Here is a 115,343-nt window from a genome sequence, read left to right as displayed (position 1 = left end):
CCTGAAAAATATCGGAATTCCCTGGCAGAGAATGCTCGCCGTGGTGACGGCGGTTTCGTAAAAGCAGACCGCACAAGCCCTGAAACGCCCAAGCCACGGGTATTTCTTAAGATCACAGACCGGCATTTTCAGACCCGCCAGTCAGAAACTGAATGACGTCGCATTGCAGATTATTGACATACGACACTCATGCGACTGAAAAGAGGTGCTAGCATAGAGCCACCAGTCGATCTCAGCATGCACCCTAACTAGTAGTCAGGATATGACCGAGCCAGAAGACCCCAGCCGTGAGCGCCTCAAGCACCACTTTGCCCAGCGGGTAATTCATCAGGCACGTCAAATTCTTGAGATCTGGCAGCGCCTGCAACGCAGTGAGTGGTCCACCACCGACTTATCGGAACTGAGTGAAGCCAACCTGCGCCTGCTGCGTTTCGCCGAGCGCTTCGAACAACCGGAACACACGCAACTGGCACGCCACATCGGCCAGTCGCTGGAGGCTGTCGACGCCAATCGCGGACGCCTCAGCAGCGGTCTGATCACTGACCTCAATCGCTTGATGCAGCGCCTGTCGCGTACCGGCCTGCGCCATGGCGATCAGCTTGAACAAACCTTCCTGCCGCCGTTGCGCAAGCCGATCTACGTGATGCTGCAGGATCACGACCGTGCCGAGCGACTGGCCAAACAACTGGAGTTTTTCGGCCTCAGCGCCCAGTCCCTCGACAGCGTGTCGGCGTTTCGCTCCTCGATGGTCGAGCGTTTGCCTGCCGCGATTGTCATGGACGTGGACTTCAGCGGCCCCGGCGTCGGCCTGAAACTGGCCGCCGAAGCCCAGGTCGGCCTGGATGAACCGTTGCCGTTGCTGTTTTTCAGCCTGCTCGAAACCGACACCCCGACCCGCCTCGCCGCCGTGCGTGCCGGTGGCCAGGAATTTCTCACCGGCACCCTCGAAGCCTCGAGCCTGCTGGAGAAAATCGAAGTCCTGACCTGCGTCGCGCAGTACGAACCTTATAAAGTGCTGATCATCGACGATTCCCGCGCACAGGCCTTGCACACCGAGCGCCTGCTCAACAGCGCCGGGATCGTCACGCGCACCTTGATCGAGCCGATCCAGGCCATGGCCGAACTGGCAGATTTCCAGCCGGACCTGATCATTCTCGACATGTACATGCCGGCCTGCACCGGTACGGAACTGGCCAAAGTGATCCGCCACAATGACCGCTATGTCAGCGTGCCGATCATTTACCTGTCGGCCGAAGACGATCTGGACAAGCAGCTCGACGCCATGAGCGAAGGCGGCGACGACTTCCTGACCAAACCGATCAAGCCCCGGCACCTGATCACCACCGTGCGCAACCGCGCGGCACGGGCGCGCAATCTGAAAGCGCGGATGGTCCGCGACAGCCTCACCGGGCTGTACAACCACACGCACATTCTGCAATTACTCGAAGACTGCAGCTTCCGCGCCCGCCGCGAGAGCAAGCCGCTGAGCTTTGCGATGCTCGACATCGACCACTTCAAACGGGTCAACGACAGCCACGGCCACCCCATGGGCGACCGTGTGATCAAGAGCCTGGCGCTGTTCCTCAAGCAACGATTGCGCAAAACCGATTTCATCGGCCGCTACGGCGGCGAAGAATTTGCCATCGTCATGCCGGACACAGATATCGAAGCGGCCTGTAAAGTCCTCGACGAAATCCGTCAGCGCTTCGCCGAAATCCATTACCCCGCTCAGCCCCAGGACCTCTGGTGCACGTTCAGCGCCGGGGTGGTCGAGCTGTGCGAAGACTCCGACGGCCTGATGATGGCCAGCCAGGCGGACGAGGCGCTGTACCGTGCCAAGCATGCCGGACGCAACCGCGTACAAGCCGCACGGACATCAAAGCAAAGTGCCACTTTTTCATCGGAATCGACCCAGTCAGTCATAACCCTGTAACAGAAACGCAATAACTTCAGGCACTTACCATTTCGCCGTTGGTAGTCCCTTGATGCGCCTGAAGCTGCTGACCAATCTCAACACCCTCCTTTTAGTCGCCGTGTGCGTGGCCCTCGGCGCCACGCTTTGGTGGTCGCAAAAAGCCCTGGAGCGCCCCTATCTGTTGATGGAGCGCTACCTCGGGCTGTCCCAGCAATTTCAGAATGAAGTGGCGCGCAACATCGAGGACTACCTGGCCAGCGGCGACGCCCTGCGCCTGAGCAGCGCCAGCCAAGCCATCGACGGCCTGCAAAAGGAACTCGCCGAGTTACCGCCGACGTTGGCCGACAGTTTGCGTCCGAGCCTGTCGAACCTGGATGAATTCAGCAAAACCGACCTGCTGGCCGCCGGCAAACTCGCGGGCGATCCTCAGGCGCTGTTGCTGCAAGCCGAACGCGAACTCGGCGCCAGCCTCGACCAGTTGAGTCAATACGCCAGCAGCAACGCGAGCTATCTGACGCCATTGCTCACGGCCTCTCAACACCTGGGCAAACTCTCTTTGGCGCGGGACAAACTGGTCAGCAGCGGCCGCAGCGAACTGGCCGCCGATGTCGAGCGCGAAGTCATCAACATCCGCACGCAAGCCGAGCTTCTGAACGCCTTGCCGCTCTTGGGCGTGACCAGTAAAAGTGAATCGGGCACCGACGATTTCGCTGCAATGATGGGCCTGGAGAACACCGAAAAAACCGTTGCGGAAGATGCCGGCGTCGGCCTCAAACGCGAGCTCAACAGCCTGCTCACGCGCTATCCCGCAGAGCTTGCGCGAACCCGCGAGCAGATCCAGAAACGCGCCGACCTCAGCGCCGCGACTCACCAGAAAATCGCTGCCGTGCAACAGTCCATCGCCGGGCTGGAGCCGGTGGTCCGTGCCCAGCACGGGCAGATCCAGAGCGAAGTGCGACTGATGCAAGGGGTGATGATCGGCCTGATTCTGCTGATCGCATTACTCATCGATACCCTGCAGCGGCGCCTGGCCCGAACGCTGACCAACCTCGCGCCAGCACTCTCGACCTGGGCCGAAGGCGACTTCAGCCGCGACATCGAATTGGGCAAGACCAATCGCGAACTGCATGACATCCAGGCCTCGCTCAATCGGCTGCGCGCCTACCTCGTCGATCTGGTCGGAACCATTCGCCTCAACGCCGAGCAGGTCGCCGGCAGCAGCCGCACCCTGGCCGAGTTGAGCAATGATTTGCACAGCGGCGCCGAACATCAGGCGGGTGACACCGCGTTGATCCGCGACTCCCTCGGCGAGCTGGAAGCGACTATTCAACAAGTCGCCGGCGATGCCAGCCAGGCCGCCGACGCCAGCCGCCATGCTGGATTGGCGGTGGAACATGGACAGAAAGTCATCGGATTGAGCCTCACCGGGCTGCATGCGCTGGTGGGCGAAGTACAAAGCAATGCACAGATGATCGAACACCTGGCCGAGGAGTCCGCCACCATCGGCGGCGTGCTGACGGTGATCCGCTCGATTGCCGACCAGACCAACCTGCTGGCCCTGAACGCCGCCATTGAAGCGGCCCGCGCCGGGGAAATGGGACGCGGGTTTGCCGTCGTGGCGGAAGAGGTTCGGTCATTGGCGCAGCGCACCGCAGGCGCTACGGCGGAGATCCAGAACTTGATCGCCGGGCTGCAGACAGCGGCCCGAGAGTCGGTGGAAGGCATGCGCGCGCAGGTTGAACACGCCGAGGCGACGGCCAACCAGGCCCAGGCGGCCGACGGCGCGCTGGATAAAATCGTCGGGGCGATCCAGACGATTTCCGACACCGCCGTACGCATTGCCGATGTCACGGCTCAGCAGAGCGGAGCCGTCAGCGAAATCCGCGATCACAGTGAGCGGATTCACCAATTGGGCGGGGATAACTTGCTGCGTATCGGTGAGGGACGTGAGCAAGGCGAGCATTTGTTGGTGTTGGGCGGGCGTTTGCATATGGCCGTTCAAGCTTTCCGCGTCTGATAAACCGCCATCGCCGGCAAGCCGGCTCCTACAAGGACGCCGCCGTACCTGTAGGAGCCGGCTTGCCGGCGATGGCGCCAGAACAATCACCACAGAACTCCCCGCCCTGCACACCCGGCAACTGTCCGCTATCATGCCCCCAATTCCGATACGCGAGATCGTCATGCGCCGTTTGCTCTGCCTGCTGCTTTTAGTGCTCGCCCTGCCGGCCACCGCCGGCGGTTTGCTGGAGAGTCGACCCAGTTCCACTCTGGGCTCGATCAACAACAGCGCCGACTTCCTGCCGGTGCGCGAAGCCTTTCAACTGAGCCTGATAGACAGCACGCCACAATCGATCAAGCTGCGTTTTGTCGCCACCGAGGGTTATTACCTCTACCGCCATCGCTTTCAGTTTCGCGCCGACCCTGCCGAGATCGTAGTCGGCCCGGCACAGCTGCCCAAAGGCGAGCAGAAACACGATGAGTACTTCGGCGACGTCGAGGTTTACCACGGGATTCTCGATGTCGAACTGCCGCGCAGCGATCAACGCGCCTTCACGCTGGCGGTGACCTATCAAGGGTGTGCCGACAAAGGCCTGTGCTATCCGCCCGAGACCGAACGCCTGAGCATCGACGGCAGTGGCGGCGCCACCACGAGCTGGAGCTGGCGGGAACTGGCATTGTTCTTCCTTGCGGGCCTTGGCCTGACCTTCACTCCTTGCGTGCTGCCGATGCTGCCGATCCTCTCCGGCGTGGTGTTGCGTGGCCAGGTGGGCGGCTTGCGTGGCTTCAACCTGTCGCTCGCTTACGTGCTGCCGATGGCCGTCTGCTTCGCCCTGCTCGGTGCGTTGATGGGGATGTTCGGCGCGCAGCTCAACCTTCAGGCGCGGCTGCAATCGGCGTGGGTACTGGTGCCGTTCGCAATGTTTTTTGCGCTGTTTGCCCTGGCGATGTTCGGTGTCTTCGAACTCAAGTTGCCGCACGCGATCAGCAGTCGGCTGGACCGAATTGCCGGGCGCACCGAAGGCGGTTCGTTGTGGGGCGCGGCGGTGCTGGGCGTGGTTTCCAGTCTGTTGGTTTCACCCTGCGTCTCGGCACCGCTGGCCGGCGCACTGCTGTACATCAGCGCCAGTGGCGATGCGTTGGGCGGCGGCTTGAAACTGTTCATGCTCGGCCTCGGCATGGGGGCACCGCTGTTGCTGGTGGCCACTGGCGGCGCCGCCTGGCTGCCGAAAAGCGGACCATGGCTGGTCTACGTGAAAAACGCGATTGGCGTGTTGTTACTGGGTCTGGCGATCGGCCTGCTCAGTCGCGTGCTGCCGGGGCAGATCACTTTGTTGCTGATCGGTTTGCTGGCCGGTGGTGTCGGCTTGTTCATGGGCGCGCTGGAGTTCGTCTACAAACCTCCGCGAAAACGCCTGGGCCAGTTACTCGGGATGTTCCTGCTGTTTTATGCACTGGCTTGTTGGTATGGCGCCTTCAGTGGCCAGACCGATCCGTTCAACCCGATCGGCCAGCCGCGTGTCGTCAACAGCAACGAGCAGTCACAAAACACCAGCGACTGGCAAACCGTCACGACTCCGGCCGAACTCGATCGCGTCCTCGCCGAAGCCAAATCCTCTGGCACGCCACTGCTGCTCGACTGGTACGCCGACTGGTGCATCAGCTGCAAAGTCATCGAACACAAAGTGCTTAACGACGCGCAAGTCGTCGAACGCCTCAAGGGTTATCGGCTGATTCGCTTCGACATCACCGCCAGCAACGCCGAGCAACGCGCCCTCCTCGACCGATACAAACTGTTCGGTCCACCGGCGCTGATGTTTTTCGGCAAGGACGGTGTCGAACGCGCCGATGTACGAGTGATCGGCGAAATCAGCGCCGCGGACTTCGCCGAACGTGTATCCAAAGCAAATGACCGGATTTAATCACCCGGTCACATATTTCGCGCAAACATCGGCCATCGTGCTGGCTATTGCATAGAACTGGACAGTCACAAAGGCTTTGCGGCATAGTCGCCGGGTTCTGACAAATGCACACGGATAACGAGGAACAGCAGATGGCGACCCTATTGGTTCTGCACGGCCCCAACCTGAACATGCTCGGCACCCGTGAACCGGGCACCTATGGCGCTACGACACTGGCGCAGATCAATCAGGACCTGGAACGCCGCGCTCGTGAAGCCGGCCATCATTTGCTGCACCTGCAAAGCAACGCCGAGTACGAATTGATCGACCGCATCCACGCTGCCCGCAGCGAAGGTGTGGACTTCATTCTGATCAATCCAGCAGCTTTTACACACACAAGTGTCGCATTACGTGACGCGCTGCTGGCGGTGAGCATCCCATTCATCGAAGTGCATTTGTCTAACGTGCACAAACGCGAACCTTTCCGCCATCACTCTTACTTCTCCGACGTAGCGGTGGGAGTGATCTGCGGCCTTGGCGCCAGCGGTTATCGACTGGCCCTGGAGGCTGCACTAGAGCAGCTTGAACAACAAGCTATACGCCCCTGACCGACCCTTGGGAGTTGATGATTCATGGATATCCGTAAAGTTAAGAAACTGATCGAACTGCTGGAAGAGTCCGGCATCGACGAGCTCGAGATCAAGGAAGGCGAAGAGTCCGTTCGCATCAGCCGCCATAGCAAAACCCCGGCTCAGCAATACTACGCTCCGGCGCCAATGCACGCTCCGGCTCCAGCGCCTGCCGCTGCTGCCCCGGTTGCCGCCGCTGCCGCTCCTGCTGCACCGTCCGCCCCTGTCCTGAACGGCACCGTTGCCCGTTCGCCAATGGTCGGCACCTTCTATCGCAAATCTTCGCCAAGCTCGCCGTCCTTCGTTGAAGTCGGCCAGACCGTGAAGAAAGGCGACACCCTGTGCATCGTCGAAGCCATGAAGATGATGAACCACATCGAAGCTGAAACCAGCGGTGTGATCGAATCCATCCTCGTCGAAGACGGCCAGCCGGTTGAGTACGACCAACCGCTGTTCACCATCGTTTGAACCGCGGAGAAACTTTGATGACTGCGAAGTTGGAAAAAGTTCTGATCGCCAACCGCGGTGAGATCGCACTGCGGATTCTGCGTGCCTGCAAAGAGATGGGCATCAAGACCGTCGCCGTTTACTCCAAGGCCGACAAAGAGCTGATGCACCTGGGCCTGGCAGACGAATCCGTCTGCATCGGTCCGGCATCGGCCGCCCACTCTTACCTGCACATCCCGGCAATCATCGCCGCGGCTGAAGTGACCGGCGCCACCGCCATTCACCCAGGCTACGGTTTCCTTGCGGAAAACGCTGATTTCGCTGAGCAGGTCGAGAACTCCGGCTTCGCCTTCATTGGTCCGAAAGCCGACACCATTCGCCTGATGGGCGACAAGGTATCGGCCAAGCACGCGATGATCGCTGCTGGCGTTCCAACCGTTCCGGGTTCTGACGGCCCGCTGCCGGAAGACGAAGAAACCGCTCTGCGCATCGGTCGCGAAGTCGGTTACCCGGTGATCATCAAAGCCGCTGGCGGCGGTGGTGGTCGCGGCATGCGCGTTGTGCATAGCGAAGAAGACCTGATCTCCTCGGCGAAACTGACCCGCTCCGAAGCAGGCGCGGCGTTCGGCAACCCGATGGTCTATCTGGAAAAATTCCTGACCAACCCACGTCACGTGGAAGTTCAGGTGCTTTCCGACGGCCAGGGTCACGCCATTCATCTGGGCGACCGCGATTGCTCGCTGCAACGTCGTCACCAGAAGGTTCTCGAAGAAGCGCCGGCACCGGGCATCGACGAGAAAGCACGCCAGGAAGTCCTCGCTCGCTGCGTCAAGGCGTGCATCGACATCGGCTACCGCGGCGCCGGCACCTTTGAGTTCCTTTACGAAAACGGCCACTTCTACTTCATCGAGATGAACACTCGTGTCCAGGTAGAGCACCCGGTTTCGGAAATGGTCACCGGTATCGACATCGTCAAGGAGATGCTCAGCATCGCCGCCGGCAACAAGCTGTCGTTCACCCAGGATGACGTGGTCATCCGCGGTCACGCGCTGGAATGCCGGATCAACGCCGAAGACCCGAAAACCTTCATGCCAAGCCCAGGCACGGTCAAGCATTTCCACGCTCCAGGCGGCAACGGCGTTCGCGTCGATTCGCACCTGTACAGCGGTTATGCCGTTCCGCCGAACTACGATTCGTTGATCGGCAAGCTGATCACCTACGGCGCAACCCGTGACGAAGCCATGGCGCGCATGCGCAATGCGCTGGACGAAATCGTTGTCGACGGGATCAAGACCAACATCCCGCTGCACCGCGACCTGACCCGCGATGAAGGCTTCTGCAAAGGTGGTGTGAACATTCACTACCTGGAACACAAGCTGGCTGGCGAAAAGCACTAAGCTTTAGCCTGATCAACAAAGCCGCCTTCGGGCGGCTTTGTTGTTTCTGAAGGTTTCATCCGATGCTGGGCAGCACTTAATACCTGTGGGAGCGAGCCTGCTCGCGATGGCGGCGCCCCTTTCAACATTCATGTAGCTGACACACCGCTATCGCGAGCAGGCTCACTCCCACAGTGAACTGCAGGGGCAAGCCACTCCCACAAACCCTTCGCGCTCGCGTAAACTTGCGCGCTTCTCGCAGCCCGCTAGGCTGCAATCAATATTTTTCAAAGGTGCCCGCCATGCCTTGGCTGCAAGTCCGTCTCGCCATCAGCCCAGAACAAGCCGAAACCTACGAAGACGCTTTCCTTGAAGTGGGCGCCGTGTCGGTGACTTTCATGGACGCCGAAGACCAGCCGATCTTCGAGCCGGAACTCAACACCACCCCGCTGTGGTCGCACACGCACCTGCTGGCCCTGTTCGAAGGCGGCACCGAAGCCGCTTCGGTCCTGGCACATCTGGAGCTGCTGACCGGCAGCCCGCTGCCCGAGCATCACAGCGAAGTCATCGAAGACCAGGACTGGGAACGCAGCTGGATGGACGATTTCCAGCCAATGCGCTTCGGCCAACGCCTGTGGATCGTGCCGAGCTGGCACGCCGCGCCTGAACCCGACGCCGTGAACATTCTGCTGGACCCGGGCCTCGCGTTCGGCACCGGCACGCACCCGACCACCGCGCTGTGCCTGGAATGGCTCGACGGTCAGGACCTGAAAGACTGCAACGTGCTGGACTTTGGTTGCGGCTCGGGGATCCTGGCGATTGCCGCCCTGCTGCTCGGCGCCAAGGAAGCCGTCGGCACTGACATCGACGTGCAGGCGCTGGAAGCCTCGCGCGACAACGCCGGTCGCAACAACATCGCCGATGCGCTCTTCCCGCTCTATCTGCCGGAAGATCTGCCGCAGGTTAAGGCCGATGTGCTGGTGGCCAACATCCTCGCAGGCCCGCTGGTCTCCCTCGCACCGCAACTGTCGAGCCTGGTCAAGCCGGGCGGTCGCCTGGCGCTGTCGGGCATCCTCGCCGAGCAAGGTGATGAAGTAGCCGCCGCCTACGCGCAGGACTTCGATCTGGACCCGATCGCCAATCGCGATGGCTGGGTGCGCATCACTGGCCGTCGGCGCTAGAATGAGCGCCTGCATAATCCGGATCGCCGCATGACCGACAGCTTCGTCACCCAGTGCCCGCATTGCCAAACCAGCTTCCGCGTCAGCCATGCTCAGTTGAGCGTGGCCCGTGGAGTGGTTCGTTGCGGCTCGTGCCTGCAGGTGTTCAACGCCGCCAAGCAACTGCTTGAGCAGGCAGGCAAGGAAGTGATCCCCCCGGCGGCTCCGGCCATCGTCGAGACAGCCGAGCCAGAACCTCGGGCCATCAGCCAGAAGCAGTGGACTGCCGCCGAACTGGACCTGGACAGCCTGGACCTGGATGAAGAACTCGCTCGACTGGAACAACGGGAAATCCAGCCGACCACCGAATTCGGTCGCCACCGCGAAGACAGCCTGAGCGCCCGCCGCGATAGCGCCGAGCACGACGAAGAGCCGTGGTCCGACAGCCTGTTCAGCGAATCCGCCGCCGATCGCGCCGAAGCGGCAGAAGCTGCCGAAGTCCCCCTCACGCCGGAGCCGGCGATCGAGCCGAGCAAACCTTCGCGCACCGAACCCTCGCTGTCCCTGGAACCCGTGGAACTGGACGACGAGCCTCTGCCGCCGCAACTGCGCCTGAACGATCCACTCGACGCCCCGCTCCATCACGAACGCCTGTCAGCCACCGACGCCAGTGACGATATTGACGACGACCTGCCTTCGATCGAGCCGCTGCGAAAACGCCGTGAACGCAGCGAACCGGGCGTACGCGCCGAGGTGCTGCAAGACCTGACCGATGACCCGTTGCAACTTGACTGGCAAAAACGCCGCTCGCCCTGGGGCCGACGGTTTTTCTGGTTGCTGCTGATCCTGCTCGGCGCTGGCGCACTCGCGGGTCAATACATCGCTTACCATTTTGACGAACTGGCTCGTCAGGATCAGTACCGTCCGTGGTTCCAGCAGTTCTGCCCGCAAATCGGCTGCACCGTGCCGTCGAAAGTCGACATCGCGAAAATCAAGAGCAGCAACCTGGTGGTGCGCAGCCATCCGGAATTCAATGGCGCGCTGGTGGTCGACGCGATCATCTACAACCGCGCGCCGTTCTCCCAGCCGTTCCCGTTGCTGGAGCTGCGCTTTGCCGACCTCAACGGTCACCTGATCGCCAGCCGCCGCTTCAAGCCCGGCGAGTACCTCAACGGCGATCTTGAAGGCATGGCGGAAATGCCGCCGCAAACGCCGATCCACATCGCCCTGGACATCCTCGACCCAGGCGCCAAAGCCGTGAACTACAGCCTGAGCTTTCACTCACCCGAGTGAAACGCTTCAATGTTACGGGTTTGACGGCACATTTCTGGCAGAGACCGCTCATACCAAACTGCTGGCAATAACAGAATAACTGTTCAGATTTTGTTCAATTCAGCCTTTATCCAGTCATCGAGAGCGGGTATCATGCCAACCCTTTTTCGAACTCTCATGATCCGGCCCCACAACTGGAAAGTCCTATGTCGGCGGTACGCATCGGTCCATACACATTGCACAACGGTTTGATTCTCGCCCCTATGGCGGGTGTCACCGACCAACCCTTTCGTCAGCTGTGCAAGCGACTGGGCGCAGGACTTGTAGTCTCGGAAATGGTCACCAGCGACATGAGTTTGTGGAACACCCGCAAATCGCGCATGCGCATGATCCACGAAGGTGATCCCGAGCCACGCTCGGTGCAGATCGCCGGTGGTGATGCACAGATGCTGGCGGATGCGGCCAGGGCCAACGTCGAACTGGGCGCACAGATTATTGATATCAACATGGGCTGTCCGGCAAAGAAGGTCTGCAACAAGGCCGCCGGTTCTGCACTGTTGAAGGATGAAGCACTGGTGACCGAGATCCTGCAGGCCGTGGTGGCTGCAGTTGATGTGCCGGTTACCTTGAAGATCCGTACCGGCTGGGACCGGGACAACAAGAACGGTCTGACGGTGGCGAAGATCGCCGAGCAGGCAGGCATTACGGCGTTGGCGGTCCATGGCCGCACCCGTGCCGATCTGTACACCGGTGAAGCCGAGTACGACACCATTGCCGCGATCAAGCAGGCCGTGTCTATGCCGGTCTTCGCCAATGGCGACATCGATTCGCCGGAAAAGGCCCGTTACGTGCTCGACGCGACCGGTGCCGATGGACTGTTGGTTGGACGGGCTGCCCAGGGGCGGCCATGGATTTTTCGCGAGATCGACCATTTCCTGCGTACCGGCGAGAAACTCCCGGCGCTGGACCTGATCGAGGTGGAACGCATTCTGCTAGAGCATCTGGCCGCACTGCACGTCTTCTATGGAGACGTCATGGGTGTCCGGATCGCTCGGAAGCATGTGGGCTGGTATCTCGCAACCTTGCCGGGCGCCAGGGAGTTTCGCGCCCACTTCAATCGTTTGGAAGATACGGAAGCACAATGCGCCAACGTTCAGGGCTTCTTCGCCGAACGTTACAAGAGCCTGACAGGGGACGGAGAAGAGGTGGCCGCATGACGATGATGACCGAGACTTTAGTGAGTGGAACAACACCCGTGAGCGACAACGTGAATTTGAAACAGCACCTCAATACGCCGAGCGAAGAAGGCCAGACCCTTCGCGGGAGTGTCGAGAAGGCGCTGCACAATTATTTCGCCCACCTTGAGGGCGCTGCCGTCACGGATGTGTACAACCTGGTGCTCTCCGAAGTCGAGGCGCCCCTGCTCGAGTGCGTGATGAACTACGTCAAGGGTAACCAGACCAAGGCCAGCGAGCTGCTCGGGCTGAACCGAGGCACCCTGCGCAAGAAACTCAAGCAGTACGATTTGCTGTAAGCATTCAATCAAACCAGAAAGGCGCCCGCGTAAAAACGGTCGCCTTTTTTGCTGACTCCTTTGCTTTTGATGGAAATTGAAATGACCGACCAGACTACCCGCCTGCCGATCCGCCGCGCCTTGATCAGCGTTTCCGACAAGACCGGGATCCTCGAATTCGCCAAAGAGCTTGAAGCCCTGGGCGTCGAGATCCTCTCCACCGGCGGAACGTTCAAGCTGCTGCGTGACAACGGCGTTGCCGCAGTGGAAGTCGCGGATTACACCGGTTTCGCAGAAATGATGGACGGTCGGGTGAAAACCCTGCACCCGAAAATCCACGGCGGGATCCTCGGTCGTCGCGGTATCGACGACGCGATCATGAACGAGCACGGCATCAAGCCGATCGATCTGGTGGCGGTCAACCTGTACCCGTTCGAAGCCACCATCAACAAGCCAGGCTGCGACCTGCCGACCGCCATCGAGAACATCGACATCGGCGGCCCGACCATGGTCCGTTCCGCGGCAAAAAACCATAAAGACGTGGCCATCGTGGTGAATGCCAGCGACTACGCCAACGTGCTGGAAAGCCTGAAGGCCGGCGGCCTGACCTACGCTCAGCGTTTCGACCTGATGCTCAAGGCCTTCGAACACACCGCCGCCTACGACGGCATGATCGCCAACTACATGGGCACCGTGAACCAGGCCGCTGACACCCTCAGCACCGAAGGTCGCAGCGAGTTCCCGCGCACCTTCAACAGCCAGTTCATCAAGGCTCAGGAAATGCGCTACGGCGAGAACCCGCACCAGAGCGCGGCGTTCTACGTTGAAGCCAAGCCTGCCGAAGTCGGCATCGCCACCGCGACCCAACTGCAAGGCAAGGAGCTGTCCTACAACAACGTGGCCGACACCGACGCCGCGCTGGAATGTGTGAAGAGCTTCGTCAAGCCGGCCTGCGTGATCGTCAAGCACGCCAACCCGTGTGGTGTTGCCGTGAGCCCGGACGCCGAAGGCGGCATCCGTCAGGCCTACGAACTGGCCTACGCCACCGACACTGAATCCGCGTTCGGCGGCATCATCGCCTTCAACCGCGAGCTGGATGCCGAGACCGCCAAGGCCATCGTCGAGCGTCAGTTCGTCGAAGTGATCATCGCCCCAAGCGTCAGCGAAGAAGCCCGCGCCATCGTCGCGGCAAAAGCCAACGTGCGCCTGCTGGCCTGCGGCGAGTGGTCGGCTGACCGCGCTGCTGCCTGGGACTACAAACGCGTCAACGGTGGCCTGCTGGTGCAGAGCCGCGACATCGGCATGATCAGCGCCGATGACCTGAAAGTCGTGACCAAGCGTGCACCGACCGAACAGGAAATCCACGACCTGATCTTCGCTTGGAAAGTCGCCAAGTACGTCAAGTCCAACGCCATCGTCTACGCAAAGAACCGCCAGACCATCGGTGTCGGCGCTGGCCAGATGAGCCGCGTGAACTCCGCGCGCATTGCTGCGATCAAGGCTGAACATGCCGGCTTGCAGGTGGCGGGTTCGGTCATGGCATCCGACGCGTTCTTCCCGTTCCGCGACGGCCTGGACAACGCGGCCAAGGTCGGCATCACTGCGGTGATCCAGCCAGGCGGCTCGATGCGTGACAACGAAGTGATTGCAGCAGCTGACGAAGCCGGCATCGCCATGGTGTTCACCGGCATGCGCCACTTCCGTCACTAAGAACACGATCAACTGTAGGAGTGAGCCTGCTCGCGATAGCGTCCTTTCAGACACATTGATTCTGACTGTAACGCCGCCATCGCGAGCAGGCTCACTCCTACAGAAAAGCATCTCTGCGGTGCATCACAGAATTAGCGTCATCCGAGGTTTTTGAAATGAATGTTTTGATCATTGGCAGCGGTGGCCGTGAACACGCCCTGGCCTGGAAAGTGGCTCAGGATCCGCGCGTGCAGAAAGTTTTCGTGGCTCCGGGCAACGCCGGTACCGCCATTGAAGCCAAGTGCGAAAACGTCGCTATCGATGTGCTCGCACTGGAGCAACTCGCCGACTTCGCCGAGAAAAACGTTTCCCTGACCATCGTCGGTCCGGAAGTGCCGCTGGTTGCCGGCGTCGTCGACCTGTTCCGCTCCCGTGGCCTGGACTGCTTCGGTCCGACCGCTGGCGCCGCGCAGCTGGAAGGTTCGAAAGCCTTCACCAAGGATTTCCTGGCACGCCACAAGATCCCGACCGCCGACTACCAGAACTTCACCGAGATCGAGCCAGCCCTGGCTTATCTGCGTGAAAAAGGCGCACCGATCGTGATCAAGGCCGATGGCCTGGCCGCCGGTAAAGGCGTGATCGTTGCCATGACACTGGCCGAAGCCGAAGACGCCGTGCGCGACATGCTCGCGGGTAACGCGTTTGGCGAAGCCGGTTCGCGCGTGGTCATCGAAGAATTCCTGGACGGCGAAGAAGCCAGCTTCATCGTCATGGTCGACGGCAAGAACGTACTGCCGATGGCCACCAGCCAGGACCACAAACGCGTCGGCGACGGCGACACCGGCCCGAACACCGGCGGCATGGGTGCTTACTCCCCTGCACCAGTCGTCACCAGCGAAGTGCACAAGCGCGTCATGGACCTGGTGATCTGGCCGACCGTGCGCGGCATGGCCGAGGAAGGCAATGTTTACACCGGTTTCCTCTACGCTGGCCTGATGATCGACAAGGCTGGTAACCCAAAAGTCATCGAATTCAACTGCCGTTTCGGCGACCCTGAGACCCAACCGGTTATGCTGCGCTTGCAGTCGAGCCTGGTGTTGCTGGTCGAGGCGGCCCTGGCGCAAGCGCTGGACAAGGTCGAAGCCCAATGGGATACACGTCCGAGCGTCGGTATTGTTTTGGCGGCAGGCGGCTATCCTGGCGACTACGCTAAAGGCGTCGCCATCAACGGTCTGGATGCAGCCGCAGCGTTGGAAGGCAAAGTCTTCCACGCCGGTACTGCGCTCAAGGACGGTCAAGTGGTGACGGCCGGCGGTCGGGTGCTTTGCGCCACTGCCATGGGTGCCAGCGTCGATGCTGCCCAGCAGCAGGCTTACAAGCTGGCCGCGAAGATTGACTGGGAAGGCTGCTTCTATCGCAAGGACATTGGCTACCGTGCCATTGCCCGTGAGCGTGGCGAAAATCAGGAATAAGCGATCCATTCGGCAGGGCTTGGGATTCAGGCCCTTGCCGGACTATTCCGGCGCCGCGCATAGTTATATTCTGGCATCAACCTACGAAGGGATTTCGCCGTGCGCTGGCTCAGGATTGCCATAGGTTTCACAGTCACGCTGCTGACGCTGCTCTGCATGCTTGCGGCCCAGGCCGCGCAAGGCAGTGGCTGGGCGCTATTGCTTGACGAACAGGGCGACCTGCAACTCAGCGACATCCGTTCCGCTCGTTTCACCAATCAATTCAGCCCCATCGAACTCGAACGCCTCACCGCGGCCGAGCCCGGTGGTGCACTCTGGCTGCGCTTCAGACTGGCACCCGGCAAGCATGAGCAGTTGCTGCGGGTGTTCGCTCCCGACCTGTCGCACCTCAATCTTTATGTGCTGGACGGCGACAAGCTGATCGAGCAATTGAACACCGGCACCGAACAGCCTCAGGCAGAACGGCCACTACCCAACAGCGACTTCATGTTGCCGTTGCCGCAAAGCGACAAACCCCTCGACGTCTACCTGCGCCTGGTGTCCGACCACCAGATGCGGCCTTACATCACCCTGCAATCGGCAATCATGACCGCAGCCAATCAGAGCCAGACGCTGATTTACGGCCTGCTGTTCGGCTGCATCGGGATGCTGATCCTGCACAACCTGATCCGTTACGCTTACACCCGGTCGCGCAGCAGCCTGTGGCTGGCAGGTTGTGAAGCGTTGCTGATGCTGAGCCTGGCGCTGCTGCTGAATCTCGCGGGCCCATGGCTGTCGGACTGGCATGCGGTGCAAACACCGGGCGCTTACCTCGCCCTGCTGCTGACCGCACCGTGCGGGCTGATGTTCGCCTACCGTTTCTTCGCCCCGCTCGGCCCTCACCCGCTGAACAAGCTGCTGCTGGGCGACATCCTGTTCATTGTGGCTTGCGGCCTGTTGCTGTTGTTCGTCAACACGCTGCCGCTGAACATCATCACCTACGCGCTGGTCGCCCTCGCGGGCCTCACCATGTTGTTCGTCAGCGCCTGGCACTGGCAAAAAGGCTATCGCCCGGCCCGGCTGTTCGTGGCCGCCATGGTGGTGTTCAACGTCGGTACGCTGATTATCCTGCCGGCGCTGCTCGGCCTGACGCTGGTAGAACCGCAAGGCCTGATCATTGCCCTGCTGGTGTTCATTTGCATCAGTGGTCTGTTGATGAGCATTGCCCTGAGCGAACGCCAGCGCAGCATCACCGAAGACCGTTTCAGCGTCAGCCGCGATCTGGCCGCCAGCAACGCCGAGATCAATGCCAAGGCCGAATTCCTGGCGAAGATAAGTCATGAAATCCGTACCCCGATGAATGGCGTTCTGGGCATGACCGAGCTGTTGTTGGGCACGCCACTCTCGGTCAAGCAGCGCGATTACGTGCAAACCATTCACAGCGCCGGCAACGAACTGCTGACCCTGATCAACGAGATTCTCGACATTTCCAAGCTCGAATCCGGGCAGATCGAGCTCGACGATGTGCAGTTCGATCTCAATGCGCTGATCGAAGACTGCCTGAGTATCTTCCGCGCCAAGGCCGAACAGCAGAACGTCGAGCTGATCAGCTTTATCCAGCCACAAGTGCCGCGGGTCATCAGCGGTGACCCGACGCGCCTGCGCCAGACGCTGCTGAGCCTGCTGGAAAACGCCCTGAAGAAAACCGACGAAGGCGAGATCCTGATCGTCGTCGCCCTCGACGAGCGCACGGCCAAACCGCGTTTGCGCATTGCCGTACAAGACAGCGGCGAGCCGATGGACGCCGAAGAACGCGACGCGCTGATGCACGCCGAACTGCACAGCAAGAACTTCCTCTCGACCACCCGCCTGGGCGGCAACCTGGGGCTGGTGATCGCCCGTCAGTTGATTCGCCTGATGCAAGGGGAATTCGGCATCAAGAGCGGCGCCAGCCAGGGCAGCACCTTATGGCTGACCTTGCCACTGGACCCCGACCGCCTCGAACACCCGACGTCCGACCTCGATGGCCCGCTGCAAGGCGCACGGGTATTGGTGGTGGACGACAACGACACTTGCCGCAAGGTGCTGGTGCAGCAGTGCAGTGCCTGGGGCCTGAATGTCAGCGCGGTCCCGTCCGGCAAGGAAGCCCTGGCGCTGCTGCGCACCAAGGCTCACCTGCGCGATTACTTCGATGTGGTCCTGCTGGACCAGAACATGCCCGGCATGACCGGCATGCAACTGGCGGCCAAGATCAAGGAAGACCCGAGCCTGAACCACGACATCCTGCTGATCATGCTCACGGGCATCAGCAATGCGCCGAGCAAAATCATCGCGCGCAACTCCGGGATCAAGCGCATCCTCGCCAAACCGGTGGCCGGCTACACCTTGAAGACCACGCTGGCGGATGAGCTGAATCAACGTAACAAGGGCCTCGCGGTATCGCAGTTCCCATCCACCGGCCCGACCCTGCCGGTCAAGGTTCCCAGCGACTTCCGCATTCTGGTGGCCGAAGACAACAGCATCTCGACCAAGGTGATTCGCGGCATGCTGGGCAAACTCAACCTGCAACCGGACACCGCCAGCAATGGCGAAGAAGCCTTGCAGGCAATGAAAGCCCAACGTTACGACCTGGTGCTGATGGATTGTGAAATGCCGATCCTCGACGGTTTCTCGGCCACCCAGCAATTGCGTGCCTGGGAAGTCGGCAACCAACGGATTCGCACCCCAGTAGTGGCATTGACCGCACACATCCTCGCCGAGCATAAAGAGCGCGCACGTCAGGCGGGCATGGACGGACACATGGCCAAACCGGTCGAGCTGTCGCAGTTGCGCGAGCTGATCGAACATTGGGTTGCCCAGCGCGATCAGCAGCAACGGACGGCAACACAACCGTCCTGAGCCGACAGACCCTGCAACGCCTGATAGACTCCCCCACGACTTCTCTCGCCAGTGAGCCTGCATCATGCTCCACGTGTTGTTCAGCGTTTACCTGAAGATGCTGGTGCTCTACAGCCCGTTCTTCGTGTTGTCCTGTTTCATCAGCCTGACCCGCGGTTATTCGCGCAAGGAACAACGGCGGCTGGCCTGGAAAGTGGCAACGGCCACACTGATTTCCAGTGTCTTGCTGTACTTGTTCGGACGGTACATTTTCAGTGTTTTCGGCATTACCGTGGATGCGTTCCGCATCGGTGCCGGCAGCGTGCTGTTTATCTCGGCACTGGGCATGGCCCAGGGCAAGTCGGCGGTCCAGACCGATAACGTGCAGCAGGACGTCACCATCGTCCCGCTGACCATCCCCCTGACCGTCGGCCCCGGCACCATCGGCGCCTTGCTGGTGATGGGCGTGAGCCAGCCCCACTGGGATGACAAGCTCACCGCCATCCTCAGCATTGCCCTGGCCAGCTTTACCGTTGGTGTGGTGCTTTACCTGTCGAACCGCATCGAACGCATTCTCGGTGACCAGGGCTTGCAGATTGTCAGTCGGCTGATGGGGTTGTTTGTGTGTGCACTGGCGGCGCAGATCATTTTCACCGGTGTGAAAGGGTATCTGGTGCCTTAGTGACAACCCTTCACTGAAAGCCAGGGGCTTATTGCCCCTGGCGGCCGGGCTTCATTTAACCGGCGCAAACTCCATGAAAACGGCCTCTCTGAGATCATCAAGGTACTTGATGCACTCAGCCTCTCTCCTCAAGTCTTCTTCGTGAATGGTAAAGTGCGCCTTACCTTGAAAAATCGGAAGTTCGGAAGTATCCCACTCCACAAAAAGAACTTTCGCATTATTGTCCGATGAGTCGTAGCGGACCGTCGCCACGGCCATTGTTACTTCAGCTTCTTCGTCTTGCTTGCAAACAGACACGCCAAAATTACCACCACTGGCTTCAGTTGCATGACGCTCAAAAAGCTTGACGGCTTCAGGTTGTTTTTTCAGTGCATCAATAGTTTTGTCTGCGACAACTTTCAGCGCATTCGCGGCCGTACCCGCCAGGCCACCGGCCACAGAATGAACAATATCCAGCGCTACATTATCCAGCGTCAACTTGGCGGAGGTGGATTTGTACTGGGTAAAGGCACTGTGGTATTCGGTCCAGCCCGTGGCAAACATCAGTTTTTTAAAGCACTCGTATCGGGCAATTTTCTGCTCTTTAGCGGGAAACAGCACTTTTGAAGCGATATCGGCATACGCATACGTGTTTTTTACGATGCGTTTGTTGCGCCGCGACATCCCGTCCAGGAAGCCCACTACACCACTGCCCATGATCGCGGCATTCATTTCATCCCGGTCAAACGGTAGCTTTACTGCGGAGCGCGCCTGGATTTTCGGACCGGCAAGTTCAAGTTTGGCTCGACATTGTTCAAGACATTGATCGAAATAAAGACTGGCTTCTGCTTCATTCATTTTATTCATCTTATAAACCTTAAATTCAAACATATAAAAGCCGAACTGGCTCTGCCAAAAAACTATCGCACCCACCGAATGGATTCAACAACGTCAGGACTTATAAAAAAACAATAAAACAACCTACAAATATCGAGATGTAACGAACCACAATTAATTACAACAAATCAATAAAAACCAAACCACAGAAAAACCCAATAGATCCGCACACGCCTGCACGCCCCATTAAAAAACAAGAACTCAACTTACGCAGAAAGGTAAATAATCCGACTCACCAAGAGAGCTAAAAGGTAAATATCCTCTATTCATGCAGGAATTAACCTACATCCTCTGGCGAATGTTTTTTACGACACAGCAAAGAAAAAGCCACGGCAAATCGAGTGGAAACCTGGCCGTGGCTTTTTTTAGCGAAGCGCAACGCTTCAGGTGGCAGGCTTTTCTCCATACCAACGCGGCGTGTACACCCAGTCACCGCCCCCCATACGCGAAAACACGCAGGTCGTAGACGAACCCACCAGGACCATGGTGCGCATATCCACCTGGTCCGGGGTCAACTGGCCGAGAGTCGTCACTCGTAGCGTCTGCCCCGGGCGACCGATGTCACGCCCCAACACCACCGGCGTCGCCGGTGTGCGGTATCGCGCGACGATCTCCAGCGCCCGGCCAAGTTGCCATGGACGGGACCGAGAGATCGGGTTGTAGAACGCCAGGGCGAGGTCGGCCTGTGATGCAAGGTCCAGACGCTTCTCGATGATCTCCCAGGGCTTGAGGTTGTCCGACAGCGACAACACACAGAAGTCATGCCCCAGCGGCGCACCGGCCTGAGCAGCCGTCGCTAGTGAAGCAGAAACCCCCGGCAGAATTTCCAGATCGACGTTGTGCCACGTGGCATCGCTGGACTCGTGAAGGGCTTCGAGCACCGCAGCCGCCATGGCGAACACTCCCGGATCACCGGAAGAAACCACCACCACAGACCGTCCTTGTGCCGCCAGTTCGAATGCATGACGTGCGCGCTGCATCTCTTCGCGGTTGTCGGTGCAATGCATGACTTGATCGGCACGGAACGGGCCGGCCATGCGCACATAGGTTTCATAACCGAGCACATCATTGGCGCGCGCCAGTTCGGCCTTGACCGCCGGCACCATCAGCTCGGCAGCGCCAGGGCCAAGACCGATCACCGCCAGACGACCGCGAGGACGACCGATCGACAATGGGTCCAGAGGTTGCTCGGCCACCGCGATTGCAAGGGTGTCATCGCCGAAGATCTTCACAGACTGACCGAGGGCGTTGCGTGCCAGCTCACTGACTGCGCCGACATCGTTGCCAAAACGCAGCGGCACACCCAGCTCAAGCGCCGCTTCACGCAGCGCCGCACTCGACATTTCGCTATCGGCGGCCAGCAGACAGGCCACCGATTGCACGGCGATCTTTGCCTGATGCAACGCCTCGCGAATCGCACCCGGCAGATCCGCCACGCCGGTACCGACGGCCACCAACACGTTGCGCGGATAGATCAACAGCTCGTTGGCCGCCGGTGCACGCTCGGCATGACCGACGTGAACGGCCAGCCGCGCCTGCGGGTCCTCGGGCAACTGCGCCTGCGCCAACCACGGGGCCGCGCCTTCGATGCGCACCGTTTCACCGGCCAGCAAATCGGAAACGAAGCGCTTGCCCAGTTCGAGATCGCCCAGGGCATAACCGCTGGGAGGATTGAGCAGGCAGGTGCCGAAGCGCAATTCGCCGCTGGTGGTGATCGCCGCCGCGACGTCCAGTGCAGCCGCAATTTCTCGCGCCAGCACGTTCACGCCGCCCAGACCGCCCAGCAACGGCACCACTGCGCTGCCGTCTTCAGCAACGGCCAGCACCGGTGGCTCGGCGCCCTTTTCCAGCAGCAACGGCGCCAGGGTGCGAATCACGATGCCAGCGGCGCACAGGGCAATGATCGGCGTGTCCTGCTGATAGAGCTCACGCAGGGTCGCGCCAAACTCGTGATAGATGCGGTCCGCGCCCTCGACCCGCTCGGCCAGACCGTGGATCAAGGCGCCCGGGTACACCTGCTGAATTTTGCGTGCGGTCGCGAGGCTGCCATTGCCGAGAATGACAATCGCCGGAACTGGACGAGTCATCAGCCTTGCCACCTTTCGCCTGGAACGATGATCAGCGAGAAGTACGGCGAGGACATCGGCTCGACCTGATCCAGCGGCACGATTTTCTGATTGGCCATGGTCGCGCGTTCGACGTACAGCGCACGCTCGGCCAACCCGAGTTCTTCCAGCACCTGACGGACTTTAGGAAAGTTGCGCCCCAACTTCATGATCACCGCCGCATCCGCATCGGCGAGACGCCGCTTGAGATCGTCGTGCGGCAACACGCCGGACAGCACCGACAGGCTCTGATTGCGATACACCAACGGCGCGCCAAGTACCGAAGCGCCGCCGAGCATCGAACAGACACCGGGCACGACTTCGGCCTCATATCGCTCGGCCAGGCGATCGTGCAGGTACATGTAGGAACCGTAGAAGAACGGGTCGCCTTCGCAGATCACCGCCACGTCTCGGCCCGCATCCAGGTGCGCGGCGAGTTCTTCGCCGGCCGCATCGTAGAAATCGCTGATCACCTCTTCATAGGACAGCGGTGCCGGCAAGGCTTCGGTGGTCACCGGATACACCAGCGGCAGCAGGGTTTGAGCGTCCTGCAAATGCGCTTCGATGATGCCGAAGGCGTTACCCTTTTTGCCCTTGGCGACGAAGTACGCCACCACCGGCGATTCGCGCAGCAGGCGCAGGGCCTTGACGGTTATCAGTTCCGGATCACCGGGGCCGACGCCGAGGCCGATCAAACGTCCAGGTTGCTGCATCATTCGATCTCCGTGGCGAGGGCATTGACGGCGGCGGCGGCCATGGCGCTACCGCCCAGCCGGCCTTGCATGATGACAAACGGCACACCGCGACTGTCGGCGGCGAGTGCGGCCTTGGATTCGGCGGCACCGACGAAGCCCACCGGAAAGCCAAGGATCAGCGCCGGTTTCGGCGCGCCGGCGTCGAGCATTTCCAGCAGATAAAACAGTGCGGTCGGCGCGTTGCCAATCACCACCACACTGCCTTCCAGGTGCGGGCGCCACAGTTCCAGCGCGGCGGCGGAACGGGTGTTGCCCAGTTCACGGGCAAGCTCCGGAACGCTTTCATCGCGCAGGGTGCAGATGACTTCATTGTTCGCCGGCAAACGCGTGCGGGTCACGCCTTCGGAGACCATCCGCGCATCACACAGGATCGGTGCACCGGCGGCCAAAGCATCACGCCCGGCCTTGCCCGCGCCTTCCGAAAATTGCAGGCCGTCAATCGCATCGACCATGCCGCAGGCGTGTATCACCCGCACCGCGAGTTTTTCCAGATCGGCCGGGATTCGCTCGAGGTTGGCCTCGGCACGAATGATCGCGAAGGAGTTGCGATAGATCTCCTGACCGTCGCGGATGTAATCAAGCATCAAGGGGGCTCCGTGAGCGGGCGTCGAGCAAGGCGTCGACCGCTTCAATAGTAAGGTTGCGTGCGTGCAGGGCGCCGAAACCCGGCTGCCCCGCTTCGCGAAAATAGAGGTCGTAATGACCGGGGGTGACGGCCAGCAAAGTGACCGGCGCACTGTGCGCGGCGGCACAGGAACGCGGGCAACCGCTCAGATGCACACTCAGCAGCTGGCCATGGCGTTGCAGCAACGCGGCGAGTTGCAGAGCGTCCTGCTTGGTATCGGCCAAGCCCTTGGCGCAGCCCGTCGAGCCAGTGCAGGCAATCAACCGCGACAAGGCCTGACCGGCATCGCAGACCAGGCCCAACGCGTGCAGGCGGCGGATGACTTCATCGGCGTTGTCGTGGTGAATGTTCGGTAACAACAGGCTTTGCCAGGGCGTGAACCGCAGCGTTGCATCGCCGTATTCCTGCGCCAGTCGAGCGGCGCCCCGAAGCATGGTGCTATCGAGACGTCCCAGAGGCGGCACGCCCCCGACATAGACATGACCTGCTTGCGCCTGTGGGTGCGCGCCAATGTGCAGCACCTCGTTACTGACTGAGCGTTGCCAGATGCTAACGGGCTGGAAAGGCAGTCGCCCGGCGAGGCGAGCGAGAAATTCGGCTTGAGGGACGTCGACCAGCAAGTGGCGCATCCGCGTGTGTTCAGGCCCCGCCAGTTCCAGGAACAGCTCCAGCACGGCGACCACCAATGCGTGGCCATCTTCCAGTGGAACACGACCGCCTGGTTGATCGGTGGGGCATCCCGCCAGACCGAAAGCCAGCCACCGCTCGCCCTCTCGCTCGACTGCGGACAACCACAGATCATGGGGGTGTTCGAGCATCGCCAGACGTTCACCGCCATCCAGTTGCACGGCGAATTTGGCGCTGAGGTCGTGAAGGCGTTCTTGCCCTTGCAGGGTGGCGAGGATCTGTGCGGCCAATTCACGCGTGTCGAACAGCATCTGCCGATCGATACCCGCGCTCGGGCTCAGCATCAGATTACGCACATCGTCGCCCGCCGCATGCGAAGGGCCAAGGCCTGCGGCGAGCAGACTTTCGATCAACGCTTCCTGCTCTTTGACGATGCCGCGAATCTGCAGGTTGGCCCGGTTAGTGGCCTCGATCACTGAGCCGGCATAACGCTGTGCACCTTCGGCCACAGCGTTGGCCTGCTCGGAAGTGAGGGTTCCGCCCGCCAGTTTTATCCGGCAGATACCGCCGTCTCTGGCCTGGACGATACGCAGCAGCCCCGGACAGGCCGAGGGGCGTAAAGCGCGGGACATAGGGAGTTCGTTCAAAGGGATGACCGGATCTGAAGTGGGGGCGCCCCCCCGTCGGAGGCGAGCGGTATTATGCCTGCTTTGCCGCGCGGCATCATAAGACCGCGTGTCGCATTTGCTCCGACCTTGAATCCATCAGGCGGCCTCCCTCACAGGCGCTCAGAATAAAACTCGAAAATGGCGTCAGCGATCCGGTCGAGCCGATCGTTCAACTCCGGGCGGACTTTATCGAAGCGTGCTCTGTTCAGGGTCAAAGGAGCGGCTCGATGCGTAAGCGTCACGTTGCCCTCCTTCCAGTCCCAAAACAGAAAATCTTCCCGCTGCGCCAGCGCCCGAAGCGAAAAGTCATTCAGGTCCAGTGATAATTTCCCTTGTTTGTCGTATTCAGCGGGGGCAATGGAAAACTCCCTGCCACGCAGACTTTCGGTGGCCAATGACCAAAGCGCCGACGAATTAGCCAACAATGAATCAAACATGTTTTTTGTAACTATTGCCATCTGACTGTTAACAGCGGCAATTCTGTTCAAATAAATCTGAGTTACTTTTCCTGCAAAGTGACTGTAACTTTTCTCGACAACTCTGCGTTCGTCAATTTCCCAACCCAAGTCCCATAACACCACGGCAAACAAGGAAAACCAGCCTTGGGGATCTGTGTCCCTATTGCGCTGCTGACTCGCATACCACTGCGCATAACGCACGCTGGAGTTGACGTCACGCTTGTCCTGACGCGACACGCCCCTGGCCGTGCTGATCAGGTTGCCACCCGATAGCGACCCGGCAGCGCCTTGCTGATCCTGCGAGGCGTAAAGTCGAGAGCTCTTTGTTTGTCGTGGCGCGAAGTCTCGGTCGAACGCATCAGAATAAGCCGTCAAGTCCAGGCGCCCTGCTTTATCAATAACCATAGTCAATTCCTTTTAAACCATTATCAAGTTAGTGCACGAGCATTCAAACTACATAACTTAACTATGACCAGCCACAGACTAATAAAACCAACTTAAAACATTCTATTACTCGCCTCCGCGTCTACCGCGTTATCATGTGCCGCTTTATGCAGATGAATAGAGATCACACATGGCTCGCTGGCTGACCGTGACAGGCATTGGTGAAGACGGCTTCAAGGGTTTGGGCAGGAATGCCCGGCATGCGTTGCTGGCTGCCTCGAAGATCTTCGGCAGTCAGCGGCAACTGGACCTGCTGCCGCCCTGCATCCGTGGCGAACGCAAACTCTGGCCGACGCCGTTCTCCCTCGATGCGTTGTTGGCCTTGCGGGGTGAGCCGGTGTGCGTGCTGGCCAGCGGCGATCCGATGTTCTTCGGTGTCGGCGCCAGCCTCGCCCGGCAATTGCCCTGCGCGGAAATGCTGATCCTGCCGGCGCCCTCTTCCTGCTCTCTGGCGGCCGCGCGAATGGGCTGGCCGTTGCAGGATGTGGTCACGCTATCGGTGGTCGCTCGCCCGGTCGCGGCACTTAACGCGCAGTTGTTCAGCGGTGTTCGCTTGTTGGTGCTCAGCAACGATGGGCAAAGCCCCGCCGCAATAGCGGCGTTGTTGCGCGAACGTGGTTTCGGACCGAGCCGCCTGAGCGTGCTGGAACATTTGGGTGGCGAGGCCGAGCGACGCATCGACGGTGTCGCCAACGACTGGGCCGACCCGGCTATCGCCGACCTCAACCTGATCGCCATCGAGTGCATCGCCGCCCCCGGCACGCCGCGTCTTTCGCGACTGGCCGGCCTGCCGGATTCGGCGTTCAGGCACGACGGTCAACTGACCAAGCGTGATGTGCGTGCAATCACCCTCGCGCGCCTGGCCCCGGTTCCCGGTGAACTGTTGTGGGACGTCGGCGCCGGCAGCGGTTCGATCGGCATCGAGTGGATGCGCGCCCATCCGGGTTGCCGGGCGCTGGCGATCGAGGCCGATGAAGGCCGGCAACTGTTGATCGAGTACAACCGCGACGCGCTCGGCGTGCCCGGCCTGCAATTGGTTCGCGGCAGTGCGCCGCAAGCCCTCACAGGTCTGGAACGCCCGGACGCGATCTTCATCGGCGGCGGCGTCACCCGCAAAGGCGTTCTGGACACTTGCTGGGCGGGGCTCAAACCCGGTGGCCGACTGATCGCCAACGCGGTCACGCTACAAAGTGAAATGACCCTGATGGCCTGGCGCGAGCAACATGGCGGCGAGCTGACGCGTATCCATATCGCCCAGGCGCAACCGCTGGGCGACTTCGATACCTGGCGCCAGGCCTTGCCGATTACTTTGCTGGACGTGGTCAAACCTTTCGATGCGTGACGAAACCGCCGAACAACCCGCACCGCTGCGTAGCGGCCTGACCACCGGCAGCTGCGCCACCGCCACCAGCCTGGCGGCCGCTCGATTGCTGCTCGGCGGAACGAGTGCAGACGCCGTGGACATCGTCCTGCCCAAAGGCAAGCGCGTGCAGATGCGCCTGGAATTCTGCCGGTTGCTGGATGACGGCGCCGAAGCTGGAACGATCAAGGATGCCGGTGACGATCCGGACGTGACCCACGGCGCACTGCTCTATTCACGGGTGCGCCTGTGCGCAGAACCAGGCATTCGTTTCTGTGCCGGCCGTGGTGTCGGCACCGTCACCCGACCGGGCCTGGTGCTGGGCGTCGGCGAGCCGGCGATCAACCCGGTGCCGCGCAAGATGATCAGCGATCATTTGACCTCGCTCGCGCAAGAGCTCGATTACCCCGGCGGTTTCGAAGTCACGGTAAACGTCGAGGGCGGCGAGGCGCTGGCGTTGAAAACCATGAACCCACGGCTGGGCATTCTCGGTGGCCTGTCGATTCTCGGCACCAGCGGCATCGTCCGGCCGTTTTCCTGTGCTGCGTACATTGCCTCGATCCATCAGGGCATCGACGTGGCGAAAACCAACGGTTACCTGCACATCGCCGCGTGCACCGGCAACGCCAGCGAAGACACCATGCGCCGAGTCTACGACCTGCCGGAAATCGCCCTGATCGAAATGGGCGACTTCGTCGGTGCGGTGCTCAAACACCTGCGCAAAGTGCCGGTGGCCAAACTCAGCATTTGTGGTGGTTTCGGCAAGATCAGCAAACTGGCGGCCGGACACATGGATCTGCACAGTCGGCATTCGAGCATCGACCTGCCGCAACTGGCCGAATGGGCTGCAGCGGTCGGCGCGGATGAAGAGTTGCAGCAGGCAATGCGTGAAGCCAACACCAGTCAACAGGCCTTGGCCATGGCCAGCGCCGCCGGCATCGCACTCGGCGACGCGGTATGCCGGCACGCCCTGGATTTTGCCCGCAGTGTGGTGCCGGCGCAGGTTCAGGTCGAAGTATTCGCCATCGATCGCCAGGGCGCAATTGTCGGCCACGCGGGAGCTTTTCAATGAAACGCCTATTGCTGCTCGGCGGCGTGACGGAAGCGCTGGCCATCGCCCGCACGCTGGGGCCGGAACACATCTACAGCCTGGCCGGCGTCGGTCGTGTGCCGACCGATCTGACCTGTCGGGTTCGCGTTGGCGGTTATGGCGGCGCGGACGGCCTGGCGCAATTCATCCGCGACGAAGAGATTGATCTGCTGCTGGACGCGACGCATCCCTACGCCGCGCAAATCAGCCAGAACGCCGCGACCGCCGCGCGAATGTCCGGCGTTCCCTGCTGGGCACTGCGCCGCCCGGCCTGGCAACCACAAGCCGGGGATGACTGGCGCGAAGTCAGTGACTGGGCCGAGTTGATCGAAGCGCTGAAACCGTTCCGCCGACCACTGTTCACCCTCGGCCGCGAACCCTTGCAACACCTGCATGAAATCCCTGCGCAGCAATTCTGGACGCTGCGCGCCCTGGACGTTTATCCGGGCAACGAGCGCTGCGAAGTGATCGGCGCACGCGGGCCGTTTCTGATCGAGGATGAACGTGAGTTGTTCGAGGGCCGGCAGATCGATGTGCTGATCAGCAAAAACAGCGGCAGCACCGCCACCGAGCCAAAACTGGAAGTGGCGCGGGAGCGTGGGGTGCCGGTGCTGGTGTTGAAGCGGCCGGTGTTGCCGGGGGTGGAGCGGGAGTTTGGGAGTGTGGGTGATGTGCTTAACGCGTTGAAACACGACTTGTAGCAGCTGGTGCCGCCTGCGTTCGCCTGCGCCAGCAGCCACACGATATGCAGAGCCCCACATAACAATCGGACACTACCTACAACATCCTTCTAATCGGCTGACTTGTTCAGCCAGTTCCCGAAATCTATCCTCCAGGTCATCACGCATGGAGGTTCCAGTGATAGAACAATTCACCCGTTTCGATGCCGCGGAATTCCTCAAGTCGCCGGAAGAAATGGCGGCTTATCTGGATGCATGCTTTGAAGAAGATGCTTGCGACGGCGTTCTGATACGCGCGGCACTCAACGACATAGCCAGAGCACAGGGCATGACACAGGTTGCGCGTGATGCAGGTTTGGGTCGTGAAAGCTTGTACAAAGCATTGAGCGGCACTGGCAATCCGGAATTCGCGACTATCATGAAGGTTATGAAAGCCTTGGGCCTGCGCCTGCATGCCTCTGCGATCTGATTGCGCTGCGACACCAAACCGCAGGCCGCGTTTTTACTTATCGGCACTGATCAGGCTAAATAGCCGCGCCTGATCTCCCACCCAACCGGATCTGTCCCATGTCCCGACAACGGCTCGCAATTGCATGGATAGCCTGCTTCGCAGTGCTGTTCAACATGCTCGCCATGCCGATGACCGGAGCGATGGCGCAGACGGCGAAATCGCCGGCCGAACAGGTGTTGTGGGGCAGTTTCTGCTCGTCCACCGGCACGAAGATGATGGCGATTTCTCTGGGGACGCTTGATCAGAAAGCTCCGCAGAACGACGATCATTCCAACATGCAGCATTGCTGGTGCTGTTCCGGTTCTGCGCCATTGGTGGCGTTGCCCGGGCATGTGCCGCAGTTGTATTTCGCGCGCTTCGAAACCAATCGAAGCCTGCCCGCCACCGCTCTCGACACCCCCACTCCGCGCCAGCAATGGCCGAATCTCAACCCCCGTGCATCCCCTCTGGTGTGATTCCTTCTCGCAATTGACCTGCGTTTTGAATCGTTCTGGAGAACTGCCATGTTGAACAAACTCATCGTTCTGGCTGCATTGCTGCTGCCTGCCTGCTTTGCCAATGCCCATGAATACAAGGCTGGCGAACTGCAAATCGCTCATCCGTGGTCGCAGGAATTGCCACCGAACGCGCCGACCGTTGCGGCTTACTTCGTGATTCAAAACCCCGGCAAAACCGCCGACAAACTGCTCAGCGTCGACTCGCCGATTGCAGGCATCGCCCAGTTGCACGAGCACGTGATGCAGAACGATCTGATGAAAATGCAGCAGGTGCCGGCCGTCGAAATCCCGGCGGGCGGCGACGTCACGTTTGCACCGATGGCGTACCACGTGATGCTGCTGGAACTGAAAGACCGCAGCCTGCTGAGCGACGGCAAGCGGTTCCCGCTGACGATGCATTTCGAAAAGTCCGGTGATGTGACGGTCGAAGTCTCGGTGCAGAAAACCGCACCGGGCGGCGTGCAAGTGCACGCACACAACCCGTAATCGCCAGAGCCGAATACGCCCATGCGCCCGCTTAGCGCCAGGCCATCCGCGCCCCGTCGTCAGCCATTGAGCCTGACACGCGGCAGCTGGATCAGCCTGTTCGCCATGTTGATGATCTTCATCGGCCCGCTGATTTCTCAGTCGATGCCGATGGATCAGCGCGCCTCTTCGATGTCCATGAACATGTCGATGGACATGAGCATGGACATGTCAGCGATGGCGCACGGCGAGCACGGCGCGACACCCGCTGCCGAGCACTGTCCACCCAAAACCTCCCATCATGCGATCTGGGAAAAGTGCGGCTATTGCAGCCTGCTGTTCAACTGCCCGGCGCTGACGGGCGGCCAGTCTTTCGTTGCATTCGACGCCCCAAAAACCAGCACCTTCAGTACACCCGCCACCCGACTGGGCCACGCCCGGCAAACCTTCTTCCCCGGCGCCCGCACCCGCGCACCACCCACCGTCGCGTAAACACCTCCCCAATCTCACACGGTTAGAAGACAGCAAAGCAGCCAGTGGGAGCGGGCTTGCTCGCGAAAGCGGTGGGGCTGACCCACCCACATCGCGAGCACGCCCGCCCCCACAGGCATTGCGCAGGCTGCCGGCCGTGTCGTTTACGACTGTTCGATGGAAATTGTCATGTCCAGGTTTTCTGCTGACACACGCTTGAGCGCCGCCCAAGCTTCTTTTGCCCTGAACGAAACGCGCGTTCGTTTCAGGCACGCCACCGCCGTTCTTTGCGGCGTACTGCTGACACCGATGGTGCTGGCCGATGATCATGCCGGCCACAGTGAAGAACTGAGCCCGACGGTGATCACCGCCATCGCACCGAGCTCACCGCTAACCATCGTCACCAACCCCAAAGACCCACGCCAACCGGTACCGGCCAGCGACGGTGGTGACTACTTGAAGACCATCCCCGGCTTCGCCCTGGTGCGCAATGGCGGCACCAACGGTGACCCGGTGCTGCGCGGCATGTTCGGCTCGCGCCTGAACATCCTCACCAACGGCGGCCAGATGCTCGGCGCCTGCCCCGGCCGGATGGACGCGCCGACCTCCTACATCTCACCGGAAACCTACGACAAACTCACCGTCATCAAAGGCCCGCAAACGGTACTTTGGGGGCCGGGCGCATCCGCCGGCACCATCTTGTTCGACCGTGACCCGGAAAGCTTCGGCGAACTCGGCACCCGAGTGAATGCCAGCGTACTGGCCGGCTCCAACGGCCGTTTCGACAAACTAGTGGACGCCGCTGCCGGCGGGTCATTGGGTTACGTGCGAGTGATCGGCAACACCGCGCATTCCGACGACTATCGGGACGGCAACAACGACACCGTGGCCTCGCGTTACGACAAGTGGAATGGCGACGTGGCACTCGGCTGGACCCCGGACGCCGACACCCTGCTGGAGCTGACCGCCGGCAAAGGCGATGGCGAAGCCCGTTACGCCGGACGCGGCATGGACGGCGCGCAGTTCAAGCGCGAAAGCCTCGGCCTGCGTTTCGAGAAGTCCAATATCGGCGACGTGCTCGACAAGGTCGAAGCACAGATCTACTACAACTACGCCGACCACGTGATGGACAACTACACCCTGCGCACGCCGTCCGGCACCGGGATGATGGCCGGCCCGATGGCTTCCAGTGTCGATCGCCGAACCCTCGGCGCACGGATCAAAGCCACGTGGCGCTGGGCCGATGTGCAATTGATCAGCGGCATCGACGCGCAGACCAGCGAACACCGCAAGCGCGCCGCCATGGGCATCGACACCTACAAGGATCTGCCGCGCAACAAGGACGCCGATTTCCATAACTACGGCGTGTTCAGCGAACTGACCTGGTACGCCGCCGACCGTGATCGACTGATTACCGGCGCGCGACTGGACCGTGCTTCGGCCAAGGATTTTCGGCAGACCACTGGTTCGGGGATGATGACCCGCGCCAACCCGACCGCCGACGACACCCGCGCCGACACCCTGCCCAGCGGCTTCGTCCGTTACGAGCATGATCTGGCAGACAGCCCGACCACGCTGTACGCAGGCCTCGGTCACACCCAGCGTTTCCCGGATTACTGGGAGCTGTTTTCGCCCAACTCGGGACCTGCCGGCTCGGTAAACGCCTTCGACTCGATCAAGCCCGAAAAAACCACCCAGCTCGACTTCGGCCTGCAATACAAGACCGAAGACCTCGAAGCCTGGGCCTCGGGTTACGTCGGACAGGTGCGCGATTACATCCTGTTCAATTACAAGACGGGAATGATGGGCACGACCTCGCAAGCCGAGAACATCGACGCGCGGATCATGGGCGGTGAACTCGGGGCGGCCTACAGGCTGACGTCGAACTGGAAGGCCGACGCAACCCTGGCCTACGCCTGGGGCAAGAACAGCAGCGACGGCAAGGCATTGCCGCAAATGCCGCCGCTGGACGCGCGATTCGGCCTGACCTACAGCGAAGACAACTGGAGCGCCGGCGCCTTGTGGCGAGTGGTCGCGGCGCAAAACCGCATTGATCAGAACAAGGGCAACGTGGTCGGCAAAGACTTCGACAAATCCTCGGGGTTCGGCGTGTTCTCGCTCAATGGCGCCTATCGGATCAACAAGAACTGGAAGGTCAGCAGCGGCGTCGACAACCTGTTCGGCAAGGCGTACGCCGAGCATTTGAACCTGGCCGGCAACGCTGGTTTTGGCTACCCGGCCAATGACCCGCAGGCCATAAAAGAACCGGGGCGAACGCTCTGGACCAAGGTGGATATGAGCTTCTAAAAGCTTTGCCCTGTAGGAGCGAGCCCGCTCGCGATGGTCGTGAACGATGACGCGACCATTCTGAATGAACGCGGCGCCGTCGAGTTCTTCGCGAGCAGGCTCGCTCCTACAAGGACCTGCAAGACAACAACAAAAGTACCAAGCCAAGCGGAGCACAACCGATGAAACAGCCCAAACCGAATTTCTATAACCTGGCCTGGCGCTGGCATTTCTATGCCGGTCTGTTCGTCGCGCCATTCATGGTGATGCTGGCCCTGACCGGTGTCATTTACCTGTTCAAGCCGCAACTCGACTCGTTGATGTACGACAGCCTGATGAACGTCCCGGCCGGCCATCACAGCATCCCGGCCGACGACTTGCTCAAGCGGGTGAAAGACGCGTATCCACAATCGACGATCAAGCAATACCTGCCGCCGGTGAACGCCGAACGCAGCGCGCAATTTGTCGTACTCAATGGCGGCAATGAGCTGAACGTTTTCGTCGACCCGTACCACGGCGATATCCTCGGCGAGCAAGACGCCAAGAAGAATCTGCAAGCGATAGCGCGAGCGATTCATGGCGAGTTGATGATCGGCACGGTCGGTGACCGGCTGATCGAACTGGCCGCTGGCTGGGGCATCGTGCTGGTGGTTTCCGGGGTCTTTTTGTGGTGGCCACGAGGCCAGGCGGCCGGCATTTTATGGCCGCGCCTGAGCAGTCGCGGTCGCGTGCTGTGGCGCGACCTGCATGCCGTCACCGGGTTCTGGGGCGCCGCGTTTCTGCTGGTGATGCTGCTCAGCGGCATGACCTGGACCGGGTTCTGGGGCAAGCAATACGCAGGAGTCTGGAACGTGTTCCCGGATGCCATGTGGAATGACATGCCCAAGTCCGACGTCGAGGCGCGCAGCCTCAACACCGCCACGCGCCAGACCGTGCCATGGGCGATGGAAAACACGCCGATGCCGATGTCCGGCGACCACGCCGAACACATGGCCCACGACAGTGCGCAACCCGGCCCCGCCGCACCGACCATCAGCCTGCAAGACGTGCAGAACATCGCCGTGCAACGCAAGGTCGAGCCGGGTTACAGCATTACTTTCCCGACCACGGCCACCGGCGTATTCACCATCGCCGTGTTCGCCGATGACCCGCGCAACGATGCCACTCTGCACGTCGATCAGTACACCGGCAACGTCCTCGCCGACGTGCGCTGGGAACATTACGGCCCCGTAGCCCGCGCCACGGAAACCGGCGTGATGCTGCACGAAGGCAAGATGTTCGGGGTGCTCAACCAGATCATCGTGCTGCTGATCTGCCTGATGATTCTGCTCAGTGCCGTCAGCGGCGTGGTGATCTGGTGGAAGCGTCGGCCACAAGGCAAGTTCGGTGTTCCACCGCTGCGCCACGACCTGCCGAAATGGAAAACAGGGGTAGCGATCATGCTGGTGCTGGCAGTGGCGTTTCCGTTGGTGGGCGCTTCGCTGGTGGTGGTCTGGTTGCTGGATCGAGTGCTGTTGTCGCGATTCACCCGACAAACTGAATCAGCCTCATCTTCATCATGAAACAGGCGAGATGCGCGTATTAGAGGGATCTGTAGACTTCGGGCGCTTATCGCACGGTCATTTTTAGTGTTACTGTATAACGCAAATGCACCGCCCAACCCGCAGCCATTGCTGCGGGTTTTCTTTTGGAAGAAGTGTCACCCACCCGATGAACAAGTACCTCTTGTCCGGCCTCTGCCTGCTCGCCCTGAACAACAACGCCCACGCGCAATCCTTGACGCTGCCCGCCGGCACCATCACCGCACCGGCCGTTGACGACGAAACCGTCAACCTCAACACGCCGACCACCGCCGGTTCGCGCCTGAACCTCACGGCACTGGAAACACCCGCCAGTGTGGAAAGCCTGACTGGCGAACAGATCCGCGCGCGCGGTGACCGCAGCGTGCAGGACGCTGCCTCGCGCAGCACCGGGATCAGCCGCACCGGCACGCCGGGCGACGGCGGAACCTCGTTGTCCGCACGAGGCTTTACCGGGCAAAACTCGGTGATGCAGTTGTATGACGGCAACCGGATGTACACCGGCATGGGCACCGTGACCTTCCCGGTCGACACCTGGTCGGTGGAGCGCGTCGATGTGCTGCGCGGCCCGGCTTCGGTGTTGTACGGCGAAGGCGCGACGGGTGCGGTGGTCAACGTGATCCCGAAAAAGCCCTTAGAAGGCGAGATCGAAAACCACGTGCGTCTCGGTTACGGCTCTTACGACAGTCAGCAACAAGCGTTCGACAGCGGCGGTTCGCTGAGCGATACCCTGAGTTATCGCTTGAACCTCAATCGCCTGCGCAGCAACGGTTGGGTCGATCGCGGCGATTCCTCCAGCGACTTCGTCAGCGCGGCCCTGCGCTGGCAGGCCACGGACGATCTGGCATTCACCCTCGCCCACGATTACGGCGACCAGAACCCGATGAACTACTTCGGCACGCCATTGATCAACGGCCGCTTCCACGAAGGTCTGCGCGACAAGAACTACAACGTCAGCAACGACAAGCAGCACTACAACGATCAATGGACGCGCCTGACCAGCGACTGGCAAATTTCCGATAACGTCAGTTCGAGCAACGAGCTGTATTACCTCAAGGCCCAGCGCCGCTGGCAGAACGCCGAAAACTACAACTTCGACCGCAACGCACAGCAGCTCAGCCGCAGCGGCTATTTCGGCATCGGCCACCGGCAGGAGCAGGTCGGCGACCGTCAGACCTTCACCTTCAAGCACTCACTGTTCGGCCTCGACAGCCAGACCGTGACCGGTGTCGATTACAACCGCATCCGCTTCCAGCTCGACAGCAACTCGCCGTTCAATGACGTGTTGCCCGATGGCCAGCCGATCGATTTGTATCATCCGCAACGTGGCCGTTTTGAAAGTGCCAATCCGTATCGCGACCAGTTCCAGAGCACCACCAAACAGATGTCGGCCTTCGCCGAAAACCGCACGCAGTTGAGCGAGCGCTGGTCGCTGGTGACCGGTGTGCGTCGCGACTACGTGCACGTCGATCGCGATAACCTGGTCGATGGCAGCCAGAGCGACAAGACCCTGACCGGCAACAACTGGAAGGCCGGGTTGGTGTTCGCCGTGACCCCGGACACTTCGTTCTACGGTCAGTACGCCACCAGCACCGACGGTGTCGGCGGCTTGATTTCCCTGAGCCCGAGCCAGCAGCAATATGACCTGGCCACGGCGAAACAGACCGAGATCGGCGTGAAGCAGATGTTCTGGGATCAACGCGGCGAGTGGACGCTGGCGGCTTATCGCATCGTCAAAAAGAAACTGCTGACCGACGATCCGGGCAACCCGACGCTCAAACAGCAGGTCGGCCAACAATCGTCCAATGGCCTGGAAGCCAGCCTCGATCTGCAACTGCCACACGCCTGGCAACTGCAGGCCAACGCGGCCATCGTCAAAGCGAAGTACGACGATTTCGAAGAAGTGGTCGGTGGCGTGCCGGTGTCGCGCAACGGCAATCGTCCGGTGGATGTGCCTAGGCGTACGGCAAATCTGTGGCTGAGCAAAGCACTCAATGAGGACCTGAAGGCCGGGGCTGGCGTACGTTACGTCGACGCGCGTTATGCCGACATGGCCAACCAGAACGAGCTGCCGAGCTACACCGTCGTCGATGCCACGTTGTCATGGAAAGCGCTGCGCAATACGACGCTGGGGTTGCAGGTGAACAATCTGTTTGACCGCCAGTATGCGCAAAGCCAATACAATGAGGGGCAGCAGTGGATCCTGGGGGAGCCGCGTTCGTTCTTTGTCACAGCTGATTATCAGTTTTAAACCGTGTCGCTACCATCGCGAGCAGGCTCGCTCCCACATTTGATCGCATTCCAATGTGGGAGCGAGCCTGCTCGCGAAAGCGTCATCCGCATCACCGCAAATCTCCGAGTAATTGCATGACCTCGCTGAACCTCACCAACCTCGCCTGGACACCCCTGGGCCACGGCCACTGTCATCACCAGTTCCAACTGCGTGATGCCTCGTTGCACGTGGCCGCCGGTGAGTTTGTCGGGTTGATCGGCCCTAACGGCAGCGGCAAGACCAGCCTGCTGCGGTGCGCCTATCGCTTCAGCAAACCGGAAAACGGTGAGATCCGGCTCGACCACCACAACGTCTGGAAACAATCCTCGCGCTGGTGCGCGCAACGCATCGCCGTGGTGCTGCAGGAAATCCCCGACGCCTTCGGCCTGACCGTCGATGAAGTGGTCGCCATGGGCCGTACACCGCACAAAGGCCTGTTCGACGGCGACACCCTCGAAGACCGGAATCTCGCGATGCAAGCACTGGAATCCGTCGGCCTCAACGGTTTCGAAGACCACGCTTTCGCCACGCTCTCCGGCGGCGAAAAACAACGCGTGATCCTCGCCCGCGCCCTGGCCCAGCAACCGCAAGTGCTGATCCTTGACGAGCCGACCAACCACCTCGACCCGCGCTATCAGCTTGAGTTACTGCAACTGGTCAAACGACTGCGGATCGGCACCCTGGCGAGCATCCACGACCTCAATCTCGCCGCTGCTTTCTGTGATCGGCTGTACGTGCTCAATCACGGCCGCATCGTCGCCAGCGGCACACCAAAACAAGTCCTGACCGCCCCGCTGCTGCGTGATGTGTTCGGCGTCGAAGCGCTGATCGATGAACACCCTTTGCACGGCTACCCACGAATCACCTGGATAACCCAACCATGACTTTGCGTTCCCTGCTGTGCGTTGCTCTGTTGCTGGGCAGTAGCCAAGCGTTTGCCGAAGCAACGAAATATCCGCTGACGATCCAGAGCTGCAACCGCGATGTGACCTTCGCGCAAGCGCCGAAACACGCGGTCAGCCACGACATCAACATGACGCAGATGATGCTCGCCCTCGGCCTCAAACCGAGCATGGCCGGCTACAGCGGTGTCAGTGGCTGGAAGTCGGTCACGCCCCAGATGCAGGCCATCCTCGACGGCCTGCCGGAGCTGGCGGCCAAATACCCTTCAGTGGAAACCCTGCTCAACGCCAACGTCGATTTCTTCTTCGCCGGTTGGGATTACGGCATGCGCGTGGGCGGTGATCTCACGCCGCAAACCTTGCAACCGCTGGGCATCAACGTCTATGAGCTGACCGAGTCCTGCGCCTTCGTGATGAAGCGTCCACCGGCCAGCCTGGAGGACACCTACAACGACCTGCGCAACCTCGGCAAAATCTTCGACGTGCAGGATCGCGCCAATGCATTGATCGCCGACATGCAGGCGCAAGTCGCTGATGTGCGCAAGGATCTGCCGACGGACAAACCCCGGGTGTTCCTCTACGACAGTGGCGAAGACCGCGCCATGACCTCGGGTCGCCTGGGCATGCCGCAAGCGCTGATCGACGCCGCGGGCGGGCGCAACATTCTGGATGACGTCGAAGCGAGCTGGACTCGCGTGAATTGGGAGAACGTGGTCGAGCGCAATCCGCAGGTGATCGTGATCGTCGATTACGGTGAAGTTACTGCTGAACAGAAGACGCAATTCCTGCTCGATAACAAGGCGCTGCAATCGGTTGACGCAATCAAGAACCAGCGCTTCATCGTCATTCCGTATGTGCAGGCCACGCCGGGGATCGACAACGTGCTGGCGGTTGAAACCCTGGCCAAAGGTTTCCACGGCGAATGATCAATCGTCGCTACGCCCTGTTGCTGATTGCCCTCGGCGCGTTGTTGCTGGTGTCGTGCGTGGTGTCGCTGGGCTTCGGCCCGGCGCGGGTGCCGGTGGACGTGGTGTGGCGAATTTTGCTGCACAAGGTGTTCGGTTTTGGCGAGGTGAGCTGGACGGCCGGGCAGGAACACATCGTGTGGCTGATCCGCGTGCCGCGCATGTTGCTTGGCGCCTTGGTCGGTGCCGGCCTGGCGCTGATCGGCGCGGTGCTGCAAGCGGTGACGCGCAATCCGCTGGCCGATCCGCACCTGCTCGGCGTGACCTCCGGCGCCACCCTCGGCGCGGTGATCGTGGTGCTGCATGTCGGTGAAATCGTCGGCCTGCTGACGTTGCCGATTGCCGCATTTATTGGCGCGCTACTGAGCATGCTGATCGTGCTGATGATCGCCAACCGCAACGGTCGCCTGGACAGTGATCGGCTGCTGCTGTGCGGTGTGGCGGTATCGTTCGTGATGATGGCCATCGCCAATCTGCTGCTGTTTCTCGGCGATCACCGCGCCAGTTCGGCGGTGATGTTCTGGATGCTCGGCGGACTTGGATTGGCACGCTGGGAATTGCTCGCGGTGCCGGCCGCCAGTGTTTTGCTCGGGCTGGTTTTGTTGCTTGGCATGGCGCGGCCGTTGAATGCGTTGATGGCCGGCGAACAAACGGCCGTGACCCTTGGGCTCAATGCCCGCACCGTGCGGTTGCGGGTGTTTTTGATTGCGTCGCTGATGACGGGCGTGCTGGTATCGATCAGTGGCTCCATCGGGTTTGTCGGGCTGATGGTGCCGCACATTGCGCGGCGACTGGTCGGGGCCGAACATCGGCGATTGCTGCCGGTATGTGTATTGCTGGGGAGCATTTTTCTCGTGTGGGTTGATGTCGCCGCTCGAACGCTGATCGCTCCCGAAGACCTGCCCATTGGCGTCGCCACCGCTGCCATCGGCGGCCTGTTCTTCATCGGCCTCATGCGCCGCCGATAATTCATCCAGCGGTCCACGTTCCTGTAGGAGCGTGGACCGCGATACTTCGCCCCAATGTGGCGCATCTCCTCGCACCAACGCGCCAGCCGCGATCCTTCATGGTGCGCCACCCCAACCGCGCAACCGCTCTAATACGACATTTCCCTGCCTTTTTCCGACCGGGCACAGCCCTTGCAAAACAGCCTTCAGTAGTCCGCATCTGCCAACCAAGAAAACTCATAAGTTCATGGAGATCGCACAATGAAGCGTCGCAGCTTGATCAAGGCTTTTACACTCACGGCAAGCATTGCCGCGATGGGCATGACCTGGACTGTCCAGGCCGCCGAGACCATCAAGGTCGGTATTCTGCATTCGTTGTCCGGCACCATGGCGATCTCCGAAACGTCCCTCAAAGACATGGCGTTGATGACCATCGACGAGATCAACGCCAAGGGCGGCGTGAATGGCAAGATGCTGGAACCGGTGGTGGTCGACCCGGCGTCGAACTGGCCGCTGTTCGCGGAAAAGGGTCGTCAGTTGCTGACCCAGGACAAGGTCGCCGTAGTGTTCGGTTGCTGGACCTCGGTGTCGCGTAAGTCGGTGCTGCCGGTGTTCGAAGAGCTCAACGGCCTGCTGTTCTACCCGGTGCAGTACGAAGGCGAAGAGATGTCGCCGAACGTGTTCTACACCGGCGCCGCGCCGAACCAACAGGCGATCCCGGCCGTGGAATACTTGATGAGCGAAGAAGGCGGCGCAGCCAAGCGTTACTTCCTGCTCGGCACCGACTACGTCTACCCGCGCACCACCAACAAGATCCTGCGCTCGTTCCTGCACTCCAAAGGTGTGGCGGACAAGGACATCGAAGAGGTCTACACCCCGTTCGGTCACAGCGACTATCAAACCATCGTCGCCAACATCAAGAAATTCTCGGCCGGTGGCAAGACTGCGGTCATCTCCACGGTCAATGGCGACTCCAACGTGCCGTTCTATAAAGAGCTGGCCAACCAGGGCCTGAAAGCCACCGACGTTCCCGTCGTGGCGTTCTCGGTGGGTGAAGAAGAACTGCGCGGCATCGACACCAAACCGCTGGTGGGCAACCTCGCGGCGTGGAACTACTTTGAGTCGGTGGAGAACCCGGCGAACAAGAAATTCGTCGCCGACTGGAAAGCCTACGCGAAGAAACACAACCTGCCGGGCGCCGACAAAGCGGTGACCAACGACCCGATGGAAGCCACCTACGTCGGCATCCACATGTGGGCGCAAGCGGCGGAGAAAGCCAAGTCCACCGACGTCGACAAAGTCCGCGAAGCCCTCGCTGGCCAGACCTTTGCCGCGCCGTCCGGTTACACCCTGACCATGGACAAGACCAACCACCACCTGCACAAGCCGGTGATGATCGGCGAGATCCAGGCGGACGGTCAGTTCAACGTGGTGTGGCAGACCGAAGGCCCGATCCGTGCCCAGCCGTGGAGCCCGTTCATTCCTGGCAACGACAAGAAGCCGGAGTATGCGGTGAAGAGCAACTAAGCCACTGGATGTCGGGCTCGTGCGCCAAGCCCGGGCCCGACACATCACCTGTAGGAGCCGGCTTGCTGGCGATGGCGGCTTGTCAGGCGCCGATGTGCCGAATGTGCCGAATGTGCCGACGCTATCGCCAGCAAGCCGGCTCCTACAGGGTCCGCGTATCACCAGGACATTTGATATGCCCACTGCCCTTTACCGTTTCATCTTCGCCCTCGCTCTGATGCTGCCGATGGCCGCGCATGCCGGCGACGCCGAAGACTTCGTCGCCGCCAACCCTGTGCAGCAAGCAAAACTGCTGGAATCCTGGGCCGCGCAGCCCGATCCGGTTCGTGTCGAGCTGATCAACGCCCTGCAACAAGGCGAGTTGACGGTCGACGGCCAACCGAAAACCTTGCGCCTGAACAATCGCCTGCGGGGTCTGATCGACACCGCACTGGCCAGCCATCAATTGCTCGCCACCGACGCCAAAACCCGTCTGGCCGCCGCGCAGCAATTGCAGAAAAGCGCAAAACCGGCGCAGCTGAAATTCCTCGACCAGCAACTGGCTGGCGAACACGAGGAAAACGTTCACGCCGCGCTCAGCCTCGCGCTGGCCAACCTGCAACTGGTGGACACCGACCCGGCCGTACGCCTTGCCGCTGTGCGCCTGCTCGGTGAAACCGGCGATCCACTGGCTCGCACTCGACTGGAGAGTTTGCTGGAGCCAGGTGTCGAAGCCGACGCCAATGTGCGCACGGCTGCCGAAACCAGCCTGGCCCAAGTCAAACGCAAACTGCTGATCGGCGAGATGCTCGGCCAGGCCTTCAGTGGCATGTCCCTCGGTTCGATCCTGCTGCTCGCGGCGCTCGGGCTGGCGATCACTTTCGGCCTGCTCGGCGTGATCAACATGGCCCACGGTGAGATGCTGATGCTCGGCGCTTACTCGACCTACGTCGTGCAGTTGCTGTTCCAGCGCTTTGCCCCGCAAGCCATCGAGTTCTATCCATTGATCGCGTTGCCGGTGGCGTTTTTCGTCACGGCGGCGATTGGCATGGCGCTGGAACGCACGGTGATTCGCCACCTCTACGGCCGCCCACTGGAGACCCTGCTCGCCACGTGGGGTATCAGCCTGATGCTGATCCAGCTTGTCCGATTGGTGTTCGGCGCACAGAACGTCGAAGTCGCCAACCCGGCATGGTTGTCGGGTGGGATTCAGGTGTTGCCGAACCTGGTGCTGCCGTACAACCGCATCGTGATCATCGCCTTCGCTCTGTTCGTGGTGGTGCTGACCTGGCTGCTGTTGAACAAGACACGCCTGGGCCTGAACGTGCGCGCCGTCACCCAGAACCGCAACATGGCCGCCTGCTGCGGCGTGCCCACCGGGCGCGTGGACATGCTCGCCTTCGGCCTCGGCTCGGGCATCGCCGGCCTTGGCGGCGTGGCGCTGAGTCAGATCGGCAACGTCGGCCCGGACCTCGGCCAGAGCTACATCATCGACTCGTTCCTGGTGGTGGTGCTCGGCGGCGTCGGGCAGTTGGCCGGTAGCGTGCTCGCCGCGTTCGGGCTGGGCATCGCCAACAAGATTCTCGAACCGCAGATCGGCGCCGTACTCGGCAAGATCCTGATCCTCGCGTTGATCATTCTGTTCATCCAGAAACGTCCGCAAGGCCTCTTCGCACTGAAAGGACGGGTGATCGACTGATGAACCAGCCTCTGATGCTCACGGCCAGCCAAAAGGCCGGCCCCAAAGTCACGATTGCCGTCGGTGCGGTGATCCTTGTTTTGCTGTTGACGTTGCCGCTGCTGTCGCTGTTGTCGCCCGACAGCGCCTTCCATGTCTCGGCCTACACGCTGACCCTGGTGGGCAAGATTCTTTGCTACGCCATCGTCGCCCTCGCCCTCGATCTGGTCTGGGGTTACGCCGGCCTGCTGTCCCTCGGTCACGGTCTGTTCTTCGCCCTTGGCGGTTATGCGATGGGCATGTACCTGATGCGCCAGGCCTCGGGCGATGCCTTGCCGGCGTTCATGACCTTCCTGTCGTGGACCGAATTGCCGTGGTACTGGACCGGCACCAGCAGCTTCCTCTGGTCGATGTGCCTGGTGGTGTTGGCGCCTGGATTGCTGGCGCTGATATTCGGCTTCTTTGCCTTCCGCTCGCGGATCAAAGGCGTGTATTTCTCGATCATGACCCAGGCCCTGACCTTCGCCGGGATGCTCCTGTTTTTTCGCAACGAAACCGGGTTTGGCGGCAACAATGGCTTCACCAACTTCCGCACCATTCTTGGCTTTGGCATCACCGAACCGGGGACGCGCGCGGTGTTGTTTTTCGCCACGGTGCTGTTGCTGGTGGCAAGCCTGTTCATCGGCTGGCGCCTGGCGCAGAGCAAATTCGGCCGAGTGCTGACCGCCCTGCGCGATGCCGAAAATCGCTTGATGTTCTGCGGCTACGACCCACGCGGATTCAAGCTATTTGTCTGGGTCTTGAGCGCCGTGTTGTGCGGTCTCGCGGGGGCGCTGTACGTGCCGCAAGTCGGCATCATCAACCCGAGCGAAATGTCGCCGACCAACTCCATCGAGGCCGCCGTCTGGGTCGCGCTCGGTGGTCGCGGCACGCTGATCGGCCCGTTGCTGGGCGCTGGCGTGGTCAACGGCATGAAGAGCTGGTTCACCGTGGCGTTCCCCGAATACTGGCTGTTCTTCCTCGGCGCGCTGTTCATCGTCGTGACCTTGTACCTGCCCAAAGGCGTGATCGGCCTGCTGAAGAAAAGGGGTGACCAATGAGAGTGACTGCGACGGCTGAATTCATGCTCGAGCCGGCCTTCTATCCACCGCAGCCGAACAAGGACGCCGGCACCAGCCGCGACGCCATCGGCCTCGGGCAACGCGTCGGCCCCGGCCTGAATACCCGCCACGGCACCATCCTGACCCTGGAAGATATCAGCGTCAGCTTCGATGGTTTCAAGGCACTGAACGATTTGAACCTGTACATCGGCGTCGGCGAATTGCGCTGCATCATCGGTCCCAACGGTGCGGGCAAAACCACGCTGATGGACGTGATCACCGGCAAGACGCGCCCCAGCCATGGCAAAGCCTGGTTCGGTGAAACCCTCGATCTGACGCAGATGAGCGAAGTGCAAATTGCTCAGGCCGGCATCGGGCGCAAGTTTCAGAAGCCGACGGTGTTTGAAGCGCTGAGCGTGTTTGAAAACCTCGAACTGGCGCAGAAAACCGACAAGTCGGTGTGGGCCAGCCTTCGGGCTCGCCTGAGTGGCGAACAGAAAGATCGCATCAGCGAAGTGCTGGAAACCATTCGCCTGACCACCTCGGTCAATCGCCCGGCGGGCTTGTTGTCCCACGGGCAGAAGCAGTTTCTGGAGATCGGCATGTTGTTGATGCAAGACCCGCAATTGCTGCTGCTCGACGAACCCGTGGCGGGCATGACCGATGCCGAAACCGAATTCACCGCCGAGCTGTTCAAGAGCCTGGCGGGCAAGCATTCGCTGATGGTGGTGGAACACGACATGGGGTTTGTCGGCTCGATTGCCGACCACGTCACCGTGTTGCATCAGGGCAGCGTGCTGGCCGAAGGGTCGCTGGAGCAGGTGCAGGATAACGAGCGGGTGATCGAGGTGTACCTCGGTCGCTGATTGTGGCTTTTCGCTTATTTGCTTTTTGTAGGAGCGAGGCTTGCCCGCGAAGCTTTTGGCGGCCTTGAGGTCCCCTTCGCGGGCAAGCCTCGCTCCTACAGGGATTGAGGAGATTTCAGAAATGCTGCAAGTCGACAAGCTGCACCAGTACTACGGCGGTAGCCACATCCTGCGCGGCCTGACGTTTGACGTGAAGGTCGGCGAAGTCACCTGCCTGCTCGGGCGCAACGGTGTGGGCAAGACCACGCTGCTCAAATGCCTGATGGGTTTGCTGCCGGCCAAAGAAGGCGCGGTGAACTGGGAAGGTAAACCGATCACCACGTTCAAGCCGCATCAGCGGGTGCATGCAGGGATCGCTTACGTGCCTCAGGGCCGGGAGATTTTCGGTCGGCTGACGGTGGAGGAAAATCTGCTGATGGGCCTGTCGCGGTTTCCGGGCAGCGAAGCGAAAGAAGTCCCGGCGTTCATCTACGAGCTGTTTCCGGTGTTGCTGCAAATGAAGCAACGACGCGGTGGTGACCTGTCCGGTGGCCAACAGCAGCAACTGGCAATCGGCCGGGCGCTGGCCAGCCGCCCTCGGTTGCTGATCCTCGACGAGCCGACCGAGGGTATCCAGCCGTCGGTGATCAAGGAGATCGGCGCGGTCATCAAGAAGCTTGCGGCGCGCGGCGACATGGCGATTCTGCTGGTGGAGCAGTTCTACGATTTCGCTGCTGAACTGGCCGATCAATACCTGGTGATGTCCCGTGGCGAGATCGTGCAGCAGGGGCGCGGCGAAAATATGGAAGCCGAGGGTGTGCGTGGCTTGGTTACGATCTAATCTGTAGCGTCCTAACGATAATTAGACATCATGAATTTACCTGCCCACACAACGCTGTTCACGCCTAGCTGGCACGCCGAGCTGGAACTGGGCTATGCCCGATTCGGCGACACCACGCGCCCGGTTCAGCGTCGGCATAAAGGGCCGTTGCGGGTGCAAAAGCATCTGTACGCCGAGGGGCCCGAGGTTTGCCAGCACATCATCGTGCATCCGCCCGGCGGGATTGCCGGCGGTGATCGGCTGGACATCAGCGCCAGCGTTGGCCGCGATGCGTGGGCACAAATCACCAGCCCCGGCGCGGCCAAGTGGTATCGCGCGGCAGGACCGGCTTATCAGACACTTGATCTGAAAGTGGCCGCAGGTGCGACCCTCGAATGGTTGCCACAAGAGACAATTATCTTCAGCGCCGCTCAAGCCGAACTGCGCACCGCCATTGATCTGGAAGGTGATGCGCGGCTGTTCTACTGGGACGTGGTGGCGCTGGGCCGGCCGGCCAGTGGCGAGCGCTTCGACCTCGGGCATTTTCAGGCGCAGCTGGATATCCGCCGCGACGGCCAGTTGCTCTGGCACGAACGCCAGCGCATTGTCGGGGATGACGGGTTGCTCGATTCGCCGATTGGCCTGGATGGGCAACCGGTGTTTGCGACGTTGTTGGTGACGGGGGAGATTGACAGTGAACTGCTGGAAACCTGTCGCTCGCTGCCCAATGACGTGCGCGGGGATTTGACCCAGTTGCCGGGCCTGTTGGTGGCTCGGTGCCTGGCCAGCGAGGCGCTGTTGGCGCGAGGCTGGTTGATTGATTTGTGGCGATTGCTCAGGCCTGCGTTGCTCGGTCGAGAAGCCGTCCCACCCAGAATATGGAGCACCTGAACACAATCCCCCTGTAGGAGCGAGGCTTGCCCGCGAAGCTTTTGGCGGCCTCAAGGTCCTCTTCGCGGGCAAGCCTCGCTCCTACAGGGTTATGTATTTACAGAGTCGAATTTTTTTAATCTGCCGATTATGGATTCCAAACGATGGACCTGACCCCACGCGAAAAAGACAAGCTGCTGATCTTCACCGCCGGCCTCGTGGCCGAGCGGCGTTTGGCGCGCGGCGTGAAACTCAATTACCCGGAAGCCATGGCCTACATCTCCGCAGCGCTGCTCGAAGGCGCGCGTGACGGCCAGACCGTGGCCGAGCTGATGCACTTCGGCACCACCCTGCTCAGCCGCGAACAAGTGATGGAAGGCATCCCGGAAATGATCCCGGAGATCCAGGTCGAAGCCACCTTCCCCGACGGCACCAAACTGGTCACCGTCCACCAACCCATCACCTGAGGCCGCGCCATGAATTACCACATCCGCGATGCGGTGCACGCCGATCTGCCGGCAATCCGCGACATCTACAACGACGCCGTGCTCAATACCACGGCGATCTGGAACGAACAGGCCGTGGACCTGGGCAACCGCCAGGCCTGGTTCAGCGCCCGGCAAGCCCAGCGCTATCCGATCCTGGTGATCGTCGACGGCGATAACAACGTACTCGGCTACGCTTCATTCGGTGACTGGCGACCGTTCGACGGTTTCCGCCACACCGTCGAGCACTCGGTCTACGTACGCAGCGATCAACGCGGCAATGGACTGGGTCCGCAATTGATGGACATGTTGATCGAGCGCGCCAAAGGCTGTGACAAGCATGTGATGGTCGCCGCTATCGAAAGCGGCAATGCCGCTTCCATCCGCCTGCATGAACGCGTCGGCTTCGTGATCACCGGGCAGATGCCGCAGGTGGGCACCAAGTTCGGCCGCTGGCTGGACCTGACCTTCATGCAACTGACCCTCAATCCTGGCGCTGAACCGCCGCCCGCCAGCAAGGAGTAATGCCCGATGAACGCCGCCCAACTGCGCCGCGTCAATGTTGAAAGCTTTGCGCACTATCGTCAGGGTTTGATTGATCTGCTGCTCGACGCTGTCAGCTATGGCGCCAGTGTCGGGTTCATGGCCGATCTGGATGCCACACAGGCACGCGCCTGGTTCGATGGCGTTCAAGAGGAGTTGAACAAGGGCAACGTGCTGCTGTGGGTGGTGGTCAAGGACGAGCAAGTGCAGGCCAGTGTGCAACTGACCTTGTGCCAGAAAGCCAACGGCCTGAACCGCGCCGAAGTGCAGAAGCTGCTGGTGCGTGAACACGCGCGCCGCCGCGGGTTGGGCCAACAATTGATGAACGCCCTGGAACAGGCCGCGCTCCAGCACAAGCGCGGCATGCTTTACCTCGACACCGAAGCCGGTTCCCCGGCCGAGGATTTCTACAAGGCCCTGGGCTACACCCGTGCGGGAGAAATTCCCGACTACGCCTGCGACCCGAGCGGTCGTTACAAGCCGACCGCCCTCTACTACAAGATTCTCCAAGGAGCCCATTGATGATTCCCGGTGAATACCAGATCCAGCCCGGCGACATCGAACTCAACGTCGGCCGCCGCACCGTCAGCCTGAAAGTCGCCAACAGTGGCGACCGGCCGATCCAGGTCGGCTCGCACTACCATTTTTTCGAAACCAACGACGCCCTGACTTTCGACCGCGCCGCCAGTCGCGGCATGCGCCTGAACATCCCCGCCGGCACCGCCGTGCGCTTCGAACCGGGGCAGAGCCGCGAGGTCGAGCTGGTTGACCTGGCCGGGCATCGCCGGGTGTTCGGGTTTTCCGGGCGGGTCATGGGTGACCTGTAAGTAATACGTCGTTTGCACTGACCCCATCGCTGGCAAGCCAGCTCCTACAGGGGATCGCATTCCACCCCACATTCTGCGGCGGGTGCAATTCATTTGTAGGAGCCGGCTTGCCGGCGATAGCGAGCACCGCGAGCGATCTCGAATCCAATTGAATCTCAAGGCGAACGAATGAAGATTTCCCGTCAAGCCTACGCCGACATGTTCGGTCCCACCGTCGGTGACAAGGTCCGTCTGGCCGACACCGAGCTGTGGATCGAGGTGGAAAAAGACTTCACCACTTACGGCGAAGAAGTGAAATTCGGCGGCGGCAAAGTCATCCGCGACGGCCAGGGCCAAAGCCAGCTGCTGGCCGCTGAAGTCGTCGACACGGTGATCACCAACGCGCTGATCATCGACCACTGGGGCATCGTCAAAGCCGACGTTGGCCTCAAGGACGGGCGCGTCGCCGGCATCGGCAAGGCCGGCAACCCGGACGTGCAACCGAACGTCACCATCGCCATCGGCGCCAGCACCGAAGTGATCGCCGGCGAAGGCATGATCCTCACCGCCGGCGGCATCGACACCCACATCCACTTCATCTGCCCACAGCAGATCGAAGAGGCGCTGATGAGTGGCGTCACCACCATGATCGGCGGCGGCACCGGCCCGGCCACCGGGACCAACGCCACCACTTGCACCTCCGGGCCGTGGCACCTGGCGCGGATGCTTCAAGCGGCGGACGCCTTCCCGATGAACATCGGCCTGACGGGCAAAGGCAACGCCAGCCTGCCGGAGCCGTTGATCGAGCAGGTCAAGGCCGGCGCCATCGGCCTCAAGTTGCACGAAGACTGGGGCACCACCCCGGCGAGTATCGACAACTGCCTGACGGTGGCCGACCAGTACGATGTGCAGGTGGCGATCCACACCGACACCCTCAACGAATCCGGCTTCGTCGAAACCACCCTCGCCGCCTTCAAGGGCCGCACCATCCACACCTATCACACCGAAGGCGCGGGTGGCGGCCATGCACCGGACATCATCAAGGCCTGTGGTTTTACCAACGTGCTGCCAAGCTCGACCAACCCGACCCGGCCCTTCACCCGCAACACCATCGACGAACACCTCGACATGCTGATGGTCTGCCATCACCTGGACCCGAGCATTGCCGAAGACGTGGCCTTCGCCGAAAGCCGCATCCGCCGCGAAACGATTGCCGCCGAAGACATCCTCCACGACCTCGGCGCGTTCTCGATGATCAGCTCCGACAGCCAGGCCATGGGCCGGGTCGGTGAAGTCATTACGCGCACCTGGCAGACCGCCGACAAGATGAAAAAACAGCGCGGCCCACTGCCGGGCGATGGCGAAGGCAACGACAACTTCCGCGCCAAACGTTACATCGCCAAGTACACCATCAACCCGGCGATCACCCACGGCATCAGCCATGAAGTGGGCTCAATCGAAGTGGGCAAATGGGCGGATCTGGTGCTGTGGCGCCCCGCGTTTTTCGGGGTAAAACCAACGTTGATCCTCAAGGGCGGGGCCATTGCGGCCAGCCTGATGGGTGATGCCAACGCCTCGATTCCGACGCCGCAACCGGTGCACTACCGCCCGATGTTCGCCAGCTACGGCGGCTCGTTGCACGCCACCAGCCTGACGTTCATCAGCCAGGCGGCGCAGGAGGCAGGACTTCCCGAAGCGCTGGGTTTGAAGAAGAAAATCGCTGTGGTCAAAGGCTGCCGCGACGTGCAGAAAACCGACTTGATCCACAACGACTACCTGCCGAGTATCGATGTCGACCCGCAGACGTATCAGGTCAAGGCCGACGGCGTTCTGCTTTGGTGCGAGCCAGCGGATGTGCTGCCGATGGCCCAGCGTTACTTCCTGTTTTAATCGGCCAAATCACTGGAGCCTGGCGTGCCTGGCTCCGGTGTAAAACAGAAGCGATCAACTGTTCGGCTGTACCGCGAAAGGGATTTCTACCCGTTGCAGTTTTGCCCGTTCGATCGCCTGGCGTGTGAACGTTTTGATAAAGGCTTTCTTGTCTTCGTCGATGACTTCCAGTTCGGCGGCGTATTCCGCTTCGGTCATGACCCGTCCCGGCGCAAACTCACTTTCCGGTTTGTTCAACTCAGCGCCGAGCACCCTGAGCTCTTCCTTCAACTGTGCCTTTTGCTCAAGGGAAAGCGTTGTGTCGGTTGCGCGTTTTTCAAGCGCTGAGCAGAACTCAATCGTGGCTTCAATCCGGCGTCTGAAACCCTTGATAGCCCCCCGGTTGGAACCCTCGACATAGGATGACCAGAACGGCTGCTCGATGAGCAAATCGTCGAGCAATTCACCCGCCTCAAGGTTCAGTACACGATGGAGTGCATCTTCGATCATCGCGCTCGTGACGCCGGAGATTTTTCTGAACTGCATTTTTCGCGACTGCCAGGGTAGGTCTAACCGGTCGGCAAGATCCGTCATGAATGCCAGGTGAACTTCAACCTCATCAATCGTGCCGGTGACCTCGCCCGTCGCATTGACGCGCCTGAATTCCTCACCCATCGCCTCGCGCTCGGAAATCGTTTTGCGCGCGATCCGGCTCAGTTCATCCAGACGTGACTTGCCCTGCGCCAGCGACACCAGTTCACCCTCTACCAGCGCGGGATTTGCCAGTTCATAGGCTTCATGAATCAACACCTCCATCCCCATGGCGTTGAACAGCTGCGCACCAGCATCGACGCACGCGGTGGGTACGGTGGTCAGGGTGAAGAGTTTTTGCCGCAGCTCGGTATTTTTCGACATCGCATCGAGCATTCGCCAGACCTTGGCGGTCATGTCGACCCGAAACCCGGGGTCGTGCTTGAAATGCCCCGATTCAGTGAGTTTGCGAATCTCGTTGAAAAAACCGACCGAACCGATCTCATCCTCGACGCTGTTCCAGACCTCCTGTTTGGTCACCCATTCCGGCCGGGTCATGCCAGTTTCCCAGTCCAGACTGTCGCGCACGCCGCGAGGTGGATAGGGTCGGTCGGGGTCCATGCCGACGGACGCGATGTACTCCCTGAGCGTCTGCAGATTGAAGGCCGGCAAAAAATCCGTTTCCCGGCTCAACACCGTGCGCGCCAGCAATTCCGCCTGGACCGAGCCACGCGTGACCATGGGCACGTAGGTGATTTCGTTGCGCTGCATGTCCAGGTAAAAATGCCGGAAGCGTGGCTGCGCGAACAACCCGTCCGGCCACGTCCGAATGCCGGTATCGGCCAGGATCAGCGTATGCAACATGCGCATGCTGCCAATATCCGGAACCTGCCCCAGAGGATTGCTGTGCAAGTCCAGGATCTGAAGCCGGGTCAGGTTGCGCAGGTCTGCGACGCCTTGCGCATCCAGGACAATGCGGTTTGCGCGCAGGTTCAGCTCCGTCAGCGCGCGCATGCGGCCGATGGCACGAGGAAGTCGGGTGAGCGCATTACCGTTGATGTTAAGCGAGCGCAATCGCGGGAAATGATCGAGCAAGGAAACTTGTGCGTCGGTCAATTCGGTCAGGGTCAGATTGAGGCGAGTGACGTGATCGAAGTTGCCCTCCAGTGCGGGCATCGTGCGCAGATGCCGCCCCAGCGGCAGGTTCTCGAGATCGAGCACGACGCCTCGCAGCTCGCCGTACGAATCCACATCGCGCAAGCCTGTGTGCTGCCAACATTCCCTGACCGCTTTGTACACCGCGTTTCTGGACTGCCATTCGGCGATGCCGGCGGACGTAAAGCGGAATGCCTCGGTCGGTGATTTCAGCCAGCGTTGGAAATTGGTGTTCAACCGATTGAATTCCGCTTCGAGATCGCTCGCCCTCTGCTCAAGACTGACGTCGCTGCCCCCCGCTTGCAGATAGGACTGCGCTTCGGCCTCCGTCCATCCGGGGCGAACGACGCGGACCCGCTCTTGCGGCGTTATTTGCCCCTGAACTCGACGCAGACCTTGAGCCATCCCGCGCATGCCCCCACGCAGACGCATCGTGGCTGGATCGTACGCGGGTTTTCGAACAGGGTTATCCGTCAGAAGCGCGTTGAACCTGTCCCGTGGCAATGGCGTTTTTTGAATGGCGCGCTTAAGTGTCGCGCCTTGATTGATCTGGTACCCCAGCGCGTTGCGCTCAGCATCAGGCAGGGCATGCAACACAGACGCATAGAGGTCATCGGCCCCATGCAGATGCAGATCATCAGCATCGCGGGCCTGGTACTGACCGTCCTCGCTGACAAGGATTCGGCGCACGGCGGCATCTGCCGGGCCAACACTGTCGCGCAACGGACCATCGAATGAAGACTCACGGATTTCGATGCGCACGTTTGCGGGCCAGTCGGGCAGCGCTTGCAACGAGTGCAACGCCAATCGCTCGCTATCGACCCCGTACGCGACATCGAGGAAAAGCCCTTCGTAAGCGCGTGCGGCGCGTAACGTGCGCAAGGCCAGCCGCGTGCGTTCTCTGAGCTGCAAGGGAATGCGCGAAGACTCGGTGATAGTGAGCAAGTCCTGCGGTTCGATGTCGGCCAGCAACTCACGGGCGATTACCGTCGGGAGGTTGCTGAAAGCGTCCTGGAGCACCCGCACTTGCCGGTTGTCTGTCTGCTGCAAACGGCGATTGAGCGCGTCAAACAAAGGTCCCGGATGACTGCCTGCCCGCCCCGCTAGCTTGTTTTTCAAGGCGTCGATGCGGATGCGCTCGTCAGTGGAAATGCCCTGTCCGAACAACGTATGGATGTCGGCTTCATTGACAAACTTCACGGCCAGCTCCGGAAGTTTTCCGGCACTGACCTCGGCACGGCTTATCTTCAGCGTATTGGCCGGCGATGCGTCGAGATTGCCGTACTTGATCGAGCGGCCCGACTGTCCGGCGCCGTCAAAAAGCTCGATGCTTTTTTGCTCAGGCCAGCCCGGCAGTTCCACCAGCAAACGGGGCACCTGCTCGATGAACGCTTCGGGAACCTCATCGAGCACTATCTGCCCGGGCAGCTTTTGCACATCAGCCCAGGTCTTGAAGCGTTCGATCGTGTCGGTCAGCAGCGCGGGCGGTGGTTCGTTGACGACATGCAGCCGGCGCAACAGGTCTTCCTCGACACCGCTGGCGATACGAATCTGCTCCAGTGTGGCCTCGGACAAATCCTCAACCGCCAGCCCCAGACGTCGCATGAGCGTGACTTTGTCCCACTCGACGGGTCGGTCGAGCTCGGTCTTCCACACACCCGCACCGTCGTGTTCGAGTGTGGGCTGATACGCCTGCGGCCGATCCGGATGTTGCAGGCGTGGCTGGCCCGTGAGTGGGTCGTTTCTGACTTCGAAGTATTTGTTTTCATGCTTCAGGATGGTTTTTTCGCTGTGCCGGAACAGCCCCTGTTCACCTGGGGTCGCCGTTTTGGGCAACATCAGGTCATGGGCGTAGGGCGACAGGTCCGGCTTCCAGAGACGTGTCTTGCCGTCAGGCAACTCAACCTTTTGCAACCGATCGATAAACGCCGACGGTTTGACCGACGCCGCCGCACCGGCGGGCAACACATGCCCCGCCGCCATGATTGCCAGTTGCGCAAAATTGATCATGACACTGGTCAGATGGGCCGCCGCTTCGTCCCTGTCGCCCTTGCTCCACTCCTCGATGCCCTCCATGGTTTCGAACAGCATCTGCCCGACCATGACCGCCAACATCGCTTCGCCCAGGCCAGGAACCAACATCGCGCCGAAGTTGAACACGTTCCAGCCGATGCTCAGATAGCTGGTCAACCGATTCCAGCGGGTGGTCGCGTCTTCATCGTCGGTCGGCACCGCGATGTGTCGCGCATCCGCAATCGCCTTGTCCCTGCGCCAGCGACCGATTTGCGGCCAGAGATCGCCAGAAATGATGTTGGTGATGGGCTCTGCGTTGGCGTTTTCAACCGCGGTCTCTCGCCACCACGGCCCCATGTCCAGCGGCTCACGCTGCGTCCAGGTGAACGTGGTGAAACGCTCGCGAACCCGGGCAAAGAATTTGCCATGGTCTTTTTGTGCCACGAATCGGCTGAAAAACTGTTGATAGTCTAGCGAGCGCAACTGACTCGTCAGCTCCTTCATGAAGTCCGTGAGCGACGCATACTCTTTGAAGGGATGGTCAGGATCATCCGGGACATAAACGATCAACGTCCCGTCGAGACGGCTTTGTTGAAAACCATCCTCCCTTTGCAAAGTGGCTTCGACAAGACCGCTGGGGCCATTGGCGAAAAACGCCTCGAGTAATTCGAACTGTTCAAACTCCTGGCCCGGTAGCAGCGTCAGACTTCTGGACCATTCCATCAGTGTGCGTTGATGCCGGGGAACCAGACTGTCGTAAATTCTTTTAGCTTCAGTGGGTTCTGCCACTGCACTGAACAACAGGATGCCGGACAACCTGAAGCCCATTAACGAAAGTCGATGGCATTGCAAAGGACGATGATTCCACATCACGCCCTTTTCATTATCACGAACTTGCTGAAGTTTCCCGTAGCCATAGGAACTGATGTCGTTTTTCAAATACGCAATCAGCGCAGCTTCGTTGAAGATGGCTTTTTCACTGGCCATGCAGTGCCGCTCGATTATTGCCTTGGCCGCGATATCTTCGGGCATCAGTGCTGCCTTGATGTGACGCTGATAGTGCGCACCGATATCAAGCGTCCGACACAGGGCGGCGAATTGTTCGACCGTCAGTGCATGCCGCTGTAACTCGTTTTCGTGGTCCCGGGTGAAGATGCCGGAGCCATCACGAATCGCGCCCGCCTGCGTTTCAGGCGCCTCGAAATTGTGAAGCGCCGCTTCCAGCAAAGTCGATTGCCTGAGCCGACTGGCATTGGTATCGATGCCAAAACCCAGTTTTGCCGGGATATACAGGCGAATGAGCGTCGCATTGACGTCCACTTCCAGATTCAGCTGGCCCTTTAATGCTTTAACGAGCAAAGGTTCGGCAAAGGCAAGAATGTCCCGCTGTACATTCTCCAACGCGTCGTCCAACGGGACCTGAACGCGCCAGCGCTCATCCGTCAGTTGCTTGAGGTACTGACGGTCGATGGCGCGTGCATTCAGATACCACTGTGGAAAATCCGCGGTCGAATCGGCCATCCCAAGCAATCGTGAAACTGGTGCGTCTTTTAGCGGCGAAGGCAGTTTTCCCAGCAGATATTCACGATGAACATTGGCTTTGCTTCTTCCATGCCCGGTAATAACTTGCAACGCCGGGGCGTCCGATAGTTCGTTCATTTCGCAAATCCTTATGCGATGAAAAGAACCACCAGATTATTGAGTGCGGTTAAAAACAAAAGATTAAAAAACCACTTGGAAAACCGCACCAGACCGACAATGCATTTAATTTCAGGATCTAAAAAATATTTAATTAACACCCTGAGGCCACCAAAGAATGGTCGCCGGCGCAGTGGTAGTTTTTAGGGGGTGCCAAAGGGGCTAAGATGCCTCGGATTGCCATCAGGAAACCGACCATGCGCTTATCCGAATTCATCAGGCAACACGTAGACCGTATCGTCGATGAATGGGAGCAGTTCGCCAGGACGATTACCCCGGCGGCAGAAAATATGGATCGAGTGGCCTTGCGTGATCACGCCAGGGAAATCCTGTTGGCGGCAGCGCGGGACATGACCACCGCGCAAACCGCCAGCGAGCAACTCGCCAAGGCCAGGGGCGAAGGTGTGGAGAAAACCCCGAGCCTGGATGAAGCCGGCGCCAGTCATGGTGAACTGCGCCACACCGTGGGCTTCGATCTGTTGCAGATGACCAGCGAATTCCGTCACCTGCGCGCCTGTGTGATCCGGTTGTGGGTCAACAGCCTGGAATCACCGGACCTCGCTTACTTCCAGGACATGATCCGTTTCAATGAAGCCATCGATGAAGCCCTTGCCGAATCCACGGCGGCCTATGCCGAACAGGTCAATCATTCGCGGGATATCTTCCTGGCTATTCTCGGCCATGACCTGCGCGCCCCCTTGCAGGCCGTGAGCATGTCCACCGAATTGCTGATGCGCAAAGCCACGCTTGAAGGCGATGCCTTGGCTTGTGCGGTCAACATCAAGCGCGGCGCGCGGCACATGGCGGTGATGGTCGGCGATTTGCTGGAGTTGGTGCGCAGTCGCCTGGGCAAGAGCCTGCCAATTGAACCCAAGCCGATGGACCTGGCCGATGCCGCCCACGCAGCGATTGCCGAAGCCTGTGCCGGTAATCCCGAATGCGATCCGACGGTTCATGCAGAGGGCGACACGACAGGCGTGTGGGATGCCGGACGCCTGGCCCAACTGCTGCAAAACCTGATCGGCAATGCGTTGCAGCATGGGTCGAACAAACGTGATGTGACGGTGACCCTCACCGGCGAACCAGACACCGTTCGTCTAACGGTGCATAACTTTGGAGCGCCGATCCCCGAAGACGCGATCGGTACGATCTTCGATCCGCTGGTACGCAGCGCCGATGAAGAGCTTGGCCAGCCGTCTACCAGCCTTGGCCTGGGGTTGTTCATCGTCAAGGAAGTGGTCGATGCGCACGGCGGGACGATCGAGGTCAGCTCGAACGAAACTGACGGGACGCTGTTTACCGTGGTGTTGCCCAGATAGACCGCCATCTGTAGGAGCCAGCTTGCTGGCGATGGCGATCTTACGGACGCCATCGCCAGCAAGCTGGCTCCTACAGGAATCGAATTCGCTTCAGCTATTCGACAACCAACCGCGCCAACCGCTGCTTGAGCATCCGGTTCTCCGCCCTCAGTTGCTGAACCTCATCCAGCAAATCCAGCGCCAGGGCGACGCCTTCCCACTCCAGCTCCAGGTCGTGCCGCAGTTTCGCGGCACGCTTGGCCAGCGCCAGCTCATAATCGGTGAAACGCCAATCCTTGGGCTGCTTGCCCTGAGGTTCGAGGATGCCGTGCTCGACGATTTCGATCACGTAGACGTCCGACAAATCGGTCGCCTCACAGAATTCTGCCATGTCCAGTTGAACGATCAGGGGGTTGCTCATGATGGGCTACTCCGTCTCTTGGATCAGAAGTTTTCTCTCGGGTCGAATGCGGCTTTTTTCGCCAGTTCCTGCCACAACGCCTTGACCTCGTCGCTCGAGGTTTTTGGCATGACCGCCTTCAATTGCACGAACAGATAACCGCGTTGACCGGCCTTGTTCAGCAAACCGTGGCCCTTGGCACGCATGCGCTGGCCGTTCTGGCTACCGGCGGGCACCTTGAGGTTGATCTTGCCTGTCAGTGTAGGCACGGCCACTTCGGTGCCCAACGCCAATTCCCATGGGGCCAGCGGCAGCGTAATGATCAGGTCCTCGCCTTCGACGTCGAACTTCGGATGCGGCGCAAAGCGAATGATCAGGAACAAGTCGCCGTTGGCGCCACCACCGATGCCCGGTGCACCCTGGCCTTTGAGGCGGATGCGCTCGCCGTCGGTCACGCCGGCGGGGATTTTCACGTTCAGGCTTTTGCTGGTGTTGCTGACGTGCTGGCCGGCAGCGTTGTACTGCGGCACCTGGAACGTGACCTTCTTCGATTCGTTCGAGAGGGTTTCTTCCAGAAAAATTCCAAGTTCCATTTCCACGTCTTGCCCTCGACGTCCGGCACTGCGACGCGACTCTCCACCACCAAACCCAGGACCACGGTTACCGAAGATCGAACTGAAGAAGTCCGAAAAATCGCCCGAGTCCTGACCGCCACCAAAACCACCGCCGCCACGCCCCTGCCAACCTGGCGGGCCCTGGAACGGTTGGCCGTGCTGGCCGTATTTGCGCAAGTCGTCGTATTCGGCGCGCTTGTCGGCGCTTTTCAGCGCTTCATAGGCTTCCGAAGCGTCCTTGAATTTGGACTCGGCGTCCTTTTCCTTGCTGACGTCGGGGTGGTATTTGCGCGCCAGCTTGCGATAAGCCGCCTTGATCGTCTTATCGTCCGCGGTCGGTTCCACACCGAGAATCTTGTAATAGTCTTTGAAGTCCATCGTGGAATCACCATCCATTATCAAAATCGCGCCATCACCGGCAGCATGCGCTCATTGGCAGCCGCAGGGTTGACCGATCTCAAGATTGTGACCGGGGCGCGTATCAGAAGTTTATCGGCAGCGGCGGGCGGTTCTTTTGACCATCCCAATGGCTGCCAGGGCCAATGCAGACAAGTTTGGGGCATCGGGCCGTCTTATCAAGGCGCTAATTACCGAGATTTAGCGGATAGTCGGCCTTCGAATCTGCGCCGCACTGGCATACACTGCGCGGCCGTTTTTTAACCGGAACCTGATAGACATGAAAAACGCATCTCCAGCCCGTGCCTGTGGTATCGACTTTGGCACGTCCAACTCCACCGTCGGCTGGCTGCGCCCCGGCATGGAAACGCTGATCGCGCTGGAGGACGACAAGATCACCCTGCCCTCGGTGGTCTTCTTCAATATGGAAGAACGCCGCCCGGTGTACGGCCGATTGGCGCTGCACGAGTACCTGGAAGGCTACGAAGGCCGACTGATGCGCTCGCTCAAGAGCCTGCTGGGTTCCAAGCTGATCAAGCACGACACCAGCGTTCTCGGCACAGCGATGCCGTTCAAGGACCTGCTCGGGTTGTTCATCGGTCAGCTGAAGAAACGTGCCGAAACCGCCGCTGGTCGCGAGTTCGACGAAGTGGTGCTGGGTCGTCCGGTGTTCTTCGTCGATGACGACGAAATGGCTGACCAGGAAGCGGAAAACACCTTGGTGGACGTGGCCCGCGCCATCGGCTTCAAGGATGTGTCGTTCCAGTACGAGCCGATTGCGGCAGCGTTCGACTATGAGTCGACCATCGAAAAGGAAGAGTTGGTACTGATCGTCGACATCGGCGGTGGTACGTCTGACTTCTCGCTGGTGCGCCTGTCTCCTGAACGCCGCAACCACGACAACCGTCACGAGGACATCCTCGCCACCGGCGGCGTGCATATTGGCGGGACCGATTTCGACAAGCAGTTGAGCCTGCAAGGCCTGATGCCACTGTTCGGCTACGGCAGCCGGATGAAAAGCGGTGCCTACATGCCGACCAGCCACCACATGAACCTGGCGACCTGGCACACCATAAACTCGGTGTATTCGCAGAAGTCGACCCTGGCCCTGGGCAGCATGCGCTACGACATCGAAGACACTGGCGGCATCGACCGTCTGTTCAAGCTGATCGAGCAACGCGCCGGGCACTGGCTGGCGATGGAAGTGGAAGAAACCAAGATCCAGCTGACCCACGCTGACAGCCGCCATGTGCCGCTAGACCGCATCGAGCCGGGCCTGAGCGTGGAGTTGAGCCGCGCGTTGTTTGAATCGGCCATCGACAACCTGCTGGAGCGCGTGCGCAACAGCGTGACCCAGATGCTGAACGACGCCGACGTGCGGGTCGATCAGGTGGATACGGTGTTCTTCACCGGTGGTTCGAGCGGGATTCCGGCATTGCGCAACAGCGTCTCGGCGATGTTGCCGAATGCGCGGCATGTGGAAGGCAACATCTTTGGCAGCATCGGCAGTGGTTTGGCGATTGAAGCGGCCAAGCGTTATGGGCCGATGGACTGATCCAGAACCGAGTCGCGTCCTTCGCGGGCAAGCCTCGCTCCTACAGGGATTGCATTGATTCTGTAGGAGCGAGGCTTGCCCGCGAAAGCGTCAATTCAGGCAATACATATCGACCGGATCAAACCATCCCAACCTGCTTCAACTCACTCTTCAAATACGCGTAATAAATCGGCCCCGCCACCACCCCCGGCAGGCCGAACGCGGCCTCGAACACCAGCATCGCCAACAGCAACTCCCACGACTTGGCACTGATCTGCCCGCCGACAATGCGCGCGTTGAGGAAGTATTCGAGCTTGTGGATAACAATCAGATAACCCAGCGCGGCCACCGCCACCCAGATCGACAGCGACAAGCCGACGATGGTGATCAGCGTGTTCGACATCAGGTTGCCGATCACCGGCAACAGGCCGAGCAGGAAGGTCAGCACGATCAGGGTTTTGGTCAGCGGTAGTTTGATGCCAAACATCGGCAGGACCACCGCCAGGAAAATCCCGGTGAAGAAGGTGTTGAGCAGGGAAATCTTGATCTGTGCGAACACGATGTTGCGGAACGCCTGGACCAGCAGGTGCAAGCGATCAAACAATGCAGCAGCCAGCGGCTTGCGCTTGGTCAGGTCCGGCACCCGTTGCAGGGCGATGATCGCGCCGAGCACCATGCCGATCAGCAACGTCACGAACATGTGCGCCGCGTCCTTGCCCACCAGTTGCAGGTCGCTGAGGTGTTTGCTCATCCACTCGCCAATCGCCACGCGAAACTCGGCGGCGCTGGCCGGCAGGTAGGCGTCGATGAACGGCGGCAACTGACCGCGAGCACGGTCGACCACGAGCATGAATTTATCGAGGGAAGCGCCGGGGTTTTCCGCCTCATGCAGCAGGAAACTGAAGGCACCGGCAAAGATCAGCGTCAGCACACTGACCACCAACGTCCCCAGTAACGCCACCGCCAGCCAGCGCGCACGCCGACCTTCGATTAGTCGCTGCAATTGCGGGGTGAGCATGTTGACCAGTTCGAACACCAGCAGACCGGCCAGAAGGCTTGGCAGCAAGCGCAACGGAATCACCAGCAGCAAACCACCAAAGATGATGACCCAACTGATGAGCAGCAAGACTTGGCGTTGAGAAAACGTTGGCATACAGCCTCAAAACGAACGGCGTAAAAGGATTGGCAGTCTGCCAGCGTTCGGGTGTCAGCACTAGGGATTGTGTGGGGCGACGTTGGTCGGGGGCAGAGGTGATTTCTGCAGCGCTCTGGCCTGCTCGCGATGGGGCCCTCACAATCCCCGCAAATCCGTTTATTTTTTCTTCAGGCAATCACTCATGAACGCCTTGCGCTCATCACCCTTGAGCGCCTTGGTCGCGGCATCGGCATTGCAGGGTTTCATCTTCTCTTGCTGAGGCGTCAGGGCTTTCGCGTCATTGGCGGCGGGTGCGGCTTTAAGGCAGGTGCTCATGAAGGCTTTGCGCTCATCGCCCTTGAGGCTTTTCGCGGTAGCGTCGGCATTGCAGGTAGTCATCTTGTTCTGTTGGGCTGTGGCGGCGAAGCCCTGGGAGCAGAGCAGCAAACCGATCATCAACAAAGGGACACGCAACATCTTCATGGAGTTTTCTCCTTGTTGCCGCACCGAGGGGCACGGCCTCGCTCTGGAGTGTAGACAAAGCCTGTTACAGCTTCCTGCCCGGCAGATGGCTTCGGCGATACTGCTCCGGCGTACACCCGGCCTGGCGCTGGAACATGGCGATAAACGCCGACCCGGTGCTGTAGCCCATGTCGAAGGCGATTTCCTGAATGCTGCGATGGCTGTCCAGTGCTTCGATCGCCGCCAGAAAACGCAAACGCTGCCGCCATTCGCCGAAACTCATGCCCAACTCGCGCACAAACTGCCGCGCCAGGGTGCGCTCGCTGACGTGAATCTGCTCGGCCCATGCCGACAACGGCCGGTTATCTCCGGGCTCAACCTGCAAGGCTTCCAGAATACCGAGCAGCCCGGGACTGCTGGCGTAGGGCAAGTAGCATTGGTGAATGGGCGCCTGCTGCAGCTGATCCACCAGCACTTGGGCAAGGCGTTGGTCGGTCTCTTGCTCGGGAATTTTCACGTCACGGGCGGCGAAGTCCTTGAGGATTGCCTTGAGGATGTCGCTGATCGCCAGGGTGCAGGCCTGCTTCGGCAGTTCGTGGCACAGCGCCGGCGCCAGGCAGACGGCGCGGTAGTTGATCGGTTGATTGCTGTAGAAACTGTGTTCGATCTGCGGCGGCACCCACACGGCATATTGCGGCGGCGACATGAAACGGCTGCTGCCGATTTCCATGTGCAACACACCGTTGGCCGAATACTCCAGCGTGCCCCAGGGGTGACGGTGGGCCGAGGCATATTCGTGGCTATTGAAGTCGGCGTAGCGGAAGTACACCGGCGCGGGCAACTCGCTGAAATCCAGCAGGTCGATGTGTTTGCTGTTCATGCTGTCTGTCATCAGGGTCAGGTTGTCTGGATCGCAGTATAGGCTTGCATCCGGACAGGCGATAATTCTCCCTCATTAACGTTCTGGTTGTTCCTGATGCAATACGCTTATCCCCTGCTGGCCATTTTCATTTGGGCTGGCAATACCGTGATCACCAAAATGTCGGCCGGGGCGATCTTCCCGGCGGAGATCGGTTTTTACCGCTGGCTGCTGGCCGGATTGTTGTTCACGCCCTTTATGCTCAAACCGGTGATCGCCCATTGGTCGGCCATCCGCCCGAACCTGTGGAAGATTTTCATCCTCGGCGTGCTGGGCATGGCGGTTTATCAGAGCCTGGCGTACTTCGCGGCGACGCTGACCTCCGCCACCAACATGGGCATCATCCTGTCGCTGATGCCGTTGATGTCGCTGGCCATGGCCATCGTCAGCCTGGGCCAGCGCCTGACCGCCGGTGCGCTGGCCGGTGCGGTGTTGTCGTTTGGCGGTGTGTTGGTGGTGGTGTCGTCCGGCAGCCTCAGTGCATTGCTTGAGCACGGGGTGAACCTGGGCGATGCAATGATGCTGATCGCCACGCTGGCCTATGCGATTTACAGCACGCTGCTGAAAAAATGGCAGCTGCGTTTGCCGCCGCTGGTGTTGTTGTATCTGCAGGTGTGGGTGGCGGTGGTGGTGCTGTTTCCGTTGTTCGCCGTGTCGCCGAAAATCGGTCCGACGCTGCAAAACATTCCGCTGGTGCTGTACGCCTGCCTGCTGGCGTCGATGGTTGCGCCGCTCGCATGGATGCAGGCCGTGGTGCGTCTGGGACCGAGCCGGACGACGCTGTTTTTCAATTTGCTGCCGGTGATTACCGCATTGATTGCCGCGCTGGTGTTGCATGAGCAATTGGCGATGTATCACCTGGTGGGCGGGATGTTGACGTTGGGTGGGGTGATTGTTTCGGAGCGTTGGACCATGGTGTTGGGGCGTAAGGTTAGCGTCGCCTGATCTGACGCCTTCGCGGGCAAGCCTCGCTCCTACAGTTCATGCGCTGTCCCTGTAGGAGCGAGGCTTGCCCGCGAAGAACGATAATGCGGTCTGACGGCTAAACCCCCGCCGCCTTCAACCGCGCCGCATGCTCGACAAACAACCGGATCGGTTCGGCCCCCTTCCCCACCAACCCCAACGATTGGTTGACGATGTCAAAGTGATCCAGCGGATACTCATCGCCAATCACCGTGCCCAGATGTGAGCTGTAACGCCCGACCATCCCGTCGCAATGCCCGACTTCACGCACGAAGGTTTTGGCAAACAGCCGACAACTGCGATTCGTCCCGTCGAACAGATTGCGCCCGCGATCAGTCTTGCCTGGCTGCAACGTGCCGGACCACGAGTAATAGCGCACACCGTTGACCTCTTCCGGCCCGTGCCCGCCCCATGTTTCAGGCAAGCCCTGTGGATAACGTTGGTTGAACAGCGCCACTCCCGCCGTCGTCAGCGATTCATGGGACGCGTGGATGTCCACCGGCAGCTTCGGCCCGCGATAACCCGTCTCCAGCCAACTCATCAAGATACCGATGAGTCGAAGAAAAAACGCCAGCAACCGCCCCCTCGCGCTGTCCGCCGGGTAATGTTTGTGCAAGTAATCCGCCAGTTCCGAGCCGTGATTGGGGCCGGCCACCGAGGTCACGGAAGCCACGCGATCCGGGCGTTTGGCGGCGGCATAACGGGCGGTCAGCGAGCCTTGGCTGTGGCCGATCAGGTTGACCTTCTCGGCACCGGTTTCGCGCAGGATTTCATCGATCCGCGCCAGCAATTGTTCACCGCGCACTTCAGTCGAGTGCAGCGGCGACACCTGAACCGCAATCACCGTCGCCCCTCCCTGGCGCAACGCCGCCACGATCCCGTACCAGTACGGATAAAGCACCAGACGGATAAACCCGAGCATTCCCGGGACCAGCACCAACGGATAACGCGTGGCAGAACCTTGCGACATGGGCAAACGTCCTTGTGATCGGTGAGGTGACGCAAGGCTGAATACAAGACATCAGCCCAGCATCGACATCGAATGTGACAGCTCGACGACCAGTCTATGACATCCGCTCTATTTCAGCCCCGCCACCCCCGCCACGATCAACCCGACCGATACCAGTTTGACTGCCGTCAGGCTTTCGCCGAGCAACGCAAACCCGAGAAACACCGTGCCCAGCGAACCGATAGCGGTCCAGATCGGGTAAGCGATGCTCACCGGCAATTCGCGCATCGCCAGGGTCAGGAAGTAAATCCCGCCCACCGCCGCCACTACCGTGATCAGCGACGGCCAGAGCCGGGTGAAGCCTTCGGCATACTTCATGCCCATGGCAAAGGTGACTTCGAACCCGGCGGCGATCAGCAAAAACACCCAGGCCATCTAGCACTCCCTGGCCAGCGTCAACAAACGCTGCTCGGCCTCGGCGACGGAGATCTCGAAGGTGCGCTCGGCGGATTCCTCACCCTCGGCGGCCACGACGGTCACGTCGGTAATGCCGATAAACCCCAGCGCCGTGCGCAACAGCGTATCGGCATGGTTCAAGGCTTCCAGTTCACCACCGGGACCGAAACCGAACCCGCCACGGCTGGTGACGATCAGCGCTTTCTTGCCGTGCACCAACGGCTCGTATTGCGCGACACCATTGTCCAGCGTGTGATTGAAGGTCAGCCCGAGCCGCACGATTTGATCGATCCACGCCTTGAGGCCGCTGGGCACGCTGAAGTTGTGCATCGGCGTGGAAATCAGCAGCAGATCGTGGCCCAGCAACTCGGCGACCAGTTCATCGCTGAACGCGAGGTCGGCCTGCATCGTCAGCGGCCGCGCCTCGGGCTCGGGGTAAAACGCGGCGGCCACAAACGCTTCGTTGACCGGAGGAATCAACGCCCGTCCGACTTCGCGGCGAGTCAGTTGCGCTTGCGGATGGCGGGCCTGCCAGGCGCCAAGAAACACTTCGGCCAGGCGACGGGAGTGGGAACGTTCGCCCCGTGGGCTGGCGTGAATGGCAAGAATTGTGTTCATCTGAATCTCCTGAGGACTAAACTCAAACCGCGTGTGGCATGCAGCTTGTGCCCGCGACCGTCTCGCCTCAAATGAGCAAAAATCAGCCGGGATGAATTAATTTCATCCATGGAGTGTTCAATGTTTGCCTCGCTGCCACTGACCGCCCTGCGCGCCTTCGAATCCGCCTCACGCCTGCTGAGTTTCAAGGCCGCCGCCGAAGAACTGTCGGTGACACCAACGGCGGTTTCCCACCAGATCCGCTCGCTGGAAACCTGGCTCGGCGTGCCACTGTTCGAGCGACTACCACGGCAAGTGCGCCTGACCGAATGCGGCGAGCGTCTGTTCCACAGCCTGCACGGCGCTTTTCTGGAAGTGGCGCAAAGCGTCGACACCTTGCGCCCGCAACGCAGCGGCACCAGCCTGACAATCTCCACCACCGCCGCTTTTGCTGCGTTGTGGCTGGTACCGCGACTGGGGCGTTTTTACGCCCGGCATCCGAACATCAGCGTGCGGCTGGACACCCATTGCGAAGTCATCGATTTGCATCAGGACGCCAGCGTCGATCTGGTGGTGCGCTATAGCCTCGATGACTACCCGAACCTTTATGGTCTGTGCCTGTTCGATGAATCATTCGGCGTTTATGGCTCGCCGGAACAGGTTGCACAGGCCAGCATCCGCGCACCGACGTTGATCAGCGTGCGCTGGCACAACTCGAAGCTGTATGCCCATGGCTGGGAGGCGTGGTGCTCGCAGTCTGCAGAAACCTGGCTGACGGCAAACCCGGCGGTCCGCGAATACGACGAAGAGCATTACGCGCTGCAAGCAGCGATCGCCGGACAAGGCCTGGTACTGGCGAGCAATATCCTGGTGTCCGAGAGCGTGGCCAGCGGTTTGTTGGTGGCTTACCGGAGTGACATTCAGGTGAATGGCGCCGGCTACAGCGCGCTGTGCGTACCGGGTCGTGAACGCCATCCGCCGGTGCGGGCATTTTTTGCGTGGTTGCAGGAGGAAGCCCGATTGTCTGGCCTGTTGCCAAGATCGCAAATCACATCAAACTTTTCGCCGCGCTTGTCACTTGATCATTCAGAACATCAGTAATGTAAGACCCGATCTGGCTCAGAAAGAAGAGCATGCCGACAATATGGCCAATACATTGAAATACTTATAAACGACAACTAAATTCTTATCACCAAAATAGCCACAAGAATTCAACCAACAACTAACCACCCTTCAAACCTAAGGTTACAAACACTGAATAGACATTTTCCAGCATGGACTTATTCTAACAACCACAACCCAATGGTTGCTTAAATAAACTTATAAAGGACTATACCCATGCATTTGGAAGAACGACTTGAATTTATTGACTCCCTGCCACCACTGCCAGCGGTTTCGAATGAACTGATCATCACACCTCGCTCACTGACCAACGCGCCTCCACACGACATCAACAAGCCAACCGCTAGTGTCATGCCTGATACGATCGATGCATTCTTGCCAGGCGTTTCACAGCAAATTATCGACGATGTTAATCTGTGCAAGTTAGTGATGCAAAATGCCGCAACCAAACTATACCCTGAAGATGCACAGCTCTTCGAATGGTACAAATACTATGTGGGTGGCCTGGACAAACTTGGCTGGGTTGTTCAAAACAAAAACATGGAAACTGTCACCATCCGAAAGATTGGCCTGACCATGGATCAGGTTGCCCTTCACGTCGCAACCGCACTGATCGGAGCGGGCCCTGCCGCAATCTTGGCAAACGTTGCGCAACTGGCCGTCGGCGCCGTGCAAAAAGACCCCGGCGCCATTCAGATCTTTGACCGGAACAGGAAAACCGGTACGCAGGCAAAATTTGATATCGCTCCGGTTTGGGTCGATAAAAACAATCAACCAAACATGCTCCTCAATTGCATCTCCCTGGATGCACGGGAAAGCACGCGTGGCATTCTGTTCTGGAAGTCCACCCAGCAGAGCACCACCATAAAAACAGGAGCTGTACGCACCTATCTGGATGCTCAGACTTTCTCGGGACTGCGCTCCGATCTTTATGCGAAGTTCACGGAAGCCGGGAAAAAATTCATCAAAGACCTTCCTGACTTTTAATCACCTATGAATATTTAAATCGACAAATAATTGTCGATTTAAATAACTTTTCCGCGCATAGGCTGCGCCCGGAGACAATCATGGATACATCCACATTCGATGTATATCTTGTCAATGGCAACATTACTATTTTTTGCGGCACTCACTCTGACAAGTTCAAGAACGATATTTTAAATTCAAGCCTCTATGCAGAACTGGTGGCGACGCAGCGCAGTGGTGATCGAGAAGCGTCGTGGTTAACCTACACAGACATCGTGAGCAAGTTCAAGTGGGTCATAAACAGTCGAGAGACACAGCGTACTGCGTTTGACAATTCAAGCTTGCTGGAACTCTTGACTCAGAGCGCAGGAAGCGCTCTACCACACAACGAACGACAAATACTGACCAACGCTTTTTCGCGACTAAAGAAACTCGCGCGCGACTCATTGGCCATTAAAACAATTATCGACAAACTCAGCGCCAACGGCTCTGCGGCTGCCGGTGGAACACACACGCTGTTGAATATTGTTCGCAAAGACAAAACCTTGTTAACACTGCAACTATCCTTCAAAACACCCACCGTGATTGATATCGACATCCTTGACAAACCAGTGCTGAAGTCAATCAACGATGGAAAAACCAACATTCGATTGTTACGTAGCTCACTGGATGAGCTTCAATACAACGAAGTCAGAAATACGGTTATCAATAAACTGGGAAAAAAAATCAGTACGGACCTGCTACATATCCCCACACCAAACTGATTGAACTGAAATTTTCCCCTGGTTTAATCGCTCTCGAATCATCAGTTCGAAAGCGATTAAACCGTTCAGGCGGGGTCAGTTTTTGACCGTTTTCGGCGCCTTGCCCGCCTTCATCTGCTCCAGCAACGGCGCACACTGATTCGGCTCACCACCACTCGGCGCCACCAGCGCCAGTAACCCCGCCGCCGGCGCCGCAATCACGCCCAAGGCCACCATCCCCGCCCCGCGCAGCAACAGCGGCACCGCTTTAACGCCAGCGTCCGGCTTGATGAACTTGCCTCGCACGTACAGCGGCGAACGCAGGGAAATCAGGCGCCAGCCCTTGGATTCCGGGGTGATGGTCAGGTCCAGTTGCTCAGTGGCCATGTTCGCCGTGCCATCGATGTAGATGATCGCGTTCTCGGTATCAAAGACAAACAACCGAGTGGTGGCCAGGCCAGTCTTGATGTCGAAGTCGGCCGCCGCGCAATTGATCTTCACTTCTTTGTCGCCAAAGATTTTACCGACCACGTAGTTGCCAACGTTGAGCCCGGCCAGTTCCATCAACTCGCGGCTGATGGCACCGTCGTTGATCAGCATCTTCAGATTGCCATTGGCCGTTCCCAGCAGCTTGGCCACCGAGTTGCCGTGACCACTGATGTCGGCATCGCCATTGAGCTCGCCGAAACTGGTCTTCATCGGTTCAAAAGTCGGGAACAGCTGCTTGAGCTTGAAACCGCGCCCGGTCAGCTTGGCGTTGCCTTCCAGCGGTTCGGTGCGACCGTTCAGGCGAATCTGCGCATCCAGTTTGCCGCCGGCCACGCCGAAACGCAGGGGTTCGAGGCTGAGCACGCCGTCGGTCAGCACCAGGTGCGTGTAGAGGTCATTGAACGGCAGTTTTTCACTGTGGACGATGCGCTTGCCGGTAAATTCGACGTCAGCGTCCATGTCGCGCCAGCGCTCGGTCTTGAACTCTTCGACCGGTAACACCTTGTCCGCCGGCTGCTTGCTTTCGCCGCCTCGGGCCTTTTGCTTGGCGTTGGAGTCGGCGCCGATCAAGGGCGCAAGGTCGGTAAACAACAGTTGATTGGAGAGCAGCGAACCGCTGAGTTTCGGCCGAGGCTGACTGGCGACGTAGGCCAGGCTGCCATGGATGTCGCTCTCGCCGATCTTGCCGTTGAACGCTTCGTAATGGAACACCGCGCCGCCCGGCTCATGCAGTTTGGCGATCAAGTGGCCGTCGGTGGCGTAGGGCGGTGTATCCGGCAGGGTCACGCCGGTCAGCGGATAGAGGTTGCCCAGGCTACTGCCGGCCAGTTTCAGCCGCAGGTCCAGCGCACCAAGGTTGAGTGGATCGGTCAGCGTACCGGCGAGCTCGACGCTGGTGTCGGCAATCTTGACTTGGGCCTGAAGCGGGAACGGCCGGGCCGAATCCTGCAAGGCCAGCAGGCCGCCGATCTTGCCTTCGCCTGCCAGTTTCTGGCCGTGGTATTGGCCTTTGACCTTCAGTGAAAACGCGTAATCCTGGGGAGCCGCGCCCTTCTCCTGCTCAGTTTTCGCGGCTTTTTCGCCGACGATGTCGCTGAACGGGATCGGTTTGCCAAGCGGGTCGATGATCAGGTCGAGCTGCGTTTTCAGGCTCTGGTCGTCGAGGGTGACATGGCCTTTGTCGAAACCAATCGCGCCGATGTCGACCACCCAACTGGACGGTTTGGCGTTCGGGTCTTTCGGGTCGAACTTGAAGGTCCAGTTGGCGCGGCCATCGGCCAGGCGCTGGAGGTCTGCGTTCGGCTCGGTCAAGTCAATGCGCGGGATCGTCACCCGTTGCGCCAACAAGGCCAGCGGCGAAATGCGCAGCTCGACGCGTTTGAGCGAGACCATCTGCGGCTGCTTCGACCAGTCCGGGTTGCCGAGGCTCAGGTCTTGCGCCACCACATGCGGCCACGGCACCCAGGCGCGCCATCCACCTTCGTCAAGCTCACGCCGCCAGACCACCGACAGGTCGCCATTAATAGCGAACGGGCGGTGCAGCTCTTCGGAGACTTTGGCGTTGAGGGTCGGTTTGATCCGGTTCCAATCGAAGAACGCGATGATCAGAACCAGTATCGCCAGTAACACAACCAGGCTGGCAAAGGTCCAGGCAAAAATTTTCGGGGTGCGCGTCATTGCACAGGGCTCCTGAATACGACTGAGCGCCCTGACCGCGACGCGCGTGTGAAACCCCAGGCCAGAACCGGCCTGGCATGAAGCCTAGGACTGGGAAACGGCGCGCAGGTTTAATCGAAATGCGGCTTAACGTTCAAATAATCGGTCGGGGACACCCTGCACTCGAAATCCGGCGTTACCGACCCCGCACTTTTGTGCGACGCACGTGAGTAGAAAATACCCACATCAGTGCGAAAACATCCGCCGGAAAGGCCCGGTCTAGAGCCTTCGCACGGAACAATCAATTCTGTTGATTATTACCATTGCGTTTATGAACTTTTATATCGACTTATCGAGAGTAGCATTGCCCTCGTACCCACTTGCCGCCCTCCCACGGAGCACATGATCATGAAACGCCAACTACTGTTTAGCCTTACCCTCTCCATGCTGGCCAGCACCGCTTTCGCCCTGCCAGCCGCTGACCAGGCCACCCCACAAGTGAAAGACAGCCACTCGGTGTTCAGTCAAACCGTTGCCGAAGGTGGTAATGATCGCCTGAAAGAAAAAGGCCTGATCACTCAAGATGGTTCGGACCGCACTCCACAAGGTCAAACCCTGGCCGCTGACGGTTCTGATCGCACCCCACAAGGCCAAACCCTGGCTGCCGACGGTTCCGACCGCACCCCACAAGGCCAAACCCTGGCTGCCGACGGCTCCGACCGCACCCCACAAGGCCAAACCCTGGCTGCTGACGGTTCCGACCGCACCCCACAAGGCCAAACCCTGGCTGCTGACGGTTCCGACCGCACTCCACAAGGCCAAACCCTGGCTGCTGACGGTTCCGACCGCACTCCACAAGGCCAAACCCTGGCTGCCGACGGTTCCGACCGTACCCCACAAGGCCAAACCCTGGCTGAAGGTGGTGGTGACCGTGTAATCGAACGCAACAGCGCTGTGAGCTAAGCCCATGGCGGCCTTGAAAAAAAGCCCAATCCACGGATTGGGCTTTTGACTTTATAGAAGCCACGCATTCCCTCGCATCACTCCCGATAGTCGTTCGACGCCAGCAAAGCCGATTTGCTAGAGTGCGCCGCTGTCTTGTCCAGAAAACACCCTTGCGATGCTGCCCCGCGCCGAACAGAAACAACAAACCCGCAACGCCTTGATGGACGCTGCCCGCCATTTGATGGAGTGCGGCCGAGGATTCGGCAGCCTGAGCCTGCGCGAAGTGGCGAAAACCGCCGGCATCGTCCCCACCGGTTTCTACCGGCATTTCGCCGATATGGATGAACTGGGCCTGGTGCTGGTGAGCGAAGTCGGACAAACCTTCCGCGAAACCATCCGCCTGGTGCGTCACAACGAGTTCGTCATGGGCGGCATCATCGATGCCTCGGTGCGGATTTTTCTCGACGTGGTGTCGGCCAATCGTTCGCAATTCCTGTTTCTGGCCCGCGAGCAGTACGGCGGTTCGCTACCGGTGCGCCTGGCCATCGGTCGCTTGCGCGAAGACATCAGCTCGGACCTCGCGGCCGATTTGTCCTTGATGCCGAAACTGCAACACCTGGACATCGCCGGTCTGAGTGTCATGGCCGATCTCATCGTCAAAAGCGTGTTTGCAACCCTGCCGGAAATCATTGATCCGCCGGCCGAGGCGTTGCCCGCGCATCTGACACCACAGGCGAAAATCACTCAGCAGCTGCGCTTTATCTTCATCGGCCTCAAACACTGGCAAGGCCTGGGCAGCACGGAATAACCCTCCTGCGCGCCGACTTCCTGCAGGAGCCGGCTTGCTGGCGATTCAGACAACACGGTGCATCTGAACCACCACCTCCCTTGTAGGAGCTGGCTTGCCAGCGATGGCGCCCTTCAGCCAATAAAGATGTCGTCTGGCCGACCGCTATCGCCGGCAAGCCGGCTCCTACAAAGGATTTGCGGCGCTCGCTGCGTTATGGACAACATGGAGCACACCCTGCGCCGTCATTTGGTGCGCCTTCCCCAGCCCCGCACCAAATTGCCGCAACAAACTGAAACGCCCTCCATGCGCCGACAGGCATTTCCTACACTTGCGCCGATTGGCAAGCCCCTTGCTCTAGCCTGACTATTGTCCATAGCTGGAAGCTTTCCGATGCTGGTGATTCATCGCAGAATCGACCCTCAACCCGTCTGGGCCGCCGAGTTGCACCTGACCTTCGAAGCCCGGAGCAAAAGCCGTTTGCGCTGTTTCAGTGCCGAGGGTGAAGACGTCGGGTTGTTTTTGGAGCGCGGTCAGTCGCCCCTCACTGATGGCGAATGCCTGCAGGCTGAAGACGGTCGCATCGTCCGCGTCTGCGCCCGCCCCGAACAACTGCTGCACGTCACCTGCGCCAACGCCTTCGAACTGACCCGCGCGGCCTATCACCTGGGCAATCGCCACGTCGCCCTGCAAGTCGGTGATGGCTGGTTGCGCCTGCTCGACGACTACGTGCTCAAGGCCATGCTCGAACAACTTGAAGCCAAGGTCGAAAACATCGAAGCACCGTTCCAGCCGGAACACGGCGCCTATGGCGGTGGCCATCACCACTCGCGGCACGGCGACGAAGACTTCAACTACCCGCCAAAACTGCACCAATTCGGCGTGCGCCAATGAACCCGGCCTGGGCGCTGTTGCGCCTGGCCAGTCCGCAATTGCCGATTGGCGGCTACAGCTATTCCCAAGGTCTGGAAATGGCGGTGGATAACGGCCGGGTAAGTGATTCAGACAGCGCCCGTCGCTGGATCAGCGATCAATTGCTGCTGAACCTGGCACGCTTCGAGGCGCCCCTGCTGCTCGCCCATTGCGTGGCCGCCGCCGCAGAAAACTGGGCCGAACTGCTGCAACGCTGCGAAGAACACCGCGCCAGCCGGGAAACCCGCGAGTTGCATCAGGAGAGCCGACAGATGGGCTACTCCTTACAGCAACTGCTCAATGGCTTGCCGGAACTCGATGCACCGGCCCGCGCCTTTCTCGAACAACGCCCCGAACCGCATTTGGCCCTCGGCTGGGCGCTGGCCGCACGCGCCTGGCACATCAGCCCGCAAGACGCGCTGGCCGCGTGGCTCTGGAGCTGGCTGGAAAACCAGTTGGCGGTGCTGATGAAAACCCTGCCGCTGGGCCAGCAAGCCGCGCAACGCCTGACCAGCGAACTGCTGCCGCTGCTGCAACAAGCCCAGCAGGACGCCACCCGAATCACCCCCGACCACTATGGCAGCGCCGCTTTCGGCCTGTCCCTGGCGTGCATGGCCCATGAGCGCCAGTACAGCCGTCTGTTCCGTTCCTAGGGCCTGTTATTTTGGAGAATCGCATGAACACACAACCTCTGCGCGTCGGCATCGGCGGCCCGGTCGGTTCCGGCAAAACCGCCCTGACGCTGGCCCTGTGCCTGGCGTTGCGCGAGCGCTACAACCTGGCGGTCGTGACCAACGACATCTACACCCGCGAAGACGCCGATTTTCTGGTACGCAACCAGGCCCTGGCGCCGGAACGGATCATCGGCGTGGAAACCGGCGGCTGCCCGCACACGGCGATCCGCGAAGATGCCTCGATCAACCTCGAAGCCGTGGACCAACTGAACCGACGCTTTCCGGGGCTGGACCTGATTCTGGTGGAATCTGGAGGCGACAACCTTTCGGCCACGTTCAGCCCGGAATTGTCCGACCTGACGATTTACGTAATCGACGTCTCGGCGGGCGACAAGCTGCCGCGCAAGGGTGGGCCGGGGATCTGCAAATCCGACCTGCTGGTGATCAACAAAGTCGACCTCGCTCCGCTGGTAGGTGCGTCGCTTTCGATGATGGACAGCGACACGAAGCGCATGCGCAACGGCAAACCGTTTGTCTTCAGCAACCAGAAAACCGGGCTGGGCCTGGAAGAAATCATCGCCTTCATCGAGCGCCAGGGCCTGCTGACCGCAGCCTGATTCCGATCAAACTTATCAACAAGGAAGCTTATCCATGACACTTAAACGCATCCTGGGCGCCATGGCCCTGCTGCTGACTCCGGCCATCGCCTTCGCCCACCCCGGTCACGGCGACAATGGCTTGATCGCCGGCATCAGCCACCCGATCGGCGGCCTTGATCACTTGCTGGCGATGGTTGCCGTCGGGCTGTGGGCGGCACAGCAGAAAGGCGCTGCACGCTGGGCGCTGCCGTGCACGTTCGTTGGCACCATGCTGATCGGCGGCTTGCTCGGTTTTGAAGGGCTGAACCTGCCAGCGCTGGAAAGCGGGATTGCGGCGTCGGTACTGGCGCTGGGGCTCGCGGTGGCGCTGGCGGTACGCCCGCCACTGAGCGTGGCGGTGGGTGCGACGGCGTTGTTTGCGTTGTTCCATGGCGTGGCGCATGGGCTGGAATTGCCGGACATGTCTAGCCCTTGGGCGTATGCCGCGGGTTTTGTGGCGGCGACAGCGGCATTGCATGCGGCGGGTTATGCGCTGGTTCGCGTGTTGCCGCAAGCAGCGGCGCCGCTGGTTCGTCTGGCGGGTGCGGCTTCGGCGGCGACCGGGGTGTGGTTGTTGGCGGGTTGATTTGGTTTTGCCTGTGATGGCCTCTTCGCGAGCAAGCCTCGCTCCTACAGGATTTGCGTCGTTCACATTATCGCGATCCGACGCAAATCCTGTAGGAGCGAGGCTTGCCCGCGAAGACGGCCTGACAGACACCACATCTCTCAGGCCTGATAACATGTCGCGCATTCGACCCTGCCGTGACGACGCCAGCCAATGCCTCATGCTCCCCGCTCCGCTTCCCAGCCTGAATTGACCGCTCTGTTTGCCGCGGTGCAACAGCATTTCCAGGACGTGATCGTGCCCCTCTGGCAAGGCCCCGGCTGGAATGCCGAACTGGCGCTGCCCTACGAAGCACTGGATGCCGAGCATCATCCCTTGCCACCGCAACGCTACCGGGCCATGGCCTGCGCGCGGCAGCTGTATCTGTTTTCCAGCCTGATCGGCCAGGTGCCGGGCGCGAAAGAGCGTGCGGCTGCGTTGTTCCGCTCGTTGCAGCAACATTTCCACGATGCCGAACACGGTGGCTGGTTCTACAGCATCGACCCGCAGGGCGCACCGCTGGATCAACGCAAAGATCTCTACACCCACGCCTTCATCCTCTTCGCCTGCGCCCATTACTGGGACAAGGTTCGCGAACCGCTGGTGGAGTCGGTGCTCAACGCGGTGCTGGAAGTGCTTGATCAGCGCTTCAGCTCGGGCGACGGCTTGTACGAAGCCTGCCTTGAGCGTGATTGGTCGTTGCTGAATACCGGGCCGCTGCAAAACCCGCTGATGCACCTCGCCGAAGCGTTTCTTGCCACGCTATCAGTGCGTGAAGACCTCGCCGTGCAGCGTGCGCTCGTCGAGTTATGCACAGCCATGCAACAACGCTTTATCGATCCGCAACACAGTGTGCTGATGGAAAAGCCGCTGGGGTCTGTGGATAACTGGTTTGAACCGGGACACCAGTTCGAATGGTATTTCCTGCTGGAGTCTTCGCCGCTGTTGCGCGGTTCGAAACTGCACGCCTCTGTGGAGCGCGCCTTTGCGTTCACCGAGAAACTGGGCGTCGATCAATCGAGTGGCGCCGTGCGCGCGATGCTCACGCTCGACGGGCATTCGAAAGATGCCACCCAACGCATCTGGGCTCAGGCTGAATACCTGCGTGCGTTGACGCTACGCCCGGACAGCGGGGCATCGGTACTGCACCAGTTGCAGGCGCTGCAACAGCGTTCTTTGCATGCGCGCGGTTGGTATGAGTGTCGTGACGAGAACGGTGAAGTGAGCCGGCAGGATATGCCGTCTACCACGCCTTATCATTTGGCGACCTGCTATGGCGGGCTGGCCGACTATCTTCGTTAACTGAAAGATCGCTATCGCCGGCAAGCCGGCTCCTACAAAGGTGAACCTGTAGGAGCCGGCTTGCCGGCGATTGGCTATTACGCGGTCTTACGCCTTGTTACGCTCAATCGCAAACCCGGCCCACGTCTGGCTCACCGGCATCAACTCGAGGCTGTTGATGTTGATGTGCGCCGGCGCATTGAGCACCCAGAAAATGGTCTCGGCGATGTCTTGCGGCTGGATCGCCTCGGCACCGGCGTAGGTCGCGTTGTAACGCTCCTGGTCACCGGCAAAGCGCACCAGCGAGAACTCACTCTCACACAGGCCCGGCTCGATGTTGCTGACGCGAACGCCCGTGCCTTGCAGGTCGCAGCGCAGGTTCAGGGAGAACTGTTTGACGAAGGCCTTGCTCGCGCCATACACGTGGCTGCCCGGATACGGGTAGTTGCCGGCAATGGAACCGAGGTTGATGATGCCGGCGCCACGGCCATGGGCGATCAGACGCGGCAACAGCAGGCGAGTGCTGTACATCAGGCCCTTGATGTTGGTGTCGACCATGGTGTCCCAATCATCAAGATCGCACTTCGGCGCCGGGTCCACGCCAAGCGCCAGGCCAGCGTTATTGATCAACCCGCGCAGCTTGGCGAAGGATGGTGGCAGGTTGGCAATCGCCTCCTCCATGGCCTTGCGATCACGCACGTCGAGCACCAGGGCATGGACCTCGGTCTGCTTCGACAACTCGGCGCACAAGGCATTGAGGCGCTCTTCACGACGACCTGTCAGCACCAGTTTCCAGCCAGCCTCGGCAAAACGACGGGCACAGGCTTCGCCAAAACCGGAAGTCGCGCCGGTAATAAACAGGGTGTTGGACATCGTGTTCTCCTTGCTTCGGCCGACGGGCCGCCATTGGATTAGAAAATCAGCTGGCAGCATGCCCGGCCTTGCCGACAGCGGCAACTATCAGAAAATCTGTACGAAAAACAACCAACGCGAGCAACGCCATATACACCGTGGCCTGTAGCTATGTACGCGCACGTTATCCACAGGCCGGTCCACAGTTTCCGGGGGCAAGTGAAAAAGCTGGAAGCCGCTGTGCACAAGGCTTTGCGGGCAGATCATAAAGTTTTTCGCTTGACCCTGAAGTGCTGGCTGTGTAGCCCAAGGCATTTTGCACGATTGACCGGGTTTGCCAACGATGGCGCCAAGCCAGTAACTACGGCCCTTAGCCGAGTCTTTCCAGAGTTTAACCACAGACTTATCCACAGGCTTCCCTCGTGTGTTTGAGGCCACTTTCGCAACCAATAAAAAGGTTGACAACGCTGACCTCAAGCCCGGCAAAAACGCCTGATCAAAAAACAACCACATCGCTACAGGCCACGATTTAAAAGGCTCTCAGCCAGCTACTCCCACGTTATTCACAGCCAGTTCCACAGCAAACGGGGACAAGTCAAAACCGTGACAAAACAACTATTTGCAGCGGCTTTATGTCGCGCTTTGAGAGCTTGGCAAATTTGTTTTCCACAATTCTGGAAAACACCTGTAGGAGCGAGCTTGCTCGCGATGGACGTCAACGATAACGCGAACATTCTGGATAAACGTGTCACCCGGAAAACCTTCGCGAGCAAGCTCGCTCCTACACGAGATTGTGGTGAATTCAGGATGAAAAAAGCCCCGACGATTGCTCGTCGGGGCTTTGGGTATTTCAACAGGACTCAATGCCCGCCGAGATAAGCGTTACGCACCTCTTCGTTCACCAGCAACTCCTTGCCGGTGCCACTGAGGCGGATCTCGCCGTTGACCATCACGTATGCCCGATCCGACAACCGCAGGGCGTGGTTGGCGTTCTGCTCGACCAGAAAGATGGTCATGCCGGTCTTGGCCAGTTCCCGCAGGGTGGCAAAGATCTGTTTCACCACAATCGGTGCGAGCCCCAGGCTCGGTTCATCGAGCAACAGCAGTTTCGGCCGGCTCATCAACGCACGGGCGATGGCGAGCATTTGCTGCTCGCCACCGGACATGGTCATGGCCCGCTGGGTCCGCCGCTCTTCGAGACGCGGAAACAGCTCGAACATGCGTTGCATGTCTTCCTTGGCGTACTTGTCACCAATCGGGATGGTGCCCATCTGCAGGTTTTCCTCGACGGTCATGTCGGGGAACACGCGCCGGCCTTCCGGTGATTGTGCAATGCCGTTCGATGCAATGTAGTGCGACGACTTATGGGTAATGTCCACGCCCTGATAGAGGATCTGCCCGTCTGCCGCGCGCGGCTGACCGAAGATCGACATCAGCAGGGTCGACTTGCCCGCGCCGTTGGAGCCGATGAGGCTGACGGTTTCCCCTTCGTTGATGTGCATCGAGACTTTTTTCAGGGCCTGGATCGGGCCGTAAAACACGTCCAGGTCTTTGAGTTCGAGGATCGGTTTGCTCATAGCACCACCTCCTCTTCATCGGCGCCCAGGTAGGCTGCAATCACTTTCGGATCGTTGCGAATCGCCTCGGGGCCACCCTCGGCGATGACGACGCCGTGGTCCAGCACCACGATGTGGTCGGAAATGCTCATAACCATGCCCATGTCGTGTTCGATCAGCACCACGGTCAGATCGTGCTCGTCGCGCAGCAGCCGGATCATCGCGCTCAGCGCTTCGGTTTCCTGAGGGTTGAGGCCGGCGGCCGGTTCGTCGAGGCAGATGATTTGCGGCCGGGTGCACATGGCCCGCGCAATCTCCAGACGACGCTGCTGGCCGTAGGACAACTCACCGGCCAGACGGTTGGCGCAATCCACCAGGTCCACCACTTCCAGCCAGTAGAAGGCGTGGTCCAGCGCATCGCTTTCAGCCTTGCGATAGCCCTTGGTGTTGAGGATACCCGCGAGCATGCTGCGGTTGACCCACATGTGTTGGGCCACCAGCAGGTTTTCCAGCACCGACATTTCCTTGAACAGGCGAATGTTCTGGAAGGTCCGCGCCAGGCCGGCACGGTTCACCAGGTGAGTGCCACCGAACATCTTGTAGTGGAGCCGGCTGATGAAGCTTTTCGGCGATACAAAATCAGTCGCCTTGAACGGCTCACCGAGCATTTTGATGACATCGGTGCGCTCGCCGCGCACGTTGAGTTCGATCTTGCCGCCCGAGGCCTTGTAGAACCCGGTCAGGCAGTTGAACACGGTGGTCTTGCCGGCGCCGTTGGGGCCGATCAAGGCGAAGATCGAGTTGCGCTTGACCTTCAGGCTGACATCGTTCAACGCCTTGATGCCGCCGAAGTGCATCATCAGCTTCTCGACCGAGAGTACGACTTCGCTCATGGCGCTACTCCTTTACGCGGGGTCACACCGGTACGGCTAATCCGAATCAGGCCGCGCGGTCGCCAGATCATCATCAACACCATCAGGATGCCGAACAGCAGCACGCGGTATTCCGCGAAGCCACGCAGCAGTTCCGGGGCCACCGTCAGCACGAAGGCTGCGATAACCACGCCGATGGTCGAGCCCATGCCGCCGAGTACCACGATGGCGAGGATCAGGGCCGATTCAAAGAAGGTGAACGAGGTCGGGTTGACGAAGCCCTGGTAGGTGGCGAAGAACACGCCAGCGAGGCCGGCCGTCGACGCACCGATGGTGAACGCGGAAAGCTTGACCAGCACGTGGTTCAGACCCATGGAACGGCAGGCGATTTCATCTTCACGCAAGGCTTCCCAGGCGCGACCTACCGGCATGCGAGTCAGGCGGTGCTTGATGTACAGCACGGCCAGCACGACCAGGAACAATACCGCGTAGATGAAGTAGTACTTCACGTCAGGGTTATAGGCGATGCCGAAAAACTCGTGGAACGGAACACCACCGTCCTTCGCCCTTTTGCCGAACTCGAGGCCGAAGAAGGTTGGCAGGGGCGCCGGCATACCGTTTGGGCCACCGGTCAGGGTCAGCCAGTTATTGAGGATCAAGCGGATGATTTCACCGAAGCCCAGGGTCACGATCGCCAGGTAGTCACCGTGCAGGCGCAACACCGGGAAACCGAGGATGCAACCGGCCAGCCCCGCCGTGATCGCCGCCAGTGGCAGCACCGTCCAGAAACCCAGCCCCAGGTATTGATAACCGAGTGCCAACCCATAGGCGCCGATGGCGTAGAACGCCACGTAACCGAGGTCAAGCAGACCGGCCAGGCCAACCACGATGTTCAGACCAAGCCCGAGCAGCACGTAGATCAACCCGAGGATGACCACGCCCAGCAGGTAGGAGTTGGAGAAAAACGGGAACACCACGGCGATGACGATCATCAGCGGGATGATCCAGCGCAGCCGGGATTTGTAATCGGGTGCCAGTACATGAACCCCCGAACCGGTGGTTTCAAAGCCTTCGAGAATTCTCAGGCCTTTCGGCGTTTGCAGGAACAGGCTCAAGGCAAAGCGGCCGGCCATGACAATGGCGACAATCCACGCCACTCGGGTCGTTTCCAGATTGAAGCCGTAGCCGTCGAGGACTATGCCAACAATCGGGCCGAACACGATGAGGGCAACAAGACCGGCAAGAATCGCGTCAACCAGGCTTCTTTTGAGATCAATGGTTTTTTTAGTGGTTGAAGACATCGCTTACACCTTCGACACAAGAGGACGGCCGAGCAGGCCTTGGGGCCGAAAGACCAGAACGAGAACGAGCAGCGAGAAGCTGAAAACGTCTTTGTAGTCCGAGTTGACCAGACCCGAGAACAGCGACTCGGAAATCCCGAGAATGATCCCGCCGAGCATCGCGCCAGGCAGCGAGCCGATCCCGCCGAGTACCGCTGCGGTGAACGCCTTGATGCCGATGACGAAGCCTGCGTAGAAGTCGAACGTGCCGTAGTTCATGGTGATCAGCACGCCGGCCAGGGCCGCCATTGCCGCACCGATGATGAACACGTAGGAAATGACGCGGTCGGTGTTGATCCCAAGGATGGAGGCCATCTTGCGGTCTTGCTGGGTGGCGCGGCACATGCGGCCGAGCTTGGTGTACTTGATGACGTAGGTCAGCAGGGCCATGCCGGCGAATGCGGCAACCAGGATGAAGATCTTGGTGTAGGTGAGCTGAACGAAGCCGCTTCCGACCTCCACTCGCCATGCACCGGTCAGCAGGGTCGGTACGCCTTGTTGACGGGCGCCCTGTGCGATCTGTGCATAGTTTTGCAGGATCAGCGAAATACCGATGGCGCTGATCAGCGGTGCCAGTCGGGTGGAGTTACGCAGGGGTTTGTAGGCGACACGCTCGATGACCCAGCCATAGACCGCTGTGACAATGATGGTGAAGACCAGTGTGCCAAGCATCAGCAGAGGGAAGGATTCAATACCGAAGTATGCCAGCAGAGCCAGACTGATTGCCGCGAGGTAAGCGGAAATCATGTAAACCTCGCCGTGGGCGAAGTTGATCATGCCGATGATGCCATAGACCATTGTGTAGCCGATGGCGATCAGGCCATAGACCGACCCGAGGGTCAGGCCGTTGACCAGTTGCTGCAGGAAAATACCATCCATAACGCAATCTCACGCATTTGAGAGACTGCACAGAAGCGAGGTGCGACGGACCGGGGTTCAGCCACCCGCGCAACACGGTTGTGTGCAGCTCTACGAGAAAAGACAGGTACTGCACGGACATGTTCTTCGATTGCCCGGCGCTCAAGGCGCCGGGCAGATCAACAGCTCATATCACTTCTGTTTTTCCAGTTGGTGGTATTTGCCATCCTTGTCCCACTGATAAACCACGTAGTCGGAGACTTTCAGGTCGCCCTTGGCGTCCCAGGTCTTCTCGCCCATCACGGTTTTAACCGGGTTTTTCTTCAGCCACTCAGCCGCTTTTTCGCCGCTGTTGGACTTGGCGCCGTTGAAAGCAGCCGCCAGGGTCTGAACCGAAGCGTAGGCGTACAGGGTGTAGCCTTCTGGCTCGGTGCCGGCTTTGCGGAAGGTGTCTACCACGGTTTTGCTGTCAGGCAGCAGGCGTGGGTCGGCACCGAAGGTCATGTACACGCCATCAACGTTCTGCGGGCCACCGGCGGTGGTCACGAGTTCGTCAGTAACGATGCCGTCATCGGACATGAATTTGACGTCTTTGAGGCCTTGTTCACGCAGTTGGCGAACCAGTGGACCGGCTTCCGGGTGCAGGCCGCCGAAATAGACGACATCGGCACCGGCTGCACGGATCTTGGTTACCACGGCGCTGAAGTCTTTCTCGCCGCGAGTCAGGCCTTCGTACAGAACCGGCGTTACGCCGCGCTTGGCCAGTTGAGCCTTGGTGGCATCGGCCAGGCCTTGGCCGTAGGTGTCTTTGTCGTGCAGAACCACGACTTTCTTGCCCTTGAGCACGTCGACGATGTAGTCGCCGGCAACGATGCCCTGCTGGTCGTCACGACCGCACATACGGAACATGGCGCTCAGACCACGCTCGGTCACCTGTGGGTTGGTGGAGCCCGGAGTGATTGCGATGATGCCTGCTTCGTCGTAGATCTCGGAGGCCGGGATGGTCGACGAGGAGCAGAAGTGACCAACCACGCCTGCCACTTTCTGGTTGGTCAGGTCCTTGGCGACCGTCACAGCCTGTTTCGGTTCGCAGGCGTCATCGCCCTTGACCAGTACGATTTTTTCCCCGTTGACGCCGCCCGACGCGTTGATTGCGTCGGCTGCTGCCTGTGCACCCTTCATGTACTGCTCGCCAAATGCTGCGTTGGCGCCTGTCATAGGACCCGCAACACCGATTTTTACGTCAGCCTGTGCAAACGCAGAAACACCCAGCGCAGCTGCCACTGCGAGGGCCAGAAAGCCTTTCTTGTAAAACGTCTGGGACATGAGGTGGTGCTCCAAGGTTTTTTTTTAGTTGGCACTGCGACTTCACTGAATGCTCAGAGCAAGGGCCGTGCCATCGGTTTTTTATTCTGAAAAAAGTCGCTGCTTTATTGTTATTTCGACTGTTTCGAGCCCATTTTCATTGGGCGTGCAACCGTCTAAACCGCGGAAGGTGAAACCATTTATTTTTTAAGGCGCAACCCTCGCGCGCCATCATTGCAACCGCGGCGCCAAACGACGTGCAACCAGCCTGTAACAACGTGCGTCACCGAAGTGCACACTGCTGGTGCGGTACTGCTACAACCCGCACCTTTTACAGGCTAGCCGCTGCGCCGAAAAGCGCCGCTTCCAGCAACAAATTTCAACAATCAAATCACGATCCGCAGGCACTGGCCCGCGTGATACAGCGAAAACCCCGCCTCATATAGACAGCTACGCAGCCCCACCCCCGCCAGTGGCTGCATGGGTGCGAAGGGAATCGGCAGCGCCTGAGGATTTCCGTTACACAAATAATCGGCAAAGGCTTTGCCGACCACCGTCCCCGTGGTCACGCCCCGTCCGTTGTAACCGGTGACTGCCACTAAACCGGGCGCCGGTTCGAACAGGCGCATCAAATGATCGGGCGTGAACGCGATGCAACCGGTCCAGGTGCACTCCCATTCCACCTGTTTGAGGTACGGAAAATAGTGCTGCTGAACCCGGTCGGCCCAAGCCTTGAGGAACCAGGTCGGCTTCTGATTGCCATTACCCAGACTGCCGAGTAACAGGCGACCGTCTTTGTCGCGACGAATACTGCTGAGCACCTGCCGGGTGTCCCACGAACCCTGGCCACCCGGGAGGATTTGCTGCGCGGCGTCGTCAGTCAGCGGCACCGAGGCCACTTGATAGTAATAACCGGGGAAGAAATTGCGCCGCAGTTCCGTCCAGTCACCTTCGGTGTAAGCGTTGGACGCAATCACGACTTGCTCGGCAAGCACCGAACCCTGCGCCGTTTGCACCGACCAGCGCTGGCCCTGACGCTCAAGCCTGGTCACGGGAGAATGATCGAACAGCCGACCGCCAAGGCCGATGGCCGCCTTGGCCAGCCCCGTGGTGTAAGCCATCGGGTTGATCGTGCCGGCACGCTTATCGAGCAACGCGGCGGCGATTTTTTTGGTGCCGGTGGCTTGCTCGCAGGCTTGACCGGTCAGCAATTCCACCGGGGCACCGCGACGTTTCCATTGTTCTTCACGACTGCGCAAATCCGCTTCGCCACGGGCGTTGTGCGCCATGTGCAACGTGCCTTCGCGGCGTAACTGGCAATCGATGTTGTATTTGTCGACCAGGCTGAACACCAGGGACGGCGCGGCACCCAGCATGCGATTGAGCTGACTGCCCACCGCTTCGCCGAACCCGGCTTCGATCTCGTCCGGTGGAATCCACATGCCGGCGTTGACCAGCCCGACGTTGCGCCCCGAACCGCCATGACCGGCACGATGAGCTTCCAGCACACACACCGTCTTGCCTTGTTCCAGCAGATGCACCGCCGCCGACAGACCGGTGAACCCGGCACCGATGACGCAGACATCGACCGTTACTTCGCCCTTGAGCGCAGCATTGTCGGGCCTTTGCGGCGTCAGTTTTTCCCACAGACACTCTTCGCGTAACGGCATTGCCAGACTCCAACAGAAACCTAACAAACAACAAAGCAAAAGCTTCGCGGGCAAGCCTCGCTCCTACAGGTGTTGAGTGATCCTGTGTAGGAGCGAGGCTTGCCCGCGAAGGGGCCCATCAGTCGAACGTAATCCCCTGCGCCAACGGCAACTCCAGCGAGTAGTTCACGGTGTTGGTCTGGCGGCGCATGTACCCGCGCCAGGCATCGGAGCCCGACTCACGACCACCGCCGGTTTCTTTCTCGCCACCAAACGCGCCGCCGATTTCCGCGCCGCTCGGGCCGATGTTGACGTTGGCGATGCCGCAGTCGCTGCCCACTGCGGACATGAATTGCTCGGCTTCACGCACGTCAGTGGTGAAGATGCACGAAGACAGGCCTTGTGGCACCGAGTTGTTCAAACGCAGGGCTTCGTCGAAGTCTTTGTAGCCGATCACATAAAGAATCGGCGCGAAGGTTTCGTGGCAGACCACGTCGCTCTGCTCCGGCATTTCAACAATGGCCGGCGAGACGTAGTAAGCGTTCGGGTATTTGTCTTCCAGCTGACGCTTGCCGCCGAAGACCCGGCCGCCCTCGCTCAGGGCCTGCTCCAGCGCATCCTGCATGTTGTCGAAGCTGTGTTTGTCGATCAGCGGACCGATCAGGTTGCCTTCCAGCGGGTTGCCGATACGCACTTTCGAGTACGCGGCTTTCAGGCGGGTGACGATTTCTTCTTTCACCGATTCGTGAGCGATCAGGCGACGCAACGTGGTGCAACGCTGACCGGCAGTGCCGACGGCGCTGAACAGGATGGCGCGAACGGCCATGTCCAGGTCTGCGCTTGGGCCGAGGATCATGGCGTTGTTGCCACCCAGTTCGAGAATGCTGCGGGCGAAACGTGCGGCGATTTTCGGTGCCACTTCGCGGCCCATGCGGGTGCTGCCGGTGGCGCTGATCAGCGCGACACGCGGGTCATCGACCAGTGCTTCGCCAGCATCGCGACCGCCAATGATCACCTGGCTCAGGTGCGCAGGTGCGTCGCTGAAGTTTTTCAGTACGCGGTCGAACAGCGCCTGGCAGGCCAGTGCGGTCAACGGGGTTTTCTCCGACGGTTTCCAGATCACCGGGTTGCCGCAAACCAGCGCCAGCGTGGTGTTCCAGGCCCAGACCGCGACCGGGAAGTTGAACGCACTGATCACGCCCACGACGCCCAGCGGGTGCCAGGTTTCGCGCATGTGGTGGCCAGGACGCTCGGAAGCGATGGTCAAACCGTACAGCTGACGGGACAGACCGACGGCGAAGTCGCAGATGTCGATCATCTCCTGAACTTCACCCAGGCCTTCCTGAGTGATCTTGCCCGCTTCCCAGGACACCAGCTCGCCGAGGTCGGCCTTGTATTCGCGCAGGATGTCGCCCAGTTGACGCACCAATTCGCCACGGCGCGGGGCCGGGACCTTGCGCCACAATTCGAACGCATGATCTGCGCGACTGATGTGCTGCTCGACTTCAGCGGCGCCTTCCCAGTTCACAGAGGCGATCTTGCTGCCATCGATCGGCGAATGCACCGGCACTTTGCCGTTCTGGTACAGGGCCGGGTTCACACCAAGACGATCAAGCAATGCGGCAACCATGGGTCACTCCTCGAGCTAAAACAGAAAACGTGCAGCCGGAATATCACGGCTGATCAGACCTGTAGTTTTAGCTCGCCGGAGGTTACCCAACAAACGACCTTTAAGAGAGATATCATTCCGTTTATTCATGCTGCGAATTGCTGGTCAGCAAGAAACAAGAAAAAAGGACAACCCATGCTGAATAAACGCTACCTGCCGTCGATCACCGCGCTGCAGTGTTTCGAGGCCGTGACCCGGCATTTGAGCTTCACGCGGGCCGCCGAAGAGCTGAACCTGACCCAGAGCGCCGTCAGCAAACAGGTCGCGCAACTCGAAGAATTGTTGCAGCACCTGTTGTTCCGTCGGGTACGCCGACGCCTGCAAATGACTCCGGCCGGTGATCTGTATCTGGTTGAGGTACGAAAAATCCTCACGCAAGTCGAGATGTCGACCCATTACTTGCGCTCCTACGGCGGTGAGACCGAAGTCCTGCGCGTCTCGACGCCTCCGACGTTCGGCGCCCGCTGGCTGGTCCCCCGTTTGAAGGGCTGGCGACTGCGCCATCCGTCGATTCATCTGGACCTGTGCAGCGAGCAGGAAGCCGATGACCTGCTGCAAGGTCGCAGCGATCTGGCGTTCTATTTCGGCCAGGGCTCACGGCCCCGCACCGAATGCCTGAAGCTGTTCGGCGAAGAGCTTGTTCCGGTGTGTGCACCGAGCAGCCTGCCGGCCACGCCGTTCACCGATCCGACACAACTCACCGACCTGGTCCTGCTGCAAAACGCCTCCCGGCCGCAAGCCTGGCACGACTGGTTCGACAGCCAGGGTTACCACACCGAACACAGCTACCACGGCCCGCGCTTCGAAACCTTTTATATGTGCATCCGTGCCGCACAGGTCGGCTGCGGCGTGGCGTTGTTGCCGCGGTTTCTGGTGGAAGAGGAATTGGCCGACGGCAAACTGGTCATTCCCTGGCAGCATGCAATGCCCAGTTCCGACGCCTATTACCTGGCGTACCCGGAGCATTCGGCGGAAGTGCCGAAGGTGCGGGATTTTGTGAAGTGGATGCTGGAGCAGATCGATAGCCCTGTAATGCCTTGAGGACGCCTTCGCCGGCAAGCCGTGCTCCTAAAGGTTTCGGGCCAGACAAAGGTCCTGTAGGAGCCGGGCTTGCTGGCGAAGAGGCCATCGGCAGCGGCACAACCCTCACAAAAAAACACTGGCAATACCCCGCGCTGATATGCGCCACTAGCCCCCATCATTGAAACAGCTGCAACGTCGCCGCCACGGGCCGCGGCCAGCCTGGAGACCCCCGTTATGAGCGAGAGTGTGTTTGCCGATCGCATCGTGCAGAACCTGCTCGACACCGACTTCTACAAACTGACGATGATGCAGGCGGTGCTGCACAACTACCCGAACGTGGAAGTCGAATGGGAGTTTCGTTGCCGTAACAGTGAGGATTTGCGCCCGTACCTGGCGGAAATCCGCTTTCAGATCGAGCGCCTGGCCGAGCTGAGCCTGAGCGCCGACCAGTTGAGTTTCATGGAGCGCATCAGCTTCATGAAGCCGGATTTCCTGCGTTTTCTCGGGTTGTTCCGCTTCAATCTGCGCTACGTCCACACCGGCATCGAAAACGGCGAACTGTTCATCCGCCTGCGCGGGCCGTGGCTGCATGTGATCCTGTTCGAAGTGCCGCTGCTATCCATCGTCAGCGAAGTGCGCAACCGCTATCGCTACCGGGAGATCGTGCTGGTGCAGGCGCGTGAGCAGCTCTATCGCAAGTTCGACTGGCTGACCGCGAATGCCAGCAGTGACGAATTGTCCGAATTGCAGGTAGCCGATTTCGGTACTCGCCGTCGCTTCTCTTACCGTGTGCAGGAAGAAGTGGTGAACGTGCTCAAGCACGATTTCCCCGGGCGCTTCGTCGGCACCAGCAATGTGCACCTTTCGCGAGAGCTGGGCATGAAACCGTTGGGCACCATGGCCCACGAGTGGATCATGGCCCACCAGCAACTGGGCCCGCGGCTGATCGACAGCCAGATCGCCGCCCTCGATTGCTGGGTCCGCGAGTACCGCGGCCTGCTGGGGATCGCCTTGACTGACTGCATCACCATGGATGCCTTCCTCAACGACTTCGACCTGTTCTTCGCCAAGCTCTTTGACGGTCTGCGACATGACTCCGGTGATCCGGTGATCTGGGCGGAAAAGGCGATCGCCCACTATCAAAAGCTGGGTATCGACCCGATGAGCAAGACGCTGACGTTCTCCGACAGCCTGACGTTGCCCAAGGCGCTGGAAATATTTCGCGCATTGCGCGGTCGGATCAATGTCAGCTTTGGTATCGGTACCAACCTGACGTGCGATATTCCGGGTGTCGAACCGATGAGCATCGTGCTTAAAATGGCGGCCTGCAACGGCCAGCCGGTGGCAAAGATCTCCGACGAGCCTGGCAAGACTCACTGTAAAGACCCGAATTTCGTTGCCTATTTGCGACACGTTTTCAAAGTTCCTGCCGCCCTTTCCAGCACACCAAGCAAGGAGTGAATTCATGCAAGCCGTACAGCGTGAGATTGCTGAGCAGCTCAAGGTTCAACCGCCATTCGCCGACGAGGCCGCCCTCGAGGCTGAAATCGTGCGGCGCATCAGTTTCATCCAGGATTGCCTGGTCAATTCCGGGCTCAAGACATTGGTACTCGGGATCAGCGGCGGCGTCGACTCCCTGACCGCCGGCCTGCTGGCCCAGCGCGCCATGTGTGAACTGCGCACCCGCACCGGTGATGACAACTACAAGTTCATCGCCGTGCGCCTGCCGTACGAAACCCAGTTCGATGAACACGACGCCCAGGCGTCGGTGGATTTCATCAAGCCAGACGAGCGCCACACCGTGAACATCGGCCCGGCGGTCAAATCCCTGGCCAATGAAGTGGCAGCGTTCGAAGGCAAGCACGCGGTCTCGGTGGATTTCGTCCTCGGCAACACCAAGGCGCGGATGCGCATGGTCGCCCAGTACACCATCGCCGGCGCGGCCCATGGCCTGGTGATCGGCACCGACCATGCGGCGGAAGCGGTGATGGGTTTCTTCACCAAGTTCGGTGACGGCGCCTGCGACCTGGCCCCGTTGAGCGGTCTGGTGAAAAATCAGGTCCGGGCGATTGCCCGCAGTTTCGGCGCGCCGGAATCGCTGGTGGAAAAAGTCCCGACAGCGGACCTTGAAGACCTGTCGCCGGGTAAACCGGACGAAGCGTCCCATGGCGTGACGTATGCCGAAATCGATGCGTTCCTGCATGGGCAGCCGGTGCGCGAGGAAGCGTTCAAGATCATTTGCGATACGTACAGGAAGACCCATCACAAGCGGGTGATGCCTTTCGCCCCATAAGATTTGGGTTGTCAGTCCCGACGTCATCGCCAGCAAGCTGGCTCCTACAAGTACCGCGCGGTCACTGTAGGAGCCAGCTTGCTGGCGATGAACGATGACGCGGTCAAACGCCGGACACAAAAAAAGCGTCCCAAGTGGACGCTTTTTTTATGCGCGCGATTCGCTTACTTCAGCGTAACCGTACCTTTCATCATCGAAATGTGGCCCGGGAACGAGCAGAAGAAGCCGTATTTCTCGGCAGCATCAAGCTTGGACACATCGAAGGTCACCGAATCGGTTTCCTTGGAGCCGATGATTTTGGTGTGGGCGATAATGCGCGCATCACCTTCTTTCAAGTAGTTCTTGTCGATGCCGGCAGACAGGCCATCGGTAGCGATCGGCTGCATGTCCGCTTCTTTGCTCAGCACCCAGTTGTGGCCCATGACGTTTTTCGGCAGGTTGCCGGAGTGGGTCAGTTCAACGGTAAAGGTCTTGCAGCTTTTGTCGATTTCGATGGCCTTGGTGTTGAAGGCCATTTGGTCGGTGGAATCGATGGTCGTCTTGCACTCGGCAGCCATCAATTGACTGCTGGCCAGTGTCAGCAGGGATACCGCAACAAGTTTGGCAAACATGGTGAATCTCCAAGGCAGGGTTAACAAAAGTGCGAATGGACAGAAGACTGCCTGAAAACTTCGCAAGTTCCTATGACCTGAATCAAAAATTGTATACAACTTTCGGGCTATGACACCTATCGAAACAATCTACCAGCCAGACGTCTAGGGCGGCCCTATCATCAGGTCGTCATCACTTATACGGAGCGTCTGTCATGTCCATCAATAGTCTGTTGTGCAGTTTGCTCGCCGCTTACGCCTGTGGCGCCAGTGGCACCTGTGAAACGTCCCGGCGTGAAGTTTAGACCTTGGAGCATAGCGCCTCTGCCTTTACTCTGTGGCCATCCTGACCATGGAGTAAGGCATGTCTTTAGCGTCCGTTTGTGTATTTTGCGGTGCCAGCACCGGCACCAACCCGGCTTATCGTGAAGCGGCTGTCGCCCTCGGGCGAGCGTTGGCCGAGCGCAAGCTGACCCTGGTCTATGGCGGCGGTGCCGTCGGGCTGATGGGGATCGTCGCCGACGCCGCACTGGCGGCCGGCGGTGAAGTGATCGGGATCATCCCGCAAAGCCTCAAAGACAAGGAAATCGGTCACAGCGGCCTCACGCGCCTGGAAGTGGTCGACGGCATGCATGCGCGCAAGGCGCGGATGGCCGAGCTCAGCGACGCCTTTATCGCGCTGCCCGGTGGCCTGGGCACTCTGGAAGAACTGTTCGAAGTCTGGACCTGGGGCCAGCTCGGCTACCACGGCAAACCGCTGGGACTGCTGGAAGTGAACGGTTTCTACAGTAAATTGACCGGTTTTCTTGATCATATCGTCGGCGAAGGCTTCGTTCGCGAAGCACACCGTGACATGCTGCAAGTGAGCGAATCGCCGCACACCCTGCTCGATGCACTGGACGCCTGGCAGCCCTCGGTACTGCCAAAATGGGCCGAGCAAAAACCCAGCTAACGGCTAGGCACCGATACAGGGCAGAATATGCGCCGCTCAACCTCACCTTCGACCCCAGAGGATCGCCCATGGCTAAACCTAATTATTCCTTCGCCAAACGTCAGAGAGACTTGGCCAAGGAGCAGAAGAAAGAGGAAAAGCTTCAGCGCAAGAAAGCTTCAGCTGAAGAAGACGCCGCCGCACTGAACCCGGAAGCAGACGGTGAAGTGACCGCAGAAAGTGATGTTGAAGCACCGAAAGATCAGGCGCCCGACGCCTGAGACCCTCAGGGCCCGATGATCTGATCAGGCCCACCGGATCTGTGTCCCGTGTAGGAGCGAGCTTGCTCGCGAAGATATCGAAGACAGCGCGTTTTTCCAGACAGGACGCGTCATCGTTGACGTCCATCGCGAGCAAGCTCGCTCCTACAGGGTGGATCTTTGTTACTCCAGTGGCATCACGGTGACCCGAACTTCCGGATCGTGATTTCCGCCCCCCAGAATCACCCCGCGCAACGGCGATACATCAGAAAAATCCCGGCCCCAGGCCAGGGTGATGTGTTCGAGTGCCGGTTGCACATTGTTGGTCGGATCGAAATCCACCCAACCCAACACCGGGCAAAACACTGAAACCCAGGCGTGTGATGCATCGGCACCGATCAGCCGCGGCTGGCCCGGTGGCGGCTGAGTCAGCAGGTAGCCGCTGATGTAACGCGCCGCCAACCCACGGGACCGCACGCACGCGAGCATCAGGTGAGCGAAGTCCTGGCACACCCCGCGACGGCGCTCCAGCACTTCCACCAGAGGCGTTGCCACTTGAGTGGCTTCGGCGTCGAAGGTGAATTCGCTGAAGATTTTTTCCATCAACGCCTGGACGCCTAGCAACAGCGGCCGCCCCGCTGGAAAACAACTTTCCGAGAATTCGACGAAGTTGCGCTTCAAATGCACATAGGGCGATTCAAACCGGTAACGACACGCTTCGAGCACGTCGGACGAAAGCGGCTGGCTGCTGTAGGTCAGTGCGTTGCGGGTTTCCTCCCAGGCCGGCGATTGATTGAAATCCAGCGTAGGCCGGGCCAGCACTTCGACGGTAAGACTGGCATTAACCAGTAACTCATCGTGAGGCCGCTCGAACGCCAGCCGGGTCAGTGGGTTGCCGAATACATCCAGTTCGTCGCGGCGCGCCGTCGGGTCCGGGCTGATCTGCAATTGTTGCGCAGTACAACGCTGCCAGGCGCACGAGCGCGGCCATAGATGCGCCAACTGCTGAGCGAGGGACACCGGGCTGTCGTAGTGATAATGGGTGTCATGGAAAATCTGGTAATGAGCGCTCATCAGACGGACACCGTGCGTTGGCTGACATCATCGACGTGGGCGAAATGGCGCAATGCCAAACGATCCGACACCTGCCCGCTCGCATCGGCGATCTCTTGCAGCAGGTCGGCCAGGCCATTGATGGCGGCGCGTACGCTGGCTTCACCGAACAGCGAATTCTCCAGACACCCCAGATCAAAGCGCGCCAGACGCTCCACCAGAAACGGCAAGCCGGCTTCGCGCGGCACAGCAAAATCATCGTTCAAACGTTTTAGGGTGCGGGTCACCAGCTTCAACTGGAACAGCACCGCGTGCGGGTTTTGTTCGTCGAGCAGCAACAGGTCCAGCACCGGAATCAATTGCGCCACCGCCAGATACCGCGAGCGGTAGGTGATGCTGCTGTTACCCAGCTCCAGCAGCCACTCCAGCCCGGCCTGATCAAAGGCGCCACTACCGCGCAGAAACGCCGCGAGGCTGCCGCTGAGAAATTGCAGGCGTTCGATCCGTCGACCGATCATCAGGAAGCGCCAGCCTTCGTCACGGGTCATGTCGTCCAGCGCAAAACCCGACAGCGCCGCCAGCGACATCACCAGACGGTTGAGAAAATCCAGCAACTCGCCGAAATCCGGTTCTTCGGTTTCCAGCTCGACGGCCTCGCGCTGCAACTCCACCAGCGCCTGCCAGTTTTCCCGCGAGAGCTTGCCGCGCACTTGCGACGCCGCCCACTGCAAGCGCTGCAGGTTGGAACGCAGGCTGAACGGCCAGTCGTCACCAAGTAGCGCCGCCAACAACCGTTCAGGCAGCTCGCCTTCTTCGGGCAGCAACATCAACCGTTCACCCAGATCGACCGCGGCGTCCAGCGCTTGCGGGTCATCGCCATCGACGTAGCGCGCCAGCATGATCCGCAGCAACCGCGCACTGTCATCGCAGCGCTCACAGTAACGGCCGAACCAGAACAGGTTTTCCACCACCCGCGACGGCAAATACGGATCGCGTCGCACCAGGTCGTGCACGCCAATGTTGCGCTGGGCTTTCCATTGTTCGCCGCTGGGTGGCCGGTCCCCCAGCACCCAAGTGTCCTTGCTCGCACCGCCGCGTTGCATCGACACCACTTCAGCGTCGGCCTCGGCGGCCACCCGGGTCAAACCGCCGGGCAGAACCCGATACCCGTCGCGACTCGCCACTGCGTACACGCGCATGCCGATGGCTCGGGGTTGCAACTGGCCACCCTCGGCCTGCCAGATCGGCGCCTGGGACAATTGCGCAAGTTCTTGCGCCACATAGGCATAAGGTCGTGCCTGCATGCGCTCGGAAAGCGCCAGACGCTGTTTTTCACTCAAATCGCGGCCAAACACCGGCGCGAAGCTCTGTGAGGGGAACGCAGGCTTGATCAGCAATTCCGGCAGTTTTTCCAGCGCCTGGGCCAGCACCGGCGCTTCGCCGCACCACCACGTGGCGATAGAGGGCAGGATCAACTCTTCGCCGAACAGGAATTGATTGATCTTCGGCAGGAAGCCCAGCAACCCCGGCGATTCCAGCACGCCGCTGCCGAGCGTGTTGGCCACCAGCACCCGCCCTTGTCGCACGGCTTCGAGCAGGCCCGGCACACCGAGCGCCGAGTCGGTGCGCAGCTCCAGCGGATCACAGAAGTCGTCGTCGAGCCGGCGCATGATCGCGTGGACCCGACGCAGGCCGCTCAAGGTTTTCAGGTAAACCGTGGCATCGCGCACCGTGAGGTCGCCGCCCTCCACCAACGGATAACCGAGTTGCCGCGCCAGATACAGGTGTTCGAAATAGCTTTCGTTAAAACGCCCCGGTGTCAGCAGCACCACCAATGGCACTTCATCGTCGCTTGGCGCCTGACGGGCCAGGGTTTCCTGAAGCGTGCGGAAGAACCCGGCCAGATGCTGCACCTTCAAATCACGGTACAACTCGGGAAAGGCCCGGGACACGATCGTGCGGTTTTCCAGGGCGTAACCGGCGCCGGACGGTGCCTGGGTCCGATCCGCCGTCACCCACCAGCGACCGTCGGGCGTGCGCGCCAGATCCACGGCATACAGATGCAGAAAGGCCCCGTCGGGCGGCGAGATGCCCTGACAGGGCCAGAGGAAGTTGTTGTGGCCGAATACCAGCTCAGCCGGCAACAAGCCTTCAGCGATCAACCGCTGCGGGCCGTACAAGTCCGCCAGCACAGCATTCAACAGTCGAGCCCGCTGGGCGATGCCGGCCGACAAGTGCTCCCATTCATCCGCAGCGATCACGTGCGGCAGCAAGTCCAGCTCCCACGGCCGGTCGGCCCCCTTGGGATCGGCATAGACGTTGTAGGTCACGCCGTTTTCCTGGATCTGCCGGGTCAGCAGTGCCTGACGCTGCACCAGCTGCGCGGGCGTGCTGCGTTGCAACTGGTCGAACAGCCGACGCCAGTGCGGGCGTACGGCGCCACTGTCGTCGAGCAGTTCGTGATAAGTGCCCGCCGTCAGCGGGTAGCGGTCAAGCAGGTCAGGCATGGAAAGCTCGGCAGACAGCAAGGAACGGTCAGACTAACGCACGCTCATGACGCCCGGATATACGAAAAATCCGAGCGTCGCGTACGGTTTAGAAACGTCGCAAATCGAGAGTCATCGGCAGCTCGTCGTTTATTTCCAGAATCGGTATAGGAAGTTTCCCTGGGCTGTGTCCGATGCGGAAGAAACGCGCCATCCTCCGACTCTCGGCTTCATTGGCGTTCACCGGCAAGCTGTCATAGTTGCGCCCGCCCGGATGGGCGACGTGGTACTGACAGCCGCCCAGCGAGCGCTGCATCCAGGTGTCGAGCAGGTCGAACACCAGCGGTGCATGGACCGGGATCGTCGGTTGCAGACAGTTGGCCGGCTGCCAGGCACGAAAGCGCACGCCTGCAACGAACTCGCCAACCCGACCGGTCGGCTGCAAAGGCACCGGAACGCCGTTGCAGGTCAGCAAATAGCGCTGCGGTGCCAGGCCGGTGAGTTTCACCTGCAAGCGCTCCAGGGAAGAATCCACGTAGCGCACCGTGCCGCCGACCGCGCCCTCTTCGCCCAGTACATGCCAAGGCTCCAGCGCCTGACGCACTTCCAGTTCGATGCCGCTGACGGCGTAATCGCCGACCTTGGGAAAACGGAATTCCAGATGCGCCGCGAACCACTCAGCCCGCACCGGATAACCCGCGGCATTGAGGTCGACGATCACATCAGCGAAATCCTGCTCGATAAAGTGTGGCAACAGGAACCGGTCGTGCAATTCCGTGCCCCAGCGCGCCAGTTTCGGCGGCGCATAAGGCTCGCGCCAGAACCGCGCAACCAGCGCTCGCAGCAACAACTGTTGCGCAAGGCTCATGCGCGCGTGGGGCGGCATTTCAAAAGCGCGCAACTCCAGCAAGCCAAGGCGCCCCGTTGCGCCATCGGGTGAATAAAGCTTGTCGATGCAGAATTCGGCGCGATGAGTGTTACCCGTCACGTCTATCAACAGGTTGCGCAGCAGCCGGTCGACCAGCCACGGTGCGCATTCTTCGCCGGGTGAAGGCATCTGGGCGAAGGCGATTTCCAGCTCGTACAACGCATCATTGCGCGCTTCATCGACGCGCGGCGCCTGAGACGTCGGGCCGATGAACAATCCGGAAAACAGGTAGGACAACGACGGGTGGTTATGCCAGTAACTGATCAGGCTGCGCAGCAAATCGGGACGGCGCAGAAACGGTGAGTCAGCCGGTGTCGCGCCGCCCAGTACGAAATGGTTACCGCCGCCGGTGCCGGTGTATCGGCCGTCGATCATGAATTTTTCAGTGGTCAGCCGCGTCTGGCGCGCTTCTTCGTAGAGAAACTCGGTGCGCTCCACCAGTTCATCCCAGGTGGCGGACGGCTGCACGTTGAACTCGATCACGCCCGGATCTGGGGTGATGCGGAAGTTGCTCAGGCGCGGATCGCTTGGCGGTTCATAGCCTTCCAGCAGCACCGGACAATGCAGTTCCTCTGCCGTGGCCTCGATTGCAGTGACCAGCTCCAGATAATCCTCGACCCGCTCCAGCGGCGGCATGAACAAGTACAACCGCCCCTCCCGCGCCTCGGCGCAGAACGCGGTGCGCGTCAGCCAATCGGCGGATTCGTCGATTTTCAGATCACGCTCGACCGCTTCGGCCGCGGCGGCGGGGCGGCTCAACTGCTGAGTATCCGGGAGCGTCGGGAATTCCTGATTGGGATCGTTGGGGTAGATGAACGGATACTCGGCGGCTTTCACCCACGGCTGCGAGCCCAGCGGCAAGCGATAACCCAGTGGCGAATCGCCCGGCACCAACCGGCAGTGCTCGTCGCGCAGGTACCAGCGGCCGCTTTGCCACTGATCGCCCTTGGCCGTGCGCGCCAGTGGCAACACCTGGCCGATCACTTTATCCAGCCCCTGACTGAAGACTTTGCGCAGTCGCGCACGCTCCAAGGGTTCTTCCAGACGCGAATCTTCGGCGCTGACGTTCTGCGGCAAAGTGCCTTCGCGCCAGAGGTAATAGAAATTGTCTTCGTAGGCTGGGAACACAAAGCGTGTCGGAATTTTCAGGCGTTCGGCGACACTCGCCAGAAAACGCCCGGCCAGTTCGCCATCGGCGCCGTAGTCTTCTTGCTCATCGGCAATCAGCGCGCTGTTGTGCCAGATCGGCACACCATCGCGACGCCAGTAGCAGTTCAGCGACCAGCGCGGCAGTTGCTCGCCGGGGTACCACTTGCCTTGACCGAAGTGCACCAGCCCTTTGGGTGCGTAATGTTTGCGCATTCGCTGGAACAGCTCGGCGGACAAACGCCGTTTGTCTGGCCCCAGCGCGGCGGTGTTCCACTCGGCGCCGTCCGGATCGTCGATGGAGACGAAGGTCGGCTCGCCGCCCATGGTCAGGCGTACGTCGCCTTCCAGCAGGTCGGCATCAATCTGCCGGCCCAGCGCCTGGATCGCCAGCCATTGATCTTCGGTGTAGGGCTTGGTGACGCGCGGCGCCTCCCAAATCCGCTCAACGGACATTTCGTGGGTGAATTCGCACTCGCACGGTTCCACCAGGCCACTGATCGGTGCCGCAGAGCCCGGATCGGGACTACACGCCAACGGAATGTGTCCTTCACCGGCAAACAGGCCTGAGGTCGCGTCCAGGCCGATCCAGCCGGCACCGGGTAAATAGACCTCGCACCAGGCGTGCAAATCGGTGAAATCCACGTCGGTGCCCGACGGGCCGTCGAGGCTTTTGACGTCAGCGGTCAGTTGAATCAGATAGCCGGAGACAAAACGCGCCGCCAGACCCAGGTTGCGCAGCAGCTGCACCAGCAGCCACGCCGAGTCGCGGCAGGAACCGGAGGCATGTTCGAGTGTGTGTTCGGGCGTTTGTACGCCCGGCTCCATGCGAATCAGGTAGCCGATGTCCTCGCTCAGGCGCTGATTGAGCGCGACGAGGAAATCCACACTGGGCAGCGGCGTGCGGTCGATGCCGTCCAGATAGGCCTTGAATTTCGGCGTCAGCGGCAGGGTTTCCAGGTACGGCGCCAGTTCCTTGCGCTCGTCCGCGGCGTAGGCAAACGGGATTTTTTCCGCGTAGGGTTCGAGGAAGAAGTCGAACGGATTGAACACGGCCATTTCCGCCAGCAGATCGACCTCGATCCGCAGTTCCTCGGTTTTCTCCGGGAACACCAGACGCGCCAGGTAATTACCTTGGGGGTCTTGCTGCCAGTTAATGAAGTGCTGCTCGGGCGAGACTTTCAGCGCATACGACAGTATCCGCGTACGACTGTGGGCGGCCGGGCGCAGGCGAACAATCTGCGGACCGAGCTCGACAGCGCGGTCGTAGCGGTAATGCGTGACGTGGTGCAATGCGACATGAATCGACACGGCGTGCCTCCTGCGAGCCTTAAGCGTATTCGAAAGCGCGCAAGACTTATGCCATCCAGTGGCGCTGGCGCTTTCTCCGGTTGCTTGAGGCAGTACAGCACCAAAATCGGGCGATGCAGGAAATTGGTTTGGGGGCGTTGCACGCAAATGTGGCGACCAGTGGGCTGTCAGCTGGAATGGGCTGCGGCTGTACTGGCCTCATCGCGAGCAGGCTCGCTCCCACAATGAACTCTGTCGTTCAAAAATTCTGCATCCAAAGAAAAACCTGTGGGAGCGAGCCTGCTCGCGATGAGGCCAGTAGCTACAACCCATTATCTGACTTTGAAAACGCCCGCTTGGTTGCCGCACACAAAAACGCCAACCCGAAGGTTGGCGTTCTGTTCAGCTCAAGTGAGGCTTAGCGCGGCACAACCGGCTTGCGCGCAGGCTTCGGCCCTTTGCCTTTGGCTGCATCCTTGCGCTCCTTGGCCGCCTGCTGGTTGCGGGCGAATGCCGCTGCCTTGGCCTGTTCACGCTTGTCCCACGGGTTACCGCCATCGCTGGCACGTGGTGGCAGACCGGTGTGCTGGGTCAGGATCTTGGTGGTCTTCTCACCCGCGACCTTGTGACTGCCGGCCGGCGTCGAGTTTTTGCGACGGGCGCTCTGGTAGCTGTCGGTCGCTGGCTGATGCAGCGGGATCAACTGGTTCTTGCCCGGCCCGATCAAGTCGGCGCGGCCCATACGGGTCAGCGCTTCACGCAACATCGGCCAGCCTTTCGGGTCGTGGTAACGCAAGAACGCCTTGTGCAGACGACGCTGCTCTTCGCTCTTGACGATGGTCACGGCGTCGCTCTTGTAAGTGACCTTGCGCAGCGGGTTCTTGCCCGAGTGGTACATCGCGGTGGCGGTGGCCATCGGCGACGGGTAGAACGCCTGCACCTGGTCGGCACGGAAGCCGTTGCCCTTGAGCCACAGGGCCAGGTTCATCATGTCTTCGTCGGTCGTGCCCGGGTGAGCGGCAATGAAGTACGGAATCAGGTACTGCTCTTTCCCGGCTTCCTTGGAGTACTTCTCGAACATGCGCTTGAACTTGTCATAGCTGCCGATGCCCGGTTTCATCATCTGATTGAGCGGACCTTCCTCGGTGTGTTCCGGGGCGATCTTCAAGTAACCACCGACGTGGTGGGTCACCAGCTCCTTGACGTATTCCGGCGACTCGACGGCGAGGTCGTAGCGCAGACCGGAAGCGATCAAAATTTTCTTCACACCCGGCAACGCACGGGCGCTGCGATACAGCTGGATCAGCGACGAGTGGTCGGTGTTCAGGTTCGGGCAGATGCCTGGGAACACGCACGATGGCTTGCGGCACGCGGATTCGATTTCCGGGCTCTTGCACGCGATGCGGTACATGTTCGCGGTCGGGCCTCCGAGGTCGGAAATGACGCCGGTGAAACCAGGCACCTTGTCGCGGATCTCTTCGATTTCGCGAATGATCGACTCTTCGGAACGGTTCTGGATGATCCGGCCTTCGTGCTCGGTGATCGAGCAGAAGGTGCAGCCGCCGAAGCAGCCACGCATGATGTTCACCGAGAAGCGGATCATGTCGTAGGCAGGGATTTTTTCCTTACCGTACGCCGGGTGCGGAATACGTGCGTAAGGCATGCCGAACACGTAGTCCATTTCTTCGGTGGTCATCGGAATCGGCGGCGGGTTGAACCAGACGTCGACTTCGCCGTGCTTCTGCACCAGCGCGCGCGCGTTGCCCGGGTTGGTTTCCAGGTGCAGCACGCGGTTGGCGTGAGCATAAAGCACCGCATCGCCACGGACCTTCTCGACCGACGGTAGACGGATAACCGTCTTGTCACGGGTCATTTTCGGGCTGGCCAGAATCTGCACGACTTTGGCTTCGCTCGGGTCTTCAACCGGCCCCTTTTCCTGCTCGATGGCGCAGGCCTGGGTGTCCTGAGTGTTCACGTACGGGTTGATGATCTTGTCGATCTTGCCCGGACGGTCGATGCGCGTGGAGTCGACTTCGTACCAGTCCTTCGGCGTATCGCGACGGATGAACGCGGTGCCGCGCACATCGGTGATGTCTTCGATCTTGTGACCGTAGGACAGACGCTGGGCGACTTCGACAATCGCACGTTCGGCGTTGCCGTAGAGCAGGATATCGGCGCAGGCGTCGATCAGGATCGAGTTGCGCACCCGGTCCTGCCAGTAGTCGTAGTGGGCGATGCGGCGCAGGGACGCTTCGATGCCACCAAGTACGATCGGCACGTTCTTGTAGGCTTCCTTGCAGCGCTGGCTGTAAACCAGGCTCGCGCGATCCGGACGTTTGCCCGCCAGGCCACCGGGGGTGTAGGCGTCGTCGGAGCGGATCTTCTTGTCGGCGGTATAGCGGTTGATCATCGAGTCCATGTTGCCGGCCGCGACACCGAAGAACAGGTTCGGCTCGCCGAGCTTCATGAAGTCGTCTTTGGACTGCCAGTTCGGCTGGGCAATGATCCCGACGCGGAAGCCTTGGGACTCCAGCAGCCGGCCGATGATCGCCATGCCGAACGACGGATGGTCAACGTAGGCATCACCGGTGACGATGATGATGTCGCATGAATCCCAGCCAAGCTGATCCATCTCTTCCCTGCTCATTGGCAGGAATGGCGCTGGACCGAAGCATTCGGCCCAGTACTTGGGATAGTCAAATAACGGCTTGGCTGTTTGCATGACGATGACCGGTGTTGAGATGAAAAATCGCGGGCGCGGAATATAGCACAAAAAACGACCAATTCCGACGGTTATAGTCGGAAATTGCTTTGCGCTCTATGTAGGAGCGAGCCTGCTCGCGATGGACGTCAACGATGACGCGCCCTTCCAGAATGAACTCGGCGCTCTCACGTTTTTCGCGAGCAGGCTCGCTCCTACAGAAGATTACTCGTCGTCGAAGTTGTAGCTACCCGGCGCCAGGTTTTCGAAACGGGTGTACTTACCGATGAACGCCAGTCGCGACGTGCCGATCGGGCCGTTCCGCTGCTTGCCGATAATGATTTCGGCGATGCCTTTGTGTTCGGTTTCCGGGTGATAAACCTCATCCCGGTAAACGAACATGATGACGTCGGCATCCTGCTCGATCGCTCCGGATTCCCGGAGGTCGGAGTTGATCGGCCGTTTGTTCGGTCGTTGCTCCAGGGAGCGGTTGAGCTGGGACAGCGCCACCACCGGGCAATTGAATTCCTTGGCCAGGGCCTTCAAGGAACGCGAGATCTCGGAAATCTCGTTGGTCCGGTTGTCACCACCGGAGCCCGGAATCTGCATCAATTGCAGGTAGTCGATCATGATCAGGGCGACATCGCCATGCTCACGCACCAGACGCCGGGTCCGCGCGCGCATTTCCGACGGACTGATGCCCGCCGTATCGTCGATGAACAGCTTGCGGTCGTTGAGCAGGTTGACCGCCGATGTCAGGCGCGGCCAATCGTCGTCGTCCAGGCGACCGGCACGGACCTTGGTCTGGTCGATACGGCCGAGGGACGACAACATACGCATGATCAGCGATTCGCCTGGCATCTCGAGCGAGTAAACCAGTACGCACTTGTCGCTGCGCAACACGGCGTTTTCCACCAGGTTCATCGCAAAGGTGGTTTTACCCATCGACGGACGGCCAGCGACGATGATCAAGTCGGCCGGCTGCAGGCCGCTGGTCTTCTCGTCGAGGTCGGTGTAACCGGTGGACAAGCCAGTGATGGCGTTATCGGTGTTGAACAAGGTGTCGATGCGGTCGATGGCCTTGGTCAGCAGGTCATTCACGCTCACCGGGCCGCCGGTTTTAGGCCGGGCCTCGGCGATCTGGAAGATCTGCCGCTCGGCTTCGTCGAGAATCTCTTCAGCCGTGCGACCTTCCGGGTTGAAGGCGCTGTCGGCAATCTCGGTGGCGATACCGATCAACTGCCGCAACGTCGCTCGCGCGCGAACAATCTGCGCATACGCCTTGATGTTGGCGACGGACGGCGTGTTTTTCGCCAGTTCACCGAGGTAACCGAGGCCACCGACCTGCGAGGTCTGACCTTCCTTGTCCAATTGCTCGGCAAGGGTCACGACGTCGATCGGGGAGTTCTGGTCGGCGAGTTTGGCGATCGCGCGGAAAATCAGGCGGTGGTCATGTCGATAGAAATCGCCGTCGGAGACTTGATCAAGCACGCGCTCCCAGGCGTTGTTGTCCAGCATCAAACCACCGAGCACAGCCTGTTCGGCCTCGATGGAATGCGGCGGCACCTTCAGGGAAGCGGTTTGCAGATCGTATTGCTCGGGAGCGGAGATATCGTTCATGGCCACTTGAATAGTTGTGAAAATCAGGAACTGCAGAAAGACAAAGGGCACGACCTGTAAACAGGATCGTGCCCGATGTTACCGGCAAGCACCCGAGGGTGCCAGCCGACAAGTGCTGCTTAAGCTGCTACCACGACAACGCGTACGGTGGCTTCAACTTCGGCGTGCAGGTGCACGGCTACGTCGAATTCGCCTACGTTGCGGATGGTGCCGTTCGGCAGACGAACTTCGCTTTTTGCAACTTCAACGCCAGAGGCGGTCAGTGCATCAGCGATGTCGTGAGTACCGATCGAACCGAACAGCTTGCCTTCGTCACCAGCGGTGGCAGTGATAGTCACTTCCAGCTCAGCCAGTTGGGCGGCACGGCTTTCAGCCGAAGTTTTACGGTCTGCTGCGGCTTTTTCCAGCTCAGCACGACGCTCTTCGAACGCAGCCAGGTTGGCTGGGGTCGCGGCGGTAGCTTTGCCGTAAGGCAGCAGGTAGTTACGACCGTAACCAGCCTTAACGTTTACTTTGTCACCCAGGTTGCCCAGGTTGGTGACTTTTTCCAGAAGGATCAGTTGCATGTGAAAATCCTCTTAACTTTTAACCTTCACCGTTCGCGCTATCGACGTCTTTCGGCGTCGAACGACCGCGAAAATCAATCAGGCTGTCGACGATGGCCAGGACCACCAGCAACGGATAGATCAGCTGCATGAACAGCAACAGCGTGACGTACAACCCCACCAGCCAGAATCTGGCCAGTCGCTTTTGCGCCACCAGCCCGTGAATCAGGGCCAGCCCGGCGAACACCAGCGGTACACTGCACAACGGCGTCAACATGGCCATCTGCGGGCCGATGTTCGGCCCCAGAAGCATGAACGCCAGCAGTAACATCGCCAGCCCCAGCGGGAATCGGATGGCGCGAAATTCGCGACCAAAACCACCCGGGTTGTACAACAACGCCTGCCAGTAGCGCCCGACAATCAGGCTCAGCACACTGACGATTTGCAACAAGGCCGCAATCAGGCCAGTCAGGACCGGTGCAATCAGGGACGCAAAATGCGCTTGCTCGTCTACCGACAACTTCTGGTAGACATCACCGAGTAGCGACGGCATGACCTTTATCAAGGCCTGCGCCAGCATCTCGATTTGGGGAGCAAAAACTGTCCCCAGCACCACTGCAAACACCACTCCCATCGCTATGCTGACCAGCAGCACGCGGTTCCAGGACTCGCTTGCGCGCAAAACCAACGCAAGGCTCGAAGACCCCAGCAGCACCAGAAGTGCCCGTGGGTCATCGGAGTAAAGCCACCAGATCAACGCCGGCAGCAGTCCCAGAGCAAGCACGCCAAGGGCGTCCTTCAATCCGCGCCGCAGGAGCACAAGGCATCCGGCGGCAGCACCCAACCAATACAACAACGGCAATGTTGCGCATCCAGCCACTACGAGAGTGGCCTGCATACGGCCGCGCATGATGAACTCAGCTATGGCACGCATGCATTCAATCCTTTGCTACGTGTCGACTGCCCGGTCTCAGCGGCCGTGGCTGTCGGTGTAGGCCAGCAGGGCCAGGAAGCGGGCGCGCTTGATAGCGGTGGCCAGCTGACGCTGATAACGAGCTTTGGTACCGGTGATGCGGCTTGGAACGATTTTGCCGGTCTCGGATACGTAGGCTTTCAGAGTGTTGAGATCTTTGTAATCGATCTCTTTCACGTCTTCAGCGGTGAAGCGGCAGAATTTACGACGACGGAAGAAACGTGCCATGTAATAGGCTCCTCAAAAGGTCCGTGGATTACTCGTCAGCGTTATCGCTGTTGTCGCTGTCATCACCATCAACGCCTTCGGCGTCGGAGTGCTCAGGACGGTCGCGACGCTCACGGCGCTCACTGCGGTTTTCTTCAGCCTTGAGCATCTCGGATTGGCCGGTAACGGCTTCTTCGCGACGGATGACCAGGTTACGGATCACTGCATCGTTGTAGCGGAAGTTGTCTTCCAGCTCGGCCAGGGCCTTGCCAGTGCACTCAACGTTCAGCATCACGTAGTGAGCCTTGTGAACATTGTTGATTGCGTAGGCCAGTTGACGACGGCCCCAATCTTCCAGACGGTGGATTTTGCCGCCGTCTTCTTCGATCAGCTTGGTGTAACGCTCAACCATGCCGCCGACTTGCTCGCTTTGATCCGGGTGGACCAAAAAGATGATTTCGTAATGACGCATGAATGCTCCTTACGGGTTGTAGCCTGCCGCTCAAAAGCGGTCAGACAAGGAGTGAATGACACTTATGGACTTGCTTGCGATAGACACATGCGTGCCTGCCGTCACAGCAAGGGGCGCAATTGTAGAGAAGGGACAGAAGAGGTGCAAGGCAATTGGTGATTATTTGAACAGTTCGTTCGCACACACTCTTTGGCCTCACCACAAACCACTGTGGGAGCGAGCCTGCTCGCGATGAGGGCGCAACATTCAATATTTATGCTGAATGTTACAACGCCATCGCGAGCAGGCTCGCTCCCACAGGGATTACATCCAGATCAGGACTTTTTGGCGGATCCGGCGGCTTTTACGCTGCGCTGGCGCTGCGCTTCGAACAGGCAGACGCCGGTCGCCACGGAAACGTTGAGACTGCTGACGCTGCCGGTCATCGGCAGGTGCACCAGGTAGTCGCAAAGATCGCGGGTCAGGCGACGCATGCCGCTGCCTTCCGCACCCATGATCAGGATGGTCGGCCCGGTCATGTCTTGCTGATACAGGCTCTGCTCGGCTTCGCCCGCCGTACCGACAACCCACAAGCCGCGCTGCTTGAGTTTTTCCAGGGTGCGCGCAAGGTTGGTTACGGCGACCAACGGAATCACTTCCGCCGCGCCACACGCAACCTTTCGTACCGTCGGGGTCAGCGTGGCCGACTTGTCTTTCGGCACGATCACCGCCAGCGCACCGGCCGCATCGGCCGAACGCAGGCAAGCGCCAAGGTTGTGCGGATCGGTCACGCCGTCGAGCACCAGCAACAGCGGTGCACCATCGGTGCGATCGAGCAGCTCGTCGAGCATTGCCTCGCCCCAGACCTGGCTCGGACTCACGTCCGCCACCACGCCCTGGTGCACGCCTTCAACCCAGGCATCCAGCTCGCGACGTTCGGCATTGCCGACGGCTACGCGGTTTTCGGCCGCGAGCGCGATCAGCGTCTGAACCCGCGGATCACTGCGGCCTTCCGCCAGCCAGATCTGCTTGACGCGTTTCGGGTGGTGACGCAGCAATGCTTCTACCGCATGCACGCCGTAGATTTTTTCCAACTGACTCATGACTTGGCCTTAGGTTTACGCGCCCCGCCGCTTTTGGCTGGGGCCGAGCCCGCTTTCGGCGGGCCTTTACGGTGTTTGCTCGGTTTGCTGCCGGGAGCCTTGTCAGGCGCCGACCGTCCGGTCTTTCCCCCAGACGCCGCTTTACCACCGCTTTTCGCTTCAGACAGCAACGCCTGCTTCATTTCACGGCTTTTGCGCAGCTCAGCATTTTTCGCTGCCGCATCGCTTGGGCGATAGGCTTCGACCGCTTTTTCCTTGGCAGGACGACGACCGGTTTTCGCCGGTGCCGGCTCTGCTGCGGTCTTGCCAGCAGGTGCAGCGGTTTCAGTCCCGCGCTTCTTGCGGCCGATCGGTGCGCTGATGGTTTTTTCAGCCATCTCGAAGTCGATCTTGCGCTCGTCGAGGTCGACGCGCATGACGCGCACTTCAACGGTGTCGCCAAGGCGGAAGCTGCGACCGGTACGTTCACCGGCGAGGCGGTGATGCACAGGGTCGAAGTGGTAGTAATCGCCCGGCAGCGCGGTGACGTGCACCAGGCCTTCGACGTAGATATCGGTCAGCTCGACGAACAGGCCAAAACCGGTGACGGCGGTGATCACACCCGGGAACGACTCGCCCACGCGGTCTTTCATGAACTCGCACTTGAGCCAGTTCACTACGTCGCGGGTCGCTTCGTCGGCACGGCGCTCGCTCATCGAGCACTGCTCGCCGAGTTGCTCCAGCGCAGCTTCGTCGTATGGATAGATGCGCGCCTTCGGAATGGTCATCGCGCCGGCACGGCGAACGTGCGGGGTGTCCATTTTCGAATGAATGACACTGCGGATCGCCCGATGCGTGAGCAAGTCCGGGTAGCGGCGGATCGGCGAAGTGAAGTGGGTATAGGCTTCGTAATTCAGGCCGAAGTGACCCTGGTTATCAGCGCTGTACACCGCCTGACTCAACGAACGCAGCATGACGGTCTGGATCAGATGGAAATCCGGACGGTCCTTGATGCTTGCCAGCAAGGCCTGGTAATCCTTCGGCGACGGGCCGTCCTTGCCTTTGTGCAGGGACAGGCCGAGTTCGCCAAGGAAGGCGCGCAGCTTTTCCAGACGCTCCGGTGGCGGACCATCGTGGACGCGATACAGCGCTGGAATTTCATGCTTCTTGAGGAATTCGGCAGTGGCCACGTTGGCCGCCAGCATGCATTCCTCGATCAGCTTGTGCGCATCGTTGCGCACGGTCGGACGGATTTCGGCAATCTTGCGCTCAGAACCGAAGATGATCCGGGTTTCCTGCGTTTCGAAATCGATCGCGCCACGCACATGACGGGCCGCCAACAGCACCTTGTACAGCGAATACAGCTGCTTGAGGTGTGGCAGAACGTCGGTGTATTCGCCACGAAGCTGACGCGCTTCGGTAACTTTCGGCGTCTCCAGCATGGTGCTGACTTTGTTATAGGTCAGACGGGCATGGGAGTGAATCACTGCTTCGTAGAAGCAGTAGTCGGTCATCTCGCCGGATTTGGAGATGGTCATCTCGCAGACCATGGCCAGACGATCGACATGTGGATTCAGCGAGCACAGGCCGTTGGACAGCTGCTCAGGCAGCATCGGCACTACGCGCTCCGGGAAGTAAACGGAGTTGCCGCGAACCTGGGATTCGTTGTCCAGCGCGGAACCGATTTTCACGTAGCTGGAAACGTCGGCAATCGCCACGTACAACTTCCAGCCACCGGAGAACAGGCGCAGCTTGCCCGGTTTGGCTTCGCAGTAGACCGCGTCATCGAAGTCGCGCGCATCTTCACCGTCGATGGTCACGAACGGCAGATGGCGCAGGTCGATGCGCTTCTCTTTGTCTTTCTCTTCGACTTCCGGCTTGAGCTTGGCGGCTTCTTTCAAGACCGCTTCAGGCCAGACGTGCGGAATATCGTAGGTGCGCAGGGCGACATCGATTTCCATGCCCGGCGCCATGTAGTTGCCCACGACTTCGACCACGTCGCCTTGCGGCTGGAAGCGTGGCGTCGGCCAGTGAGTGATCTTCACTTCGACGAACTGACCGACTTTGGCGTTGGCATTGCGCCCCGGCGTCACCAGCACTTCTTGCTGGATCTTCGGATTGTCCGCCACCACGAAGCCGATACCGCCCTCTTCGAAGTAACGGCCAACGATGGTTTCGTGAGCGCGGGAGACCACTTCGACAATCATGCCTTCGCGGCGACCGCGACGGTCCAGACCGGAAACACGAGCCAGCGCACGGTCGCCATCGAACACCAGACGCATTTGCGACGGGCTCATGAACAGGTCGTCACTGCCGTCGTCCGGGACCAGGAAGCCGAAGCCGTCACGGTGACCGCTGATGCGGCCCAGGATCAGGTCGAGCTTGTCCACCGGCGCATACGTGCCACGACGGGTATAGATGAGTTGAGCGTCGCGCTCCATGGCGCGCAGGCGGCGGCGCAGGGCTTCGATCTGGTCTTCTGTGATCAGACCAAACTCTTCGACCAGTTGCTCGCGGTTAGCAGGCGAACCCCGATCAGCAAGGTGCTGAAGGATCAGTTCGCGGCTAGGAATAGGGTTTTCATATTTTTCCGCTTCACGAGCGGCCTCGGGATCGAGGGACTGCCAATCGGCCATTAGAGAGTTTTCACCTTGTCTATATGCGGGTTAGTTTGGCATAGGCGTAATGAAACGGGAAATTTCAGGCTACGAGAGCCCATCTAAAGCCCTTTATCGACAGCGCAAAGCTGATTTAAATGCCGCTGGTAAAATTTTCCAGGTTTTTTTGACGCTGGGGGTTTACAGTTAAAAAGGCGCTCCGTATAGTGCGCGCCATCGACGACGGAGACGTTGCCGATACTGCCCAGATGGTGAAATTGGTAGACACGCCAGCTTCAGGTGCTGGTGACCGCAAGGTCGTGGAAGTTCGAGTCTTCTTCTGGGCACCAATTCAGAGCTTGAGATTAGATCAATTTCAAGGCTCGCACAAAAACCCGCGAAAGCGGGTTTTTTGCATTCTACGGTTCTGATTTATTAAAACCAAATCAGGGGTTTACAGATCAAACTGCTCTCCGTATAGTGCGCCACATCAACAGCGGCAACGCTGAAGATTATGCCCAGATGGTGAAATTGGTAGACACGCCAGCTTCAGGTGCTGGTGACCTTACGGTCGTGGAAGTTCGAGTCTTCTTCTGGGCACCAATTCAAATTTCAGAGCTTGCTCTGGAATTTCACAAAAACCCGCGAAAGCGGGTTTTTGCGTTTCTGGCATTCTAAAAACCACACAACCCCTGTAGGAGCGAGCCCGCTCGCGATGAACTCACAGGCACCGCGTTTAGCCAGACAACACGCGTCATCGTTCACGTCCATCGCGAGCAGGCTCGCTCCTACAGGAGTCAGGCCACCCTCCGCAAGGCGCACTTGAGAAACAATATCGTTTATCATTGTTTCAAGTTTTTGCAATGCGACAGTGAGGAACCCTGCGAATGACGTTTCGAAATACCCTGCGCCGCGGCCTGACCATCACCCTGCTCGGCCTGGCACTCGCTACCCCCCTCACCCAGGCTGCTGATCCAGTTTCCCTGACACTCTACAACGGTCAACACAAGGAAGTCGGCGACGCCGTCGCCAAAGCTTTCGAAGCCAAGACCGGCATCCACGTCAACGTGCGCAAAGGCAGCAGCAACCAGCTTGCCAGCCAAGTCGTCGAAGAAGGCGATCGCTCCCCGGCCGACGTGATCTACACCGAAGAATCGCCACCGCTGAACAAACTCGGCGAGCAAGGCCTGCTGGCACAAACCGATGCCACCACCCTCGCCGTGCTGCCAAAAGACTACGTCGCCGGTAATGGCACCTGGATCGGCATCACCGCGCGAGTCCGCGTGGTTGCGTTCAACCCCAAACTGATCGATGAAAAAGACCTGCCCAAATCGGTGATGGAATTCTCCGACCCGAAATGGCAAGGCAAGGTTGGCTTCGTGCCCACCAGCGGCGCGTTCCAGGAACAGGCCGTGGCAATCATCAAAGTGCACGGCATGGATGCAGCCGAAGAATGGCTGACCGGCTTGCGCGCATTCGGCAAGACCTACAGCAACAACATGGTCGCTTTGAAAGCCGTGGAGAACGGCGAAGTCGCGACTGTGCTGGTGAACAACTACTACTGGTTCGCCCTGCAACGCGAAAAAGGCCAGCTGGACTCGAAACTGCATTACTTCACCGGCGGCGACGTCGGCGGGTTGATCACCGTTTCCAGCGCTGCCGTGCTGAAGTCCAGCAAACACCCAAAAGAAGCCCAGCAATTCCTCGCCTACATGGCCAGCGAAGAAGGTCAGCGCGTGATCACCCAGACCACCGCCGAATACCCACTGCACAAGGGCATGGAATCGGACCGCGGCCTCAAGCCGTTCAGCGAGCTTGAAGCACCGAAAGTCACGCCAGCCGACCTCGGCAACGCCGAAGAAGCCCTGGACCTGGAACGCGACGTTGGCTTGAACTGATGAGCGCACCGCTATCTGCACCAGCCATGCGCGGAAGCTACGTGCCACGGCGCAAGCGGCCGTCGATCTGGCTGCTGCTGCCGGTTTTGCTGTTGGTACTGCTCAGCGTGTTGCCGCTGGTGTATGTCGGGCTCAAGACCTGGCAAGCCGGCTGGGCCCAGGCATTGCATTTGCTGTGGCGGCCCTACGTGTTTGGCTTGCTGCGCAACACCCTGGAGCTGATGGTCGGCGTAACGGTCGCCTGTGGCGTGATCGGTTTGTCGCTCGCCTGGCTGCTGGAACGCAGCAATCTGCCAGGCCGTCGATTGTGGGGCGTGATCCTGTGCTTGCCGTTTGCGGTGCCGGCGTTTGTCAGCAGCTTTACCTGGGTCTCGCTGAGTGCGCACTTCGAGGGTTTGGGCGGGGCGATTCTGGTGATGACCCTGTCCAAGTACCCGCTGATTTTTCTGCCGGTGGCGGCGACTCTGCGCAATCTCGACCCCTCGCTTGAGGAGTCCGCACGCACGCTCGGGCAGAATCGCTGGGGCGTGTTTTTCAGGATCACCCTGCCACTGCTATGGCCGTCGCTGCTCGCCGGTTCACTGCTGATCGCATTGCACATGCTCGTTGAGTTCGGCGCGTTGTCGATTATTGGCTTGCAGACATTCACCACGGCGATCTATCAGCAATTCGAACTGGAATTCAGCAATGCCAATGCGGCGATGCTTTCCGCTGTGTTGCTCGCGCTGTGCCTGATGCTGTTGTGGCTTGAGCTGCGAGCCCGCGGCAAAGGTCGGCACGTGCGCACCGGCCAGGGCGCGGCGCGGCAGGCGGAACAGGTGCAGCTGGGACCCTGGGCGGCTGTTGGGCAGATTTACTGTCTGGCACTGGCGATCATCGGCAGCGGCATTCCACTGGGGATGCTGGTGTACTGGCTGGCGGTAGGTTCGTCGGCAGCGTTTCCGGTGGCGGCGATCAGCGAGGCGCTGCTGTCGTCCCTTGCGCTTTCGCTGGGTGGCGCCGCGCTGTGCCTGGTATTGGCGGTGCCGGTGGGCTTGTTGGTGGTGCGCTATAAAGGCCAATTGGCGATCTGGGCCGAGCGCTTGCCGTACCTGTTGCATGCGCTGCCGGGACTGGTGATTGCGCTGACGCTGGTGTATTTCGCCCTGCACTATGTGCCGGCGCTGTACCAGACATCGGCGTTGCTGCTGATCGCTTATGCGCTGCTGTTTCTACCCTTGGCGCAGGCACCGATTCGCACGGCACTGAACAAAGCTGCTCCACAGCTGGAAGAAGCGGCTCGCACGCTGGGCGCCTCGTCGTTCAGCGCGTTTTGTCGGGTGACGCTGCCGATCATCTTCCCGGCGTTGGGCGCGGCGTTTGCGCTGGTGTTTCTGGATGCGATGAAGGAGCTGACAGCGACGCTGCTACTGAGTCCGACCGGGCTCAATACGCTGGCGACAGAGGTTTGGGCGCATACCGCGAATGTGGAGTTTGCGGCGGCGGCGCCTTATGCGGCGTTGTTGATATTGGTGTCGGGATTGCCCGTGTACCTGCTAACAACCCGGATGTATTTGAGCCGTTGAGACCCCTTCGCGAGCAAGCCCGCTCCCACATTAGACCGCGACTCTCCAGATGGAATGCGTTCGAATGTGGGAGCGGGCTTGCTCGCGAAGAGGCCCGTTAAAACAATCCATCAGGCCCTGAACTGCCCCAGGCTCGCCTTGAGCTGCGCCGCGAGGCCATCCAGCACTTTGCCGCTAGCCGTAGTTTCCACCACCGCCTGAGCCGCCTTCTCAGCCTGCGCATGAATGGTTTCAACCCGGCCCCGCACCGCTTGCGCACCTTGCGCCTGATGAGCCGCTGCTTGCGTCGCCAGACCAATCGCCGCATGCACCTGCTCGACCGACACCTGCACCGATTGCTGCAACTGCGCACTGTCACGCAACACCAGCAAACCTTCGCTGGCCTGACGCCCGGCCTGGCCGATCACTTCCACCGCCTCACGCGCACCTTGCTGCAACGCCACGATGTGCGCCTGAATGTCGCCCGTGGAACTCTGGGTCTTGCTCGCCAGCGCCCGCACTTCGTCCGCCACTACGGCAAAGCCGCGACCGGTCTCACCGGCACGCGCCGCTTCGATGGCAGCGTTCAGTGCCAGCAGGTTGGTTTGCTCGGCGATCCCGTGAATCACGGTCAGCACCACTTCAATCTGCTCACTTTGCTGCGCCAGTCGCTCGATGACTTTCGCGCCGGTATCGACTTGCCCAGCCAACGCTTCGATCAGGCTGCCGACCTTCGCTGAGGTCCGGGTGTTTTCATCGGTGGCCGAACGGATGTCCACCACTTGCTTCAAGGCTGCCTGCATGGCGTGGCTTTCGGACTGTGCTTCATCAGCCATTTGCGACAGCGCGCGCAGGCTCTCGGCCACTTCGTCACGCTGCATGCCCGCCGCCGCATCGGCACCAGCGTTACGCAGGGTCATGGCGCCGATTTCCACGCCGGTACGCTGGGCCACATCGCCCGCTTCGCGCACGATCGGCTGCAACTTATCCACAAACCGATTGACCGCCGAGGCCATATCGCCGATTTCGTCCTTGCTGTTGATCTGTACGCGCTTGGTCAGGTCGCCCTCGCCCGCCGCCAGGTCGTCCATCGCGGCAATCAGTAGCTTCAAGCGATTGACTACGCGCCGACCCAAAACGACCGCCAGCAACAGCAGCACACCGCAACCGACCAGTGCCAGGCCCATACCGATGCGCCAGCGCAAGGTCGCCGCGGCTTCCTGCACGGTGCTGGTGGTGTTGGCTTTCATTTCCGAGGCGGTGGACTGAGCAGACGTCAGACGCGCCCGCATCGCCGTGGCGCTATCAGCCGCCGCGCCTTTGAGACTGTCGCCGACCAGTTGATCACTGCTGGAGATCAGTGCAGAGAAACGCTTGTCCAGGGCCACCAGATCGGTTTCCACCGAGGCGGTGGAGACGCCCATCAAGACTTTGCCGATTTCCACGCCATTAGGGTTGATCGAGGCTTCGACGTAGTAGACCGATGGATCGTTTTTCGCCGCATCCAACACTTTATCCAACGCACGCTCACCCTGGCCTTTCTCCAGAAGGGCCTTGTTGATCGGGTTTTCGCGGTTGAGGTAGCGCGTCAGGTGCTGCCCCGTTGCGTCGTCATAGATCACGAACAACACGTTGGGATTGCGCTGGGCCCGGCGGGCGAATTCGGACAGGGTGGGAACGTCACTGTCCCACATGGCGCGGGGCGCGACGGAGGCGAGAAGCTGCGCCATATCATTGGCGGAGTCCTTCAGGTCCTTTTCCAGGGTCGCACGCAGCTGCACCTGCTCGTCCTTCAGCCGCGAGGACAAACCGGCCGTGAGGCGCTGACGCGTGCTGGTGGAGAGGTTGTCGAGGCTCGACGTGACTTCACGCCCCGCCTGCTCCAGCTCGCCGGAAAGTTTTTGACTGTCGGCACCCAGGCGCACACCCAAATCAGCTTCCAGCGCAGTCACTGTGCTCCGCGTCAGAGCAACAGCCACCAGCACCTGCACCAAAAGGGCGATACCAAGGGTAACGAACACAGGCCGCAATAGACGGCTTTGTAACAATGAGAGAACCGCCGACACTTGATATCCCTCTGCATTGACGCCATTAAATTGATGGCACGCCAGAAGACGCGCTCTTAATGAAGATCACAGCAAAGGTCATGCCGTCCAACAGGCATAAACGACAAAGGGCCCGATTAAGGGCCCTTTGTTTTTTACATCAACGACTTATTAAGCGAACGGGTGACGCAGAACGATGGTTTCGTTGCGGTCCGGGCCCGTCGAAATAATGTCGATCGGTGCACCGATCAGCTCTTCGACGCGTTTGATGTAGGCGCGTGCGTTAGCTGGCAGCTCTTCCAGGGCTTTAGCACCCACGGTCGATTCGGTCCAGCCCGGCACTTCTTCGTACACAGGCTGCAGACCCACGTAGCTATCAGCATCAGTCGGGGCAACAGCGTTACCTTCGGCATCTTTGTAGCCGACGCAGATGTTGATGGTTTCCAGACCGTCGAGTACGTCCAGCTTGGTCAGGCAGATGCCCGAGATGCTGTTCACATCGATAGCGCGACGCAGGATAACAGCGTCAAACCAGCCACAACGACGAGCACGACCAGTAGTCGCACCGAACTCGTGACCTTGTTTGGCCAGGTGCGCACCGACTTCGTCGAACAGTTCAGTCGGGAACGGACCCGAACCTACACGCGTGGTGTAAGCCTTGGTGATGCCCAGGATGTAGTCCAGGAACATCGGGCCAACACCCGAACCGGTAGCAACGCCGCCAGCGGTGGTGTTAGAGCTGGTCACGTACGGGTAGGTGCCGTGGTCGATGTCCAGCAACGAACCTTGAGCGCCTTCAAACATGATGTCTTTGCCGGCGCGACGCAGGTCGTGCAGTTCGGCCGTCACGTCCAGCATCAGCGGTTTGAGCAGCTCAGCGTATTCTTTGCACTCAGCCAGGGTTTTTTCGAACTCGATGGCTGGCTCTTTGTAGTAACCCACCAGCATGAAGTTGTGGTAATCCACCAGTTCACGCAGCTTGTCTTCAAAGCGCGGCATGTTGAGCAGGTCGCCGACACGCAGGCCACGACGCGCAACCTTGTCTTCGTAGGCTGGGCCGATGCCGCGACCGGTCGTACCGATCTTCAGCTCGCCACGGGCCTTTTCACGGGCCTGGTCCAGCGCAACGTGGAAGGACAGGATCAGCGGGCAGGACGGGCTGATACGCAGACGCTCACGCACCGGTACGCCTTTCTCTTCCAGCTTGATGATTTCCCGCAGCAGAGCGTCGGGTGCAACCACCACGCCGTTACCGATCAGGCACTGCACGCCTTCGCGCAGCACGCCCGACGGGATCAGGTGCAAGACGGTTTTTTCGCCATCAATCACCAAGGTATGACCAGCGTTGTGGCCACCCTGGTAGCGCACTACGGCGGCAGCATGTTCGGTCAGCAGATCAACGATCTTGCCTTTGCCCTCATCACCCCATTGGGTGCCCAGGACTACGACATTCTTACCCATAACACTTGTCCTCATTCGCGCAAACTTGGTGCCGGCCAAGGGCCGGCAGGAAAACTCAAGAAGCCAGTGGCGATACTTGCCAAAGCCCGTTCTGCTGAATCAATTGCCGGTCGCAGTCCGCTTCACGGGCGGCGGCCAAAGGTTGCCCAGGCAATGCCTGAACGA

General features: G+C 60.0%; 96 protein-coding genes, 2 tRNA genes and 1 pseudogene (1 of these 99 only partly in view). 60 read left to right on the top strand and 39 right to left on the bottom strand.

Features of this window, described 5'->3' with window-relative positions; genetic code table 11:
- Positions 1 to 262 precede the first annotated feature (262 nt).
- From gcbA to KGB24_RS12400, 14 genes and pseudogenes are all read left to right on the top strand, one after another.
- A complete protein-coding gene (gene gcbA / locus KGB24_RS12465; RefSeq protein WP_223414954.1) occupies positions 263 to 1,933 on the top strand; it encodes a diguanylate cyclase GcbA in 1,671 nt (556 codons plus the stop codon).
- Between the two features lie 1,492 nt (positions 1,934 to 3,425).
- Positions 3,426 to 3,932 (top strand): annotated as a pseudogene (locus KGB24_RS29405) (methyl-accepting chemotaxis protein); the annotation flags it as partial.
- Between the two features lie 163 nt (positions 3,933 to 4,095).
- Complete coding sequence (locus tag KGB24_RS12455) at positions 4,096 to 5,835, top strand: protein-disulfide reductase DsbD (protein ID WP_223414950.1); 1,740 nt, start codon at positions 4,096 to 4,098, stop codon at positions 5,833 to 5,835.
- A 131-nt stretch (positions 5,836 to 5,966) separates the two neighbouring features.
- The gene (gene aroQ, locus KGB24_RS12450; RefSeq protein ID WP_008031265.1) at positions 5,967 to 6,422 is read left to right on the top strand and encodes a type II 3-dehydroquinate dehydratase; all 456 of its coding nucleotides are present in this window, start codon (positions 5,967 to 5,969) and stop codon (positions 6,420 to 6,422) included.
- A gap of 24 nt (positions 6,423 to 6,446) precedes the next feature.
- Positions 6,447 to 6,911, top strand: coding sequence for an acetyl-CoA carboxylase biotin carboxyl carrier protein (gene accB, locus KGB24_RS12445; protein ID WP_223414948.1), 465 nt, complete (start codon positions 6,447 to 6,449; stop codon positions 6,909 to 6,911).
- 17 nt (positions 6,912 to 6,928) lie between these two features.
- Complete coding sequence (gene accC, locus KGB24_RS12440; RefSeq protein ID WP_008031262.1) at positions 6,929 to 8,287, top strand: acetyl-CoA carboxylase biotin carboxylase subunit; 1,359 nt, start codon at positions 6,929 to 6,931, stop codon at positions 8,285 to 8,287.
- Positions 8,288 to 8,568: 281 nt separating this feature from the next.
- On the top strand, positions 8,569 to 9,447 hold the full coding sequence (gene prmA / locus KGB24_RS12435) for a 50S ribosomal protein L11 methyltransferase (RefSeq protein WP_008031261.1): 879 nt from the start codon (positions 8,569 to 8,571) through the stop codon (positions 9,445 to 9,447).
- 30 nt (positions 9,448 to 9,477) lie between these two features.
- Complete coding sequence (locus tag KGB24_RS12430; RefSeq protein ID WP_223414946.1) at positions 9,478 to 10,719, top strand: DUF3426 domain-containing protein; 1,242 nt, start codon at positions 9,478 to 9,480, stop codon at positions 10,717 to 10,719.
- Positions 10,720 to 10,904: 185 nt separating this feature from the next.
- Entirely contained in the window at positions 10,905 to 11,915 is a 1,011-nt protein-coding gene (gene dusB / locus KGB24_RS12425; RefSeq protein WP_008031257.1) for a tRNA dihydrouridine synthase DusB, read from the top strand.
- Positions 11,912 to 12,232 carry a DNA-binding transcriptional regulator Fis gene (gene fis / locus KGB24_RS12420; protein ID WP_007907419.1) on the top strand — a complete coding sequence of 107 codons (321 nt, stop codon included), beginning with the start codon at positions 11,912 to 11,914 and terminating at the stop codon, positions 12,230 to 12,232. The genes dusB and fis overlap by 4 nt, the downstream gene beginning before the upstream one ends.
- An 81-nt stretch (positions 12,233 to 12,313) precedes the next feature.
- The gene (gene purH / locus KGB24_RS12415; protein ID WP_008038724.1) at positions 12,314 to 13,921 is read left to right on the top strand and encodes a bifunctional phosphoribosylaminoimidazolecarboxamide formyltransferase/IMP cyclohydrolase; all 1,608 of its coding nucleotides are present in this window, start codon (positions 12,314 to 12,316) and stop codon (positions 13,919 to 13,921) included.
- Between the two features lie 155 nt (positions 13,922 to 14,076).
- Entirely contained in the window at positions 14,077 to 15,372 is a 1,296-nt protein-coding gene (gene purD / locus KGB24_RS12410; RefSeq protein WP_223414945.1) for a phosphoribosylamine--glycine ligase, read from the top strand.
- A 99-nt stretch (positions 15,373 to 15,471) separates the two neighbouring features.
- Positions 15,472 to 18,249 (top strand): hybrid sensor histidine kinase/response regulator, encoded by a 2,778-nt coding sequence (locus KGB24_RS12405; protein ID WP_223414943.1) that lies wholly within the window; start codon positions 15,472 to 15,474, stop codon positions 18,247 to 18,249.
- Between the two features lie 64 nt (positions 18,250 to 18,313).
- Positions 18,314 to 18,910, top strand: a complete 597-nt coding sequence (locus tag KGB24_RS12400) for a MarC family protein (RefSeq protein ID WP_008031249.1) — start codon at positions 18,314 to 18,316, stop codon at positions 18,908 to 18,910.
- Between the two features lie 51 nt (positions 18,911 to 18,961).
- Here KGB24_RS12400 and KGB24_RS12395 read toward each other — a convergent pair whose 3' ends face one another.
- The 6 genes from KGB24_RS12395 to KGB24_RS12370 form a co-directional block, all read right to left on the bottom strand.
- Positions 18,962 to 19,756 carry a hypothetical protein gene (locus KGB24_RS12395; RefSeq protein ID WP_223414942.1) on the bottom strand — a complete coding sequence of 265 codons (795 nt, stop codon included), beginning with the start codon at positions 19,754 to 19,756 and terminating at the stop codon, positions 18,962 to 18,964.
- Between the two features lie 413 nt (positions 19,757 to 20,169).
- The gene (gene cobJ, locus KGB24_RS12390; RefSeq protein WP_223414940.1) at positions 20,170 to 21,873 is read right to left on the bottom strand and encodes a precorrin-3B C(17)-methyltransferase; all 1,704 of its coding nucleotides are present in this window, start codon (positions 21,871 to 21,873) and stop codon (positions 20,170 to 20,172) included.
- Positions 21,873 to 22,604, bottom strand: a complete 732-nt coding sequence (locus KGB24_RS12385; protein ID WP_032828913.1) for a precorrin-2 C(20)-methyltransferase — start codon at positions 22,602 to 22,604, stop codon at positions 21,873 to 21,875. Before KGB24_RS12385 ends, cobJ begins: the two co-directional genes overlap by 1 nt.
- Positions 22,604 to 23,230 carry a precorrin-8X methylmutase gene (locus KGB24_RS12380; protein ID WP_008038718.1) on the bottom strand — a complete coding sequence of 209 codons (627 nt, stop codon included), beginning with the start codon at positions 23,228 to 23,230 and terminating at the stop codon, positions 22,604 to 22,606. The genes KGB24_RS12385 and KGB24_RS12380 overlap by 1 nt, the downstream gene beginning before the upstream one ends.
- Positions 23,223 to 24,530: a precorrin-3B synthase gene (gene cobG / locus KGB24_RS12375; RefSeq protein WP_223414939.1), complete on the bottom strand. Its 1,308-nt coding sequence runs from the start codon at positions 24,528 to 24,530 to the stop codon at positions 23,223 to 23,225. Before cobG ends, KGB24_RS12380 begins: the two co-directional genes overlap by 8 nt.
- Before the next feature lie 146 nt (positions 24,531 to 24,676).
- Positions 24,677 to 25,429: a hypothetical protein gene (locus KGB24_RS12370; protein ID WP_223414938.1), complete on the bottom strand. Its 753-nt coding sequence runs from the start codon at positions 25,427 to 25,429 to the stop codon at positions 24,677 to 24,679.
- A gap of 169 nt (positions 25,430 to 25,598) precedes the next feature.
- On the opposite strand from KGB24_RS12370, the gene cbiE reads away from it, so the two are divergent.
- From cbiE to ureC, 24 genes are all read left to right on the top strand, one after another.
- Positions 25,599 to 26,810: a precorrin-6y C5,15-methyltransferase (decarboxylating) subunit CbiE gene (gene cbiE / locus KGB24_RS12365; RefSeq protein ID WP_223414937.1), complete on the top strand. Its 1,212-nt coding sequence runs from the start codon at positions 25,599 to 25,601 to the stop codon at positions 26,808 to 26,810.
- Entirely contained in the window at positions 26,803 to 27,900 is a 1,098-nt protein-coding gene (locus KGB24_RS12360; protein WP_223414936.1) for a cobalt-precorrin-5B (C(1))-methyltransferase, read from the top strand. The genes cbiE and KGB24_RS12360 overlap by 8 nt, the downstream gene beginning before the upstream one ends.
- Entirely contained in the window at positions 27,897 to 28,619 is a 723-nt protein-coding gene (locus KGB24_RS12355; RefSeq protein ID WP_223414935.1) for a cobalt-precorrin-6A reductase, read from the top strand. The genes KGB24_RS12360 and KGB24_RS12355 overlap by 4 nt, the downstream gene beginning before the upstream one ends.
- A 157-nt stretch (positions 28,620 to 28,776) precedes the next feature.
- Positions 28,777 to 29,067, top strand: a complete 291-nt coding sequence (locus KGB24_RS12350) for an addiction module antidote protein (RefSeq protein WP_223414933.1) — start codon at positions 28,777 to 28,779, stop codon at positions 29,065 to 29,067.
- A gap of 98 nt (positions 29,068 to 29,165) precedes the next feature.
- Complete coding sequence (locus KGB24_RS12345; protein ID WP_223414932.1) at positions 29,166 to 29,564, top strand: DUF2946 domain-containing protein; 399 nt, start codon at positions 29,166 to 29,168, stop codon at positions 29,562 to 29,564.
- A gap of 48 nt (positions 29,565 to 29,612) precedes the next feature.
- Positions 29,613 to 30,092: a copper chaperone PCu(A)C gene (locus KGB24_RS12340; RefSeq protein ID WP_008031228.1), complete on the top strand. Its 480-nt coding sequence runs from the start codon at positions 29,613 to 29,615 to the stop codon at positions 30,090 to 30,092.
- 21 nt (positions 30,093 to 30,113) lie between these two features.
- Complete coding sequence (locus KGB24_RS12335; protein ID WP_223414931.1) at positions 30,114 to 30,563, top strand: DUF2946 domain-containing protein; 450 nt, start codon at positions 30,114 to 30,116, stop codon at positions 30,561 to 30,563.
- Between the two features lie 168 nt (positions 30,564 to 30,731).
- The gene (locus KGB24_RS12330; RefSeq protein WP_008031224.1) at positions 30,732 to 32,849 is read left to right on the top strand and encodes a TonB-dependent copper receptor; all 2,118 of its coding nucleotides are present in this window, start codon (positions 30,732 to 30,734) and stop codon (positions 32,847 to 32,849) included.
- A gap of 161 nt (positions 32,850 to 33,010) precedes the next feature.
- A complete protein-coding gene (locus tag KGB24_RS12325) occupies positions 33,011 to 34,390 on the top strand; it encodes a PepSY-associated TM helix domain-containing protein (RefSeq protein WP_223414930.1) in 1,380 nt (459 codons plus the stop codon).
- Between the two features lie 148 nt (positions 34,391 to 34,538).
- Entirely contained in the window at positions 34,539 to 36,659 is a 2,121-nt protein-coding gene (locus KGB24_RS12320) for a TonB-dependent receptor (RefSeq protein ID WP_223414929.1), read from the top strand.
- Positions 36,660 to 36,775: 116 nt separating this feature from the next.
- A complete protein-coding gene (locus KGB24_RS12315) occupies positions 36,776 to 37,564 on the top strand; it encodes an ABC transporter ATP-binding protein (RefSeq protein WP_223414928.1) in 789 nt (262 codons plus the stop codon).
- Complete coding sequence (locus KGB24_RS12310; protein ID WP_223414927.1) at positions 37,561 to 38,508, top strand: ABC transporter substrate-binding protein; 948 nt, start codon at positions 37,561 to 37,563, stop codon at positions 38,506 to 38,508. Before KGB24_RS12315 ends, KGB24_RS12310 begins: the two co-directional genes overlap by 4 nt.
- Positions 38,505 to 39,515, top strand: a complete 1,011-nt coding sequence (locus KGB24_RS12305; RefSeq protein ID WP_008031214.1) for a FecCD family ABC transporter permease — start codon at positions 38,505 to 38,507, stop codon at positions 39,513 to 39,515. Before KGB24_RS12310 ends, KGB24_RS12305 begins: the two co-directional genes overlap by 4 nt.
- A gap of 240 nt (positions 39,516 to 39,755) precedes the next feature.
- A complete protein-coding gene (urtA, locus tag KGB24_RS12300; protein ID WP_008031211.1) occupies positions 39,756 to 41,021 on the top strand; it encodes an urea ABC transporter substrate-binding protein in 1,266 nt (421 codons plus the stop codon).
- A 175-nt stretch (positions 41,022 to 41,196) separates the two neighbouring features.
- On the top strand, positions 41,197 to 42,699 hold the full coding sequence (gene urtB / locus KGB24_RS12295) for an urea ABC transporter permease subunit UrtB (RefSeq protein WP_223414925.1): 1,503 nt from the start codon (positions 41,197 to 41,199) through the stop codon (positions 42,697 to 42,699).
- Entirely contained in the window at positions 42,699 to 43,778 is a 1,080-nt protein-coding gene (urtC, locus tag KGB24_RS12290; RefSeq protein ID WP_223414923.1) for an urea ABC transporter permease subunit UrtC, read from the top strand. The genes urtB and urtC overlap by 1 nt, the downstream gene beginning before the upstream one ends.
- Positions 43,775 to 44,644: an urea ABC transporter ATP-binding protein UrtD gene (gene urtD, locus KGB24_RS12285; RefSeq protein ID WP_008038696.1), complete on the top strand. Its 870-nt coding sequence runs from the start codon at positions 43,775 to 43,777 to the stop codon at positions 44,642 to 44,644. Before urtC ends, urtD begins: the two co-directional genes overlap by 4 nt.
- A gap of 121 nt (positions 44,645 to 44,765) precedes the next feature.
- The gene (gene urtE / locus KGB24_RS12280; RefSeq protein WP_008031204.1) at positions 44,766 to 45,464 is read left to right on the top strand and encodes an urea ABC transporter ATP-binding subunit UrtE; all 699 of its coding nucleotides are present in this window, start codon (positions 44,766 to 44,768) and stop codon (positions 45,462 to 45,464) included.
- A gap of 30 nt (positions 45,465 to 45,494) precedes the next feature.
- Positions 45,495 to 46,334 carry an urease accessory protein UreD gene (locus tag KGB24_RS12275; protein WP_223414922.1) on the top strand — a complete coding sequence of 280 codons (840 nt, stop codon included), beginning with the start codon at positions 45,495 to 45,497 and terminating at the stop codon, positions 46,332 to 46,334.
- Between the two features lie 143 nt (positions 46,335 to 46,477).
- Positions 46,478 to 46,780 carry an urease subunit gamma gene (gene ureA, locus KGB24_RS12270; RefSeq protein WP_223414921.1) on the top strand — a complete coding sequence of 101 codons (303 nt, stop codon included), beginning with the start codon at positions 46,478 to 46,480 and terminating at the stop codon, positions 46,778 to 46,780.
- Between the two features lie 9 nt (positions 46,781 to 46,789).
- Positions 46,790 to 47,323, top strand: a complete 534-nt coding sequence (locus tag KGB24_RS12265) for a GNAT family N-acetyltransferase (RefSeq protein ID WP_223414919.1) — start codon at positions 46,790 to 46,792, stop codon at positions 47,321 to 47,323.
- A 6-nt stretch (positions 47,324 to 47,329) separates the two neighbouring features.
- Positions 47,330 to 47,863 (top strand): GNAT family N-acetyltransferase, encoded by a 534-nt coding sequence (locus KGB24_RS12260; protein WP_008038693.1) that lies wholly within the window; start codon positions 47,330 to 47,332, stop codon positions 47,861 to 47,863.
- Positions 47,863 to 48,168 carry an urease subunit beta gene (locus KGB24_RS12255; RefSeq protein ID WP_223414918.1) on the top strand — a complete coding sequence of 102 codons (306 nt, stop codon included), beginning with the start codon at positions 47,863 to 47,865 and terminating at the stop codon, positions 48,166 to 48,168. The genes KGB24_RS12260 and KGB24_RS12255 overlap by 1 nt, the downstream gene beginning before the upstream one ends.
- Positions 48,169 to 48,336: 168 nt before the next feature.
- Positions 48,337 to 50,037, top strand: a complete 1,701-nt coding sequence (ureC, locus tag KGB24_RS12250; RefSeq protein WP_008031192.1) for an urease subunit alpha — start codon at positions 48,337 to 48,339, stop codon at positions 50,035 to 50,037.
- Positions 50,038 to 50,091: 54 nt separating this feature from the next.
- Here ureC and KGB24_RS12245 read toward each other — a convergent pair whose 3' ends face one another.
- Positions 50,092 to 55,374 carry a dermonecrotic toxin domain-containing protein gene (locus tag KGB24_RS12245; RefSeq protein WP_223414917.1) on the bottom strand — a complete coding sequence of 1,761 codons (5,283 nt, stop codon included), beginning with the start codon at positions 55,372 to 55,374 and terminating at the stop codon, positions 50,092 to 50,094.
- Positions 55,375 to 55,610: 236 nt separating this feature from the next.
- Here KGB24_RS12245 and KGB24_RS12240 point away from each other — a divergent pair, with 236 nt between their 5' ends.
- Positions 55,611 to 56,732, top strand: a complete 1,122-nt coding sequence (locus KGB24_RS12240) for a sensor histidine kinase (protein WP_223414914.1) — start codon at positions 55,611 to 55,613, stop codon at positions 56,730 to 56,732.
- Positions 56,733 to 56,826: 94 nt separating this feature from the next.
- Here KGB24_RS12240 and KGB24_RS12235 read toward each other — a convergent pair whose 3' ends face one another.
- Together KGB24_RS12235 and KGB24_RS12230 are read right to left on the bottom strand one after the other, a co-directional pair.
- Complete coding sequence (locus KGB24_RS12235) at positions 56,827 to 57,132, bottom strand: chaperone modulator CbpM (RefSeq protein WP_223414911.1); 306 nt, start codon at positions 57,130 to 57,132, stop codon at positions 56,827 to 56,829.
- 23 nt (positions 57,133 to 57,155) lie between these two features.
- Entirely contained in the window at positions 57,156 to 58,103 is a 948-nt protein-coding gene (locus KGB24_RS12230; protein WP_008031184.1) for a DnaJ C-terminal domain-containing protein, read from the bottom strand.
- 298 nt (positions 58,104 to 58,401) lie between these two features.
- Between KGB24_RS12230 and KGB24_RS12225 the strand changes: the two genes are divergently transcribed.
- Entirely contained in the window at positions 58,402 to 59,676 is a 1,275-nt protein-coding gene (locus KGB24_RS12225; RefSeq protein ID WP_008031182.1) for an Hsp70 family protein, read from the top strand.
- Positions 59,677 to 59,794: 118 nt separating this feature from the next.
- On the opposite strand, the gene KGB24_RS12220 is transcribed toward KGB24_RS12225, so the two are convergent.
- The 3 genes from KGB24_RS12220 to KGB24_RS12210 form a co-directional block, all read right to left on the bottom strand.
- Positions 59,795 to 60,808, bottom strand: coding sequence for an AI-2E family transporter (locus KGB24_RS12220; RefSeq protein WP_008038685.1), 1,014 nt, complete (start codon positions 60,806 to 60,808; stop codon positions 59,795 to 59,797).
- A gap of 159 nt (positions 60,809 to 60,967) precedes the next feature.
- A complete protein-coding gene (locus KGB24_RS12215) occupies positions 60,968 to 61,273 on the bottom strand; it encodes a PsiF family protein (protein ID WP_223414910.1) in 306 nt (101 codons plus the stop codon).
- Positions 61,274 to 61,337: 64 nt separating this feature from the next.
- Positions 61,338 to 62,132, bottom strand: coding sequence for an AraC family transcriptional regulator (locus KGB24_RS12210; RefSeq protein ID WP_223414908.1), 795 nt, complete (start codon positions 62,130 to 62,132; stop codon positions 61,338 to 61,340).
- Between the two features lie 96 nt (positions 62,133 to 62,228).
- Here KGB24_RS12210 and KGB24_RS12205 point away from each other — a divergent pair, with 96 nt between their 5' ends.
- Positions 62,229 to 63,116: a DMT family transporter gene (locus KGB24_RS12205; RefSeq protein WP_223414906.1), complete on the top strand. Its 888-nt coding sequence runs from the start codon at positions 62,229 to 62,231 to the stop codon at positions 63,114 to 63,116.
- A gap of 97 nt (positions 63,117 to 63,213) precedes the next feature.
- Here the strand turns inward: KGB24_RS12205 and KGB24_RS12200 are convergent, their stop codons facing one another.
- From KGB24_RS12200 to KGB24_RS12190, 3 genes are all read right to left on the bottom strand, one after another.
- Positions 63,214 to 64,104, bottom strand: coding sequence for an esterase/lipase family protein (locus KGB24_RS12200; protein WP_223414904.1), 891 nt, complete (start codon positions 64,102 to 64,104; stop codon positions 63,214 to 63,216).
- Between the two features lie 108 nt (positions 64,105 to 64,212).
- The gene (locus tag KGB24_RS12195) at positions 64,213 to 64,518 is read right to left on the bottom strand and encodes a DMT family transporter (RefSeq protein WP_008031171.1); all 306 of its coding nucleotides are present in this window, start codon (positions 64,516 to 64,518) and stop codon (positions 64,213 to 64,215) included.
- Entirely contained in the window at positions 64,519 to 65,157 is a 639-nt protein-coding gene (locus KGB24_RS12190) for an FMN-dependent NADH-azoreductase (protein WP_223414902.1), read from the bottom strand.
- A 108-nt stretch (positions 65,158 to 65,265) separates the two neighbouring features.
- Between KGB24_RS12190 and KGB24_RS12185 the strand changes: the two genes are divergently transcribed.
- The 3 genes from KGB24_RS12185 (at position 65,266) to KGB24_RS12175 (ending at position 67,988) form a co-directional block, all read left to right on the top strand.
- Positions 65,266 to 66,237, top strand: coding sequence for a LysR substrate-binding domain-containing protein (locus KGB24_RS12185; RefSeq protein WP_223414900.1), 972 nt, complete (start codon positions 65,266 to 65,268; stop codon positions 66,235 to 66,237).
- Between the two features lie 237 nt (positions 66,238 to 66,474).
- A complete protein-coding gene (locus KGB24_RS12180) occupies positions 66,475 to 67,245 on the top strand; it encodes a hypothetical protein (RefSeq protein WP_223414897.1) in 771 nt (256 codons plus the stop codon).
- Between the two features lie 80 nt (positions 67,246 to 67,325).
- Entirely contained in the window at positions 67,326 to 67,988 is a 663-nt protein-coding gene (locus KGB24_RS12175) for a hypothetical protein (protein ID WP_223414895.1), read from the top strand.
- Positions 67,989 to 68,063: 75 nt separating this feature from the next.
- On the opposite strand, the gene KGB24_RS12170 is transcribed toward KGB24_RS12175, so the two are convergent.
- A complete protein-coding gene (locus KGB24_RS12170; protein WP_223414893.1) occupies positions 68,064 to 70,133 on the bottom strand; it encodes an AsmA family protein in 2,070 nt (689 codons plus the stop codon).
- A gap of 387 nt (positions 70,134 to 70,520) precedes the next feature.
- On the opposite strand from KGB24_RS12170, the gene KGB24_RS12165 reads away from it, so the two are divergent.
- From KGB24_RS12165 to KGB24_RS12135, 7 genes are all read left to right on the top strand, one after another.
- Positions 70,521 to 71,075 (top strand): hypothetical protein, encoded by a 555-nt coding sequence (locus KGB24_RS12165; protein ID WP_192226941.1) that lies wholly within the window; start codon positions 70,521 to 70,523, stop codon positions 71,073 to 71,075.
- Between the two features lie 157 nt (positions 71,076 to 71,232).
- On the top strand, positions 71,233 to 71,865 hold the full coding sequence (locus tag KGB24_RS12160) for a TetR family transcriptional regulator (protein ID WP_008035416.1): 633 nt from the start codon (positions 71,233 to 71,235) through the stop codon (positions 71,863 to 71,865).
- 372 nt (positions 71,866 to 72,237) lie between these two features.
- Positions 72,238 to 72,738, top strand: coding sequence for an urease accessory protein UreE (ureE, locus tag KGB24_RS12155; protein WP_008035414.1), 501 nt, complete (start codon positions 72,238 to 72,240; stop codon positions 72,736 to 72,738).
- Entirely contained in the window at positions 72,735 to 73,409 is a 675-nt protein-coding gene (locus KGB24_RS12150; protein WP_223414892.1) for an urease accessory protein UreF, read from the top strand. The genes ureE and KGB24_RS12150 overlap by 4 nt, the downstream gene beginning before the upstream one ends.
- Before the next feature lie 23 nt (positions 73,410 to 73,432).
- A complete protein-coding gene (ureG, locus tag KGB24_RS12145; RefSeq protein ID WP_008035409.1) occupies positions 73,433 to 74,047 on the top strand; it encodes an urease accessory protein UreG in 615 nt (204 codons plus the stop codon).
- Between the two features lie 34 nt (positions 74,048 to 74,081).
- Positions 74,082 to 74,654, top strand: coding sequence for a HupE/UreJ family protein (locus tag KGB24_RS12140; RefSeq protein WP_192226939.1), 573 nt, complete (start codon positions 74,082 to 74,084; stop codon positions 74,652 to 74,654).
- A 192-nt stretch (positions 74,655 to 74,846) separates the two neighbouring features.
- Complete coding sequence (locus KGB24_RS12135) at positions 74,847 to 75,974, top strand: AGE family epimerase/isomerase (RefSeq protein WP_223414889.1); 1,128 nt, start codon at positions 74,847 to 74,849, stop codon at positions 75,972 to 75,974.
- 87 nt (positions 75,975 to 76,061) lie between these two features.
- Here the strand turns inward: KGB24_RS12135 and KGB24_RS12130 are convergent, their stop codons facing one another.
- The 8 genes from KGB24_RS12130 to KGB24_RS12095 all read right to left on the bottom strand — a co-directional run bounded on the left by KGB24_RS12130 (position 76,062) and on the right by KGB24_RS12095 (position 86,015).
- Positions 76,062 to 76,826, bottom strand: a complete 765-nt coding sequence (locus KGB24_RS12130; protein WP_223414886.1) for an SDR family oxidoreductase — start codon at positions 76,824 to 76,826, stop codon at positions 76,062 to 76,064.
- Positions 76,827 to 77,665: 839 nt separating this feature from the next.
- A complete protein-coding gene (locus tag KGB24_RS12125; protein ID WP_223414883.1) occupies positions 77,666 to 78,382 on the bottom strand; it encodes an ABC transporter ATP-binding protein in 717 nt (238 codons plus the stop codon).
- On the bottom strand, positions 78,379 to 79,254 hold the full coding sequence (locus KGB24_RS12120) for an ABC transporter ATP-binding protein (RefSeq protein ID WP_008035389.1): 876 nt from the start codon (positions 79,252 to 79,254) through the stop codon (positions 78,379 to 78,381). The genes KGB24_RS12125 and KGB24_RS12120 overlap by 4 nt, the downstream gene beginning before the upstream one ends.
- Positions 79,251 to 80,534 carry a high-affinity branched-chain amino acid ABC transporter permease LivM gene (gene livM / locus KGB24_RS12115; RefSeq protein WP_008035387.1) on the bottom strand — a complete coding sequence of 428 codons (1,284 nt, stop codon included), beginning with the start codon at positions 80,532 to 80,534 and terminating at the stop codon, positions 79,251 to 79,253. Before livM ends, KGB24_RS12120 begins: the two co-directional genes overlap by 4 nt.
- Positions 80,535 to 80,537: 3 nt before the next feature.
- Positions 80,538 to 81,452, bottom strand: a complete 915-nt coding sequence (locus tag KGB24_RS12110; RefSeq protein WP_008035385.1) for an ABC transporter permease subunit — start codon at positions 81,450 to 81,452, stop codon at positions 80,538 to 80,540.
- 171 nt (positions 81,453 to 81,623) lie between these two features.
- The gene (locus KGB24_RS12105; protein ID WP_008035383.1) at positions 81,624 to 82,757 is read right to left on the bottom strand and encodes a branched-chain amino acid ABC transporter substrate-binding protein; all 1,134 of its coding nucleotides are present in this window, start codon (positions 82,755 to 82,757) and stop codon (positions 81,624 to 81,626) included.
- A gap of 365 nt (positions 82,758 to 83,122) precedes the next feature.
- Positions 83,123 to 84,406 (bottom strand): NAD(P)/FAD-dependent oxidoreductase, encoded by a 1,284-nt coding sequence (locus tag KGB24_RS12100; protein ID WP_008035381.1) that lies wholly within the window; start codon positions 84,404 to 84,406, stop codon positions 83,123 to 83,125.
- 118 nt (positions 84,407 to 84,524) lie between these two features.
- Complete coding sequence (locus KGB24_RS12095; RefSeq protein WP_192226936.1) at positions 84,525 to 86,015, bottom strand: aldehyde dehydrogenase family protein; 1,491 nt, start codon at positions 86,013 to 86,015, stop codon at positions 84,525 to 84,527.
- A gap of 174 nt (positions 86,016 to 86,189) precedes the next feature.
- Here KGB24_RS12095 and KGB24_RS12090 point away from each other — a divergent pair, with 174 nt between their 5' ends.
- The 3 genes from KGB24_RS12090 (at position 86,190) to nadE (ending at position 89,370) form a co-directional block, all read left to right on the top strand.
- Positions 86,190 to 87,095, top strand: coding sequence for a LysR family transcriptional regulator (locus KGB24_RS12090; RefSeq protein WP_008043152.1), 906 nt, complete (start codon positions 86,190 to 86,192; stop codon positions 87,093 to 87,095).
- A 216-nt stretch (positions 87,096 to 87,311) separates the two neighbouring features.
- Complete coding sequence (gene pncB, locus KGB24_RS12085) at positions 87,312 to 88,538, top strand: nicotinate phosphoribosyltransferase (RefSeq protein WP_223414881.1); 1,227 nt, start codon at positions 87,312 to 87,314, stop codon at positions 88,536 to 88,538.
- Between the two features lie 4 nt (positions 88,539 to 88,542).
- Positions 88,543 to 89,370 (top strand): ammonia-dependent NAD(+) synthetase, encoded by an 828-nt coding sequence (gene nadE, locus KGB24_RS12080; RefSeq protein ID WP_008035373.1) that lies wholly within the window; start codon positions 88,543 to 88,545, stop codon positions 89,368 to 89,370.
- 164 nt (positions 89,371 to 89,534) lie between these two features.
- Here the strand turns inward: nadE and azu are convergent, their stop codons facing one another.
- Positions 89,535 to 89,981, bottom strand: coding sequence for an azurin (gene azu / locus KGB24_RS12075; protein ID WP_008035372.1), 447 nt, complete (start codon positions 89,979 to 89,981; stop codon positions 89,535 to 89,537).
- A gap of 343 nt (positions 89,982 to 90,324) precedes the next feature.
- On the opposite strand from azu, the gene KGB24_RS12070 reads away from it, so the two are divergent.
- Both KGB24_RS12070 and KGB24_RS12065 read left to right on the top strand, forming a co-directional pair.
- Complete coding sequence (locus KGB24_RS12070) at positions 90,325 to 90,912, top strand: TIGR00730 family Rossman fold protein (RefSeq protein WP_008035363.1); 588 nt, start codon at positions 90,325 to 90,327, stop codon at positions 90,910 to 90,912.
- 68 nt (positions 90,913 to 90,980) lie between these two features.
- Positions 90,981 to 91,172, top strand: a complete 192-nt coding sequence (locus tag KGB24_RS12065; protein ID WP_008035362.1) for a hypothetical protein — start codon at positions 90,981 to 90,983, stop codon at positions 91,170 to 91,172.
- Between the two features lie 162 nt (positions 91,173 to 91,334).
- On the opposite strand, the gene KGB24_RS12060 is transcribed toward KGB24_RS12065, so the two are convergent.
- The 11 genes from KGB24_RS12060 to rnr all read right to left on the bottom strand — a co-directional run bounded on the left by KGB24_RS12060 (position 91,335) and on the right by rnr (position 108,269).
- Positions 91,335 to 92,225 (bottom strand): transglutaminase N-terminal domain-containing protein, encoded by an 891-nt coding sequence (locus tag KGB24_RS12060; protein ID WP_008035361.1) that lies wholly within the window; start codon positions 92,223 to 92,225, stop codon positions 91,335 to 91,337.
- Positions 92,225 to 94,711, bottom strand: a complete 2,487-nt coding sequence (locus tag KGB24_RS12055) for a circularly permuted type 2 ATP-grasp protein (protein ID WP_223414879.1) — start codon at positions 94,709 to 94,711, stop codon at positions 92,225 to 92,227. The genes KGB24_RS12060 and KGB24_RS12055 overlap by 1 nt, the downstream gene beginning before the upstream one ends.
- An 88-nt stretch (positions 94,712 to 94,799) precedes the next feature.
- Positions 94,800 to 98,075 carry a DUF2126 domain-containing protein gene (locus KGB24_RS12050; protein WP_223414876.1) on the bottom strand — a complete coding sequence of 1,092 codons (3,276 nt, stop codon included), beginning with the start codon at positions 98,073 to 98,075 and terminating at the stop codon, positions 94,800 to 94,802.
- Positions 98,076 to 98,472: 397 nt separating this feature from the next.
- Positions 98,473 to 100,776 (bottom strand): YgiQ family radical SAM protein, encoded by a 2,304-nt coding sequence (locus KGB24_RS12045; protein ID WP_008035358.1) that lies wholly within the window; start codon positions 100,774 to 100,776, stop codon positions 98,473 to 98,475.
- A gap of 204 nt (positions 100,777 to 100,980) precedes the next feature.
- Positions 100,981 to 102,375, bottom strand: coding sequence for a replicative DNA helicase (dnaB, locus tag KGB24_RS12040; RefSeq protein WP_008035349.1), 1,395 nt, complete (start codon positions 102,373 to 102,375; stop codon positions 100,981 to 100,983).
- 119 nt (positions 102,376 to 102,494) lie between these two features.
- Entirely contained in the window at positions 102,495 to 102,941 is a 447-nt protein-coding gene (gene rplI / locus KGB24_RS12035) for a 50S ribosomal protein L9 (protein WP_008035347.1), read from the bottom strand.
- A 19-nt stretch (positions 102,942 to 102,960) separates the two neighbouring features.
- Entirely contained in the window at positions 102,961 to 103,854 is an 894-nt protein-coding gene (locus KGB24_RS12030; protein WP_008035345.1) for a hypothetical protein, read from the bottom strand.
- A gap of 36 nt (positions 103,855 to 103,890) precedes the next feature.
- Positions 103,891 to 104,121, bottom strand: coding sequence for a 30S ribosomal protein S18 (gene rpsR, locus KGB24_RS12025; protein WP_002551829.1), 231 nt, complete (start codon positions 104,119 to 104,121; stop codon positions 103,891 to 103,893).
- A 28-nt stretch (positions 104,122 to 104,149) separates the two neighbouring features.
- A complete protein-coding gene (gene rpsF, locus KGB24_RS12020) occupies positions 104,150 to 104,572 on the bottom strand; it encodes a 30S ribosomal protein S6 (RefSeq protein WP_008035342.1) in 423 nt (140 codons plus the stop codon).
- Positions 104,573 to 104,886: 314 nt separating this feature from the next.
- Entirely contained in the window at positions 104,887 to 105,654 is a 768-nt protein-coding gene (gene rlmB / locus KGB24_RS12015) for a 23S rRNA (guanosine(2251)-2'-O)-methyltransferase RlmB (RefSeq protein ID WP_207284729.1), read from the bottom strand.
- Positions 105,651 to 108,269, bottom strand: coding sequence for a ribonuclease R (gene rnr, locus KGB24_RS12010; protein WP_223414874.1), 2,619 nt, complete (start codon positions 108,267 to 108,269; stop codon positions 105,651 to 105,653). Before rnr ends, rlmB begins: the two co-directional genes overlap by 4 nt.
- Positions 108,270 to 108,493: 224 nt before the next feature.
- Here rnr and KGB24_RS12005 point away from each other — a divergent pair.
- The 4 genes from KGB24_RS12005 to KGB24_RS11990 all read left to right on the top strand — a co-directional run bounded on the left by KGB24_RS12005 (position 108,494) and on the right by KGB24_RS11990 (position 111,693).
- Positions 108,494 to 108,580, top strand: a tRNA-Leu gene (locus KGB24_RS12005).
- Positions 108,581 to 108,746: 166 nt separating this feature from the next.
- Positions 108,747 to 108,833 (top strand) — tRNA-Leu (locus KGB24_RS12000).
- Between the two features lie 284 nt (positions 108,834 to 109,117).
- Positions 109,118 to 110,128: an extracellular solute-binding protein gene (locus KGB24_RS11995; protein WP_223414872.1), complete on the top strand. Its 1,011-nt coding sequence runs from the start codon at positions 109,118 to 109,120 to the stop codon at positions 110,126 to 110,128.
- On the top strand, positions 110,128 to 111,693 hold the full coding sequence (locus tag KGB24_RS11990) for an ABC transporter permease (protein WP_008035330.1): 1,566 nt from the start codon (positions 110,128 to 110,130) through the stop codon (positions 111,691 to 111,693). Before KGB24_RS11995 ends, KGB24_RS11990 begins: the two co-directional genes overlap by 1 nt.
- 110 nt (positions 111,694 to 111,803) lie before the next feature.
- Here the strand turns inward: KGB24_RS11990 and KGB24_RS11985 are convergent, their stop codons facing one another.
- From KGB24_RS11985 to KGB24_RS11975, 3 genes are all read right to left on the bottom strand, one after another.
- Positions 111,804 to 113,738, bottom strand: coding sequence for a methyl-accepting chemotaxis protein (locus tag KGB24_RS11985; protein ID WP_192226926.1), 1,935 nt, complete (start codon positions 113,736 to 113,738; stop codon positions 111,804 to 111,806).
- 150 nt (positions 113,739 to 113,888) lie between these two features.
- Positions 113,889 to 115,178: an adenylosuccinate synthase gene (locus tag KGB24_RS11980; protein WP_008035326.1), complete on the bottom strand. Its 1,290-nt coding sequence runs from the start codon at positions 115,176 to 115,178 to the stop codon at positions 113,889 to 113,891.
- A gap of 55 nt (positions 115,179 to 115,233) precedes the next feature.
- Positions 115,234 to 115,343: the 3' portion of an ATP phosphoribosyltransferase regulatory subunit gene (locus tag KGB24_RS11975; RefSeq protein ID WP_008035324.1), read on the bottom strand. Its footprint extends 1,078 nt past the window's final position; only the last 110 of its 1,188 coding nucleotides appear in the window; its start codon lies off the right edge, out of view; its stop codon occupies positions 115,234 to 115,236.

The organism is Pseudomonas sp. BF-RE-25, from assembly GCF_019956105.1.
GTDB lineage: Bacteria > Pseudomonadota > Gammaproteobacteria > Pseudomonadales > Pseudomonadaceae > Aquipseudomonas > Aquipseudomonas migulae.
The sequence above is the reverse complement of the archived record's forward strand: the minus strand, read 5'-3'. Positions and strand labels throughout refer to the sequence as shown.

Bases quoted from the DNA above. Each gene is read 5' to 3' on its own strand.
- KGB24_RS12100 (WP_008035381.1), bottom strand. From the start codon at position 84,406: ATGCCGTTACGCGAAGAGTGTCTGTGGGAAAAACTGACGCCGCAAAGG.
- KGB24_RS12030 (WP_008035345.1), bottom strand. From the start codon at position 103,854: ATGCGTGCCATAGCTGAGTTCATCATGCGCGGCCGTATGCAGGCCACT.
- rpsR (WP_002551829.1), bottom strand. From the start codon at position 104,121: ATGGCACGTTTCTTCCGTCGTCGTAAATTCTGCCGCTTCACCGCTGAA.
- KGB24_RS12195 (WP_008031171.1), bottom strand. From the start codon at position 64,518: ATGGCCTGGGTGTTTTTGCTGATCGCCGCCGGGTTCGAAGTCACCTTT.
- KGB24_RS12120 (WP_008035389.1), bottom strand. From the start codon at position 79,254: ATGAGCGAAGTCGTACTCTCGGTCGAGAAGCTGATGATGCACTTCGGC.
- cobG (WP_223414939.1), bottom strand. From the start codon at position 24,530: ATGTCCCGCGCTTTACGCCCCTCGGCCTGTCCGGGGCTGCTGCGTATC.
- KGB24_RS12340 (WP_008031228.1), top strand. From the start codon at position 29,613: ATGTTGAACAAACTCATCGTTCTGGCTGCATTGCTGCTGCCTGCCTGC.
- aroQ (WP_008031265.1), top strand. From the start codon at position 5,967: ATGGCGACCCTATTGGTTCTGCACGGCCCCAACCTGAACATGCTCGGC.
- urtA (WP_008031211.1), top strand. From the start codon at position 39,756: ATGAAGCGTCGCAGCTTGATCAAGGCTTTTACACTCACGGCAAGCATT.
- rnr (WP_223414874.1), bottom strand. From the start codon at position 108,269: ATGGCCGATTGGCAGTCCCTCGATCCCGAGGCCGCTCGTGAAGCGGAA.
- azu (WP_008035372.1), bottom strand. From the start codon at position 89,981: ATGTTTGCCAAACTTGTTGCGGTATCCCTGCTGACACTGGCCAGCAGT.
- KGB24_RS12380 (WP_008038718.1), bottom strand. From the start codon at position 23,230: ATGCTTGATTACATCCGCGACGGTCAGGAGATCTATCGCAACTCCTTC.
- KGB24_RS12200 (WP_223414904.1), bottom strand. From the start codon at position 64,104: ATGTCGCAAGGTTCTGCCACGCGTTATCCGTTGGTGCTGGTCCCGGGA.
- KGB24_RS12135 (WP_223414889.1), top strand. From the start codon at position 74,847: ATGCCTCATGCTCCCCGCTCCGCTTCCCAGCCTGAATTGACCGCTCTG.
- KGB24_RS11995 (WP_223414872.1), top strand. From the start codon at position 109,118: ATGACGTTTCGAAATACCCTGCGCCGCGGCCTGACCATCACCCTGCTC.
- KGB24_RS12140 (WP_192226939.1), top strand. From the start codon at position 74,082: ATGACACTTAAACGCATCCTGGGCGCCATGGCCCTGCTGCTGACTCCG.
- KGB24_RS12215 (WP_223414910.1), bottom strand. From the start codon at position 61,273: ATGAAGATGTTGCGTGTCCCTTTGTTGATGATCGGTTTGCTGCTCTGC.
- KGB24_RS12090 (WP_008043152.1), top strand. From the start codon at position 86,190: ATGCTGAATAAACGCTACCTGCCGTCGATCACCGCGCTGCAGTGTTTC.
- urtB (WP_223414925.1), top strand. From the start codon at position 41,197: ATGCCCACTGCCCTTTACCGTTTCATCTTCGCCCTCGCTCTGATGCTG.
- KGB24_RS12105 (WP_008035383.1), bottom strand. From the start codon at position 82,757: ATGTCCCAGACGTTTTACAAGAAAGGCTTTCTGGCCCTCGCAGTGGCA.
- ureG (WP_008035409.1), top strand. From the start codon at position 73,433: ATGAACACACAACCTCTGCGCGTCGGCATCGGCGGCCCGGTCGGTTCC.
- KGB24_RS12455 (WP_223414950.1), top strand. From the start codon at position 4,096: ATGCGCCGTTTGCTCTGCCTGCTGCTTTTAGTGCTCGCCCTGCCGGCC.
- KGB24_RS12335 (WP_223414931.1), top strand. From the start codon at position 30,114: ATGCGCCCGCTTAGCGCCAGGCCATCCGCGCCCCGTCGTCAGCCATTG.
- urtD (WP_008038696.1), top strand. From the start codon at position 43,775: ATGAGAGTGACTGCGACGGCTGAATTCATGCTCGAGCCGGCCTTCTAT.
- KGB24_RS12330 (WP_008031224.1), top strand. From the start codon at position 30,732: ATGTCCAGGTTTTCTGCTGACACACGCTTGAGCGCCGCCCAAGCTTCT.
- KGB24_RS12325 (WP_223414930.1), top strand. From the start codon at position 33,011: ATGAAACAGCCCAAACCGAATTTCTATAACCTGGCCTGGCGCTGGCAT.
- KGB24_RS12260 (WP_008038693.1), top strand. From the start codon at position 47,330: ATGAACGCCGCCCAACTGCGCCGCGTCAATGTTGAAAGCTTTGCGCAC.
- KGB24_RS12255 (WP_223414918.1), top strand. From the start codon at position 47,863: ATGATTCCCGGTGAATACCAGATCCAGCCCGGCGACATCGAACTCAAC.
- KGB24_RS12385 (WP_032828913.1), bottom strand. From the start codon at position 22,604: ATGCAGCAACCTGGACGTTTGATCGGCCTCGGCGTCGGCCCCGGTGAT.
- KGB24_RS12210 (WP_223414908.1), bottom strand. From the start codon at position 62,132: ATGAACAGCAAACACATCGACCTGCTGGATTTCAGCGAGTTGCCCGCG.
- purD (WP_223414945.1), top strand. From the start codon at position 14,077: ATGAATGTTTTGATCATTGGCAGCGGTGGCCGTGAACACGCCCTGGCC.
- livM (WP_008035387.1), bottom strand. From the start codon at position 80,534: ATGTCTTCAACCACTAAAAAAACCATTGATCTCAAAAGAAGCCTGGTT.
- KGB24_RS12175 (WP_223414895.1), top strand. From the start codon at position 67,326: ATGGATACATCCACATTCGATGTATATCTTGTCAATGGCAACATTACT.
- dusB (WP_008031257.1), top strand. From the start codon at position 10,905: ATGTCGGCGGTACGCATCGGTCCATACACATTGCACAACGGTTTGATT.
- KGB24_RS12170 (WP_223414893.1), bottom strand. From the start codon at position 70,133: ATGACGCGCACCCCGAAAATTTTTGCCTGGACCTTTGCCAGCCTGGTT.
- KGB24_RS12165 (WP_192226941.1), top strand. From the start codon at position 70,521: ATGAAACGCCAACTACTGTTTAGCCTTACCCTCTCCATGCTGGCCAGC.
- KGB24_RS11980 (WP_008035326.1), bottom strand. From the start codon at position 115,178: ATGGGTAAGAATGTCGTAGTCCTGGGCACCCAATGGGGTGATGAGGGC.
- nadE (WP_008035373.1), top strand. From the start codon at position 88,543: ATGCAAGCCGTACAGCGTGAGATTGCTGAGCAGCTCAAGGTTCAACCG.
- rplI (WP_008035347.1), bottom strand. From the start codon at position 102,941: ATGCAACTGATCCTTCTGGAAAAAGTCACCAACCTGGGCAACCTGGGT.
- prmA (WP_008031261.1), top strand. From the start codon at position 8,569: ATGCCTTGGCTGCAAGTCCGTCTCGCCATCAGCCCAGAACAAGCCGAA.
- KGB24_RS12185 (WP_223414900.1), top strand. From the start codon at position 65,266: ATGGAGTGTTCAATGTTTGCCTCGCTGCCACTGACCGCCCTGCGCGCC.
- ureC (WP_008031192.1), top strand. From the start codon at position 48,337: ATGAAGATTTCCCGTCAAGCCTACGCCGACATGTTCGGTCCCACCGTC.
- purH (WP_008038724.1), top strand. From the start codon at position 12,314: ATGACCGACCAGACTACCCGCCTGCCGATCCGCCGCGCCTTGATCAGC.
- KGB24_RS12205 (WP_223414906.1), top strand. From the start codon at position 62,229: ATGCAATACGCTTATCCCCTGCTGGCCATTTTCATTTGGGCTGGCAAT.
- KGB24_RS12240 (WP_223414914.1), top strand. From the start codon at position 55,611: ATGCGCTTATCCGAATTCATCAGGCAACACGTAGACCGTATCGTCGAT.
- KGB24_RS12320 (WP_223414929.1), top strand. From the start codon at position 34,539: ATGAACAAGTACCTCTTGTCCGGCCTCTGCCTGCTCGCCCTGAACAAC.
- pncB (WP_223414881.1), top strand. From the start codon at position 87,312: ATGAGCGAGAGTGTGTTTGCCGATCGCATCGTGCAGAACCTGCTCGAC.
- KGB24_RS12055 (WP_223414879.1), bottom strand. From the start codon at position 94,711: ATGCCTGACCTGCTTGACCGCTACCCGCTGACGGCGGGCACTTATCAC.
- KGB24_RS12180 (WP_223414897.1), top strand. From the start codon at position 66,475: ATGCATTTGGAAGAACGACTTGAATTTATTGACTCCCTGCCACCACTG.
- urtE (WP_008031204.1), top strand. From the start codon at position 44,766: ATGCTGCAAGTCGACAAGCTGCACCAGTACTACGGCGGTAGCCACATC.
- KGB24_RS12305 (WP_008031214.1), top strand. From the start codon at position 38,505: ATGATCAATCGTCGCTACGCCCTGTTGCTGATTGCCCTCGGCGCGTTG.
- KGB24_RS11990 (WP_008035330.1), top strand. From the start codon at position 110,128: ATGAGCGCACCGCTATCTGCACCAGCCATGCGCGGAAGCTACGTGCCA.
- KGB24_RS12150 (WP_223414892.1), top strand. From the start codon at position 72,735: ATGAACCCGGCCTGGGCGCTGTTGCGCCTGGCCAGTCCGCAATTGCCG.
- KGB24_RS12130 (WP_223414886.1), bottom strand. From the start codon at position 76,826: ATGTCCAACACCCTGTTTATTACCGGCGCGACTTCCGGTTTTGGCGAA.
- KGB24_RS12125 (WP_223414883.1), bottom strand. From the start codon at position 78,382: ATGAGCAAACCGATCCTCGAACTCAAAGACCTGGACGTGTTTTACGGC.
- KGB24_RS12315 (WP_223414928.1), top strand. From the start codon at position 36,776: ATGACCTCGCTGAACCTCACCAACCTCGCCTGGACACCCCTGGGCCAC.
- KGB24_RS12045 (WP_008035358.1), bottom strand. From the start codon at position 100,776: ATGCAAACAGCCAAGCCGTTATTTGACTATCCCAAGTACTGGGCCGAA.
- cbiE (WP_223414937.1), top strand. From the start codon at position 25,599: ATGGCTCGCTGGCTGACCGTGACAGGCATTGGTGAAGACGGCTTCAAG.
- KGB24_RS12275 (WP_223414922.1), top strand. From the start codon at position 45,495: ATGAATTTACCTGCCCACACAACGCTGTTCACGCCTAGCTGGCACGCC.
- KGB24_RS12245 (WP_223414917.1), bottom strand. From the start codon at position 55,374: ATGAACGAACTATCGGACGCCCCGGCGTTGCAAGTTATTACCGGGCAT.
- KGB24_RS12355 (WP_223414935.1), top strand. From the start codon at position 27,897: ATGAAACGCCTATTGCTGCTCGGCGGCGTGACGGAAGCGCTGGCCATC.
- KGB24_RS12400 (WP_008031249.1), top strand. From the start codon at position 18,314: ATGCTCCACGTGTTGTTCAGCGTTTACCTGAAGATGCTGGTGCTCTAC.
- KGB24_RS12160 (WP_008035416.1), top strand. From the start codon at position 71,233: ATGCTGCCCCGCGCCGAACAGAAACAACAAACCCGCAACGCCTTGATG.
- KGB24_RS12235 (WP_223414911.1), bottom strand. From the start codon at position 57,132: ATGAGCAACCCCCTGATCGTTCAACTGGACATGGCAGAATTCTGTGAG.
- KGB24_RS12360 (WP_223414936.1), top strand. From the start codon at position 26,803: ATGCGTGACGAAACCGCCGAACAACCCGCACCGCTGCGTAGCGGCCTG.
- KGB24_RS12220 (WP_008038685.1), bottom strand. From the start codon at position 60,808: ATGCCAACGTTTTCTCAACGCCAAGTCTTGCTGCTCATCAGTTGGGTC.
- KGB24_RS12060 (WP_008035361.1), bottom strand. From the start codon at position 92,225: ATGAGCGCTCATTACCAGATTTTCCATGACACCCATTATCACTACGAC.
- KGB24_RS12110 (WP_008035385.1), bottom strand. From the start codon at position 81,452: ATGGATGGTATTTTCCTGCAGCAACTGGTCAACGGCCTGACCCTCGGG.
- KGB24_RS12070 (WP_008035363.1), top strand. From the start codon at position 90,325: ATGTCTTTAGCGTCCGTTTGTGTATTTTGCGGTGCCAGCACCGGCACC.
- KGB24_RS12095 (WP_192226936.1), bottom strand. From the start codon at position 86,015: ATGGTTGCCGCATTGCTTGATCGTCTTGGTGTGAACCCGGCCCTGTAC.
- KGB24_RS12190 (WP_223414902.1), bottom strand. From the start codon at position 65,157: ATGAACACAATTCTTGCCATTCACGCCAGCCCACGGGGCGAACGTTCC.
- rpsF (WP_008035342.1), bottom strand. From the start codon at position 104,572: ATGCGTCATTACGAAATCATCTTTTTGGTCCACCCGGATCAAAGCGAG.
- urtC (WP_223414923.1), top strand. From the start codon at position 42,699: ATGAACCAGCCTCTGATGCTCACGGCCAGCCAAAAGGCCGGCCCCAAA.
- KGB24_RS12225 (WP_008031182.1), top strand. From the start codon at position 58,402: ATGAAAAACGCATCTCCAGCCCGTGCCTGTGGTATCGACTTTGGCACG.
- KGB24_RS12265 (WP_223414919.1), top strand. From the start codon at position 46,790: ATGAATTACCACATCCGCGATGCGGTGCACGCCGATCTGCCGGCAATC.
- KGB24_RS12345 (WP_223414932.1), top strand. From the start codon at position 29,166: ATGTCCCGACAACGGCTCGCAATTGCATGGATAGCCTGCTTCGCAGTG.
- KGB24_RS12230 (WP_008031184.1), bottom strand. From the start codon at position 58,103: ATGGACTTCAAAGACTATTACAAGATTCTCGGTGTGGAACCGACCGCG.
- KGB24_RS12065 (WP_008035362.1), top strand. From the start codon at position 90,981: ATGGCTAAACCTAATTATTCCTTCGCCAAACGTCAGAGAGACTTGGCC.
- fis (WP_007907419.1), top strand. From the start codon at position 11,912: ATGACGATGATGACCGAGACTTTAGTGAGTGGAACAACACCCGTGAGC.
- gcbA (WP_223414954.1), top strand. From the start codon at position 263: ATGACCGAGCCAGAAGACCCCAGCCGTGAGCGCCTCAAGCACCACTTT.
- accB (WP_223414948.1), top strand. From the start codon at position 6,447: ATGGATATCCGTAAAGTTAAGAAACTGATCGAACTGCTGGAAGAGTCC.
- rlmB (WP_207284729.1), bottom strand. From the start codon at position 105,654: ATGAGTCAGTTGGAAAAAATCTACGGCGTGCATGCGGTAGAAGCATTG.
- accC (WP_008031262.1), top strand. From the start codon at position 6,929: ATGACTGCGAAGTTGGAAAAAGTTCTGATCGCCAACCGCGGTGAGATC.
- ureE (WP_008035414.1), top strand. From the start codon at position 72,238: ATGCTGGTGATTCATCGCAGAATCGACCCTCAACCCGTCTGGGCCGCC.
- KGB24_RS12430 (WP_223414946.1), top strand. From the start codon at position 9,478: ATGACCGACAGCTTCGTCACCCAGTGCCCGCATTGCCAAACCAGCTTC.
- ureA (WP_223414921.1), top strand. From the start codon at position 46,478: ATGGACCTGACCCCACGCGAAAAAGACAAGCTGCTGATCTTCACCGCC.
- dnaB (WP_008035349.1), bottom strand. From the start codon at position 102,375: ATGAACGATATCTCCGCTCCCGAGCAATACGATCTGCAAACCGCTTCC.
- KGB24_RS12310 (WP_223414927.1), top strand. From the start codon at position 37,561: ATGACTTTGCGTTCCCTGCTGTGCGTTGCTCTGTTGCTGGGCAGTAGC.
- cobJ (WP_223414940.1), bottom strand. From the start codon at position 21,873: ATGACTCGTCCAGTTCCGGCGATTGTCATTCTCGGCAATGGCAGCCTC.
- KGB24_RS12370 (WP_223414938.1), bottom strand. From the start codon at position 25,429: ATGGTTATTGATAAAGCAGGGCGCCTGGACTTGACGGCTTATTCTGAT.
- KGB24_RS12395 (WP_223414942.1), bottom strand. From the start codon at position 19,756: ATGAATAAAATGAATGAAGCAGAAGCCAGTCTTTATTTCGATCAATGT.